The 110,864-nt window shown below is 64.1% G+C and carries 112 protein-coding genes, 1 tRNA gene and 1 riboswitch (2 of these 114 only partly in view); of the genes, 43 read left to right on the top strand and 70 right to left on the bottom strand.

Annotated features, from left to right (window positions below; genetic code table 11):
* On the bottom strand, positions 1–110 hold the beginning of the coding sequence (gene dusA, locus AC1Q6Z_RS06265) for a tRNA dihydrouridine(20/20a) synthase DusA (RefSeq protein ID WP_492647078.1). 982 nt of this gene lie to the left of the window's left edge; only the first 110 of its 1,092 coding nucleotides appear in the window; it begins with the start codon at positions 108–110; its stop codon lies off the left edge, out of view.
* A gap of 106 nt (positions 111–216) precedes the next feature.
* On the opposite strand from dusA, the gene AC1Q6Z_RS06260 reads away from it, so the two are divergent.
* On the top strand, positions 217–747 hold the full coding sequence (locus tag AC1Q6Z_RS06260; protein ID WP_492647077.1) for a gamma carbonic anhydrase family protein: 531 nt from the start codon (positions 217–219) through the stop codon (positions 745–747).
* A gap of 68 nt (positions 748–815) precedes the next feature.
* A complete protein-coding gene (gene mltG, locus AC1Q6Z_RS06255; RefSeq protein WP_492647076.1) occupies positions 816–2,438 on the top strand; it encodes an endolytic transglycosylase MltG in 1,623 nt (540 codons plus the stop codon).
* 9 nt (positions 2,439–2,447) lie between these two features.
* Here the strand turns inward: mltG and AC1Q6Z_RS06250 are convergent, their stop codons facing one another.
* The 3 genes from AC1Q6Z_RS06250 to AC1Q6Z_RS06240 are packed head-to-tail and all read right to left on the bottom strand — an operon-like array spanning position 2,448 to position 4,610.
* Positions 2,448–2,843 (bottom strand): Fur family transcriptional regulator, encoded by a 396-nt coding sequence (locus AC1Q6Z_RS06250; RefSeq protein WP_305110887.1) that lies wholly within the window; start codon positions 2,841–2,843, stop codon positions 2,448–2,450.
* 11 nt (positions 2,844–2,854) lie between these two features.
* A complete protein-coding gene (locus tag AC1Q6Z_RS06245) occupies positions 2,855–3,685 on the bottom strand; it encodes a metal ABC transporter permease (protein ID WP_256115537.1) in 831 nt (276 codons plus the stop codon).
* The gene (locus tag AC1Q6Z_RS06240; protein WP_439618550.1) at positions 3,678–4,610 is read right to left on the bottom strand and encodes an ATP-binding cassette domain-containing protein; all 933 of its coding nucleotides are present in this window, start codon (positions 4,608–4,610) and stop codon (positions 3,678–3,680) included. Before AC1Q6Z_RS06240 ends, AC1Q6Z_RS06245 begins: the two co-directional genes overlap by 8 nt.
* Positions 4,611–4,711: 101 nt before the next feature.
* Here AC1Q6Z_RS06240 and znuA point away from each other — a divergent pair, with 101 nt between their 5' ends.
* Both znuA and AC1Q6Z_RS06230 read left to right on the top strand, forming a co-directional pair.
* Positions 4,712–5,728 carry a zinc ABC transporter substrate-binding protein ZnuA gene (znuA, locus tag AC1Q6Z_RS06235; protein WP_492647075.1) on the top strand — a complete coding sequence of 339 codons (1,017 nt, stop codon included), beginning with the start codon at positions 4,712–4,714 and terminating at the stop codon, positions 5,726–5,728.
* A gap of 222 nt (positions 5,729–5,950) precedes the next feature.
* Positions 5,951–7,156: a GTP-binding protein gene (locus AC1Q6Z_RS06230; RefSeq protein WP_492647074.1), complete on the top strand. Its 1,206-nt coding sequence runs from the start codon at positions 5,951–5,953 to the stop codon at positions 7,154–7,156.
* A 14-nt stretch (positions 7,157–7,170) separates the two neighbouring features.
* Here AC1Q6Z_RS06230 and mgrA read toward each other — a convergent pair whose 3' ends face one another.
* From mgrA to AC1Q6Z_RS06190, 8 genes are all read right to left on the bottom strand, one after another.
* Entirely contained in the window at positions 7,171–8,202 is a 1,032-nt protein-coding gene (gene mgrA, locus AC1Q6Z_RS06225; RefSeq protein WP_492647073.1) for an L-glyceraldehyde 3-phosphate reductase, read from the bottom strand.
* Positions 8,203–8,478: 276 nt separating this feature from the next.
* Positions 8,479–9,612 (bottom strand): Gfo/Idh/MocA family protein, encoded by a 1,134-nt coding sequence (locus AC1Q6Z_RS06220; protein ID WP_492647072.1) that lies wholly within the window; start codon positions 9,610–9,612, stop codon positions 8,479–8,481.
* An 11-nt stretch (positions 9,613–9,623) separates the two neighbouring features.
* Entirely contained in the window at positions 9,624–10,385 is a 762-nt protein-coding gene (locus AC1Q6Z_RS06215; protein WP_492647071.1) for a sugar phosphate isomerase/epimerase family protein, read from the bottom strand.
* Between the two features lie 15 nt (positions 10,386–10,400).
* Positions 10,401–12,860: a glycoside hydrolase family 2 protein gene (locus AC1Q6Z_RS06210; RefSeq protein WP_492647070.1), complete on the bottom strand. Its 2,460-nt coding sequence runs from the start codon at positions 12,858–12,860 to the stop codon at positions 10,401–10,403.
* 151 nt (positions 12,861–13,011) lie between these two features.
* Positions 13,012–14,100, bottom strand: coding sequence for an ABC transporter ATP-binding protein (locus AC1Q6Z_RS06205; RefSeq protein ID WP_492647069.1), 1,089 nt, complete (start codon positions 14,098–14,100; stop codon positions 13,012–13,014).
* Between the two features lie 3 nt (positions 14,101–14,103).
* Positions 14,104–14,982, bottom strand: coding sequence for a carbohydrate ABC transporter permease (locus AC1Q6Z_RS06200; protein WP_492647260.1), 879 nt, complete (start codon positions 14,980–14,982; stop codon positions 14,104–14,106).
* 52 nt (positions 14,983–15,034) lie between these two features.
* On the bottom strand, positions 15,035–15,937 hold the full coding sequence (locus AC1Q6Z_RS06195; protein WP_439618931.1) for a carbohydrate ABC transporter permease: 903 nt from the start codon (positions 15,935–15,937) through the stop codon (positions 15,035–15,037).
* A gap of 77 nt (positions 15,938–16,014) precedes the next feature.
* Entirely contained in the window at positions 16,015–17,250 is a 1,236-nt protein-coding gene (locus AC1Q6Z_RS06190; protein WP_435267038.1) for an ABC transporter substrate-binding protein, read from the bottom strand.
* A gap of 435 nt (positions 17,251–17,685) precedes the next feature.
* Here AC1Q6Z_RS06190 and AC1Q6Z_RS06185 point away from each other — a divergent pair, with 435 nt between their 5' ends.
* Positions 17,686–18,711: a LacI family transcriptional regulator gene (locus AC1Q6Z_RS06185; RefSeq protein WP_492647068.1), complete on the top strand. Its 1,026-nt coding sequence runs from the start codon at positions 17,686–17,688 to the stop codon at positions 18,709–18,711.
* A gap of 10 nt (positions 18,712–18,721) precedes the next feature.
* Here AC1Q6Z_RS06185 and AC1Q6Z_RS06180 read toward each other — a convergent pair whose 3' ends face one another.
* The 6 genes from AC1Q6Z_RS06180 to ccoG all read right to left on the bottom strand — a co-directional run bounded on the left by AC1Q6Z_RS06180 (position 18,722) and on the right by ccoG (position 26,074).
* Positions 18,722–19,708 carry a class I SAM-dependent methyltransferase gene (locus tag AC1Q6Z_RS06180; RefSeq protein ID WP_492647259.1) on the bottom strand — a complete coding sequence of 329 codons (987 nt, stop codon included), beginning with the start codon at positions 19,706–19,708 and terminating at the stop codon, positions 18,722–18,724.
* Positions 19,709–19,896: 188 nt separating this feature from the next.
* On the bottom strand, positions 19,897–21,327 hold the full coding sequence (gene gnd, locus AC1Q6Z_RS06175; protein WP_256115523.1) for an NADP-dependent phosphogluconate dehydrogenase: 1,431 nt from the start codon (positions 21,325–21,327) through the stop codon (positions 19,897–19,899).
* Positions 21,328–21,571: 244 nt separating this feature from the next.
* Positions 21,572–21,727, bottom strand: coding sequence for a cbb3-type cytochrome oxidase assembly protein CcoS (gene ccoS, locus AC1Q6Z_RS06170; RefSeq protein WP_492647067.1), 156 nt, complete (start codon positions 21,725–21,727; stop codon positions 21,572–21,574).
* Complete coding sequence (locus AC1Q6Z_RS06165) at positions 21,724–24,012, bottom strand: cation-translocating P-type ATPase (RefSeq protein ID WP_492647066.1); 2,289 nt, start codon at positions 24,010–24,012, stop codon at positions 21,724–21,726. The genes ccoS and AC1Q6Z_RS06165 overlap by 4 nt, the downstream gene beginning before the upstream one ends.
* On the bottom strand, positions 24,009–24,503 hold the full coding sequence (locus AC1Q6Z_RS06160) for a FixH family protein (protein WP_492647065.1): 495 nt from the start codon (positions 24,501–24,503) through the stop codon (positions 24,009–24,011). Before AC1Q6Z_RS06160 ends, AC1Q6Z_RS06165 begins: the two co-directional genes overlap by 4 nt.
* Positions 24,503–26,074 carry a cytochrome c oxidase accessory protein CcoG gene (gene ccoG / locus AC1Q6Z_RS06155; RefSeq protein ID WP_492647064.1) on the bottom strand — a complete coding sequence of 524 codons (1,572 nt, stop codon included), beginning with the start codon at positions 26,072–26,074 and terminating at the stop codon, positions 24,503–24,505. Before ccoG ends, AC1Q6Z_RS06160 begins: the two co-directional genes overlap by 1 nt.
* A gap of 120 nt (positions 26,075–26,194) precedes the next feature.
* On the opposite strand from ccoG, the gene AC1Q6Z_RS06150 reads away from it, so the two are divergent.
* The 4 genes from AC1Q6Z_RS06150 (at position 26,195) to AC1Q6Z_RS06135 (ending at position 28,636) form a co-directional block, all read left to right on the top strand.
* Positions 26,195–26,950 carry a helix-turn-helix domain-containing protein gene (locus AC1Q6Z_RS06150; RefSeq protein WP_492647063.1) on the top strand — a complete coding sequence of 252 codons (756 nt, stop codon included), beginning with the start codon at positions 26,195–26,197 and terminating at the stop codon, positions 26,948–26,950.
* Between the two features lie 63 nt (positions 26,951–27,013).
* Positions 27,014–27,427: an SRPBCC family protein gene (locus tag AC1Q6Z_RS06145; RefSeq protein ID WP_492647062.1), complete on the top strand. Its 414-nt coding sequence runs from the start codon at positions 27,014–27,016 to the stop codon at positions 27,425–27,427.
* Positions 27,424–27,780, top strand: a complete 357-nt coding sequence (locus AC1Q6Z_RS06140; protein WP_492647061.1) for a VOC family protein — start codon at positions 27,424–27,426, stop codon at positions 27,778–27,780. Before AC1Q6Z_RS06145 ends, AC1Q6Z_RS06140 begins: the two co-directional genes overlap by 4 nt.
* A gap of 118 nt (positions 27,781–27,898) precedes the next feature.
* Positions 27,899–28,636 carry a GGDEF domain-containing protein gene (locus tag AC1Q6Z_RS06135; protein WP_492647060.1) on the top strand — a complete coding sequence of 246 codons (738 nt, stop codon included), beginning with the start codon at positions 27,899–27,901 and terminating at the stop codon, positions 28,634–28,636.
* Positions 28,637–28,678: 42 nt separating this feature from the next.
* On the opposite strand, the gene ccoP is transcribed toward AC1Q6Z_RS06135, so the two are convergent.
* The 4 genes from ccoP to ccoN are packed head-to-tail and all read right to left on the bottom strand — an operon-like array spanning position 28,679 to position 32,073.
* Positions 28,679–29,542 (bottom strand): cytochrome-c oxidase, cbb3-type subunit III, encoded by an 864-nt coding sequence (gene ccoP / locus AC1Q6Z_RS06130; protein WP_492647059.1) that lies wholly within the window; start codon positions 29,540–29,542, stop codon positions 28,679–28,681.
* Positions 29,543–29,544: 2 nt separating this feature from the next.
* The gene (locus AC1Q6Z_RS06125; RefSeq protein WP_064330326.1) at positions 29,545–29,697 is read right to left on the bottom strand and encodes a CcoQ/FixQ family Cbb3-type cytochrome c oxidase assembly chaperone; all 153 of its coding nucleotides are present in this window, start codon (positions 29,695–29,697) and stop codon (positions 29,545–29,547) included.
* An 11-nt stretch (positions 29,698–29,708) separates the two neighbouring features.
* A complete protein-coding gene (ccoO, locus tag AC1Q6Z_RS06120; RefSeq protein WP_492647058.1) occupies positions 29,709–30,440 on the bottom strand; it encodes a cytochrome-c oxidase, cbb3-type subunit II in 732 nt (243 codons plus the stop codon).
* Positions 30,441–30,450: 10 nt separating this feature from the next.
* Positions 30,451–32,073: a cytochrome-c oxidase, cbb3-type subunit I gene (ccoN, locus tag AC1Q6Z_RS06115; protein ID WP_492647057.1), complete on the bottom strand. Its 1,623-nt coding sequence runs from the start codon at positions 32,071–32,073 to the stop codon at positions 30,451–30,453.
* Positions 32,074–32,284: 211 nt separating this feature from the next.
* Here ccoN and AC1Q6Z_RS06110 point away from each other — a divergent pair, with 211 nt between their 5' ends.
* Positions 32,285–32,767 (top strand): hemerythrin domain-containing protein, encoded by a 483-nt coding sequence (locus AC1Q6Z_RS06110; protein WP_492647056.1) that lies wholly within the window; start codon positions 32,285–32,287, stop codon positions 32,765–32,767.
* Between the two features lie 3 nt (positions 32,768–32,770).
* On the opposite strand, the gene AC1Q6Z_RS06105 is transcribed toward AC1Q6Z_RS06110, so the two are convergent.
* The 8 genes from AC1Q6Z_RS06105 to hemN form a co-directional block, all read right to left on the bottom strand.
* Positions 32,771–33,397 (bottom strand): PAS domain-containing protein, encoded by a 627-nt coding sequence (locus AC1Q6Z_RS06105; protein WP_256115508.1) that lies wholly within the window; start codon positions 33,395–33,397, stop codon positions 32,771–32,773.
* A 323-nt stretch (positions 33,398–33,720) separates the two neighbouring features.
* On the bottom strand, positions 33,721–34,650 hold the full coding sequence (locus AC1Q6Z_RS06100) for a lipid A biosynthesis lauroyl acyltransferase (RefSeq protein ID WP_439618944.1): 930 nt from the start codon (positions 34,648–34,650) through the stop codon (positions 33,721–33,723).
* Positions 34,651–34,660: 10 nt separating this feature from the next.
* Positions 34,661–35,689, bottom strand: coding sequence for a zinc-binding dehydrogenase (locus tag AC1Q6Z_RS06095; protein WP_492647055.1), 1,029 nt, complete (start codon positions 35,687–35,689; stop codon positions 34,661–34,663).
* Positions 35,690–35,702: 13 nt separating this feature from the next.
* Entirely contained in the window at positions 35,703–36,989 is a 1,287-nt protein-coding gene (locus AC1Q6Z_RS06090) for a beta-ketoacyl-ACP synthase (protein WP_492647054.1), read from the bottom strand.
* 10 nt (positions 36,990–36,999) lie between these two features.
* Entirely contained in the window at positions 37,000–38,199 is a 1,200-nt protein-coding gene (locus tag AC1Q6Z_RS06085; RefSeq protein ID WP_492647053.1) for a beta-ketoacyl-ACP synthase, read from the bottom strand.
* Positions 38,196–38,678 (bottom strand): 3-hydroxyacyl-ACP dehydratase FabZ family protein, encoded by a 483-nt coding sequence (locus tag AC1Q6Z_RS06080; protein ID WP_492647052.1) that lies wholly within the window; start codon positions 38,676–38,678, stop codon positions 38,196–38,198. Before AC1Q6Z_RS06080 ends, AC1Q6Z_RS06085 begins: the two co-directional genes overlap by 4 nt.
* A gap of 115 nt (positions 38,679–38,793) precedes the next feature.
* Entirely contained in the window at positions 38,794–39,078 is a 285-nt protein-coding gene (locus AC1Q6Z_RS06075) for an acyl carrier protein (RefSeq protein ID WP_256115503.1), read from the bottom strand.
* Positions 39,079–39,202: 124 nt separating this feature from the next.
* A complete protein-coding gene (hemN, locus tag AC1Q6Z_RS06070; protein ID WP_492647051.1) occupies positions 39,203–40,543 on the bottom strand; it encodes an oxygen-independent coproporphyrinogen III oxidase in 1,341 nt (446 codons plus the stop codon).
* A 200-nt stretch (positions 40,544–40,743) separates the two neighbouring features.
* Between hemN and AC1Q6Z_RS06065 the strand changes: the two genes are divergently transcribed.
* On the top strand, positions 40,744–41,469 hold the full coding sequence (locus AC1Q6Z_RS06065) for a Crp/Fnr family transcriptional regulator (protein WP_256115501.1): 726 nt from the start codon (positions 40,744–40,746) through the stop codon (positions 41,467–41,469).
* A 14-nt stretch (positions 41,470–41,483) separates the two neighbouring features.
* On the opposite strand, the gene AC1Q6Z_RS06060 is transcribed toward AC1Q6Z_RS06065, so the two are convergent.
* The 7 genes from AC1Q6Z_RS06060 to AC1Q6Z_RS06030 form a co-directional block, all read right to left on the bottom strand.
* Positions 41,484–41,912 carry a L,D-transpeptidase gene (locus AC1Q6Z_RS06060; protein ID WP_256115500.1) on the bottom strand — a complete coding sequence of 143 codons (429 nt, stop codon included), beginning with the start codon at positions 41,910–41,912 and terminating at the stop codon, positions 41,484–41,486.
* A 152-nt stretch (positions 41,913–42,064) separates the two neighbouring features.
* Entirely contained in the window at positions 42,065–43,045 is a 981-nt protein-coding gene (gene cbiB, locus AC1Q6Z_RS06055) for an adenosylcobinamide-phosphate synthase CbiB (RefSeq protein ID WP_492647050.1), read from the bottom strand.
* Positions 43,042–44,055 (bottom strand): threonine-phosphate decarboxylase CobD, encoded by a 1,014-nt coding sequence (gene cobD / locus AC1Q6Z_RS06050; protein WP_492647049.1) that lies wholly within the window; start codon positions 44,053–44,055, stop codon positions 43,042–43,044. The genes cbiB and cobD overlap by 4 nt, the downstream gene beginning before the upstream one ends.
* Positions 44,052–45,359, bottom strand: coding sequence for a cobyrinic acid a,c-diamide synthase CobB (locus tag AC1Q6Z_RS06045; RefSeq protein ID WP_256115497.1), 1,308 nt, complete (start codon positions 45,357–45,359; stop codon positions 44,052–44,054). The genes cobD and AC1Q6Z_RS06045 overlap by 4 nt, the downstream gene beginning before the upstream one ends.
* On the bottom strand, positions 45,356–46,198 hold the full coding sequence (gene cobA, locus AC1Q6Z_RS06040; protein ID WP_256115496.1) for a uroporphyrinogen-III C-methyltransferase: 843 nt from the start codon (positions 46,196–46,198) through the stop codon (positions 45,356–45,358). Before cobA ends, AC1Q6Z_RS06045 begins: the two co-directional genes overlap by 4 nt.
* Positions 46,198–46,674 carry a cobalamin biosynthesis protein gene (locus tag AC1Q6Z_RS06035; RefSeq protein WP_256115495.1) on the bottom strand — a complete coding sequence of 159 codons (477 nt, stop codon included), beginning with the start codon at positions 46,672–46,674 and terminating at the stop codon, positions 46,198–46,200. Before AC1Q6Z_RS06035 ends, cobA begins: the two co-directional genes overlap by 1 nt.
* A 200-nt stretch (positions 46,675–46,874) precedes the next feature.
* Positions 46,875–47,936: a serine hydrolase domain-containing protein gene (locus AC1Q6Z_RS06030; RefSeq protein ID WP_492647048.1), complete on the bottom strand. Its 1,062-nt coding sequence runs from the start codon at positions 47,934–47,936 to the stop codon at positions 46,875–46,877.
* A 166-nt stretch (positions 47,937–48,102) separates the two neighbouring features.
* On the opposite strand from AC1Q6Z_RS06030, the gene AC1Q6Z_RS06025 reads away from it, so the two are divergent.
* Positions 48,103–48,888: a TSUP family transporter gene (locus AC1Q6Z_RS06025; RefSeq protein WP_439618955.1), complete on the top strand. Its 786-nt coding sequence runs from the start codon at positions 48,103–48,105 to the stop codon at positions 48,886–48,888.
* Between the two features lie 4 nt (positions 48,889–48,892).
* Here the strand turns inward: AC1Q6Z_RS06025 and cobO are convergent, their stop codons facing one another.
* From cobO to AC1Q6Z_RS05985, 8 genes are all read right to left on the bottom strand, one after another.
* Positions 48,893–49,534: a cob(I)yrinic acid a,c-diamide adenosyltransferase gene (gene cobO, locus AC1Q6Z_RS06020; protein WP_435267010.1), complete on the bottom strand. Its 642-nt coding sequence runs from the start codon at positions 49,532–49,534 to the stop codon at positions 48,893–48,895.
* 26 nt (positions 49,535–49,560) lie between these two features.
* Positions 49,561–53,508, bottom strand: a complete 3,948-nt coding sequence (cobN, locus tag AC1Q6Z_RS06015; RefSeq protein ID WP_492647047.1) for a cobaltochelatase subunit CobN — start codon at positions 53,506–53,508, stop codon at positions 49,561–49,563.
* 255 nt (positions 53,509–53,763) lie between these two features.
* Positions 53,764–54,813 carry a cobalamin biosynthesis protein CobW gene (gene cobW, locus AC1Q6Z_RS06010; protein WP_492647046.1) on the bottom strand — a complete coding sequence of 350 codons (1,050 nt, stop codon included), beginning with the start codon at positions 54,811–54,813 and terminating at the stop codon, positions 53,764–53,766.
* A 3-nt stretch (positions 54,814–54,816) separates the two neighbouring features.
* The gene (cobU, locus tag AC1Q6Z_RS06005; RefSeq protein ID WP_492647045.1) at positions 54,817–55,341 is read right to left on the bottom strand and encodes a bifunctional adenosylcobinamide kinase/adenosylcobinamide-phosphate guanylyltransferase; all 525 of its coding nucleotides are present in this window, start codon (positions 55,339–55,341) and stop codon (positions 54,817–54,819) included.
* Between the two features lies 1 nt (position 55,342).
* Positions 55,343–56,131: a CbtA family protein gene (locus AC1Q6Z_RS06000; RefSeq protein WP_492647044.1), complete on the bottom strand. Its 789-nt coding sequence runs from the start codon at positions 56,129–56,131 to the stop codon at positions 55,343–55,345.
* 12 nt (positions 56,132–56,143) lie between these two features.
* The gene (locus AC1Q6Z_RS05995; RefSeq protein ID WP_256115483.1) at positions 56,144–56,320 is read right to left on the bottom strand and encodes a CbtB domain-containing protein; all 177 of its coding nucleotides are present in this window, start codon (positions 56,318–56,320) and stop codon (positions 56,144–56,146) included.
* Between the two features lie 47 nt (positions 56,321–56,367).
* A riboswitch (cobalamin riboswitch) is annotated at positions 56,368–56,736 on the bottom strand.
* 71 nt (positions 56,737–56,807) lie between these two features.
* Positions 56,808–58,778 carry a peptidoglycan-binding domain-containing protein gene (locus AC1Q6Z_RS05990; protein ID WP_492647043.1) on the bottom strand — a complete coding sequence of 657 codons (1,971 nt, stop codon included), beginning with the start codon at positions 58,776–58,778 and terminating at the stop codon, positions 56,808–56,810.
* A 141-nt stretch (positions 58,779–58,919) separates the two neighbouring features.
* Positions 58,920–60,383, bottom strand: coding sequence for a cobyric acid synthase (locus AC1Q6Z_RS05985; protein ID WP_492647042.1), 1,464 nt, complete (start codon positions 60,381–60,383; stop codon positions 58,920–58,922).
* A gap of 245 nt (positions 60,384–60,628) precedes the next feature.
* Here AC1Q6Z_RS05985 and AC1Q6Z_RS05980 point away from each other — a divergent pair, with 245 nt between their 5' ends.
* The 7 genes from AC1Q6Z_RS05980 to AC1Q6Z_RS05950 all read left to right on the top strand — a co-directional run bounded on the left by AC1Q6Z_RS05980 (position 60,629) and on the right by AC1Q6Z_RS05950 (position 66,851).
* Positions 60,629–60,772 carry a hypothetical protein gene (locus tag AC1Q6Z_RS05980; protein ID WP_256115480.1) on the top strand — a complete coding sequence of 48 codons (144 nt, stop codon included), beginning with the start codon at positions 60,629–60,631 and terminating at the stop codon, positions 60,770–60,772.
* A 776-nt stretch (positions 60,773–61,548) separates the two neighbouring features.
* Positions 61,549–62,547, top strand: a complete 999-nt coding sequence (locus AC1Q6Z_RS05975; protein WP_256115479.1) for an ABC transporter substrate-binding protein — start codon at positions 61,549–61,551, stop codon at positions 62,545–62,547.
* A 257-nt stretch (positions 62,548–62,804) separates the two neighbouring features.
* Positions 62,805–63,716, top strand: a complete 912-nt coding sequence (locus AC1Q6Z_RS05970) for an ABC transporter permease (protein ID WP_256115478.1) — start codon at positions 62,805–62,807, stop codon at positions 63,714–63,716.
* Complete coding sequence (locus AC1Q6Z_RS05965; protein ID WP_492647041.1) at positions 63,709–64,752, top strand: quaternary amine ABC transporter ATP-binding protein; 1,044 nt, start codon at positions 63,709–63,711, stop codon at positions 64,750–64,752. The genes AC1Q6Z_RS05970 and AC1Q6Z_RS05965 overlap by 8 nt, the downstream gene beginning before the upstream one ends.
* A gap of 214 nt (positions 64,753–64,966) precedes the next feature.
* Complete coding sequence (gene bmt, locus AC1Q6Z_RS05960) at positions 64,967–65,983, top strand: betaine--homocysteine S-methyltransferase (protein WP_439627650.1); 1,017 nt, start codon at positions 64,967–64,969, stop codon at positions 65,981–65,983.
* A 142-nt stretch (positions 65,984–66,125) separates the two neighbouring features.
* On the top strand, positions 66,126–66,455 hold the full coding sequence (locus AC1Q6Z_RS05955) for a DUF1330 domain-containing protein (protein WP_256115475.1): 330 nt from the start codon (positions 66,126–66,128) through the stop codon (positions 66,453–66,455).
* A gap of 24 nt (positions 66,456–66,479) precedes the next feature.
* Complete coding sequence (locus AC1Q6Z_RS05950) at positions 66,480–66,851, top strand: DUF4180 domain-containing protein (protein ID WP_492647040.1); 372 nt, start codon at positions 66,480–66,482, stop codon at positions 66,849–66,851.
* A gap of 9 nt (positions 66,852–66,860) precedes the next feature.
* On the opposite strand, the gene AC1Q6Z_RS05945 is transcribed toward AC1Q6Z_RS05950, so the two are convergent.
* A complete protein-coding gene (locus AC1Q6Z_RS05945) occupies positions 66,861–67,994 on the bottom strand; it encodes an aminotransferase class I/II-fold pyridoxal phosphate-dependent enzyme (protein WP_492647039.1) in 1,134 nt (377 codons plus the stop codon).
* Positions 67,991–68,635, bottom strand: coding sequence for a helix-turn-helix transcriptional regulator (locus AC1Q6Z_RS05940; protein WP_492647038.1), 645 nt, complete (start codon positions 68,633–68,635; stop codon positions 67,991–67,993). Before AC1Q6Z_RS05940 ends, AC1Q6Z_RS05945 begins: the two co-directional genes overlap by 4 nt.
* A 127-nt stretch (positions 68,636–68,762) precedes the next feature.
* Here AC1Q6Z_RS05940 and AC1Q6Z_RS05935 point away from each other — a divergent pair, with 127 nt between their 5' ends.
* Positions 68,763–69,110 (top strand): hypothetical protein, encoded by a 348-nt coding sequence (locus AC1Q6Z_RS05935; RefSeq protein ID WP_435266998.1) that lies wholly within the window; start codon positions 68,763–68,765, stop codon positions 69,108–69,110.
* Here AC1Q6Z_RS05935 and AC1Q6Z_RS05930 read toward each other — a convergent pair.
* From AC1Q6Z_RS05930 to AC1Q6Z_RS05905, 6 genes are all read right to left on the bottom strand, one after another.
* Positions 69,095–69,979, bottom strand: a complete 885-nt coding sequence (locus AC1Q6Z_RS05930; protein ID WP_492647258.1) for a LysR family transcriptional regulator — start codon at positions 69,977–69,979, stop codon at positions 69,095–69,097. The genes AC1Q6Z_RS05935 and AC1Q6Z_RS05930 overlap by 16 nt on opposite strands.
* A 349-nt stretch (positions 69,980–70,328) precedes the next feature.
* Positions 70,329–72,377, bottom strand: a complete 2,049-nt coding sequence (locus tag AC1Q6Z_RS05925) for a vWA domain-containing protein (protein WP_492647037.1) — start codon at positions 72,375–72,377, stop codon at positions 70,329–70,331.
* 14 nt (positions 72,378–72,391) lie between these two features.
* Positions 72,392–72,913 (bottom strand): RNA polymerase sigma factor, encoded by a 522-nt coding sequence (locus tag AC1Q6Z_RS05920; RefSeq protein WP_439627666.1) that lies wholly within the window; start codon positions 72,911–72,913, stop codon positions 72,392–72,394.
* 81 nt (positions 72,914–72,994) lie between these two features.
* The gene (locus tag AC1Q6Z_RS05915) at positions 72,995–73,747 is read right to left on the bottom strand and encodes a phosphodiester glycosidase family protein (RefSeq protein ID WP_492647036.1); all 753 of its coding nucleotides are present in this window, start codon (positions 73,745–73,747) and stop codon (positions 72,995–72,997) included.
* Between the two features lie 46 nt (positions 73,748–73,793).
* Positions 73,794–74,486 (bottom strand): ferredoxin, encoded by a 693-nt coding sequence (locus AC1Q6Z_RS05910; protein WP_492647035.1) that lies wholly within the window; start codon positions 74,484–74,486, stop codon positions 73,794–73,796.
* A gap of 107 nt (positions 74,487–74,593) precedes the next feature.
* Entirely contained in the window at positions 74,594–76,180 is a 1,587-nt protein-coding gene (locus tag AC1Q6Z_RS05905) for a trimethylamine methyltransferase family protein (protein WP_439618973.1), read from the bottom strand.
* Positions 76,181–76,518: 338 nt separating this feature from the next.
* Here AC1Q6Z_RS05905 and AC1Q6Z_RS05900 point away from each other — a divergent pair, with 338 nt between their 5' ends.
* The gene (locus tag AC1Q6Z_RS05900; RefSeq protein WP_256115463.1) at positions 76,519–77,217 is read left to right on the top strand and encodes a corrinoid protein; all 699 of its coding nucleotides are present in this window, start codon (positions 76,519–76,521) and stop codon (positions 77,215–77,217) included.
* Between the two features lie 53 nt (positions 77,218–77,270).
* On the opposite strand, the gene AC1Q6Z_RS05895 is transcribed toward AC1Q6Z_RS05900, so the two are convergent.
* Complete coding sequence (locus tag AC1Q6Z_RS05895; protein ID WP_256115462.1) at positions 77,271–77,429, bottom strand: entericidin domain-containing protein; 159 nt, start codon at positions 77,427–77,429, stop codon at positions 77,271–77,273.
* A 17-nt stretch (positions 77,430–77,446) separates the two neighbouring features.
* On the opposite strand from AC1Q6Z_RS05895, the gene AC1Q6Z_RS05890 reads away from it, so the two are divergent.
* From AC1Q6Z_RS05890 to AC1Q6Z_RS05845, 10 genes are all read left to right on the top strand, one after another.
* Positions 77,447–78,088: a DUF1638 domain-containing protein gene (locus AC1Q6Z_RS05890; protein ID WP_492647034.1), complete on the top strand. Its 642-nt coding sequence runs from the start codon at positions 77,447–77,449 to the stop codon at positions 78,086–78,088.
* A 97-nt stretch (positions 78,089–78,185) separates the two neighbouring features.
* Positions 78,186–78,968, top strand: a complete 783-nt coding sequence (locus AC1Q6Z_RS05885) for a formyl transferase (RefSeq protein ID WP_492647033.1) — start codon at positions 78,186–78,188, stop codon at positions 78,966–78,968.
* 200 nt (positions 78,969–79,168) lie between these two features.
* Positions 79,169–79,471 (top strand): virulence factor, encoded by a 303-nt coding sequence (locus AC1Q6Z_RS05880; RefSeq protein ID WP_492647032.1) that lies wholly within the window; start codon positions 79,169–79,171, stop codon positions 79,469–79,471.
* A complete protein-coding gene (locus tag AC1Q6Z_RS05875) occupies positions 79,464–80,063 on the top strand; it encodes a methylenetetrahydrofolate reductase C-terminal domain-containing protein (RefSeq protein ID WP_256115458.1) in 600 nt (199 codons plus the stop codon). The genes AC1Q6Z_RS05880 and AC1Q6Z_RS05875 overlap by 8 nt, the downstream gene beginning before the upstream one ends.
* 3 nt (positions 80,064–80,066) lie before the next feature.
* Positions 80,067–81,161 carry a methylenetetrahydrofolate reductase gene (locus AC1Q6Z_RS05870; RefSeq protein WP_256115457.1) on the top strand — a complete coding sequence of 365 codons (1,095 nt, stop codon included), beginning with the start codon at positions 80,067–80,069 and terminating at the stop codon, positions 81,159–81,161.
* 90 nt (positions 81,162–81,251) lie between these two features.
* Positions 81,252–82,214 carry a methyltetrahydrofolate cobalamin methyltransferase gene (locus tag AC1Q6Z_RS05865; protein ID WP_435266988.1) on the top strand — a complete coding sequence of 321 codons (963 nt, stop codon included), beginning with the start codon at positions 81,252–81,254 and terminating at the stop codon, positions 82,212–82,214.
* Position 82,215: 1 nt separating this feature from the next.
* Entirely contained in the window at positions 82,216–82,539 is a 324-nt protein-coding gene (locus AC1Q6Z_RS05860) for a hypothetical protein (RefSeq protein ID WP_492647257.1), read from the top strand.
* A gap of 33 nt (positions 82,540–82,572) precedes the next feature.
* Positions 82,573–84,645 (top strand): ASKHA domain-containing protein, encoded by a 2,073-nt coding sequence (locus tag AC1Q6Z_RS05855; RefSeq protein WP_492647031.1) that lies wholly within the window; start codon positions 82,573–82,575, stop codon positions 84,643–84,645.
* A 163-nt stretch (positions 84,646–84,808) separates the two neighbouring features.
* Positions 84,809–85,120 carry a hypothetical protein gene (locus AC1Q6Z_RS05850; RefSeq protein WP_439618977.1) on the top strand — a complete coding sequence of 104 codons (312 nt, stop codon included), beginning with the start codon at positions 84,809–84,811 and terminating at the stop codon, positions 85,118–85,120.
* 17 nt (positions 85,121–85,137) lie between these two features.
* Positions 85,138–85,536, top strand: coding sequence for a hypothetical protein (locus tag AC1Q6Z_RS05845; protein WP_492647030.1), 399 nt, complete (start codon positions 85,138–85,140; stop codon positions 85,534–85,536).
* A 36-nt stretch (positions 85,537–85,572) separates the two neighbouring features.
* On the opposite strand, the gene AC1Q6Z_RS05840 is transcribed toward AC1Q6Z_RS05845, so the two are convergent.
* Positions 85,573–86,490, bottom strand: a complete 918-nt coding sequence (locus AC1Q6Z_RS05840; protein ID WP_256115450.1) for a LysR family transcriptional regulator — start codon at positions 86,488–86,490, stop codon at positions 85,573–85,575.
* A 116-nt stretch (positions 86,491–86,606) separates the two neighbouring features.
* On the opposite strand from AC1Q6Z_RS05840, the gene AC1Q6Z_RS05835 reads away from it, so the two are divergent.
* Positions 86,607–86,825, top strand: coding sequence for a hypothetical protein (locus AC1Q6Z_RS05835; protein ID WP_256115449.1), 219 nt, complete (start codon positions 86,607–86,609; stop codon positions 86,823–86,825).
* Positions 86,826–86,931: 106 nt separating this feature from the next.
* Entirely contained in the window at positions 86,932–87,129 is a 198-nt protein-coding gene (locus AC1Q6Z_RS05830; protein ID WP_256115448.1) for a hypothetical protein, read from the top strand.
* Between the two features lie 88 nt (positions 87,130–87,217).
* On the opposite strand, the gene AC1Q6Z_RS05825 is transcribed toward AC1Q6Z_RS05830, so the two are convergent.
* Positions 87,218–87,817, bottom strand: coding sequence for a GNAT family N-acetyltransferase (locus AC1Q6Z_RS05825; protein WP_492647029.1), 600 nt, complete (start codon positions 87,815–87,817; stop codon positions 87,218–87,220).
* Between the two features lie 299 nt (positions 87,818–88,116).
* Here AC1Q6Z_RS05825 and AC1Q6Z_RS05820 point away from each other — a divergent pair, with 299 nt between their 5' ends.
* A complete protein-coding gene (locus tag AC1Q6Z_RS05820; protein ID WP_256115445.1) occupies positions 88,117–89,124 on the top strand; it encodes a GlxA family transcriptional regulator in 1,008 nt (335 codons plus the stop codon).
* A 47-nt stretch (positions 89,125–89,171) separates the two neighbouring features.
* Here the strand turns inward: AC1Q6Z_RS05820 and AC1Q6Z_RS05815 are convergent, their stop codons facing one another.
* From AC1Q6Z_RS05815 to AC1Q6Z_RS05795, 5 genes are all read right to left on the bottom strand, one after another.
* Entirely contained in the window at positions 89,172–90,416 is a 1,245-nt protein-coding gene (locus AC1Q6Z_RS05815) for a GGDEF domain-containing response regulator (RefSeq protein WP_439618982.1), read from the bottom strand.
* 222 nt (positions 90,417–90,638) lie between these two features.
* Complete coding sequence (locus AC1Q6Z_RS05810; RefSeq protein ID WP_256115443.1) at positions 90,639–91,466, bottom strand: response regulator; 828 nt, start codon at positions 91,464–91,466, stop codon at positions 90,639–90,641.
* Between the two features lie 157 nt (positions 91,467–91,623).
* Positions 91,624–91,887: a hypothetical protein gene (locus AC1Q6Z_RS05805; protein ID WP_492647028.1), complete on the bottom strand. Its 264-nt coding sequence runs from the start codon at positions 91,885–91,887 to the stop codon at positions 91,624–91,626.
* Positions 91,888–92,019: 132 nt separating this feature from the next.
* A complete protein-coding gene (locus AC1Q6Z_RS05800) occupies positions 92,020–94,548 on the bottom strand; it encodes a mechanosensitive ion channel family protein (protein ID WP_492647256.1) in 2,529 nt (842 codons plus the stop codon).
* 163 nt (positions 94,549–94,711) lie between these two features.
* Entirely contained in the window at positions 94,712–95,269 is a 558-nt protein-coding gene (locus AC1Q6Z_RS05795; protein ID WP_492647027.1) for a DUF924 family protein, read from the bottom strand.
* Between the two features lie 117 nt (positions 95,270–95,386).
* Here AC1Q6Z_RS05795 and AC1Q6Z_RS05790 point away from each other — a divergent pair, with 117 nt between their 5' ends.
* Positions 95,387–96,790 carry a M10 family metallopeptidase C-terminal domain-containing protein gene (locus tag AC1Q6Z_RS05790; protein WP_492647026.1) on the top strand — a complete coding sequence of 468 codons (1,404 nt, stop codon included), beginning with the start codon at positions 95,387–95,389 and terminating at the stop codon, positions 96,788–96,790.
* Between the two features lie 131 nt (positions 96,791–96,921).
* A complete protein-coding gene (locus AC1Q6Z_RS05785; protein ID WP_492647025.1) occupies positions 96,922–97,248 on the top strand; it encodes a DUF3307 domain-containing protein in 327 nt (108 codons plus the stop codon).
* A 108-nt stretch (positions 97,249–97,356) separates the two neighbouring features.
* Here AC1Q6Z_RS05785 and AC1Q6Z_RS05780 read toward each other — a convergent pair.
* From AC1Q6Z_RS05780 to AC1Q6Z_RS05770, 3 genes are all read right to left on the bottom strand, one after another.
* Positions 97,357–97,432, bottom strand: a tRNA-Lys gene (locus AC1Q6Z_RS05780).
* 117 nt (positions 97,433–97,549) lie between these two features.
* On the bottom strand, positions 97,550–98,467 hold the full coding sequence (locus AC1Q6Z_RS05775; protein WP_492647024.1) for a PhzF family phenazine biosynthesis protein: 918 nt from the start codon (positions 98,465–98,467) through the stop codon (positions 97,550–97,552).
* 80 nt (positions 98,468–98,547) lie between these two features.
* Positions 98,548–99,654 carry an endonuclease/exonuclease/phosphatase family protein gene (locus AC1Q6Z_RS05770; RefSeq protein WP_492647023.1) on the bottom strand — a complete coding sequence of 369 codons (1,107 nt, stop codon included), beginning with the start codon at positions 99,652–99,654 and terminating at the stop codon, positions 98,548–98,550.
* Between the two features lie 168 nt (positions 99,655–99,822).
* Here AC1Q6Z_RS05770 and AC1Q6Z_RS05765 point away from each other — a divergent pair, with 168 nt between their 5' ends.
* Positions 99,823–101,439, top strand: coding sequence for a hypothetical protein (locus tag AC1Q6Z_RS05765; RefSeq protein ID WP_492647022.1), 1,617 nt, complete (start codon positions 99,823–99,825; stop codon positions 101,437–101,439).
* Between the two features lie 58 nt (positions 101,440–101,497).
* Here the strand turns inward: AC1Q6Z_RS05765 and AC1Q6Z_RS05760 are convergent, their stop codons facing one another.
* A complete protein-coding gene (locus AC1Q6Z_RS05760) occupies positions 101,498–101,914 on the bottom strand; it encodes an Lrp/AsnC family transcriptional regulator (protein ID WP_492647021.1) in 417 nt (138 codons plus the stop codon).
* A 136-nt stretch (positions 101,915–102,050) separates the two neighbouring features.
* Between AC1Q6Z_RS05760 and AC1Q6Z_RS05755 the strand changes: the two genes are divergently transcribed.
* Complete coding sequence (locus tag AC1Q6Z_RS05755) at positions 102,051–103,676, top strand: M20/M25/M40 family metallo-hydrolase (RefSeq protein WP_492647020.1); 1,626 nt, start codon at positions 102,051–102,053, stop codon at positions 103,674–103,676.
* A 160-nt stretch (positions 103,677–103,836) separates the two neighbouring features.
* On the opposite strand, the gene AC1Q6Z_RS05750 is transcribed toward AC1Q6Z_RS05755, so the two are convergent.
* From AC1Q6Z_RS05750 to AC1Q6Z_RS05740, 3 genes are all read right to left on the bottom strand, one after another.
* A complete protein-coding gene (locus AC1Q6Z_RS05750; RefSeq protein ID WP_492647019.1) occupies positions 103,837–105,060 on the bottom strand; it encodes an aminotransferase-like domain-containing protein in 1,224 nt (407 codons plus the stop codon).
* 555 nt (positions 105,061–105,615) lie between these two features.
* The gene (ilvC, locus tag AC1Q6Z_RS05745) at positions 105,616–106,635 is read right to left on the bottom strand and encodes a ketol-acid reductoisomerase (RefSeq protein ID WP_256117012.1); all 1,020 of its coding nucleotides are present in this window, start codon (positions 106,633–106,635) and stop codon (positions 105,616–105,618) included.
* A gap of 57 nt (positions 106,636–106,692) precedes the next feature.
* Positions 106,693–107,388, bottom strand: a complete 696-nt coding sequence (locus tag AC1Q6Z_RS05740; RefSeq protein ID WP_492647018.1) for a TetR/AcrR family transcriptional regulator C-terminal domain-containing protein — start codon at positions 107,386–107,388, stop codon at positions 106,693–106,695.
* 358 nt (positions 107,389–107,746) lie between these two features.
* On the opposite strand from AC1Q6Z_RS05740, the gene AC1Q6Z_RS05735 reads away from it, so the two are divergent.
* From AC1Q6Z_RS05735 to AC1Q6Z_RS05720, 4 genes are all read left to right on the top strand, one after another.
* The gene (locus tag AC1Q6Z_RS05735) at positions 107,747–108,127 is read left to right on the top strand and encodes a BRA0787 family protein (protein ID WP_256117016.1); all 381 of its coding nucleotides are present in this window, start codon (positions 107,747–107,749) and stop codon (positions 108,125–108,127) included.
* Between the two features lie 118 nt (positions 108,128–108,245).
* A complete protein-coding gene (locus AC1Q6Z_RS05730) occupies positions 108,246–108,545 on the top strand; it encodes a hypothetical protein (RefSeq protein WP_256117017.1) in 300 nt (99 codons plus the stop codon).
* Positions 108,546–108,555: 10 nt separating this feature from the next.
* The gene (locus AC1Q6Z_RS05725; RefSeq protein WP_492647017.1) at positions 108,556–108,918 is read left to right on the top strand and encodes a DUF4087 domain-containing protein; all 363 of its coding nucleotides are present in this window, start codon (positions 108,556–108,558) and stop codon (positions 108,916–108,918) included.
* Positions 108,919–109,117: 199 nt separating this feature from the next.
* The gene (locus AC1Q6Z_RS05720) at positions 109,118–109,327 is read left to right on the top strand and encodes a cold-shock protein (protein ID WP_256117019.1); all 210 of its coding nucleotides are present in this window, start codon (positions 109,118–109,120) and stop codon (positions 109,325–109,327) included.
* A gap of 57 nt (positions 109,328–109,384) precedes the next feature.
* Here AC1Q6Z_RS05720 and AC1Q6Z_RS05715 read toward each other — a convergent pair whose 3' ends face one another.
* On the bottom strand, positions 109,385–109,849 hold the full coding sequence (locus AC1Q6Z_RS05715) for an Lrp/AsnC family transcriptional regulator (protein ID WP_256117020.1): 465 nt from the start codon (positions 109,847–109,849) through the stop codon (positions 109,385–109,387).
* A gap of 168 nt (positions 109,850–110,017) precedes the next feature.
* Between AC1Q6Z_RS05715 and AC1Q6Z_RS05710 the strand changes: the two genes are divergently transcribed.
* Positions 110,018–110,731: an aspartate/glutamate racemase family protein gene (locus AC1Q6Z_RS05710; RefSeq protein WP_492647016.1), complete on the top strand. Its 714-nt coding sequence runs from the start codon at positions 110,018–110,020 to the stop codon at positions 110,729–110,731.
* Positions 110,732–110,737: 6 nt separating this feature from the next.
* On the opposite strand, the gene AC1Q6Z_RS05705 is transcribed toward AC1Q6Z_RS05710, so the two are convergent.
* Positions 110,738–110,864 carry the 3' portion of an FAD-dependent oxidoreductase gene (locus tag AC1Q6Z_RS05705; RefSeq protein ID WP_492647015.1) on the bottom strand. It continues 1,118 nt past the right edge of the window, so the window shows 127 of its 1,245 coding nt (coding positions 1,119–1,245); its start codon lies beyond the right edge, outside the window; its stop codon occupies positions 110,738–110,740.

Here is a 110,864-nt window from a genome sequence, read left to right as displayed (position 1 = left end):
ACGCGGTAGTGACGGTCCGACCAGTCGATCATCGGCGCGGTGGCGAAAATCTTCGTCCCCGTGCTCACGGCCTGGTGGTACATCGTGCTGGCGTTGGCTCTCTGTGTCATGGCCGGGCTCATACTCCAAACACGACGGAAAAACCACCCTAGGCCCTTTGCCTGCGCGGCCGGGCGGGTGCAATATCGCCGGGAATCATCTTGGAGGAGAATGCCGATGCCGCTCTATGCCCTGGACGACGACCAGCCGACGCTGCCCGCGGACGACCGCTACTGGGTGGCGCCGGATGCGAATGTCATCGGCAGGGTCGTGCTCGGCGAGGATGTCGGCATCTGGTTCGGCGCGACGCTGCGCGGCGACAACGAGCCTATCACGGTGGGTGCGCGCTCGAACATCCAGGAGGGCGTCGTTGTGCACACCGATCCCGGCAAGCCGGTGACGATCGGCGAAGGCTGCACGATCGGCCACAGCGCCATCATCCACGGCTGCACCATCGGCGACAATTCGCTGATCGGCATGGGGGCGACCGTGCTGAACGGCGCGGTGATCGGCAACAACTGCCTCGTCGGCGCCAATGCGCTGGTGACGGAGGGCAAGGTCTTTCCGGACAATTCGCTGATCGTGGGCGCACCCGCCAAGGCGATCCGCACGCTGGACGAGGCGGCGCTTGCCGGCCTGAAGCGCTCCGCCGACAGCTATGTGCGCAACTGGCAGCGCTTCAAGAAGGGGCTGAAACCGGTCGGCTGAATAATCCGCCTTCCCCGACCGTCAGACGTGCAGCATGATAGGGTAGGCCTCCGGGTTTTCAGGGGAGCATGGACATGCTTCTGCGCGCCGTCGTTTTCGTCCTTGCGGTCCTGCTGTTGACGCCGGCACAGGCGGCGGTCAAGGTCGCGCTGCTCATCGGCAACGCGGCCTATGCCGATAGCGCATCTGCCCTTCGCAATCCGCCAAACGACGTCGCCGCGCTCAAAAGCGTGCTGGAAGCGGCGGATTTCGAGGTGACCGTGGTGGAGAATGCGGGGCGGGCCGCCATGTCGCGGGCGCTGTCCGAGTTTTCGGAAACCGCTGCGCAGGCCGAGATCGGCCTCATCTATTATTCCGGCCACGGCATCGAAATGAACGGCGAGAACTTTCTCATGCCCGTCGATGCGACGCTCGAATCCGATGTCGACGTGGAATATGAGACGGTGGCGCTCGGCAAGCTCGTCGATGCCCTTTCCGGCGTCAAAAAATTCAAGCTCGTGCTCGTGGATGCCTGCCGCGACAACCCCCTCTTCAGCAAGATGAAACGTCCCCTGACGCGGGGTGGCGCGACGAAAGGCCTTGCCCGGATCGAAAGCACGCAGAGCAACCTCCTCATCGGTTTTGCCACCTCGCCCGGCGAAATCGCGCTCGATGGTGAGGGGGACAGCAGCCCCTATGCCAGCGCGCTTGCCCGCCATCTCGTTACGCCGGGGCGCGAGGTCGAAGTGGTGCTGCGCTCCGTGGCAAAGGACGTGTTCGAAGCGACCAAGGGCAAACAGCGCCCGTACATCACGGGCTCGCTCTTCGAAACGGTGATCCTCGGGCGCGAGGCCGAGGAGGCGCCCGCGGCCGTCGATCCCTGCCGCGACGCTGGGGTGCACTGGCAGGCGGTCAGTTCACGCGGCAACATGGCCCTGCTGGAAGAACATGTCCGCCTGTTTCCCTCCTGCGCGTTCGCGTCGCTGGCGAAGGTGGAGATCGAGGAGTTGCTGAAATCTAGCGCTGAGCAGGCAACGACGGAGAGCATTTCGATTGCAGCCGGCCTGACCGTCAAACAGGCCTTCGAGCAACTGGCGCAGGATGCCCGGCTCAAAGGCGACCTGCCGGCGGAACTGCCGGCGGAGGGCGCCCTGATGCCCGGCACCTATGCGCTTGCGCGTGGAGCGATGCGCGCGGACGTCCTGCGGCAGATGCAGGCGGCGCAGTCTGAGCTCATCGGCCGGATATGGGCCGGCCGGCAGAAGGACCTGCCGCTTGAAAATCCCGACCAGCTCGTCATTCTCGCCTCGATCATCGAGCGGGAGACCGGCCTGCCGGCGGACATGCCGAAATTCGCGGCGGTCTTCGTCAACCGCCTCAAGAAGGGCATGCGGCTGCAATCCGACGCGACGATGATCTATGGTCTCTTCGGCAGCGACGGGAAGCCCGTCGGCCGGGCGATCCGTCGGGCCGACCTTGAGACGAAGACGCCGTACAACACCTACCATATTCCCGGCCTGCTGCCGACGCCGATCGCTCTCCCCGGGCAGGCCTCGCTTGAGGCGGCTGCACATCCCGCAGCGACGGACGATCTCTATTTCGTGCCGGATGGCAATGGCGGACATGCTTTTGCGGCCACGCTGGCGGAACACAATGTCAATGTGGGCCGCTGGCGCAAGCTTGCCGCCGAAACGCGGGTGAAGGCTGAATGAACCGAAGGCTCAAGCGCAGCCGGCGCAGGTGCCGCGGATCTCGATCGTCGTCTTGCCGGTCTTGAAGTTGCGGTCCTTGGCAAAACCCTTCAGCCGGTCCTCGATCACATGGTCGTGGAATTCGTCAACCTTGCCGCAGGTCTCGCAGATCGTAAAGGCGGTAAGGCCGTGGGCGTGGCAGCCGTCTTCCGGATGCGCGCAGGCGACGAAGGCATTGATGCTTTCAAGGCGGTGCACGAGGCCGAATTCCAACAGCTTGTCGAGCGCGCGATAGACCTGCAAGGGCGCGCGAAAACCGCTGTCGCGCAGCTTGTCGAGGATCGAATAGGCGCTGAGCGGGCTGCCGGAATGCGAGAGCACATCGAAGACCAGGCCCTGGTTGCGCGTCAGTTGTTGCGTGGTCATGTGTTGCGTGGTCATGCCTGACCTCCCTGGCCCATGGCCGGCTGTTGGGTTGTACCCGTCCTGGGCTTCGTCAGCAGGCTCAGGACGAACAGGCCGAGCGCTGCGACGACGATCGAGGGACCGGAGGGCGTATCGAATTTCAGGGAACCGAACAGCCCGCCGACGACCGCGAGCGCGCCGATGACGGAGGCGAGCACGGCCATGATTTCCGGGCTGGTGGAAAAGCGCCGGGCGGTGGCGGCCGGGATGATCAGCAGCGAGGTGATCAGCAGGATGCCGACGATCTTCATGGCGATGGCGATGACGAGCGCCATCAGCAACATGAAGGCGAGCCGCGCCCGTTCCGGCTGCAGGCCCTCGGCCTCCGCCAGTTCCGGGTTGACCGTCGAGGCGATCAGCGGGCGCCACATCCAGACGATGGCGAAAAGCACGAGGATGCCGCCGCCCCAGACGAGATCCACGTCGGCACGCGTCACCGCAAGAATGTCGCCGAACAGGAAACCGACGAGGTCGATGCGCACCCAGGTCATGAAGGAGACCAGGACGAGGCCGATCGCCAGCGTCGCATGCGACAGGATGCCGAGCAGCGCATCGGTGGAGAGCGTGCCGCGCTTCTGCAACAGCAGCATCAGCAGCGACACCGCCGCGGCGACGAGGAAGACGCTGATCAGCAGGTTGAAATCCATCAGCAGCGACAGCGCGACGCCGAGCAGCGCCGAATGCGCCATCGTATCGCCGAAATAGGCCATGCGCCGCCAGACGACGAAACAGCCGAGCGGCCCGGCGGTAATGGCAAGCCCCACGCCCGCGACCAGCGCGCGCACAAAGAAGTCGTCAAGCATCGCGGGCCTCCCCGGCCTGGCCAGCCGGCGCCGGGCCGTGATCATGGCCGCAGCCGCAATTCGGCCCGTGCGTGTGCACGATGCGCATCGGCCCCGCCTTGCCGCTCGGCAGAACTTGCGTGTGGTGCCCGTCGCCCGGCCGGCAATCGTCGGTGATCGAGCCATCAGCATGCTGCACCCGGCCGTCCGGCAGGTGCGTATGGTCGTGGTCGTGATTGTAGAAGGCGAGCGTCTGACCGGCGCGGGCGCCGAAGAGGCGCAGATATTCCGGGCTCTGGCTGACGGCCTCCGGCGTGCCGCGGCAACAGACATGGCCGTTCAGGCAGATGACGGTGTCCGTCTCGGCCATCACGACATGCAGGTCGTGCGAGATCAGCAGGATGCCGCAGCCGGTCGTGTTGCGGATCGTCTTGATGAGATCGTAGAGCGCGATCTCACCGGAAAAGTCGACGCCCTGCACCGGTTCGTCGAGCACCAGAAGATCGGGCTTGCGGGCGATCGCGCGGGCGAGCAGCGCGCGCTGGAACTCGCCGCCGGAGAGGTGCTGCACCTCGGCGCGCGCAAGATGGCGGATGCCGGTCGCGGCGAGTGCGGCATCGATCTCGGCGCCCTTCAGCGGCGAGGTCAGCGTCATCAGCCGGTCGACGGTGAGCGGCATGGTCCAGTCGATCGCGAGCTTCTGCGGCACGTAGCCGACCTTCAGGCCCGCCTTGCGCTCCACCCTGCCCTCGTCGGCCTTCAAAACGCCGATCGCCGCCTTGGCGGTCGTCGATTTGCCGGAGCCGTTGGGGCCGATCAGCGTGACGATCTCGCCGGGTGCTATGGAAAATTCCACGCCGCGCACGAGCCAGCGGCCCTGGCGGCGCACGCCGACGCCGCCAAGCGAGACGAGCGGCGGGACGGTCTTGGTTGGGGTCTGCAGCATCACTTTTTTCCAAAGGCCTGTTGCCACCGGATATGGCACACGTTATAGCATAACGCAATTGATGTAATAACATTACATTCACAATCAAGACGGAGATCCCCATGCAAAAGGCCGTTCGCGCCCTCTTCCTCTCGACCGCGCTCCTCGCCGCCGGCCCCCTTGCCGCGCGGGCGGAGGTGCCGAATGTGGTCGTGTCCATCAAGCCGATCCATTCGCTCGTCGCCGCCATCATGCAGGGGGTCGGCGAGCCGAACCTGATAGTCGAGGGCGCGGCCTCACCGCATACCTATTCGCTGAAACCGTCCAATGCGGCGGCCTTGCAGGATGCGGACGTGGTCTTCTGGGTCGGTCACGGGCTGGAGGCCTTCCTGGAAAAGCCGCTGGAAGCACTCGGCGGCAACGCGACCGTCGTCGAACTGGAGGATGCACCGGGCCTCGAAAAGCTGCATTTCCGCGAAGGCGGCCCGTTCGAGGCGCATGAGGACGAGGGCGAGGAAGGCCACGAGCACGCCGCGGAAGGTCACGACCATGGCAAGGAGGCCGAAGAGGCCCACGCCCATGGCGAGGAAGCCGGGCACGAAGGCCATGAACACGGCGAATTCGACATGCATCTCTGGCTGAGCCCGGACAATGCCCGCGCCATCGCCGCGGAGACGGCAAAGGTGCTTTCCGAAAAGGACCCGGCCAATGCCGAGGCCTACAAGGCAAACCTCGCGAGCCTGAACGACAAGCTCGCCGCCCTCGACAAGGAAGTCGCCGAGACGGTGGCGCCGGTGAAGGACAAGCCCTTCATCGTCTTCCACGACGCCTACCAGTATTTCGAGCATCACTACGGCGTGCACGCCGCTGGCTCCATCACCGTCAGCCCGGAAACCCTGCCCGGCGCCGAGCGCCTGACGCAGATCCGCGACAAGGTGAAGACGCTGGGTGCCACCTGCGTCTTCGCCGAGCCGCAGTTCGAGCCGAAGCTGGTCAACGTGGTGATCGAGGGCACACCGGCAAAATCCGGCACGCTCGACCCGGAAGCCGCAACGCTGGAACCCGGCCCGGACCTCTATTTCACCCTGATGAGGAGCATCGCCACGTCGCTGCGCGATTGCCTCGGACAGGGTAGCTGAGAGCGCGCTTGCAGGCCCTGAAAGGACGGGTTTCCAGGCTTTAGCTGGAGCGCAACGCCCGCCGCACTCTTCGTCATACTCGGGTCAAGCCCGAGCATGACGAAGGAGAGGCTGGTGGGCGTTGCCAAGCCCCGCAGTTTCCATCCAGCAAAGCTACGGCGGGATCACCCCGCCTTTTTCAGCACACCAAATGTAATAGTATAACATAAAAAGGCAAATCGCATGGACAACCGCCTCCCCGTCACCGTGCTTTCCGGCTTTCTCGGCGCCGGCAAGACGACGCTTCTCAACCATGTGCTCACCAACCGCAGCGGCCTGCGCGTCGCGGTCATCGTCAACGACATGAGCGAGGTCAACATCGACGCCGCCCTCATCCGCGATGGCGGGGCGGACCTGTCGCGCACCGGCGAACAGCTTGTCGAGATGACCAACGGCTGCATCTGTTGCACGCTGCGTGACGACGTGCTGAATGAGGTGCGCCGCCTCGCCGAGATGAACCGCTTCGACTACCTGCTGATCGAATCGAGCGGCATTTCCGAGCCGCTGCCCGTCGCCACCACCTTCGATTTTCGCGATGAGAACGGCCGAAGCCTGTCCGACGTCGCCCGGCTCGATACCATGGTCACGGTGGTCGATGCGGCCAACCTGCTCAAGGACTACGGCTCGCAGGATTTTCTGGCAGAGCGCGGCGAGACGGCCGGCGAAGGCGACACGCGCACGCTGGTGGAACTGCTGGTCGAGCAGATCGAATTCGCCGATGTCGTGGTGCTCAACAAGGCCGGCGCGGCGAAGCTCGACACCCTGCTTGCCGCCCGCCAGATCGTCGGCGGCCTCAATTCATCGGCCCGCGTCATCGAGACGGATTTCGGCCGCGTCGAGCTTGCCGACATCCTCGGCACCGGTCGCTTCGATTTCGAGAAGGCAAGCGAACATCCGCTCTGGTTCAAGGAACTGCATGGTTTCAAGGACCATGTGCCGGAGACGGAGGAATACGGCATCCGTTCCTTCGTCTACCGCGCAAAACAGCCGTTCCACCCGGCTCGCTTCAAGACCTTCCTCGATGAAAGCTGGCCCGGCGTCATCCGCGCCAAGGGCTTTTTCTGGCTGGCGACGCGCCCGCACCATGTCGGCGAGATGAGCCAGGCGGGCGCCCTGGTGCGCAGCGGCCGCCTCGGCCTCTGGTGGGCCGCCGTGCCGCAACAGCACTGGCCGCAGGACCAGGCGGCACGCGACGGCATCGCCCGCGCCAGCGATCCCGTCTGGGGCGACCGCCGGCAGGAACTCGTCTTCATCGGCGCCGACCCGATGGACGAAGCCGCACTCCGCCGCAGGCTCGACGCCTGTCTTGTCGAGGCCGAGACATTCGAGCCGGCGCGCTGGGCGAACCTGCCGGACCCCTTCCCGTTGTGGCTCCGGCAGGCCGGCTGATCAGGCGGCCGCGCTCAGTCCCGTTCGGCCGATCTCGCCCAGAGATTGACGTCCGCCTCCCGGGCATGGACGTCGATCTCCGCCAGTTCCTCGGCCGTGAAATCCCGCTTTTCCAGCGCCTTGACGCAATCGACGATCTGCGACGAGCGGCTGGCGCCGATCAGCGCGGAGGTGATGCGCCCGCCGCGCAGCACCCAGGCAAGCGCCATCTGCGCCAGCGTCTGGCCGCGCCGCTCGGCGATGTCGTTCAGCTTGCGGATATTGTCGATGATCTCGGGACGGATGAAATCCTTCTTGAGAAAATGGTTCAGCGCCGCGCGGCTGTCGCCCGGAATGCCGCCGAGATATTTCGTCGTCAGCATGCCCTGCGCCAGCGGCGAGAAGACGATCGAGCCAATGCCGAGCTCTTCCAGCGTGTCCACCAACCCATCGTCCTCGACCCAGCGGTTGAGCATGGAATAGCTCGGCTGGTGGATGATGCAGGGCGTGCCGAGATCCTTCAGGATCGCCGCCGCCTCGCGGGTGCGCTGCGAATTGTAGGAGGAAATGCCGACATAAAGCGCGCGGCCGGAGCGCACGATATGGTCGAGCGCGCCGCAGGTCTCCTCCAGCGGCGTATCGGGGTCGAAGCGGTGGGAGTAAAAGATATCGACATAGTCGAGGCCCATGCGCTTCAGGCTCTGGTCGCACGACGCGATCAGGTACTTGCGGCTGCCCCACTCGCCATAGGGACCCGGCCACATGTTGTAGCCGGCCTTGGAGGAGATGATCAGCTCGTCGCGCAGATGCGCGAAATCGGTGCGCAGAATCTCGCCAAAGGCGGTTTCCGCGGTGCCGGCCGGCGGGCCGTAATTGTTGGCGAGATCGAAATGGGTGATGCCGAGGTCGAAGGCCGTGCGGCACATGTCGACCTTGCGGTCATGCGGCGTGTCGTCGCCGAAATTGTGCCACAACCCCAGCGAAATCGCCGGCAGCTTCAGTCCGGAGCGCCCGACGCGGTTGTAGGTCATCGTATCGTAGCGGTTGTCCGCAGGCTGCCAGGCCATGGTTACGTTCCTTTGCATGAATTGAGATGTGTGTCGTACCCCTGGCCGGGGCGCGTTCACAAGAGGCAAGGTCCCCATTCCCCCCAGACGGCGCTCCCATCGATCTCCCCCCTTGAGGGGGAGATGCCCGGCAGGGCAGAGGGGGATAACGTTTCGGCAAATGCCGCCGGTACCGACTATGCCGCGCCGTCGCCACCCCCCTCTGCCGCTTCGCGACATCTCCCCCTCAAGGGGGGAGATCAACGGGAGCAAGCGGGACGGACAAAAAACCTCCGTCTACCGCAACAATGCCCTCGCCTCCTCGATACCCAACGCCGCCGGCTGCGTGCAGGTCGTCACGATGTCCACCGCCCTGCCCTCGTCGGCGGAGCGCAGGATCGCCGTCAGCACGTCGATCGTGTGCAGCGAGCGGTCGAGCGAGCAGCGATAGTCGCGGCCGGTCGTCACCGCTTCCATCATGTCGGCGAGGCCGATGCCGCGGTAGTTGGCTTGTGTGCCCCAGTCGAACTGGTAGTTCTGGGCGGTCAGCGGATGATCCCAGACCTCCACTTCCTTCGGCTCGCGGTCGTTGCCCGCCACTTCCACCGTGCCGCCAAAGAAATTCGGATCCGGAACGAACACGGCGCCGTCGGTGCCGTAGAGCTCCATGTTCTGGTGGCGATGCGCCCAGACGTCCCAGCTCGACATGAGCGAGATCTGTGCTCCGCTGACGAATTCCAGGATGGCATGGATGTTCGTCGCGACGACCACCGGCAACGCCTCGCCCAGACGCGGGCCATTGCCGATGATGCGCTCCTCGCGCGCCCTGTTGGCCAGCGCCACGACGCGCTTTACCGGCCCGACGAGATTGACGAGATTGTTGACGTAATACGGCCCCATGTCGAGGATCGGCCCGCCGCCCGGCGCGAAGAAGAAGTCGGGGTTCGGATGCCAGCTCTCCATTCCAGGCCCCAGCACATGCGCCGTGCCGGACATGATCTTGCCGACCTTGCCGCTATCGATGAGATGGCGCACGAACTGGTGCGAGCCGCCGAGATAGGTATCCGGCGCCGAGCCGACCTTGAGGCCCTTGGCGTCGGCGATGCGGCGCAGGTCCTCGCCCTGTTCGAGCGACAGCACGAAGGGCTTTTCCGAGTAGATATGTTTGCCGGCTTCCAGCACCTTCTTCGACACCGGATAATGCGCCTCCGGCACCGTCAGGTTGACGACGACGTCGACGGCGGGATCGGCGAGAAGCGCATCGATCTCCTGCGCCGGGACACCGAACTCCTCCGAGCGCGCCTTGGACGCGGCCGGGTTGATATCGGCGCAGGCGACGAGCTTCAGGTTCCTGAAGGTCGGGATCAGCTTGAAATACGCGCCCGAAATGTTGCCGCAGCCGATGATGCCGACTCCGTATTCCTTTGTCATATGCTCAGTCCTCAGAATGCCTTGATGGTGGCGATCGAGCGGGTGGCAAGCCGGGTAATGTCCTTCGGATTGTCATGCTCGACGATGAAATGCTTGGCCGGCGTGCCAGCGAGCGCCTTGGCGAGATCGGCCCAGGCAACGGTGCCATGGCCGACATCCGCCCAGCCGTCCTCGTCGGCATTCTCGCCCTTCGGCGCGATGTCCTTGACGTGCACGGCGGTGATGCGGTCGCCGTATTTCTCGATCCAGGCGAAAGGATCGGCACCGCCGCGGATGATCCAGGCGATATCCGCTTCCCAGGTGAGGTCCGGCCCGCCGGCAAAGATATGATCCTGCGGCACGGTGCCGTCTTCGAGCGCGAAAAACTCGAAATCATGGTTATGCCAGCCAAAGGTAAGCCCCGCCTTGCGGATCGGCTCGCCGGCCTTCTGCAGGCGTTCGCCAAGCGCGCGCCAGCCGGCGGCGTCCGTCGGGCGGTGCTCCGGCAGGAGATAGGGGCAATAGACCGCCTCGATGCCGAGCGTGCGGCAGATCTCCAGCACGCGGCCGGGCTCCGCCTCCAGCATGTCGAGGCTGAAATGGGCCGTCGGCATGGTGAGGCCGTTGCGGTCGAGATCGGCCTTCACCCGCTGGATCGCCGCATCGTCGAGCTCGGCATAGAGGGCGCTATAGCCCTCGACTTCCTTGTAGCCGGCATCGCCGAGAATGCGGAACACTTCGGCGAAGGGCTGGAAATTGCGAGCGCTGTAGAGCTGGAAGCTGACCGTCTGCATGGATGTCTCCTCGTATTATGCTTGATGGGTCTGGCAGGAATGAAGATCGAGCCAGTGGAATTGGGGGGGCGCACCGCTTGTCGCCGGAGTGAAGATCAGGGTCCTGGCTTCTCCGGCCGTGAGGTCGAAGGCATTGTCGGACCAGCGGCCGGCGACGTCCGCCTCGATTATGACGTGCAGCGCAAGGCCGCTCGCCGATGCGGTGACGGCGAAGCGGCCGTCGTCGCGCGGCGCAACGTCGAGCGTCAGGCCGGCGGCTTCGAGGTCGAGCGCCTTGTAGTTGACGGCGACGTGATGCCCCTCGCCCGCCATGCCGTTCGAGGCCGTGAAGGACCAGAACAGCAGCGTGTCTTCCGGCAGGTCGGCGGCGAAGACGGAGAACAGCATTTCTGCCTTGTCCGGTCCGCATGTGCCTTCAGCACTGCGATAGGGCCGGCGCTCGCCCGTCAGCGAAACGAGCCAGGTATCGAGCGTCACCTCCACCGGCTCCGCCGTGTCGTTGACGACGGAGAAGCCGATGGTCTCGCCGTCTTTGGACGGGATCGCGGCGACCGCCACGGGCTGGAAGAAACGGCGCACCATATAATGCATGGCCTTCCAGCTGCCGCCGTAATCGAGGCTCGACCAGGAGGCGACCGGCCAGGTGTCGTTGAGCTGCCAATAGAGCGTGCCCATGCAATGGGGTTTCAGCGAGCGCCAGTATTCGACGGCGGTGCGGATGGCGAGACCCTGCTGGACCTGGCTGAGATAGACGAAGCTCGCGAAATCCTTCGGGAAACGGAAATAGCGGAACATGGTGCCGGCGATGCGCTCGTTGCCGCCGGCGTTCTTCTGGTGGCTCTCCATCACCGGCGAGGCGATGTTCATGTCCTTCGGCTCCGCAAAGGTCCTCGTGACCGGCATGGAGGTGTAGGACTGGAAGCCGAATTCCGAGCAGAAGCGCGGACGCACGGTGCGGTAATTGTCGAAGGATTTATTCTCGTGCCAGACGGACCAGTAGTGCATGTCGCCGGAACCATCGGCATGCCAGGCATCACCGAAATCGAGATAGCCCGATGCCGGGCTCGAAGGCCACCAGAGGGCGCCGGGGGCTGCCTTCTTCATCGCCACTTCGATGGTGCGGTTGAGGCGGTCGTAGGAGACGAGGTAGCGGTCGCGGTTCTCGCGGCTGACATCGAACCAGGTCAGCGCGCCGACGAGCTCGTTGTCGCCGCACCAGAGCACGATGGAGGGGTGCGAGGCGAGCCGCTTGACCTGGTAATCCACCTCGGCGGCGACATTGTCGAGGAAATCGACGGTCGAGGGATAGAGGTTGCAGGCGAACATGAAGTCCTGCCAGACCATCAGGCCCATTTCGTCGCAAAGATCGTAGAACCAGTCCGGCTCATAGAACCCGCCGCCCCAGACGCGCAGCATGTTCATGTTGGCGTCGACGGCGGATTGCAGCAGGTCGCGCACGCCGGCGGGCTTGATGCGGGACGGCAGTGCGTCGGCGGGAATCCAGTTGGCGCCGCGGCAGAAGATTTCGCGGCCGTTGACCTTCAGCGCAAAGCGGCTGCCGGCCTCGTCCTTGTCGGTGATCAGCTCGACCTGCCGCAAGCCGACGCGGCGTACCACGATCTCGGTGGGCGTCTCGACGCGCACGGCATAGATCGCCTGCTCGCCATGCCCCGCCGGCCACCAGAGCGCCGGCTTCTCGATACGGAACATATGCGTGAGCTGGGTTTCGCCGGCGCTGATGCCGATATCGAGACGGATGCGCTCCCCGCCGAGCGCGAAATGCACCGGCAAGATGCCCGGCTCCTCGGCATGGAACGTGGCGGTCACGTAAAGATCGACAGCGCCACCGGCATGGTGGAACTGCCGCGTCGTGACATGCTCGATGCGCGCCACTTCCAGCTTGCGTAAAACAATCTCGCCGTAGATGCCGAGCGGCGCGATCGCGATATTCCAGTCCCAGCCGAAATGGCTCTGCGGCTTGCGCAGCATGTTGCCGTTCGGGATCGGCGAATTGCCGGTGGACCAGGGAATGAAGAACGGCTGCTCCGCCTGCCGGGCAGCACCCGCGGCGATGCTTGAATGGATGACCACCTTCAGCCTGTTCTCGCCGGCCTTCAACGCATCGGTTACGTCTGGCCGGTAGCGGCGGAAGCAATTGTCGGTATCCTGCACCAACACCCCGTTGACGTAAACGGAAGCGACCGTGTCGATGCTGCCGATATCGAGATACCAGCCGCCCTCCAGCATTTCGGGCGCAACCTCGAACGTGCGCTCGATCGCCCAGTCCTTCTCCGCCACCCACTGCACGTCGCGCTCATTGCGGCCGGCATAGGGATCAGGGATGAGGCCGGCGGCGAGAAGCGCGCTGTGCACGTCGCCGGGGACACGCATGGGGGCAGCGTGTGCGGCGTCGGTGCTGGCGAGTTTCCAGGTGCCGGAAAGGTCGATGGCGGTGATGTCGGATGCTTGGGTCATAGTCTTATCTCTGAACTTCGTGCTTGGGGCATTTGCCCGTCACCCTGGCCCTCTCCCCGCAAGCGGGGAGAGGGGAAAGCGACGTCTCGGCAGGTGCCCTTCTCCCCGCCTGCGGGGAGAAGGTGCCGGCAGGCGGATGAGGGGCAGCCCTTTAAATTCGCTCCTCCGTCCCCGCATCGAACAGCGATGCCAGCCCCATGTCGAACGACAACGTCACCGCCGTGCCCGGCGCGAAACGCCGCGCCCCGCCGACGCGGACGGACATCGTGTGGCCGGCATGTTTCAGCCAGAGCAGGTTGTCAGCGCCCATCGGTTCCTCGATGTCCACCGTCGCCTGATGGGTCTCGGCACCGGCGGCCTCCTCATTGACCTTCACATGCTCCGGCCGCACGCCGAGAACGACCTTGCGGCCCGGCTGGAGCCGCTCGCCCGCCTTGTAGCCATCGAGCGAGAAGTCGATGCCGTTCACCAGGAACACCGGCTTGCCACCGCGCTCCGCGATCTCGCCGCGCAGGAAATTCATCGACGGCGAGCCGATGAAGCCGGCGACGAACATGTTGCGCGGCTCGTTGTAGATCGTGTTCGGATCGGCAAGCTGCTGGATGACGCCGCTCTTCATGATGGCGATACGGTCGGCAAGCGTCAGGGCCTCGATCTGGTCGTGGGTGACGTAGATCATCGTGTTCTTCAGCGACTGGTGCAGCCGCTTGATTTCCACACGCAGCTCCGAGCGCAGCTTGGCATCGAGGTTGGAAAGCGGCTCGTCGAACAGGAAGACGTCGACGTCGCGCACCAGCGCCCGGCCGATCGCCACGCGCTGGCGCTGGCCGCCGGAAAGCTCCGAGGGCTTGCGCTTGAGCAGCGGGCCGATCTGGAGGATTTCGGCGGCGCGGGCGATGCGCTTTTCGATTTCCGGCTTCGGCATCTTGGCGACTTGGAGGCCGAAGGAGAGGTTCTTCTCGACCGTCATCTGCGGATAGAGCGCGTAGGACTGGAACACCATGCCGATGCCGCGGTCCTTCGGTTCCTCCCAGGTGACGTTCTTGTTCTTGATGAAGATCTGCCCGCCGGTCGGCTCCAGCAGGCCGGCAATGCAGTTGAGCAGGGTCGATTTCCCGCAGCCTGACGAGCCGAGCAGCACGAGGAACTCGCCGTCGCCGATATCGAGATTGAGGTTTTCGAGCACGTTGACCGCACCGAAACTCAAAGACAGGTCCTTGATGGAGACTGATTTCTGCATGGCTTAACCCTTGACTGCGCCGGCGGCGATGCCGCGGACGAAGAGCCGTCCCGACACGAAATAAACGATGAGCGGAACCGCGCCGGTGAGCAGCGTTGCGGCCATGTTGACGTTGTATTCCTTCACCCCCTGGACGGAGTTGACGATGTTGTTGAGCTGCACGGTCATCGGGTAATATTCCGGCCGGGTGAACACGACGCCGAACAGGAAGTCGTTCCAGATGCCGGTGATCTGCAGGATCATGGCGACGACGAAGATCGGCAGCGACATCGGCAGCATGATGCGGAAGTAGATCTGCCAGAACCCGGCGCCATCGATGCGCGCCGCCTTGAACAGCTCTTCCGGCAGCGACGAGAAATAGTTGCGGAAGAGCAACGTCAGGATCGGCATGCCGAAGATGGTGTGCACGATGACGAGGCCGGTCAGCGTGCCGTAGATGCCCATTTCGCGCAGCACGATGACGATCGGATAGATCATCACCTGGTAGGGAATGAAGGCGCCGACGATGAGGATGGTGAAGAAGATATCCGCGCCCTTGAACTTCCAGTTGGCGAGCGCATAGCCGTTGACCGAGGCGACGAGGATCGAGATCAGCGTCGAGGGAATGGTGATGCGCACCGAATTCCAGAAGCCGCGCGAGAGGCCGTCGCAGTTGAGGCCCGTGCAGGCGCTCGCCCAGGCCTTGGCCCAGGGTTCAAAGGTGATTTCCAGCGGCGGCGAGAAGATGTTGCCGAGGCGGATTTCCGGCATGCCCTTCATCGACGTGACGACCATCACGTAGAGCGGCAGCAGGTAATAGAGCGCTGCAAGGGTGAGCGTGCCGTAGAGCATGATGTTGCGGCCCGAGAGCACGCGGCGGGGTTTTGCCCCGTAGGGTTCGATACCGGCCTTGGTGGCGGCGGCAAGCGCCGGGCCGGCCTTGAGAACAACGCTGTCAGACACGCTTGCGCCCTCCGAATTCGAGATAGGCCCAGGGCACGATGATGATGGCGACCGTGACGAGCATCATGGTGGAGGCGGCAAAGCCCTGCCCCAGGTTCTGCGCCTGGAACATGTAATCGTAGACGTATTTTGCCGGCACTTCCGACGAGATACCCGGGCCGCCGCTCGTCTGCGCCACGACGAGGTCGTAGACCTTGACGATGCCGCTCGCGATGATGACGAGCGTGGTGATGAAGACGGGTCGCATCATCGGGATGATGATGAAGAGATAGGTCTTCCACATCGGGATGCCGTCGACGCGCGAAGCCTTCCAGATGTCCTCGTCAATACCGCGAAGACCCGCGAGCAGCAGGCACATGACGAGGCCCGTGCCCTGCCAGAGGCCGGCGATCAGCACGCCATAGATGACGATGTCGGAATTGTAGAGGGGATCGAAGGCGAACGTCTCCCAGCCGAGCGAGCGCACGACCGACTGCACGCCGAATTCCGGGTTCAAAATCCACTGCCAGACGAGGCCGGTGACGATGAAGGACAGCGCGAAAGGATAGAGGAAGATTGTGCGGAATGTGTTTTCGAAGCGGATCTTCTGGTCCATCAGCGCGGCGAGCAAAAAGCCCATCACCAGACTGAAGATGAGCGTCAGGACGCCATAGATCGCGAGATTCTGGATCGACATGATCCAGCGCGGTGCATCCCACAGGCGCTCATACTGGTCGAGGCCGACGAAGTTCGCCCGCGGCAGCAGCTTCGAATTGGTGAACGAATAGACGACCGTCCACACGGTGCCGCCGAGAAAGATGACGACGGCGGTGAGCACCATGGGAATGGAAGCAATCTTGGCACTGAGATTGCGCAGCAGTTTACGGGGTCGACCGGTGTGTACCTGGCCCGTCATGGGTCACTCCTCCTTGGTCTTCGATCAGGGGTGAACGACGCCTGCCAACAGCAGGCGTCGGCGTCACGCGACCCTGGTCAATCCGCCGAAGCGATGATGTCGGCAAAACGCTTCTGGGCGTCTTCCGGCGTCATCGATGCATTGGCGAAGAATTCGGAGAAGAGGTCTTCCTTCTGCTTCTGGCTATCGGCCGAAAGGAGCTGGTCGACCCATTCGACCACATTGCCCTTGGCAAGGATGTCGAGACCCTTCTTCATGCAGTCGTTGGCGGCGGCAAGGTCGACGTCGCCGCGCACCGGCAGCGAGCCCTTCTTCAGGTTGAAGGCGACCTGCGCCGTCGGGCTGACGAGCGTGGACGCAAGCACCTCCTGCGCCTTCGACTTCTCCTCGTCCTCAAGGACCGGGAAATAGAAGGCGTCGCCACCCGTCGCGATCACCTCGTTCACGCCAAGGCCCGGAAGGCAGGAATAGTCCTTGCCGGCAACCTTGCCCGCAAGAGCGAACTCGCCCTGCGCCCAGTCGCCCATGATCTGCCCGCCGGCCTTGCCGGTGATCACCATGTTGGTCGCCTGGTTCCAGTCCTGCACATTCGTGCCCTTGGACAGGCGACGAGCGTCGTCGGCCGCCTTGAAGACCTTGGCGACATCCGCACCGGCCGCCACCTCGGCGTCCTTGTCCTTGTAGACCTTGTAGAATGTGTCCTTGCCGCCAAGCGCCAGCATCAGCACGTCGAAGGCGCCAGCCGCCTGCCATGCCTGGCCGCCCACAGCGAGCGGAACGATGCCGGCCTTTTCAAGCGCCGGCCCGGCCGCGACGAACTCGTCCCAGTTCTTCGGAACGGCGACGCCCGCCGCCTCGAAGGCGCCGTTGGACAGCCAGAGCCACTGCCAGGAATGGATGTTGACGGGCACGCAATAGATCTTGCCGTCGATCGTGCAGCTGTCGAGCAGGCCCGCCGGCTTGATGATGTCCTTCCAGTTTTCGCGCGTCGCGACGTCGGTCAGGTCGCGCATCAGGCCGGCTTCCACCAGCTCCTCGGCCTGGCGGCCATGGTTGAACTGGGTTGCGGCCATCGGGTCGCCGCCGGTGATGCGGCTCACCATGATCGGACGGGCCGTGCCGCCGGCGCCGGCGATGGCGCCATCGACCCATTTGTTGCCCGTGGCATCGAAGGCCTTGGCGAATTCGGCGACCGCCGCGGCTTCCCCGCCGGACGTCCACCAATGCGTCACTTCCAGATCGGTCGCATGGGCTGCGGCGAACGGCAGGATCACGGTTGCTGCCAGCATGGCAGCCAAAGAACGGATTTTCATGAGTCTCCTCCCTCACTGAAACGTTGCAGTAAAAACGTAACCCAATCGATTTAATCGCGCAACCGGGCAGCGATCACAAAAACAAGGTTTCTTGTGAAGCAGGGACTTCCGTCCCCGAAGAGCATCATTTTGCGCTGCACAAGTTGCCATGTCACAAAACATCAAGGCCAGATCAAATATCTGTTTTTATTTATCTAATTCCGAAAGCAAAGTTCTAGCCAAGAGCGAAATTTCGCAACCGCATAAATTATCGCTTTGCGGCGCAACGCGGGCTCGAGCGCGGGTCGCCGGCAGCCCGTCGAAAAAATCCGCTCGACAAAAGACCTGTATCGTTACAGTTTTACAGGCGCTCCCGGTAAAGAGTGGCGGGGCGGGTTAAAAAATGTATAACCGGCCCACGGGGCACAGGCGTGGCAGGGAGGGGATGGACAGACGATGAGCGAGGGCCAGGCGACAGCGCTTCCGCCACCGAACGAACGGCCGACGCTGAAGACGATCGCCTTCATGACCGGCCTCGGCATCACCACCGTGTCGCGCGCGCTCAAGGATGCGCCCGATATCAGCGCCGAGACGAAGGAGCGCGTGCGCCTCGTCGCCCGTCAGATCGGCTACCAGCCGAACCGCGCCGGTGTGCGGCTACGCACCGGCAAGACCAATGTCATCAGCCTGATCCTCAGCCTGGAAGAGGAGATCATGGGCCTGTCGAGCCCGATGGTCATCGGCATCTCGGAAATCCTCGCGACCACGCAGTACCATCTCGTGGTGACGCCCTACCGTGCGCAGGGCAATGCTCTGGATCCCGTGCGCTACGTGCTGGAGACGGGTGCGGCGGATGGCGTGATCATCTCGCGCACCGAGCCGAAGGACCCGCGCGTCGCGCTGATGATGGAGCGCAACTTTCCCTTCGCCACCCATGGCCGCACGGAAATGGGGCTGACCCACCCCTACCACGATTTCGACAACGAACGCTTCGCCTACGAGGCCGTGCGAAAACTCGTCGAACGCGGGCGCAAACGCCTCGTGCTGCTGCAACCCCCGCCATACCTGACCTTCTACCTGCACATGCGCGCCGGCTTCGAAAAGGGCATTCGGGATTTCGGCGCGACCGCGCTGCCGTTCAGCCAGGTGAACCTCGACACCAGCCTCGTCGACATCCGCAAGGCGGCCGAGACGATGCTCGACGGCCCCGACGCGCCGGACGGCATCGTCTCGGGCAGCGGCTCCGGTGCGGTGGCGCTGGTCGCAGCGCTGGAGGCGCACGGCCGCAAGCTCGGCCACGACATCGACCTCGTCTCCAAGGAATCGCACATGCTGCTGCAATGGCTGCGGCCCGAAGTCGTGACCATGCGTGAAGACATCCGCCTCGCCGGCCGCGAACTGGCAAAAGCCGTGATCGCCCGCATCGAAGGCAAGCCTCCTGCAGAACTCCAGACGCTGAGCTATCCGATCCCGACCGAATGATGACGGGAGGCTAGTCGCGCCTCACGACGTAGACATCATGCCGGTTGCCGGTGCGGCCGATCGAGCGCTGTATGATCGAAATGTCGTCGGGCAACATCGAACGCAGATATTCGGGCGATATGAACGTGAGCCCCCAATCGTCCGTGACGGCATCCTCGATCAATCTCAGATCGCCTTGGTTGCCGACCTGCTTGAATGGCTGAAAATAGAAGCCATCGCGCTCGTAGGTCTTCACGAGATCTAGCAGGAATGTGTCCCGGGTCCACTTCTCATGACCGGCGAAACGCTCGTACTTCGGCAGCGGGACGTCCTTGATGATACGGGATGCAATGTCGTGCGGTCCGTGCACCGAGAAGAGAAAATGACCGCCCTTCTTCATGACGCGCCGCATTTCGGAAAACCATCGTTTGCCGGCCGCCTCCGAAAAGTGCGTCCAAATGCTCTTCGCAATGATGAGATCGAACATGCCATGATCAAAGGGTAGCGGTGGCTCCTGCTGGCTTACCTTCGCGACGACCCCGGGAATATGCTTGTTGACCCATTCGATGGACGCTGTGGCGGGATCGACACCGAACAGTTCCAACTGCTCGCCAAAAGCTTTCTGAAGCACCGCGAGATTGCGGCCGGAACTACAGCCAAAGTCGAGCAACGTGCCCTTGATATCGACTCCTGCCTTCTGCAATTCATCAAGCGCGATGTCGGTGTTCTTGAAGTCGTAGTAGATATTGTATTGGCCCGGTATGAAATGGACCGGCGATGCTGGAATTGGCAAACCGAGACCGGCCTCTTCGCGCTCTGCCTGGCTCGCCGCGAGCAGCCATTTGCTCAATTGATCATGCGCCGTGATGCCGGGTTGCCGGGCAATGCCAAGCTGTTCCATGATCTTGGCGCTTGCCAGAGAGGTATCCGGCTCCGAGGTCTCTCTGAATTCCCCCTGCTCGTTATGAGCAATCTCTTGACGACGGTTGGCGAGAAAAGACTGAAATTCTGGGAACATGAAGGTCACTCAGTTGATTTTTACACGTTCTACACAACCTGTATTTGTCGCGCAATCATTTAGCTTCCTAGGCACAGAGATGATAGGGCGAGTTCAAACAGACGGCAAATACCGACCATTCTGAATCGCCAAAGAAAAACCGCCCGCGAAAGTTCTTTCGCGGGCGGTTTCTTCGAACAGGCTTGAAATCAGCCGTTGAGGCCGGAACCCCACGGGCCGTGGTGGCTGTCGGCACCGTCGGTGCGGTCGAAGCCGTGTGCGCCGAAGAAGTCGCGCTGGGCCTGGATGACGTTTGCCGTGCCGCGGCCGCGGCGGTAGCTGTCGAAATAGCCAAGGGCGGAAGCGAGTGCGGGCGCCGGCAAACCATGGAGGGCAGCGGCCGAGACGACGCGGCGCAGTGCACCGTCGGTGTCCTTGACCATCGTCGCGAAGGCCGGGGTGACGATCAGGTTGGCGGCATCCGGCGCCTTGGTGAAGGCGCTGGTGATTTCGTCGAGGAACTGCGAGCGGATGATGCAGCCGGCGCGCCAGATCTTGGCGATCGTCGGCATCGGCAGGTTCCAGCTATATTCCTTGGAGGCGGCGGACATCACCGCAAAACCCTGCGCATAGGCGCCGATCTTGCCGGCGAGCAGCGCGCTTTCGAGGTCCTTGAGGAAGGCGGCCTTGTCGGCGACGGTGAGCGCAGGCACATCCGGCAGGCCGAGGATCTTTTCGGCGGCTTCCCGCTCGGTCTTGAACGAGGAGATGGAGCGGGCGGCGACGGCGGCCTCGATGCCGGTTGCCGGCACGCCCATGTTCTGCGCCTCGATGGCGGACCATTTTCCGGTGCCCTTCTGGCCGGCCTTGTCGAGGATCATGTCGACGATCGGGTTGCCGCTGATCGGGTCCTTGGCGGCCAGCACCTTTGCCGAAATCTCGATGAGGTAGGATTCGAGGCGGCCCTTGTTCCACTCGGCAAAGACGTCGGCAATCTCGGGCGCGCTCATCTTCAGGCCGTCGCGCAGGATGCCGTAGATTTCAGCGATCATCTGCATGTCGGCATATTCGATGCCGTTGTGGATAGTCTTCACGAAGTGGCCGGCGCCGTTTTCGCCGAGCCAGGCGACGCACGGGTCGTCGTTGTACTTAGCGGCAATCGAGGTCAGCACCTTCTCGACGCGCTTCCACGAATCTTCCGTGCCGCCCACCATGATGGACGGGCCGTGGCGCGCGCCCTCTTCACCGCCAGAAACGCCCATGCCGATGAAGGTGAGGCCCGAATCCTTCAGCGCATCGAAGCGGCGCATCGTATCGCGAAAATTCGCGTTGCCGGCATCGATCATGATGTCGTTTTTTTCGAGATAAGGGCGCAGCAGTTCCATCTGCTGGTCGACCGCGGCACCCGCCTGGATCATGATGATGATCGGGCGCGGCGGGCGAATGGCGGCGACAAACTCTTCGATCGTGTCGCAGGGCACGATCTGGCCCTGGAGGTCGCCGGCCTCCTCGTAAAATTCCTTCGTGCGCGCCACCGTGCGGTTGAAAACCGCGATCTTGTTGCCTTTTTCGGCAATGTTGAGCGCGAGGTTCGACCCCATCACACCGAGGCCGATAAGCCCGATTTCCGCCTGTGCCACGTTCATACCTCCGTAGGATGGCGCGGCGTGGGATTGGTCCGGACCCAGCCGGAAACGCCGCGCAGAAAGAGATTTTGGAGCTCCGCTCCAGCCGACGTGTTTTGGCATTCAAATCGATTTACGACAAGCAAATGTTTGGTGAAGCAACGCTTTTAGAACCAGTTGAAACTAAAGCATGTCGCGCAAAAGTGTGCAGCGGTTTTGCGCCAACGACATGCGAAAAATCAAAGAGCTAAAGCGCGCTTTAGCTACCAGGCCGGTCGTCGCCATCGTCGAGAACACGCCAGGCGGCGCCCTCCACATCGTCATATTGACCGCTCTTCAGCGACCAGAGAAAGGCGGCAAGACCGAGCCCGCCGAGGAAAAGCGCGATGGGAATGAGGAAGACCAGCGTGTTCATGCGGCTTGCACCATGGGCTCGGCCGGGCGTGCCTCGCCGGCTGCACGCGTCGCGAAGGCCGGCATTTTTCCGCGCAGTCGCAGCGAGTTGACCACCACGATGATCGACGAGGTAGACATGGCGATGGCGGCGATCAACGGCGTGGCATGGCCGAGAATCGCGACCGGCACGGCAATGACATTGTAGCCGATGGCGAGCGCGAAATTCTGGCGGATCAGGCGGCCGGCGCGGCGGGCGGTCTCAAGGGCAAAGGGGACGGCTTCGAGGCTTTCATGCAGGAAGACGAAATCCGCCGCCTGCCTTCCGACATCCGCCGCCGTCGCGGGCGCCATGGAGACGTGGGCGGCGGCCAGCGCTGGCGCGTCGTTGATGCCGTCGCCGACCATCAGCACACGGTGGCCATCGGCCGCGCGTTCTGCGACGGCCTGCGTCTTGTCCCGCGGCGAAAGGGCGGCACGCCACCGCCCGACGCCGAGCAAACCGGCAATGCGGGCCACGGCGGGCGCGCGGTCGCCGGAGAGGATGGCCATCTCGATTCCGTCCCGCTTCAGGGCGTGAATCGTCTCGGCGGCACCGGTGCGCAAGGCATCCTCGAAGCGGAAGGTTTCGAGCTCCGCGCCGTCGCGCGACAGCACGACCTCGGACAACCCATGTTCCTCTGCGCCCGTCATCGCCTTGCCGCAGGCGAAGGCGCGGTTGCCGAGGCGGAGCAGGCCCTGCGGCGTTGCGGCTTCGAGGCCACCGCCGGCAATCTCCTTTACCCCGTCAATGACGGGCGTCGGGCCGGCATTGGCCCCCGCAAGCGCCATCGAAAGCGGATGGCGCGAATGGGCGGCGAGCGCGGCGGCAAGCGCCAGGTGGCTGCGGTTGACCTTGTCGCGATCGACGAGGCGCGGCTTGCCGAGCGTCAGCGTGCCAGTCTTGTCGAAGACGGCGGTGTCGATTTCGGCGAGGCGCTCCATGGCCGAACCGTCCTTCACCATGACGCCACCGGCAAAAAGCCGGCCCGCCGCGACGACCTGCACGACGGGCACCGCAAGGCCGAGCGCGCAGGGGCAGGTGATGATCAGCACGGCGATGGCGACGAGCATGGCGTGTTTCCAGTCGCCATCGTAAAGGCCCCAGCCGAGGAAGGCGGTGAGCGCCAGCAGGTGCACGGCCGGCGAATAGATCTGCGCCGCACGATCCGCGATGCGGCGATAACGCGCCCTGCCCCCTTCGGCGGCCTCCATCAGGCCGATGACCTCCGACAGGAACGAATTGCGCGCCGTGGCGACGGCCTCGACCAGCAACGAGCCCGTGAGGTTCATCGGGCCGGCTTCGAGCCGCGTGCCGGGCGTGGCGGCGAGCGGATCGCTTTCGCCATTGACGATCGAGCGGTCGACGTCGCTGGCGCCGGACAGCACGCGGCAATCGACGGGGATGCGCTCGCCGGCGGCAATCGAGAGGTGCTCGCCGATGGCGATCTCCTCGACCGGGCGATAGTCGCGTGTGCCATCCGGCCGCACCACCATGGCACCGCGCGGCGAGAGGCGCGCCAGCCCGGTGATCGCCGAACGGGCACGGTCGCGCATGACATGGTCGAGCGTGCGGCCGATGAGCAGGAAGAACAGCAGGCTCACCGTCGCGTCGAACCAGGCATGTTCCGCGCTGTGCAGCGTTTCCCACAGCGAAACGACGTAGGACAGCGTGATGGCGAGCGCGATGGGCACATCCATGTTGGTGCGGCCGTGACGCAGCGCATTCCACGCCGACTGGTAGAAGAAGCGGCCGGCATAGATCAGCGTCGGGCCGGCGATGAAGGCGGAAATCCAGTGGAACAGGTCGCGCGTCGCGGCCTCCGCCCCCGACCAGACGGAGACCGAGAGCAGCATGATGTTCGTCGCGGCGAAACCGGCGACGGCGACGGCGCGGATCAGCTGGTTGCGCAGGTGATCGTCGCCCTCGGCGGCAAGCGAGAAGAGATGCGCGTCATAGCCGGTGGCCTTGATCGCGACGGCGATCAACTGCGGATCGGTCCGCCGCCCTTCGACCTCCTCTTTCCAGACCACGGAAACGCGGCGCGTGGAAAGGTTCACACGCGCGCGCTCCACCTCCGGCAGCGCATTCAGCGCGCCTTCGATGGTCGTGATGCAGGTGCCGCAAAACACGCCAGGCACGCTGAGATCGCTCTGGCGCAGTCCCTCGCCGACCAGGCGGCTGGCGAGCAACAACTCCTCCGAGGAGGGCAAAGCCGCACGCGCCGCCTCGACGGCGCCTTCCGTGCCGGGTGCGCAGCAGCTCATTGCACGCCCCCTCCGGCCACGGTGCGGAGCGTCTGGTGAAAGACCTTCGCGCCGTCGCGCTTCGTGCTGATATCAACGATCCATTGGCCGGCCGGCACGGCGTACTCCGCTACGAATAACCCCTGCCCGGCCGGCTGGAGATCGACGGAAAAGTCCTTGCGTTCATCGACCGGCCGCTTGAAGACGGCCAGGACGTCGTCGGCGATGATCGGCGCACCCTTGGAATCGAGGACCTTGTAGGTGATGCGGCCGCCCTCGATCGCCAGGCTGCCCTCGATGCCGCTCGCCGCCAGCGCCTTGGCTTCCGCCACCTTGCCGTTGAACTGCTGGCTGGCGACATAGGTGTTCGGCACGACGAGGCCGCTCCAGCTATGCGAGGCGTTCCAGGCCATGATCAGGTTGACGGTGATGATGGTGCCGAAGAACAGCACCATGACACCGAGCATGTGCCAGCCGGTGAAGACGAAACCTTGCTTGTGTTGCGTAGCCATCATTTCGCTCCCGGCGTGTTGAAATTGGCGGAATAGACGTCGCGTTCGTGGCCCTGCCGGTCCTCGGCGATGATGCGGAACCCGTCGGCCGCCTCCGCGAGGCGATCCTTCGGCAGCGTCACGAAGACCCGGACGGCCGTCACCTTATCGGGGTCGGCGGGGATATCGACGCTGCGGCTATCGGCGCTGTCATGGCCCGCGACCTTCATGGTGGCGCCCGGCATGCCCTCGATCGATACGGTGATGACGCGCGGCTCGGGGATCATGTTAAGCAGTTTCACGGCATAGCCGTTGCGCACCGAGCCGTCCGATTCGAGCACGAATTGCGGGTTGCGGTCGTGGATGACGTTGAGATCCAGCCTATCGCGTGACAGCAACGCGAAGACCAGCGCGAGGCCGGCGAGCGACCAGATGCCGAAATAGAGCAGCGTGCGCGGGCGAAAAATGATGCGCCAGTCGAAATGGCGGATCTTGTCGCTAAAGCGTCCTTTGGCGTCCCGCACGCGCCGGGGATCGATCGCGGTCGTGCCGCCCGCGGTGGCGAGCGCCATGTTGCTCGAATAGTCCGACAGCGTGGCATAGGCGATCAGGCCGCGTTCCCGGCCGAGCTTGTCCATCACAGTGTCGCAGGCATCGATGCAGAGCGCGCAGGTGATGCACTCCATCTGCTGGCCATCGCGGATGTCGATGCCCATGGGACAGACGACGACGCAGGCATTGCAATCCACGCAGTCGCCGACGCTCTCGCCGGCCGCGATCGCCTTCTTGGCATGGCGCGTGCGCGGCTCGCCGCGCCAGTCGTTGTAGGTGACGACCAGCGAGCTTTCATCGAGCATCGCCGCCTGGATGCGCGGCCACGGACACATATAGGTGCAGACCTGCTCGCGCATCAGCCCGCCGAAAACGTAAGTAGTGGCCGTCAGGATGGCGACGGTCATGTAGGCGACGGGCGGCGCCTGAAGCGTCGCGAAATTGACGAGCAGGGTCGGCGCATCGGCGAAATAGAAGATCCACGCGCCGCCGGTCGCCACCGCGATGACCAGCCAGATGACATGTTTGCTGACGCGCTTCCACACCTTGTCCAGCGTCCACGGTCCGCTGTCGAGCTTGATGCGCGCATTGCGGTCACCCTCGATCGCCCGTTCTACCACGAGGAAGAGATCGACCCAGACGGTCTGCGGACAGGCATAACCGCACCAGGCCCGCCCGACGGCGGAGGTGACGAGGAAGAGCCCGAAACCCGCCATGACGAGCAGGCCCGCCACGAAGAAGAATTCCTGCGGCCAGATCTCGATGAAGAAGACGTAGAAGCGGCGGCCGGCGAGATCGACGAGCACGGCCTGGTCCGGCGCATGCGGGCCGCGGTCCCAGCGGATCCACGGCGTCAGGTAGTAGATGCCGAGCGTCACCAGCATGACCAGCCATTTGAACTGCCGGAACCGCCCCTCCGCGCGCTTCGGGAAGATCTTCTTGCGCTTCTCGTAAAGCGGCTTGCGGACCTTCGCCGAATTGACGGGTTCGGCGTCGTGGCGCTCGACGGAATTGTAGATCGTGGTGGTATTCTGTTGCATGGCTTCTGCGGCACCTGTCGTTGTGCCACCACAATGACGCCAACAACCGCCGCCATCGTTGATGTAAGTCAAGTTTGCGGCGTGGCATGGCGTGGCGGGTTGCCGCACAGAAAGGACGCGATGACGGAGACGATCCTGGCGAAACGCTACGGCGATTACCGCGAATATGCCGCCGCGGGCGCGCTTTCGGCCGTGCTTCGCTGCGCCTGGATGCACCGGGCGCCGGAGGGAGAGTCGGCCCCGCGCATCGCCGTCGTGCCGGATGGCTGCGTCGACCTGCTGTGGACGGAGCAAGGTTTTCTCATTGCAGGCCCGGACCGGACCGCCGCGTTTCCAAGGCTGCGGCCGGGCGAGGCGATCCTGGGCCTGCGCTTCCAGCCGGGCATCGCGCGCCACCTCCTGCGCTGCGATCTTGATGCCCTGACCGGCCGGGTCGTGCCCTTCGCCGATATCCGCCCGGGCGGATTGAACCGGCATCATGAACGCCTGCTCGCGGCCGGCGATCCGCTGAAAAGGCTCCGGCTGCTGCAGACGATTTTCGCTTCGGAGATGTGCGACCTGCCCGCCATGCGGCCCGATGCCGCGGCGCTTCATGCGCTGAGCACGCGCTTGCCGGCAGAATCGATCGCCGCCGAAATCGGCGTGACGGAGCGCACCTTGCGGCGGCTGAGCGTGGCGGAATTCGGCTACGGCCCGAAGACGCTTGCCCGCATCCTGCGGCTGCAAAGGCTGCTCGACCGGATTGAAACCCCGGAAACGTCGCTGGCCGGGCTTGCAGCCGATTCCGGCTTTGCCGACCAGGCGCATATGAACCGCGACGTGCTGGCGCTGACCGGCCTGACGCCGGGCGAAATCCTGCGGCAGATGCGCGGCTGACTGTCCGTTTCGTTCAAGACTTCGCGCGCCGATCGCGTATGGTCGCGCCGAAGGAGAAAACCGATGACGACCATGCCCGCCCGCATCATCCACCGGACCATTCGGCGCGACTGGCGCACGGTCTATGACTTTGCCGCCAAGCCGGAAAACATGCCGCTCTGGGCATCCGGCCTCGCCTCCGGCCTGACACGCGACGGCGAGGACTGGATCGCCGATGGCGGACCGATCGGCAATGTGCGCGTGCGCTTTGCGCCGCCGAACGATTTTGGCGTGGTCGACCACACGGTGACGCTGCCAAACGGCCTTGTGGTGGAAAACGCGCTGCGCATCGTGCCGAATGGCGATGGATGCGAGGTGATGTTCACGCTGCTGCGGCAACCGGATATGGACGACGCAGCCTTTGAGTCGGACGCGGCGCATGTGACGCGCGACCTCGAAGCGCTGGTAAAACTCATGGAACAGGAGACGCCGCGATGAGCAACAGGGGCGCGGATCGCAAGATCGACTATATCGAATTCAACGTCGCGGATATCGCCCGGAGCAAGGCCTTCTACGGCGACGCCTTCGGCTGGACCTTCACCGACTACGGCCCGCAATATTGCGAATTTCAGGACGGCCGCCTCACCGGCGGTTTCACGACGACGGCGCCGGTGCATGCCAGCGGCGGGCCGCTGGTCATTCTCTTCGCGGATGATCTGGAAGCCATCTTCGGCAGCGTGGAAAAGGCCGGCGGAACGATCGTCAAGCCGATCTTCGACTTTCCCGGCGGCCGGCGTTTCCAGTTCACCGATCCGGATGGCTACGAGCTTGCGGTCTGGTCCGACCGCTAGACTGCCTTCCCTTACGTCAATGTGATCGCCCGGAAGACTTTTATCGAAGCAATTCAGGCTTTTTCAATCAGACGCTCCTAGTGAGGAGCCCGCGATCAACAATCGGCGCGGGCTCCTCATGTACAAAATCCTGGGCAAGGCATTGGCGGTGGGCGTGCTCTCCACGCTGGCATCGCTGATGATCAGCTTCGCCTTCGTTCCCATGATGGGTGGCGAGGTGGCCGGCGCCGGCCTCGTCATGACGATCGTCTGCCCGATCGCCATCTCCATCCCGGCTTCGCTCGTGCATTTTTACCTGGCGGAGAAGGTGCGCTCGGCCAACGCCGCGCTGGCGCAAGCGAAAGACGAGCTCGCCGACGCCTATGCCCGCCTGCAATACCAGGCGCAGCGCGATGCCCTGACCGGCGTCTTCACCCGCGCGACCTTCATGGCAGCCCTCGATGAACGCAGCCGCGCCGGCGCGCATGGCGGCCTGCTCTTCCTCGACGTGGATCATTTCAAGTCGGTCAACGACCGTTTCGGCCATGCGGCCGGCGACGAGGCGCTCAGCCGCATCGGCACCCTGCTGTCCCGGCTGGTCGCGGAAGACGACCTGGTCGGTCGGCTCGGCGGCGAGGAATTCGCCGTCTTCCTGCACGCGGCCTCGCCGGAGCGCATGCTCGATCGTTCGCAGGCGATCCGCGAGGCGGTGGAAGCCATCGACCTGCGCACCTCCTTGGGCGTGCGGATCGCGCTCGGCATCAGCATCGGCGCCTTCCATTGCGCGCCGCGTTTCGATCCTGTCGAGACGCTCGCCGCATCCGACCGCAATCTCTACCGCGCCAAATCCATGGGCCGGAACATGGTCGTCGCCTGAAGAAAAAGGCCGCGGACACCGCGGCCTTCGTGTTTGTGGCGCTTATTCGCCGCCACCGAGCGAATGCACGAATACGGCGAGCTGCTTGACCGCGGGGTCGCCGAGGCGGGGCAGCCAGGCGGGCATGACGCCGTGTTTCGGCGACTTGACCTGCGCGGCGATGGCGGCCTCGCCCTCGCCCTTCAGCCAGATGGCGTCGGCAAGGTCGGGCGCGCCCATCTCGCGGTTGCCCTTGGCATCGTCGCCATGGCAGGCGGCGCAGTTGTCAGCGAAAATCTGCTTGCCGGGCTCGATCAGGCTCGCATTTGACGGCGTGCCTGTCAGGCTGACCACATAGGCCGCGACCTGCTTGATCTCGTCGGGCTGGAGGATGTCGCCATAGGCCGGCATTTCCGAGATGCGGGTGTCGTCGTCGCCCGGATGGCGGATGCCGTGGGCGATCGTCTGGTAGATGTCGTCCACCGTACCGCCCCAGACCCAGTCGTCATCGTTGAGGTTCGGGAAGCCGGCGGCACCCGCCGCCCCCGAGCCGTGGCACTGCGCACAGTTCACCTTGAAGGCCGAGGCGCCGCCGGCAATGGCGAATTGCGAGAGTTGCGGATCGGCCAGAATCTCCTGCAAGGACGATTTTGCGATGCGGTCGACGAAGCCTGCCTGGGCTTCCTTGGCGCTCGCCAGTTCCGTCGCGATGTTGGCGCGGCTCGACCATCCCAGCATGCCCTTGGTCGTATCGGAGATCAGCGGCCAGGCCGGGAAGGCGATCGTGTAGCCGATCGCCCAGAGGATCGTCGCGTAGAACGTCCAGACCCACCAGCGCGGCATCGGGTTGTTCAGCTCGCGAATACCATCCCATTCGTGGCCGGTGGTTTCGACGCCCGAGATTTCGTCAATGTGTTTCTCGGCCATGATCAGTCCTCCTTGAGGGGGATTTCGGCAGCCCGTTCGGCGGCCTTGCGGGCGCCGGGGCGTAGGGTGAAGACGACGACGGCGAGGAAGAACAGCGTCATGGCGAGCAGCCCCCAGCTATCGGCGAAATGGCGCATGGCAGTATAGGTTTCCATGGGTAGCCTCCTCAGCGATAACCGGCGGCATCGTCATAGGTGGAGAAATCCACCAGCGTGCCGAGCATTTGCAGATAGGCGACAAGCGCATCCATTTCGGTGAGCTTCCTGGGATCGCCGTCGAAATCGCCGAACTTCGCCTTCGGATAGCGGGCCTCGATGCCGGACGTATCGGCGTTCGGATCGGCCTGCGCCTTCAGATCGGCCTCGGCGTTTTCCAGCATCTCGTCCGTATAGGGCACGCCGACGGCGCGGTTGGCGGAGAGGTGCATCGAGACGTTCTTCACCTCCAGCGGCGTTTCCTTGAGGAAGGCGTAGCTCGGCATCACCGATTCCGGCACGACCGAGCGCGGCTCGACCAGGTGCTGGACGTGCCACTCGTTCGAGTAGCGATCGCCGACGCGGGCTAGGTCCGGCCCCGTGCGCTTCGAGCCCCACTGGAACGGGTGGTCGTACATCGATTCCGCGGCGAGCGAATAATGCCCGTAGCGCTCGACCTCGTCGCGGAAGGGCCGGATCATCTGGCTGTGACAGACGTAGCAGCCCTCGCGGACATAGATGTCGCGCCCGGCAAGCTCCAGCGGCGAATAGGGCCGCATGCCCTCCACCTTCTCGATGGTGTTTTCGAGGTAGAAGAGCGGCGCGATCTCGACGATGCCGCCGATGGTGACCACGAGGAGCGAGCCGACGAGGAGAAGCGTCGCGTTGCGTTCGAGGATGGCGTGTTTATCAAGAATGGACATCGGGTCCCTCCTATTCGGCCGGCTGGAGCGCGGGCGCAGCCCCCGGGATCGGGGCCTCGTCGCGCTGGTAGCCGAGGATTGTCATGGTCACGTTGTAGGCCATGATGAGCGCGCCCAGCAGGAACAGCCCACCGCCGACGGCACGCAGCACGTAGTAGGGGAACATGGCCGCCACCGTTTCGGCGAACGAGTAAACGAGGAAGCCCTGCTCGTCGTATTCGCGCCACATCAGGCCCTGCTGGATGCCGGCGACCCACATGACGGCCGCGTAGACGACGATGCCGAGGGTGGCGAGCCAGAAGTGCCAGTTGACCATGCGGATCGAATAGAGCCGCTCGCGCTTCCACAGTTTCGGCACGAGGAAGTAGATTGCGCCGAAGGTGATGAGGCCGTTCCAGCCGAGTGCGCCCGAATGCACATGGCCGATCGTCCAGTCCGTATAGTGGCTGAGCGAGTTGACCGACTTGATCGACATCATCGGGCCTTCGAAGGTCGCCATGCCGTAGAAGGCGACGGCCATGACCATCATGCGCACGATCGGGTCGGTGCGGATCTTGTCCCAGGCGCCGGACAGCGTCATCAGGCCGTTGATCATGCCGCCCCACGAGGGCATCCAGAGCATGATGGAGAAGACCATGCCGAGCGTCTGCGCCCAGTCGGGCAGCGCCGTGTAATGCAGGTGGTGGGGGCCGGCCCAGATATACATGAAGATCAGCGCCCAGAAGTGGATGATCGACAGCCGGTAGGAATAGACCGGGCGGTTCACCTGCTTCGGGATGAAGTAGTACATCATGCCGAGGAAGCCGGCCGTCAGGAAGAAGCCCACGGCATTATGGCCGTACCACCATTGCGTCAGCGCATCCTGCACGCCGGAAAAGGCCGAGTAGCTCTTCACGCCGAGGAAGGAGACGGGGACCGCCAGGTTGTTGACGATGTGCAGCATGGCGATCGTGACGATGAACGACAGGAAGAACCAGTTCGCCACGTAGATATGCGGTTCCTTGCGGGTCATGATCGTGCCCAGGAACGCGATGAGATAACAGACCCACACGACGGTCAGCCACAGGTCGACATACCATTCCGGCTCGGCATATTCCCTGCCCTGCGTGATGCCGAGCAGATAGCCGGTGGCGGCCATGACGATGAAGAGCTGGTAACCCCAGAACACGAACCAGCCGAGATTGCCGCCGAACAGCCGCGCGCGCGAGGTGCGCTGCACGACATAGAAGGAGGTGGCGATCAGCGCATTGCCGCCGAAGGCGAAGATCACCGCCGAGGTGTGCAGCGGGCGCGTGCGGCCGAAGTTCAGCCCGGGCTCGATGTTGAGATCGGGAAAGGCCAGCTGCAGCGCTACGACGACGCCGACGAGAAAGCCGACGACGCCCCAGAACACGGTCGCGATGACGCCGTACTTGATGACCTCGTCGAAATAGCCGTCGTCATCCGAAGACGACGTGGCGGCGACGGCGGGCGCAAAGGAAATGCGCCGCACCATGAAGAGCGTGCTGGCCAGCAGCACGAAGAAGAGGACCCACATATGGGCCTCGAAGAGCCTGTCCTGGGCAAAGGCCGCGCCGAGCAGCGCAATGAACGCTCCCACGGCCAGGACGATCGTTTCCGTCATGAATTTCATCGTTGGCATCCCCCAACCGGTCAAGTTCCCGCTCAAGCCGGCTCCCTCGCGGAGCAGGCCCTTGCGCTCGATTGAGGCTTCGCAGATGCGCAGGCGAGCATCCTTGACATGGATCAAGGCAGCGGACGGAAGCCGGCGGCATCAAAGGGACAGGTTGACGCAGCCGCGCGTCGCACGGCGCCGCGGCCCTTCCCAAACGAGGAAGCACGAGATGACGGACTATGCAGATATCGCCCGGCTGCTTTCGGACCGCCCGACGGACACGGTTTCGCTGGACTGGCTGAAGAAGGCCCACGACACGCAGCTCACGCTGTGCGAAGCGCTGGAGGAGATCGCCGACAGCCTGCCGGCAAACATCAACCGGCAGAAATGCATGTACGCCGCGAAATCCCTGATTCCGCTGGTCAACGGCGTGCATCGCTATGAGGAGGAAGCAGTCTTTCCGCTGCTGGAGCAGGCGGCGACCGGCAACCGCGACCTCACCGACACGATCGTCCGGCTGAAGTTTGAACATGTCGAGGATGAGTGTTTTGCGGAGGAACTGACGGACACGCTGACGCGGCTCGGCAGCGGCGACGGCACCGTCAACGCGGAAGCCGCGGGCTACATGCTCCGCGGCTTCTTCGAATCGATCCGGCGCCACATCGCCTTCGAACAGCAGTTCATGCTGCGCGGCACCGGTCTGGCGTCCTGAAACTCAGGCCGCGATCGGCCCGCGCGTCTCCAGCGTTTCCTGTAGCACGAGGATGGCGCCGAGCACGTTTCCGGCAGCCGACATGCAGGGTGTCATGCGGCAGCGCGTGATGGAATTGCCCCGCCGTGGAGATATATAGTCGTACTCCACCACCTCGCCCGAAAAACAACGGTCCAGATGCCGCTTCACGCGGCCGTCGAAGCGCTGCATGCCGATGAACTCCACGATGTGGCGCCCCACGAGATCGATGGGTTTCTCGCTGAAGCGCTGGGCGTTCAGCGGGTTGGAATAGAGGTAACGGTAATCCGTCGTGATGACCGCCACGCGATCCGGCAGGCTGTCGAGGATCGCCTCGTTCAGCAGGCCATCCTCCACCACCCGCGGCGCCGCGACCGGCCGCGCGACATCCTGCATGTCCACGCGGAAGGGCCTGGCGGCCTCGTCGGTGCCGAAATAACGATCCAGCAGGAGCTTGAAATTATGCGCCTGCCGGAGCACGCAGGCCCTGTCTTCGGATTCCTCGCGCAGGAGGTCCACCACGAACTGGAACTGGGAGCGGAGTTCGGAGACGTCGCTCGCCTCCCGCTGCAACACGGCCACCAGGGCCGGTTCGATTTCCTTGTCCAGCATGGAAACCAGTCGTTCGTTTCCGATCTTGACTGCATGCTGAAGTTGCGAATACTTAAACCAGAACAACTCTACAAGAGCTTTCAATTGTTGCTCCCTGAATTGCTGAAATCTACAGCAATTGCATCATTACACTACTTAAATTGTCCGGAAACAGGATATAGCTTTGATCTTTCCTCCCGCAAATATGCTGTCCAAAGCGCTTCTATTAGCAAAATGGTAACAGCGTACGGAAGGATGTCAAACCCTTAATTAGCCTAAAGTCGTATAATTCGGAATAATGAATACGTTCAGATTTAGAATAGAAAGAAAGAAATCGTAAGCACTCAAGTAATAAGGCTGCGCTTGATATTCCAGCGGTCGTGATACCAAAGCCACTGGCCGGGATACTCCCGCACCCATTGCTCCACCTTGTCGTTCAGCATCTGCGCGGTCGCATCGACATCGACGGCGCCGTTCTCCTTGCGGGGCACCGCCATTGCCGGTTCCAGTTCCAGGCGGTAGCGGTTGCCGGGCAGCCGGATGCAGCGGGCGGGATAGACCTCGCAGTCGAACTGGCGCACGAGCTTTGCGAGCAGCGGGTTGGTCTGCACGTCGCGGCCGAAGAATTTGGTGTGCAGCCCCTTGTTGAACTTCTGGTCGACCAGCACGCCGACCGGCCCGCCGGAATCCAGCTTGCGGGCGAGCGTGAAGGAGGAGCCGGCATGGGACGGCACCAGGTGGCCCATGCGCTCGCGGCGGAATTCGAACACCTTTTCCGCGACATAGGGGTTGTTCGGCGGGCGGAAAAGCACCGTCACGTCGAGCCCGAAGGCCGCACCCGCCACCGGCAACAGCTCAAAATTGCCGGTATGCGCGGTGAAGACGATGAACGGCCGCGGATTGTCGCGCAGATCCACGAAGAGCGGAATGCCGGAAACCTCGATGCGGCCGGGCGTCGGGCGCGCGGGGTCGAAATCGAACAGCCGGTCGAGGAAGACATATTCGGCGGCAAGTCGCCCCATATTGCCCCAGGCATCAAGGGCAATCGCCTGGATCTCCGCCTCCGGCTTTTCCGGAAAGGCATTGCGCAGGTTGGTGAGCGTCAGCGTGTGGCGGCTCGTTTTCGGGCCGATCCAGCGCGCGAAACGGTCGGCGAAGTTGATGGCGCCATCCGCCGGTAGCAGCTTCAGGAGGTTGAGCAGGCCGAAGGCGAACTGCGCCACCAGCCATTGCTTGGTGTTCCTTGCCGCGAGAACCAGGCGTGTGACGACCATCCGCACCGGGTCAGTCCAGCCTCAGGACGATCTTGCCGAAGATCTGGCGCGATTCCATGCGTTCCAAGGCGGTCGCAATGCCGTCGAAGGTGATTTCGGTATCGATGACCGGGTGCACGAGGCCACGCGCCATCTTCTGCATGGCGTTGGCCATGTTCTCCATGCGGCAGCCGAAGGAGCCGAGCAGCTTCAGCTGCTGCTGGAAGAGCATCATGAGGTTCATGTCGGTCGAGATGCCCGAGGTGGAACCGCAGGTGACGAGACGCCCGCCGCGCTTCATGCAGAGCATGGAGCCCGCCCAGGTGTCCTTGCCGACATGTTCGAAGACGACGTCGACGCCCTTCTTCTTGGTCAGCTTGCGCACGACGCCCTCGAAGCGGTCTTCGCGGTAGTTGATGACGTGGTCGGCACCGAGGGCCTTGGCCCGTTCGATCTTGTCGTTCGAGCCGACGGTGGTGATGACGGTGCAGCCGATCTTCTTGGCGAGCTGGATGGCGGCCGAGCCGATGCCGGAGCCGCCGGCATGGACGAGGATCGTCTCGCCGGGTTCGAGCTTGGCATTGTCGAACAGCATGTGCTCGACCGTACCGAAGGTGACGGGGGCGAGTGCGGCCGCGACCGCATCCACGCCGGGCGGAGCCGGCACGAGCAGGCGGGCGGGAAGGTTCACCTTCTCCTGCGCGAACCCGTCGAGATGGAAGCCATGCACGCCGCCGACATATTCGCAAAGATTGTCGCGGCCTTCGCGGCAGGGCTTGCAGAGGCCGCAGGTGCGCGCGCCATAGATCGAGACGAGCTGGCCGGGCAGCACGCTGGAGACGCCGGGGCCGAGCGTCTCCACGACGCCGGCAGCTTCCGCACCGATGACCAGTGGCATCTTGCGCTTGGCGAAGGCCATGCCACGCCAACCCCAGACGTCGATATGGTTGAGCGCCACGGCTTTCACGCGCAACGTGACCTCGCCGGGGCCGGGGGCGTCCGGTTCCGGAATATCGGTCAGTTCAAGCTTGCGGTCGTCGAGAAGCTGCAGGGCGCGCATGGCAAAATTCCTATCAGGCCGGTTCGGCCGTCATGACGAGGCTGGCGTTCTGGCCGCCGAAGCCGAAGGAGTTGGAGAGAACCGCGGTGACACGCGCATCGCGCTTCACGTTCGGCACGACGTCGAGAACGATCGCCGGGTCGGGGTTCGTGTAGTTGATGGTCGGCGGCAGCGTGCCGGTCAGCATGGTCTGGATCGAGAACACCGCCTCGACCGCGCCAGCGGCCGTCAGCGTGTGGCCGATCATCGACTTGTTGGAGGAGACCGGAATGCCCGCCAGCTTCTCGCCGAAAACGGTCGACATGGAGAGATATTCCATCTTGTCGTTTTCCGGCGTCGAAGTGCCATGCGCATTGATATAGCCGATGCCGCTCTCGTCGATGCCGGCATCTTCCAGCGCCGCGCGGATCGTCGCAATGGCGGGGCCGCCGTCCGGCGAGGAACGCGTGCGGTGGAAATGGTCGGCCTTCTCGCCGCAGCCCTTGAGGATGCCGAGCACCTTTGCCCCACGGGCAATCGCGGATTCCAGCGATTCCAGCACGAGCGTCGCCGCACCCTCGGCTATGACGAAGCCGTCGCGATCCTTGCTGAAGGGTTTTGAGGCCCTGGTCGGCGGGTCGTTCTGCGTCGATAGCGCGGAAAGCAGCGCGAAGCGGATCAGCGCCTCGGCCGTCACAGAGCCATCGGTACCGACGGTAAGCGCCCGGTCGGTGCGGCCCTGGCGGATCGCCTCGACGCCGAGCTGGATGGCGGTGGCGCCGGAGGCACAGGCGGTCGACAGCGTGACGGGCAGCCCGCGCGTGCCAAAACGGTCGGCAAGGCGCTCGGAGATCGCGCCGAAAGCCCAGGCCTCGTGCAGGGCAGGCTCGGGCTTGTCGCGCAGCACGGAAAGGAAGCGGTCGTAGGCATCGCCCGGACGCTGCGACGGCGGCGCGCGGTCGGCGAGCGAGAAACGGTCGCTCCAGTCCGGCTCGATCGGCGGTGCGGCGAGGAAGAGCGGGCCGCCGAAGTCGCCGGACAGGCCGGCCTGCGCCAAAGCCTCGTCCGTCGTCTCGCGGGCATAGGCGAAGGAACGCTCGACCGGGTTTTCGACGGGAAGGTCGATGAAATCGACGGTGCCGGAAATGCGGGTGTTGAGCCCTTCGACGGGAAAACGCGTGATGCCGTGGATGCCGGACACGCCGCCGGTCAGCGCTGCCCAGTTGTCCTTGAGCCCCTGCCCGAGCGAGGTGATCACGCCCATGCCGGTAATGGCGACGATCGGGCGACCGAGATGATCCCTGTAAGCGGCTTTCGTCATGGCCGTAACCTCACTTCTCTGCGACAAGAATTGCGACGCCCTCGCCGCGCGAATGGCCGACCGTCGTGACGACGGCAGCGCGCGCCGGCGCGCTCATCACCGCCTCGGCCGCCGCATCGAACGGGGCGACCTTGAGACCCGCGCCGAGCGTCAGCGCGGCAAGCGCAAGACCGAGCGGGAACTGCGCTTCGAGCGCCTGGCCGGTGACGGCGCTGAAGCCGCGCACCGGGCTGCCGGGAAAGCGTTGGTCAAGCCAGGCCCGTTCCCGCGCCGTCGGGCCATGCTGGCCGGAAGCGCCGGAGAAGACCAGGGTGTCAGCGCCCGTCGCAGCACCTTCGGCCAATTGGTCGAGGCGGGCTTCGAGCCGCCCCTCGTCGCGCACACCGCGGTCGCCGCCGATCGCATCGATCGTCGCATAGATGCGGGCGTTGCGGGCCTCGGCATGCGCCCGGGATTCGAGCATCAGGAAGGCCGCCGCGGTGCCGGTGATAATGCCGCCGCCGGCATCCTCGTCACGCGACCAGAGCGGCGCCCAGCCGCCGGTCGCATGCGCGCCGATCGCCTCATAGAGCAGGATGACGTCCTGCCGCTCGGCGACGAGAGCGCTGCCGACGAGCGTATGCGTCGACTGGCCGGAGCGGATGCGGTGGAAGGCGGTCTCGACGGCGCTGATGCCGGCCGCCTCTTCGCCCATGAAGGTGCGCGAGGAGCCGGTGACCTTGTGCACGATGGAGATATTGCCGGCGAGCAGGTTGGAAAGCTGGGCGAGGAACAGCGTCGGACGCAGCTCGGTGGTCAGCTTCTCGTTGAGCAGCCGCTCGCGATCGTTGCGCTTCAAGCCCTCGTCGACGATCAGGGAATCGACCGCGATGTCGCGCTCGCCGCCGCCGGCCGCGACGATCATGTCCATCGTGCCGCAGGCGTCCGCATCGTCCTTGAAGCCGGCATCGTCCAGCGCGAGGCCGGCGGTGAAGACGCCGAGACGCTGCCAGTTCTCCATCTGGCGCTGGTCGCCGCGCTTGGGGATCTGCTGGTTCCAGTCGATCTCCGGCATCGGATGCACCGGATAGGGCGCGAACCGTTCCGTCTCGATCTTCAGGTCCGGCGCCGTCGCGGCACCGAGGATCGCCACATGCGCCTCCGCGCCCACCCCCTGACAGGTGACGATGCCGACGCCCGTGATCACCACATCGTTGTTCGCCATGCTCACTTTCCTTCCGCAGACGCCTCGAGCGCCTCGAACAAACCCACCTCGCCCGCGCGCTTGCGCACGATATCGCCGAGCGGCACATCGGCAAACGGCACGGTGCGCAGCTTCAGCTGCGCGTCGCAGACCTTCTTGCCGGCCGACGTGATCTTCGCCTTGGTCACGGCATAACCCGACCCGTCATGCTCCAGCACGGCCTCGATGTCGAGCACCGCATCCGGCTCGACAAAGGCGCGCATCTTGGCGCCGTCGACGGTCATCAGGAAGGGCATGGCGGCAAAATCCGTCGCCGCCAGCACGAGAAAGCCGGACGCCTGCGCCATCGTTTCGATGAGAAGCACGCCCGGAACGAGCGGCATGCCGGGGAAATGGCCTTCGAAGATGGGGCTTTGCGCGGGCACGACCGAGCGGGCCTTCAACACGCGGCGCGCGCCGTCGACGGCTTCCACGCGATCGATCATCTGGAAATATTCGAGCAGCATCGGGATATCACCTGCGGCGGGGTCCGGAAATCGAAAGGCCTGCCGAAGTCGGCAGGCCGTGAGCCAAAGGCACCGGGATCGTCCAGTCAATCCCGCCGAGGCGGGCGCCGTAACCTCAAGCCTTGGCGGCGCGAAGCTCGTCGATCTTGGCGCAGAGGTTCTTCAGGACGAAATACTCTTCCGTCGCGACCTTGCCTTCGTTGACTTCCTGCGTCCACTGTTCCAGCGGGATCTTGATGCCGAATTCCTTGTCGATCGCGAAGACGATGTCGAGGAAGTCCAGGCTGTCGATGCCGAGATCGTCGATCGTGTGGCTGTCAGGCGTGATCGTCTCGCGATCGATCTCGCTGGTCTCAGCAATGATGTCGGCAACCTTGTCGAATGTAGCAGTCACGCCCATACCTCATGAATCTATAGTCGCGCGATCCTATAGGGAAAACGGACGCAATTGCCAATGGGGTTTGATGAGGGCCCTGCGCAGTCGGCGCTGCTGTGTTGCGCAAACAGCATGGCGCAACCGCCGGTCAGACCGCGATGGAATGCCGGCCACAGCCGCTGGCGAGATGCGCGTCAAAGATGGCGGCAATCGTGCGGGCGAAAGGTCGCCCGGCCGGCGTCAGCAGGAAGCGCTCCCGGTCGATGCGGCAGAGGCCGTCCCTGTCGGCGGCGACAAAGCCGGTCGCCTCCGCGCGGATCATGCGGCGAAACGTCGGCGGTACGCCCGCGAAGGCGAAGCCGAAATCGCACATGACCCGCTCGATCACGAAGGCGCGGGCGCGGTCCTCCTCCGTCAGCGCATAGCCCCGCGCCGCTGCGAGACCACCCTCCTCCACCCGGCGCAGATATTCGCCCGTCGCCGGCATGTTCTGGATATAGCCCTGCGGAAGCTGGCCGATGGAGGACGCGCCGAGCCCGATCAGCGCATCTGCCTGGTCGTCGGTATAGCCCTGGAAATTGCGCCGCAGCGTGCCTTGCCGTGCCGCAAGGGCGAGCCGGTCCGCCGGTAGCGCGAAATGATCGATGCCGATCGCCTCGTAGCCCGCCGCCACCAGCATCTCCGCCGCCATCGTCATCTGATGGAACCGCGCGACGATGCCCGGCAGGACCGCCTCGTCGATCATCGTCTGATGCTTCTTCATCCACGGCACATGGGCATAGCCGAAGAGCGCGATACGATCGGGCGCCAGCGAGATGACCGCGCGCACCGTTTCCGCCAGCGTTTCCATCGTCTGATACGGCAACCCGTAGAGAATGTCGCAATTGACCGAGCGCACGCCCCGCGCCCGCGCCGCTTCCACCACGCCGCGGGTCTGTTCGAAGGTCTGGATGCGATTGATCGCTTTCTGCACCTTGGGATCGAAATCCTGGATGCCGAGGCTGGCGCGCGTCATGCCGATTTCGGAAAGCGCGTCGTGGCGGGCCTCGTCGAGATCGTTCGGATCCATCTCGACGGAGATTTCCGCATCGCTCGCGAAGGCGAAGTTCTGCGCAAGACATTGCTTGAGCGCGATCATGTCCTGCGGCCGCAGGAGGGTCGGCGAACCGCCGCCGAAATGCAGCGCGGTGACGGGTGTATCGCGCGAAACGCGGGCGCCAACCGCGGCGATTTCGGCGTGGAGCCCCTTCAGATAGGCCTCGACCGGCTCGTAGCGCAGCGTCTGCTTCGTATGGCAGGCGCAGAACCAGCAGAGCCGGTCGCAATAGGGAACGTGCGCGTAGAGCGACAGGCGATTGTGCTGCCCGAGCAGGCCAAGCCAGTCCGCATAGGCTCCCGTGCCGATACTTTCGTTGAAATGCGGCGCGGTCGGATAACTTGTATAACGCGGCACCGGCGACGAAAGGCGTTTCACGAGTTCGTCCTGCATGGTCATCTCCTTGCTCGCCACGGCAAATAAACCTGAAATGACCGCCGCCATTTGATTTTGATCAAGTGAAAGCCGGAATGACTGGTCTAGGATTTGACAATAGTCAGGAAGCGCCATTTTGCCGCGAGGCGGCACGCTTTATGTTGCTGTCTGCGTGCGGTAGCACCGCGATATGCGCCGCAAGGCGAAAGGAAACCGATATGGAAATTCGCCGCCAAGATATCCATAATTCCGATATCCCGCTCGTCTGCCGCGCCTGCGAGGCGCGCCACGGCGGCGTATGCGGCGTGCTGACGGCCGAGCAACTGACCGAGCTCAACAAGCACTCCTCCCGCCACCGGCTGGACAGCGGCGCCGAGGTGATCGGCCAGGGCGAGACGGTGGTGAACTATTCCAACATCATGCGCGGCGTGGTGAAGCTGACGAAGGTGATGGCGGACGGCCGCCAGCAGATCGTCGGCCTGCAGTTTGCGCCCGATTTCCTCGGCCGCCCGTTCCTCGCCGAAAGCGCGATCTCCGCGGAAGCGGCGACCGAAAGCGAGATCTGCAATTTCCCGCGCAACGTGCTCGACCGGCTGGTCAAGAGGACGCCGGAGCTGGAGCACCGGCTGCACCAGCAGGCGCTGAAGGAGCTGGACGAGGCGCGCGACTGGATGCTGACGCTCGGCCGCAAGTCGGCGCAGGAGAAGGTCGCGAGCTTCCTCTACCTCATCGCCACCCATATCGACCCGGAAAGCGTCGACATGTCCTCGTTCGACCTGCCGCTGTCACGCGCCGATATCGCCGATTTCCTCGGGCTGACGATCGAGACCGTCAGCCGCCAGTTCACCAAGCTGCGCAAGGAAAACGTCATCCGCATCGAGAACAACCGCCACGTCACGGTTCCCGACATGGACCGGCTGATGCGCCACGCCGGCAACGATTAAGGCTTCCCCTCACCTCAACGCGTGATGACGATGCGCGTGTTCGAAAGCCCGCTGCGGTTCGCCATCTGGTAGAACGTCGCCGCATTGTCCGGCGAGAGCCGCACGCAGCCATGCGAGGCCGGCCGGCCCAGGCGCTTGGTCTCGTAGGTCGCGTGCACCGCATACCCCCCCTTGAAGAAGATCGCGAAGGGCATGGGCGCGTTGTTGTACTTGCGCGAACGGTGGTTTCGCGACGCCCATTTCGCGCTCCAGGCGCCCGTCGGCGTGCCATAGCCCTTGCGACCGGTGGAGACGCGCCAGCGGTGCTTGACCACGCCGTTCTGAGTAACGGTCATGGTTTGCGAAGAAAGGCTGATCTGTGCGGTAATGTTGGCAGCAAGTGCGGTCTGGGTTTGAAACAGTACAAGAAGGAATGCGACTGCAGTCGCAAATAACTTACGCATGATATCCCCTCAAAACGATTGGGCATGGCTTGAACGCCATGTCTCACAGCGAGACAGAATATAGACGTTTCAGCCTTCCGCAATATTGACGGGGGTGGCGAAAAGAAAACGAAGTTAAGCTGTAAAATTTTAGTGAAGTGCGGCCCGGGCGCTCAAAGCAGAGCGGAAACAAGCGCCGCCAGCAATACAACGCTCGCAAGAGCAGCGCAGGCCGCGGAAAATATCCGCAAGGACAGATCGATATCCGCGATCGTCGCCACGGTGCGGCCGCTCGCATTCATCATCGGCTCATCGACGCGCGTGCCGCCGTAGATGCGCGGCCCGGCAAGGCCAATGCCGAGCGCGCCGGCCATGGCGGCTTCCGGCCAGCCGGAATTCGGCGAGCGGTGCAGGCCGCTGTCGCGCAGCGCCGTGCCGATTGCCGCCCGCGCCGCCGCCCTGCCCTTGCGCAGCCAGGCGCCGGCGGCGATGAAGGCGATCGACAGGCGTGCGGCCGGCCAGTTGGCGAGGTCGTCCAGCCGGGCGGAGGCCCAGCCGAAATCGAGATATTTCGCGTTCTTGTGGCCGATCATCGAATCGGCGGTGTTCAGCATCTTGTATGCGAAGAGGCCCGGCAGGCCGAACAGCGCATACCAGAGAGCCGGCGCCACGACGCCGTCCGAAAAGTTCTCCGCGAGGCTTTCGATGCCCGCGCGGCAGACCGCCGGCTCGTCGAGCGTTGCCGGGTCTCGCCCGACGATCATCGACACGGCCTGGCGCCCGCCTTCCAGCCCACCGCGCTTGAGGCCGCTGGAAACGGCGCGCACGTGATCGTAGAGGCTCTTCTGGGCGAGGAAGATCGCGACGACGACGATCTCGACGATGGCGCCGACGAGCCCGAGGGGGCCGAGAAGCCGATGCACGAGGACGCCGAGGAAGACGCTGACCGCAAGCAGCACGGCAATCCCGACCGCGCCATTGAACCGTTTGGTATCGGCGGAGAGGCGTTTTCCGTTGAAGAGCTTGTCCATCAGCCCGATCGCGCGGCCGAACAGCACGACCGGATGCGGCACGCGCCGCCAGAGCTTTTCCGGGTCGCCGACAAGACGATCCAGCACGAGGGCGAAGAACAGCAAGAAAAGCGTCTCCGTCATCGACCGGCCATCCCCTCCGCCAGCGCCGCGGCAAGCCGGGCATCCCCTGCGGCATCGGGCGTCAGGCCGAAGCGCAGCCAGCGCGGATTGTAATCGAACGGCCTGACAAGGATATGGCGGCGGCAGAGCGCTTCGTGGACGGCCGCAGCATCCGCATGCTCGACCAGCGAGAAGAGGCCGGTGCCGCCTACGACCGTGAGACCCGCGCCGGTCAGTACCGCATCGAGCGCCGCCTTGCGCGCCGTGATGGAGCTGCCAATTACGGCAGTGTCGGACCCCATCAGGCGGGTCGCGATGGTGAGCGCCGGGCCGGACACGGCCCACGGCCCGAGCCCGTCCTCGATGCGTTCGACCACCGCCGTCTCGCCGATCACGAAGCCGAGGCGCAGGCCCGCGAGGCCGAAAAACTTGCCGAAAGAACGGAAGACGAGAAGACCGGGCCTGCCTTCGCCGGCAAGCGGCGGTATGCAGGTTTCCGGGCGCATATCGCCAAAGGCCTCGTCGACCACCAGCAGACCGCCCTCGCCCGCGACGCGGGCATGCAGGTCGAGCAACGTCTCGCGCGAAAACAGGCGGCCGTCCGGGTTGTTCGGGTTGACGACGATGACGAGGCCATGCGCGCCCGTCACTTCCGCAGGGCTGGTGACGCGATCCACCGGCACGCCGGCATTGCCAAGCACGCGGGCATATTCGCCATAGGTCGGCGAAAACACGGCGGCGCGGCGGCCGGCGGCGACGAGGCGCGGAAGCAACTGAATGACGGATTGCGTGCCGGGAACCGGGAGCGGCAGCGCATTGGGCGTGCCGTAGTAGCGGGCGGCGGCAGCGCGGGTTTCGTCCTGCCGGTGGCGATCCGGCAGGCGGTGCCAGGCGGCGACATCGACCTCGGGAAGCACGGCGGGAATGGGGTTGATACCGGTGGAAAGGTCGAGCCAGTCCTCCGGCCGGCCACCGAAACGCGCGGCCGCCGCGGCAATGCCGCCGCCATGCACGATAGGCGGCGCGGTCATGCCGCCTCCGGCGCGAGATCGATCAGGTGCATGTAGGAGCCGCTGACGGCACCGCGCCGCAGGCCGGCCTCGCCGAGATCGTCGCCCATCGCATCCGTGACGGCAAAGAGGCGCTCCGCCTCACCTTCATGCACGACAGTCGAATAATGGAATTCATGCGCCGTCATCGGTGCGGCAAACCCGCTGCCCTCAAGCGGCGTGACACGGCGATAGCCGAGATGGCGGCGGCGTTCGGCAAAGCTGGTGACGAGCGGCAACAGGCCGAGCATCTCGTAGCGCGATCCATCCGCCGCAACCAGAGCCTCCCCCAGAGTCATATACCCCCCGCATTCGCCATAGACACGCGCCCCCCGGCGCGCCACCGAATGCATGCCTAGGCGGAAATGGCCGGCATTGGCAAGAGCCGGCCCATGCAGTTCCGGATAGCCGCCGGGCAGATAAACCGCATCGGCGTCGGCGGCCGGCGCTTCGTCGGCCAAAGGCGAGAAGAAGGAGAGGCTTGCACCAGCACCGCGCCAGCCGATCAGCAGGTGCTCGTAGGTGAAGGCGAAAGCGACGTCCTGGGCGATGGCAATGCGCTGGCCGAGCGGCGGCAAGCGCGAAACGGACGGCCCCGGCGCCTGCAAGGCGCGAGTCGCCGCCACCGAAACCAGCCGATCGAGATCGCAGCAGCGCTTCACCACATCCGCCGCATGCGCGATAAAACTTTCCAGCCTGCCATGCTCGCCGGCCTGCACCAGGCCGAGATGGCGCTCCGGCAGGGCCAGCGCCGGATCGCGCTCCAGCACGCCGAAAATCTCGACGCCGCTTGCCTCCAGCGCACCACGCAGCATCGCCTCGTGCCTGACGCTGCCGACCTTATTGAGGATGACGCCGGCAACCTGGATATCGCGGCGGAAATCCCGGTAGCCCAGCACCATGGCCGCGACGGACTGGGACAGGCGGCTGCAATCCACGACGAGCACGACCGGCAGGCCGAGCGTTGCCGCAAGGTCAGCCGGCGCGCCGGTGCCGTCGGCAGCCCCGTCGAAAAGGCCCATCATCGCCTCGATCAGCAGGAAATCGCCCGCGCCGGCCTGCGTGGCGGCATTGTCCCGGATCATTTCCGGGCGCATCGCCCAGGGATCGTAGTTGAGGCAGGGCTTGCGGCTGGCGGCGGCGTGGAAGGCCGGGTCGATATAGTCCGGCCCCGCCTTGCCGGAGACGAGACTGAGGCCGGCATCGGCCAGCGCGCGCGCCAGTCCCAGCGTCACCGTCGTCTTGCCGGAGCCGGACGCAGGCGCGGCGATGAGCAATCCGCTCATGCCTGGTCCTTCATTTCATGCGAACGAAACGGATCGGGTGCCAGAGTGCGGCCCGCCGTCAGCGCACCGAGCCAGTCGAGCGAGGGCCGCAGCCGCACGACCTCGCCGACGACGACGATGGCGGGCGGCTCGATGCCGGCGGCGGCGACATCGGCCTCGGCACGCGCGAGCGTGGTTTCCAGCACCTGCTGCTCGGCGGTCGCGGCATTGCAGACGAAGGCGACCGGCTCGTCCGGCGAACGCCCTCCGGCGATGAGGTTGGCGGCGATCTGGCCGATATGTTTCATCGCCATATACATGACGATGACGGGGGAGCCCTTGGCGATGCCTTCCCAGTTGATGCGGTCCGGCACGAGGCCGGAGGAATCATGGCCCGTCAGGAAGGTGACCGCGTGGTTGACCTCCCGGTGGGTGACCGGGATGCCGGCATAGGCAAGCCCGCCGATGCCCGCCGTAATGCCCGGCACGATGCGGAAGGGAATGCCGTGTTCGACCAGCGTCAGCGCCTCCTCGCCGCCGCGCCCGAACACGAAGGGATCGCCACCCTTCAGCCGCAGCACGCGATGGCCGACGCGCGCCAGCTCGACGAGCCGCAGCGAAATGTCCCGCTGCTTGTGCGAGGGTTTGCCCCCGCGTTTTCCGGCGAATTCCAGCACGGCGCCGGGACGTGCGAGCGACAGGCACTCGGCATTGACCAGCGCATCGTGCACGATGACATCCGCCTGCTGGAGCGCATTGGCGGCATGCAGCGTCAGCAGGCCCGGATCCCCCGGCCCGGCGCCGACGAGCCAGACGCTGCCTTTTTCCATCGACGGGAGGGCGGAAAACAGGGTCTGCATCAGGCGTGGTCCCGGCTTGAATCAAGGAAAGAGGAGACGGAATCACTTCCGGAGGAATCCCCCGCAAAGGATTGGAAAGATTCCGCGATCGCCACGGTCGCATGCGCCGATTTCGTCTTTTCCACGATCAGCCTGCCGCCTGCCCCGGCCTGCGCCAGCGCCGCCGCCTCGGCGACACCGTGGCAGCCGGTATGGGCGAAGACGATCGTCGATGGATTGGCAAGCCGCGGCGTCTCTGCCTCAAGACGTGCGGCTGGGAAGGTCACGAGCGGCGCAAAAAAATGCCGGGCAACGGCGTGCATGGCCGGCTCATCAGCCCGCACATCCAGCGTCGCGACGAAGGCGACGTCCGAGGGGCGCGCGACGACCGATATGGCAAGATCGATGAGTTCGGCGGGGGGCGTGCCGCGTTCGCAGCCGAGGCCGAGCACGAGCGATCGTCGTCCGGCGTCCCGTGATGTGGCCTCTTGGCGCATTGGCGGTCTCTCGCAAAATTCCACGCGAAAGGGCCCGGCCATGCCGTCTCCGACAGTTCCGGATGAAGCCCCGTCTTGGTCGGCCGCACCGGACACCGCTCGGCCCGCCAGGCGGGCACCGTCGCACCCTCCTTAGTACCGGAGGGCGAAAGGCCGGTCAAACCGGATTGCGCCAGCGACGATGCCGGATGCGGCATGCCTCAGATGGTTTGCAGGTTGGCGATCACGATTTCCCGCCAGATGCGCGTCGGCGACACCCAGGCTTCCGGCGCGTTGTAATTGCCGGAGAAAATAACGCAGGCGAGTTCTGCATCCGGCATCAGCCACAGCCGCTGACCGCCATTGCCGAAGCCGGCCACCCACGGCCGCACCTCGCCGAAGGCCGGCACGAATGCCGCGTCGGTGAACCAGAAGCGGCCATAACCAAGCCCGTCATCGGTCGGGACAACCCGCGCACATGATTTTTCGATCCAGCGTTGCGAAACGATCTGCCGACCTCTGGCAAGACCATTGTCCAGCACCATCTGGCCGATCCGCAGCAGATCCCCCGGCCGCAGGCGAAGGCCGGATGCGGGGGACGCAACGCCGTCCCGCCCGCTCATCCATTCGAAATCCAGGATACCGAGCGGTGCAAACAGCGCGTCGCGGGCAAAATCCTCGATCCTGAGCCCCGTCCCGCGCTCGATCACCGCGCCCACCAGCGCCGTCGCACCACCCGAATAGACCCAGCGTGTGCCGGGCGCATGCAAAGCCGGCTGCGCCAGCACGAAACGATAGCGGTCCGGCGCGTTTTCCATCGCGATCTCGCTGTTCAGCGGATCGGCATAGGAGCGGTATTCGTCCCATTCGAGCCCGAGCGTCATGGTCAACGCATGGTCGATCGTCAGGCCGGCGCGCGCCGGATCGGCCGCAAGGTCGGGATATTCCGGAAACTGGGCAAGAAGCGGTGCCTCCGGCGGCGGAACGAGACCGCGATCGAGGGCGATACCATAAAGCAGGCCGACGACGCTCTTCGTCACCGAACGCAGATCATGCAGCGTGCCGGCATCGAAGGCGACGGTGCCGAGCGGCATGCCCCAGCTCTCGTCCGGCGCCTCGCGATAATGCTCCAGCACCAGCTTGCCGCAGCGGCTGACCAACACGGCATGCACATCGCGGATCAGGCCCGATTCGATGCCGGCCAGAAGTTTCCGCTCCAGCCCGGCGGCAAACCCCTGCTCCTCAGCCGCAGCACTTTCCAACGCGCCTACAGATCCGTTCATGTTCAACCCCTCTTTCGCCGCGCACCACTCTACATACGCACCACCAGCCTGTTTGATCCGTGTTGCGCGAAACGCACAAGAGGCCTGGCAACGTGAGGCTTTGCTTTTGCCGCGCAGTCTGACAGAAGACCAGCCACGTCTCTCCCTCGCGCCCCCGAGTACCGTCTTGGCCGATATCGCCCCTCAGATCCTGTTCTTCCTGTTTCTTGCCGCCTTCCTCGCCGGCTTCATCGATTCCATTGCGGGCGGCGGCGGCATGATCACCATTCCCGCCATGCTGATCGCCGGCATTCCGCCGCTCGAGTCGCTCGGCACGAACAAGCTGCAATCGCTGTTCGGCTCCGGCTCGGCGACGCTCGCCTATGCCCGCGCCGGCCATGTGCGGCTCAGCGAACAGTTGCCGATGGCGGCACTCTCGGCGTTCGGCGCGGTCTTCGGCGCGCTGCTTGCCACCATCGTTCCCGGCGACGTGCTGAAGGCGGTGCTGCCCTTCCTGCTGGTGGCGATCGCCGTCTATTTCGGGCTGAAGCCGAATATCGGCGATGTCGATAAACACCGCCGCATGGGCGTCTTCCTCTTTACGGTCACCATCGTGCCGCTGATCGGCTTCTATGACGGCGTGTTCGGCCCGGGCACCGGCTCATTCTTCATGCTGGCCTTCGTGACGCTCGCCGGCTTCGGCGTGCTAAAGGCGACCGCGCACACGAAGCTTTTGAACTTCGGCTCGAATGTCGGCGCTTTCGTCGTCTTCCTGTTTTACGGCGTCGTGCTGTGGAAGGTCGGTCTGGTGATGGGTGCCGGCCAGTTCCTCGGCGCGCAGGTCGGCTCGCGCGTGGCGATGAAGGTCGGCGCGAAGGTCATCAAGCCCCTCCTCGTCGTCACCTCCGTGGCACTCGCTATCCGCTTGATGGCCGATCCGAGCCATCCGATCCGCGTCTGGCTTGGCTGGTAGCGTTTTAGTACTCCACGCCCTGCTGCGCCTTGATGCCCGAGCGGAAGGGGTGCTTCAGAAGCTCCATCTCGGTCGCAAGATCGGCGATCTCGATCAGCTCTTCCTTGGCGTTGCGGCCGGTCAGCACCACATGGGTCATGTGCGGCTTCTCGGCCTGCAGGAACGCGATCACGTCCTTCACGTCGATATAGTCGTAGCGCAGCGCGATGTTGATCTCGTCGAGCAGCACCATGGAATTGCGCTCGTCGCGGATCAGTTCCTTCGCTTTCTCCCAGGCCTTTTCCGCCATCGCGATGTCGCGGGCGCGGTCCTGCGTTTCCCAGGTAAAGCCTTCGCCGAGCGTATAGAACTGGCAGATATCGGAGAAATGCGCCTCGATCAGGTCACGCTCGCCCGTCGCCCAGGCACCCTTGATGAACTGCACGACGGCGCAGGGCTTCTTGTGCGCGATATGGCGGAAGATCATGCCGAAGCCGGCGGTCGATTTGCCCTTGCCCTTGCCGGTATGGACGATCACCAGGCCCTTCTCGTCCGTCTTCGTCGCCATGATCTTTTCGCGCGCGTGCTTCTTCTTCGCCATCTTTTCCGAGTGGCGGGCGAGTTCGGCTTCGCTCATGCCGGCGGTTTCGTCATGGTTCTCGGTCATAGCTCTTCCCTTTGCATCGATTGTCTTCACGAGGCCTTGCACCGGCCCAGCCTGTCGAGATCATAGCGCGCCGAATTCGACCGCGGTGTCCAGAGCCGCCGGTCGATCGCCTCGGCAAAACGCGCCGCCATTTCGGCGAGCGCCGCCGGGTTCTTCTCCATCAGGAAATCGCGCACCCGCTCGTCGAGCACATAGGCCTGGTAGGCGGCCTCGAAATGATGGTCCTTCACGGCGCCCGTCGTGGCGGCGAAGGCGAACATGAAATCGACTGTCGCGGCGATCTCGAAGGCACCTTTGTAGCCATGGCGCATGACGCCGTCGATCCATTTCGGATTGACCACGCGGGCGCGCACGACACGGCCGATCTCATCCTCCAGCGTGCGCACCACCGGCTTTTCCGGCCGCGACAGGTCGTTGTGGTAGATCACGGGCTGCTTGCCGGAGAGATGCTCGGCGGCGGCCGCCATGCCGCCCTCGAACTGGTAGTATTCGTCGCTGTCCAGCAGGTCGTGCTCGCGGCTGTCCTGGTTCTGCACGACGGCCTGCAGGCTCGTCATGCGCGCCTCCAGCCTTTCGCGCATCGGCACGCCGTCGCTTGTCCCGTCATAGGCATGCGCGCCCCATTCGAGCCACGCCTCGGCAAGGTCTCCCCGCTCGGTCCACAGGCCCTCGTCCACCATCGTCTGTAGCCCGGCGCCATAACCGCCGGATTTCGCGCCAAAAATGCGGAAACCCGCCTGCTTCATCGCCTCGGCCTCCGACGCACCCTTGGCGGCGAGCGCTGCCGCCTCGGTGCGCATGCGCGCGGCAATCGGATTGTCCGCATCGTCCTCGTCGAGCGCACCCACGGCGCGCACGGCCCGGTCAAACAGCGCGATCTGCTCCGGGAAGGCATCGCGGAAGAAGCCGGAAATGCGCAGCGTCACGTCGACGCGCGGATGGCGCAGCATGGCGGGCGGGATGATCTCGAAGCCGGTGACGCGGCGCGAGGCCATGTCCCAGGTCGGCTTCACGCCGATCAGCGCCATGGCCTGCGCGATGTCGTCGCCGCCCGTGCGCATGTTGGAGGTGCCCCAGGCGGTGATGCCGAAGGCCGTCGGCCATTCGCCATGGTCCTGTGCATAGCGGGTGACCAGCAGTTCGGCGGACTTTTTGCCGAGTTCCCAGGCCGCCGGCGTCGGCACGGCGCGGCTGTCGACCGAGTAGAAATTGCGCCCCGTCGGCAACACATCCGGCCGCCCGCGCGTCGGCGCGCCGGAAGGGCCGGGCTCGATGAAGCGGCCATCGAGACCCCGCATCAGCGCCGTGATCTCCGCCGCACCGCAGGCGGCGATGACGGGGCCGATGGTGCTTTCGATCGTGTCGAGCACGGCGCGGGTGGCGTGCCAATTCTCCGGGCAGGCCAGCGTGCCGTCCACGAGTTTTGCGGCAAGCAATTCGATGCGCTCGACAGTATCGCCCTTGCTGCGCCATGGAGCGTCGGACAACTCGGCAAGCACCGCCGGCCGCGTGCCGGTCCAGGGGTCGGAGGGGATGCAGTCGAGCGGGTCGAAGGCGTGCCGTGGGTTACCCCCCTCTGCCCTGCCGGGCATCTCCCCCTCAAGGGGGGAGATCGATGGAGGAGAGGTCTCCTTCCCATCCGACGTAGACGCGGCGGCAGATGCAGCCGGTGCTGAAGAAACAGGGCGTGGCTTCCAGCCGATCTCCCCCCTTGAGGGGGAGATGCCCGGCAGGGCAGAGGGGGGTATCGCAAACGCATCCTCCGCAATCGCCCGCTGCAGGCTCGCCTCCCCGCCCTCGCCGAGGCCGCGCGGCACGCGGGCGAGCGCCACCGTCAGGTCGGTGAGGAGGCGTCCCGTCGGCGAGACGCCGAAGACGTGCAGGCCGTCGCGGATCTGCATTTCCTTGAGGTCGCAGAGATAGGCGTCGAGCTTTTGCAGCGCGGCCTCTTCGCCGTCCGAACGGGCGATACCAGCGTCGCGGTCGAGGCCGATGTCGCGCACGAGGTCGAGGATCTGCTTCGTCAGCAGCTTGATGCGCCGCGGGTCGCCCCCCGATGCCTCGTAATATTCGTCGACCAGCGCTTCCAGGTCCTTCAGCGGGCCGTAGGTCTCGGCGCGGGTCAGCGGCGGCGTCAAGTGGTCGATGATGACGGCGGCGGAGCGGCGCTTTGCCTGCGTGCCCTCGCCCGGATCGTTGACGATGAAAGGATAGAGATGCGGCACGGGACCGAGCACCGCTTCCGGATAGCAGCCTTCCGACAGCGCCAGCGCCTTGCCCGGCAGCCATTCGAGATTGCCATGTTTGCCCATGTGTACGATGGCGTGTGCACCATAGTGCTGGCGCAGGAACGCGTAGAAGGCCAGGTAGCCATGCGGCGGCACGAGATCCGGCGAATGATACGTGTCCTTCTGATCGATATTGTAGCCGCGCGCCGGCTGGATGCCGACCAGCGTTTCGCCGAGGCGGGCAAGCGGCAGGGCGAAGACATCGCCGGTAACGAAGGGATCGTCTTCCGGCAGGCCCCACCGTTCCGTCATCTCGGCTTGAATCTGCGCGGGAAGCGAAGCGAAGAACGCCCTGTATTGATTCAACGAAAGCGTTTCACGGATCTCGCGGCCGTCGCTTGCCGCATTGGTCGGTCCGGCCATCAGGTGCGCGATCAGCGCGTCGCCATCGGCCGGCAGGTCGGCAACCGCGTAACCGTCCGCCGTCATGGCGCGCAGCACTTCCATCGTGCCGGCGGGCGTATCGAGGCCGACGCCATTGCCGAGGCGGCCGTCACGGTTGGGATAGTTGGCCATGACGATGGCGATGCGCCGCTCAGCCGGTTTCGCACGCCTCAGCCGCGCCCAGCCGGCGGCAAGCCGTGCCACAAAACGGATGCGATCCTCCACCGGATCGAGGCTGACAATATTGGTCTCGACGCGCTCGTCATACTGCGCTGCCGCCTTGAAGGAGACAGCGCGGCTGAGCACGCGGCCATCCACCTCCGGCAGCGAGACGTTCATGCCGAGATCGCGGGCGGTCAGCCCCTGCCCCGAGGCCTCCCAGGCCGCCCGCGACGACCCGGAGAAAATGGCTTGCAGCACCGGCGCGCCGGTCTCGTCGAGCACCGTCGGCTTGCGCCCGGCGCCCGGCGCGGAGACGGCGAAGCTCGTGGCGTTCAGCACGACCTCCGGCTGGATTTCGGCAAAAGCCGCCCGCACCGTCTCGATGGAAGCCGGTTCCTTGAGGCTGGAGACGAAGAGCGGCAAGGCGCGCACGCCCTCGGCCGCCAGCGCCTCGATCAGCATTTCGACGGGGCGTGTCTCGCCGCTCTGGACATAGGCTCGGTAGAAGGAGATTGCGGCGGTCGGGGGTTCGAGTCCTGCAGGGGTCGCAACTTCTTTGGAGGCCTCGCGCCATGTCTCGATATCAACGACACCCCGCCCCGGCCACCAGATGCCGGCCTTTTCCAGCGGCGTTGCGGCATCGGGCTTCTCACCGCCAAACACCAGGGCATCGGCATAGGCGAGGAAGCGTTCGGCATTGTCCGCCCCGCCCTCGTTCAGATAGGCCCAGAGATGTTGGCGGTCCGCGTCATCGATGCAGTTAAACGGCACGATGCCCTCGTCCGGCCGATCGTCGCCGGGCAGTGCCACGAGCTTGATGCCATTGGCCACCGCCGTCGCCAGCAGCGCTTCCAGCACATAGCGAAAATAGCTGGCGCCGCCGAGTGCGCGGATGACGATGAGCTTGGCGTGGCGCGCGGTACGTTCGATATAGGTATCGACCGACATCGGATGCGAGAGCGTCGCGAGACTGGCAAGGCGCAGCCGCGTTTGCGTATCCTGTCCGCGATGGGCGGCGGCGATCGCGGCGAGTTCGGTGTCGGCGGCGGAGAGGAAGAGGATGTCGCCGGGCGTCTGGCCGAGATCGATCGCCTCCTTGCCGTCGGCGATCGTTCCCTTCTGGGCTAGCAGGAGGTGCATGCGGCGCCTCCCGATTGCCGGCGTGCCGTGCCGATGGATCCTCGGGTCAAGCCCGAGGATGACAGAGGGTGTGGTAGCTGCGGAGCACCTAAAATTACCCCGCAAGAAAACCGCCGCCTGCCAAAGCAAGCCCCTCGATAGACCGACAGCCTCCCCTCCCCACCGTCATCCTCGGGCTTGACCCGAGGATCCACCGGCGCGGCAAACCGCGCCCGAAGCGCCGAAGAGAGGGACTGCCGCATCCTCATGCCGAAATCAAACCGCCGCAGCGATAGCCGCGCGCACGGCTGCTTCGTCCATGTCGTGCAGGCCGATGACGACGAAGCGGGTGCCGCGGTTTTCGCCCGGCGTCCAGGCGCGTTCGAAATAGCTGTCGATGCGGCTGCCGACGGCCTGGACGAGCAGGCGCAGCGGCTTGCCGGGCACGTCTGCAAAACCCTTGAGGCGCAGCACGTCGTGTTCGGCGATCACGCCCTTGAGGCGCTCGATGAAGGCGGCCGGGTCGGCGATGGCACCGAGCTCCACGACAAAACTGTCGAACTCGTCATGGTCGTGCTCCTCGCCGTTCTCGTGCTCCAGCTCGTGGTGCGACTTGCGGTTGGCGATATCGTCCTCCGTGCCGACACCGAGGCCGAGCAGCACGGCGGCGGCGACTTCGCCGTTCTTCGCCTCGATCATCGTGGGCTTGCGGACGGTGCGCGAGGCGACTTCGTCGCGCACGATCTTGAGGCCCGCGGCGTCGATCAGGTCCGTCTTGTTGAGAATGATGAGGTCGGCAGCCGTGAGCTGGTCCTCGAACAGTTCTTCGAGCGGGCTCTCGTGGTCGAGGTTGTCGTCCTCGACGCGCAGCGCATCCACCTTGTCATGGTCGTCGGCAAAGCGGCCGGCGGCGACGGCGGCGCTGTCCACCACGGTGATGACGCCATCGACCGTCACCTGCGTCTTGATTTCAGGCCAGTTGAAGGCGGCGACGAGCGGCTGCGGAAGGGCCAGGCCGGACGTCTCGATGACGATGTGGTCCGGGCGGTTTTCGCGTTCCAGCAGCTTCGACATGGTCGGGATGAAATCATCGGCGACGGTGCAGCAGATACAGCCGTTGGTGAGCTCGATGATATCGTCCTCGCTACAGGCTTCCGCGCCGCAGCCCTTCAGCACGTCGCCATCGACGCCGAGATCGCCGAACTCGTTGATGATGAGCGCGATGCGCTTGCCGCCGGCATTCTGGAGCAGGTTGCGGATCAGCGTCGTCTTGCCCGCGCCGAGGAAGCCGGTGATGACGGTGGCGGGGATTTTCTGTTGCAGCATGACTCAACCCTTCATTTTCAGCGGCAATCCGGCCGCGACGAAATAGACTTCTGGCACGAGGGCGGCGATCTGCTGATGCAGCCGCCCGGCATGGTCGCGGAATTCACGCGCCATGCGGTTTTCCGGCACGATGCCGAGGCCGACCTCGTTGGAGACGAAGACCAGCCGGCCCTGCGCCGCCTTGATCGCTTCCGCGAGGCCGGCAAATTCCGCGGCCATATCGCGTTCCTCCAGCATCAGGTTGGTCACCCAGAGCGTAAGGCAATCGATGAGCACCGCCCGGTCCGGGCGTGCCACATCCCTGATGCGGGTGGCGAGCGCAAGCGGCTCCTCATGGGTTTGCCAGCCGTCGCCGCGATCCTCGCGGTGTTTGTCGATGCGCTGGCGCATCTCATCGTCCCATGCCCGGCCGGTGGCGATGTAATGACGCGAAAGGCCGGTCTCGGCGACCAGCCTTTCGGCAAAAGCGGATTTTCCGGAACGCGCACCGCCCAGAACCAGGACGGCTCCGGGCGATGTCTGTGCCATATCAGGCGGCCTTGGCGATCTTTTCGTTGGCAAAACCCAGCGAGAGGCCGAGCACGATCCAGAAGAACAGCGTCGTGGCGAGCGCCGCGACGGCGAACTCCGCACCGAGAACGGCCGGAACATTGCTGGAAATGTCGCCCGGCTGCGGCGCGCCGTAGACCTGCGGCGCCGCAATCAGCACGATGCCGGCGATCTTGGCGACGATGCCGTCCTTGAGGAAGAGCAGGTAGAGCCCTGCCGCGGAAAGCACGATGGTCGCAACCCACCAGACTTGGCGATCGCCGAGATCGGCGGCCGGGAAGCCCGGAAGCTCCGGCGGCAGGCCGATGGCCGGCAGCATGTGCACGGCAAGCCAGCCGGCAGCCCCCCACAGCGCACCGTTCGCCACCGTGATCGGATGGCCGGAAACGAGGCTGAAGCCGGCGAGCAACAGGGCAAAGCCCGAGCCGGTCACGAGGTTTGCGAGCAGCGTGCCGGAGAACCGGCTCATGCCGAACATGATACCGCCCTCTTCGTGCTCTTCGCCCTCATGGGCATAGGCGACGGAGATCGGCGAGAAGGACGAAGCCACATCCAGAAGGACGGCGCCGAGCGAAGAATGCTCCTGCGTCTGCGTGGCGCCATCGGTAGCGGGCGTGGTGCCTTCGGTGGCCGGCGCGGTTTCGCCGCCGCCCTCGAATTCCTCCGCATGGAGAATGAGCGGCACGACTCGCGCCTCCTGGGCGGCTGTCATCAGCACGCCGGAGAACAGCCCGGCCACCAGGGCGGCCAGGAGATAACGAACGATCATGTCAAAAACTCCTTAGTGGCAGGGAAAGCCGTAGGAGTGACGGGTGTCGTGCGCCGTGTCATGCAGCACGGCCGAATTCGCGAGGCCCGCGCCGAAAACCAGGAAAGCGCCGATCAGAAGCGCGAAAACGCCGGCAACAAGGCGGTCGTTTGCGGAAAGGGTAACAGAAGACGTTGAAGAAACAGCCATGACAACCTCCGTGCAGGCGTTGGGGAAGCCCCTCCCCAGGTCGGGCGAAATGCCCTCATCGGCTGGCAGGTCTCCTGGCTCGCGGCGTCCGGCGCTTTTCAACGCCTGCGGAACATTCTCACCTTCCCGGGTAGACGCATCGCAAAAGGGTGGACGATTCGTAGACTAAGAGGCGTCCGGCCCCGGCTTATCGCGATGCCACCCAGTGGCTTTTCCGGCGGGTTCTCCCTGGCACGGCCTGAAGCACCATTGCTTCGTCCCGCACCAGATCCTGCCCTCCGGATGAACGTCCCTCGCCACTCTACAGTCGCGGGGTCGGCCGTGATTGCAGCGCCCTATTTGGGTCCGCCGCGTCACATTCCCATTTACTCCCCGATCCGTTTCCGGATCCGGGAACCATCCAATAATCCGGATGATTATGCTTCCGCATCGCGCAAGTCAATCGATCCGCAGCGGCATCGCCTGTGCTGAAACCGCCGTCACCCACTCAATAGCCCGGAATGATCACCAGACCGCCGCCATCGTTGTAGTAGCTGTCGCCGCGGTATTCGCGCTCTTCATAGTACCCATCGACCGGGCCTTCGAGCACGTCGTAGTCCTGCTGGTAGCGGCGCTGGCGGTTCTGCCGGGCTTCGGCATATTGCGCGGCCTGCCGCAATGCGCGGTATTGCGGACGCGACAGGTAGCCATCGGCGCGATAGCCGGAGGAACCCTGCCAGGCGGCGATCGCCGAGCGGGTGCGCGGGCCGAAGACGCCGTCGACGCCGTAGGTATTGTAGCCGAGCGCGCTCAGGAAGCGCTGTGCCTGCACCCGAATCGACCGGTCCATGTAGGCCTCGCGGGGATCGACGATCGGCCGCTCCTCGATGGCCTGGCGCTCGGTGTCGATGATGGCCGTCTCGGTTTCCTGCTTCGGCGTCACCGCCTCCTCGCGCTTGGTATCGGCCAGCGCTGCGAGCCGTTCGCGGGCATCCCCGACGAAACGACCATTCGGATATTCGTCGAGATAGGCCTGGAACGATTCCTGCGTGCCGCCGAGCACGGCCTTTTCGAAGATCTCCTCCTCGCGCTTCTTCGCGTCGTCGGCCCGTTCGATGGCGAGGCCGCGGTTCTTGCGCTCGGCGTCCTGCGTTTCGGTTTCGCGGGTGGCCGTCGCGGCTTCGCCGGTGTCGGCCCCCTCGGTTTCAGTATTTTCGGTGTCCGCCTGCTTTGCGGCTTCAGCAGCCTCTTCGGCGCGTTTTTCAGCCTCTTCGGCAAGGCGGGCGGCTTCCGCAGCCTTGGCCTCGGCATCCGCCGCAGCGCGTGCCGCTTCGGCCTTCAGTTTCTCCACTTCAGCCGCCTTCTCTTCCGCAAGCTTGCGCGCGGCGGCGGCCTCTTCCTGGATGCGCGCCTTTTCTTCGGCGACGGCCTTCTCGGTCTCGATGCGCTTGGCTTCGGCCTCGCGACGGGCGGCGGCTTCCTCTTCGGCCCGCGCCTTCTGCGCGGCCGCGGCCTCTTCGGCCTTCTGGCGTTCGGCTTCGGCCTTCAGGCGCGCCGTTTCTTCGGCCTTGGCTTTGTCCGCAGCCGCCTGGGCCTCTGCCTTAAGGCGCTCGGCCTCGGCGGCCTGTTCATCGGCCAGCTTGCGCGCAGCCGCTTCCTTCTGTTCCGCTTCCGCCTTCAGGCGGGCGGCCTCTTCGGTGCGGGCTTTTTCCGCGGCCGCGGCTTCCGCTTTTGCCTTCTCCTCGGCGGCGGCCTTTTCCGCGGCCAGCGCACGGGCGGCGGTTTCTTCTTCCGCCTTCTTCGCCTCGGCTTCCGCCTTCAGGCGGGCTTCTTCCGCAGCCTTGGCCTTTTCGGCTTCGGCAGCCTTCTGCGCTTCCTCTTCAGCCTTCTTGGCCTCGGCTTCGGCCTTCAGGCGTGCCGTTTCGGCCTCCGCCTTGGCTTTCTCGGCCTCGGCGGCCTTCTGTGCTTCTTCTTCGGCCTTCTTCGTCTCGGCCTCCGCCTTCAGGCGCGCGGCTTCCGCATCGGCCTTCGCCTTCTCGGCTTCCGCAGTTTTCCGGGCCTCTTCCTCAGCCTTGGCCTTTTCCGCAGCCGCCTGCTCTTCCGCCTTCGCCTTTTCGGCAGCGGCCGCCTGTTCCGCTTTGGCCTTGGCGTCCGCCTCGGCCTGCTCGGTGGAGGTGCCGGTCGTCTGCTTCACCTTGGCGGCGGCCTGCAACTCGGCGATGCGCAGGCGCGCCATCGAGGCGAAGGTGCCGTTCGGATATTGCTTCAGATAGGTTTCGTACTGCGTGAGGTCGCTGCCGGCGGAAACCTTCTGCCAGAGCGAAAATTCCTCTTCCCAGCGTTTTCCGGCACTTCCGGCTTCCTTGCCGGTGGTGGCCTGGGCGAAGGCGATTGCCGGCTGGCCCGCGAGCGTCAGCCCGACGAGGCTTGCAAGGCCGATCCTCACCAGAACGGATCGTGCGAGAGGTCCAGAACCCATAGTCGTCTCACCCTTTCGAAGGCGCTGCGCCCGGCAACCGGGCGGATTTCCATCTGTCCTCGCACCGAATTCTGGCGCAACTTTGGTGCGGCAGGCCGGCAGTCACAGGAACCCGATGGCTGAACGTTTCAGGGGCGCGATTTAATCAGCGCTGCCTAAAAGGCGATCGAGCCAGGCCGGGTCGAGAACGGCCTCCAGCTCCGCCGCCACACCATCCAGCGCCACGTCGACGCCTGCCCGATAATCGAAGCCGCCGCCCTCGATGCCGAAGTCGGCGAGCAGCCGCGCCCGGTAGGCGTCGCTCGAAAGCAGGCCGTGCAGATAGGTGCCCATGACGCGGCCATCCGGCGAGATCGCGCCATCCGCCCGCCCGTCGATGCTCACGGCAGGGCGCAGCGCATCCGGCCCGGTGGTGCGGCCGAGGTGGATTTCGTAGCCCTCCAGCGGCACGTCATATTGCAGCGAGCGGGCCGTGCTGTTGCGCACGGTCTTTTCCGGCGCCATTTCCGTTTCGACCGCCAGCAGCCCGAGGCCTTCGACCTCGCGCTCGCTGCCCTCGATGCCGAGCGGATCGGTGACGCGGTGACCCAGCATCTGGTAACCGCCGCAGATGCCGATGACGCGGCCGCCGCGGCGTATATGCATCGCGAGGTCCCTGTCCCAGCCGGCCGCGCGAAAATCGCCGAGGTCTGAAATGGTGGATTTCGAGCCGGGCAGCACGACGAGCCCGGCATCGGCCGGAAACCGCTCGCCCGGCCGCACGAAGACGAGATCGACCTGCGGCTCGGCCTTCAGCGGATCGAGATCGTCGAAATTGGCAATGCGAGGCAGCACCGGCACCGCCACCTTCAAGGCGCCGCCGCCGCCCTTGGCGAGTCGCTCTAGAACCACGGAATCCTCGGCCGGCAGGCGCGCGGCGTCTTTCAGCCACGGCACGACGCCGAAACACGGCCAACCCGTGAAGCGGCCGATCTCGGTAATCCCGTCGTCGAACAGCGTCACGTCCCCGCGGAACTTGTTGATGAGATAACCCGTCACTATGCGCCGGTCTTCCTCCGGCAATATGGCATGCGTGCCGACCAGCGAGGCGATCACGCCGCCGCGGTCGATGTCGCCGACGAGCACGACCGGCACATTGGCGCGCGTCGCAAAACCCATATTGGCGATGTCGCCGGCCCGGAGGTTGATTTCCGCCGGCGAGCCAGCACCTTCGACGACAACGAGATCGGCACCGTCCGAGACGATCCCGAAACTTTCCAGCACCGCATCCATCAGCTTCGGTTTGAGCGCCTGGTAGTCCCGCCCCTTCGCCTGACCGAAGACTTTTCCCTGCACGATGATCTGGCTGCCGACGTCGGATTGCGGCTTCAGTAGCACCGGGTTCATGTGCACGGAGGACGGAACGCGGGCGGCAAGCGATTGCAGCCATTGCGCCCGGCCGATCTCGCCGCCATCGGCGGAAACGGCGGCGTTGTTCGACATGTTCTGCGGCTTGAACGGGCGCACCTTCAGCCCGCGGTTTGCGGCGATGCGGCAGAGCCCCGCCACCAATACCGTTTTTCCGACATCGGAGCCGGTTCCCTGCAGCATGATCGTTCTCGTCATACCATCCCCCTAGCATTCCGCCCCGTCGCCGAAAAGCCCTGATTTACCGCAATTCCGCCCCAATTTGGGGGCGGCGGGAGATGCAATTCAGCAACAGAAAGTCATGCAATTCGAGCATGGCAGATCTGCTGTTCATTCTGCGACATTTTGCGCCGTGAACGATCGTGACTTTCGCCCCGGACATGCCTATATCAACGTCATCACACAGCCGAGGCGAGTGGCTTCGGGTTTCAAGGACAAAGACCATGCTGTTCATCTTCAGCAAGCCGAATTTCGTACAGATCGCCTGGAACGGCGAAGCCCCCCAGAGCCAGTCCCGCGTGCGCAACGTCGTCATGGACGCCCCGCTCGGTCCGCTTGGCTTCATCCGCACGCGCTCCGTCGGCTGATTGTTTCGAGCGCGACGTCAGGTCCGCTCGCATGGAACGTCGCCTCTCTCCGGGAGGCGGCGTTTTTTTATGGATTTTTGTTTTCTGAAGGTGCGCCAGAACGGCGAAAGCCGTGCATCCCGTTAAGTGATGCACGGCTTGCCAGATACGCATGGCGGCTTCCGACAAAAACGCATCGGAGCCCAAGGCACTCCGGTACGCTAGACCTTTCCGGAGCGGACGGCGGTGTCCCCCGCCATGTCCAAAGCAATAGCGGCACATCCTTACCGGACCGTTATCGGGAGCTTAAGCAAAGATGAATCGCGATTTTTTTTGAAAAACCGCGAAATATTTTTTGCGAGCGCAAAGCGGCGCATACGGAACAGGATATGTCCGCATTCAACGACCATCATGCGCCGCCAGTCTATCGGCCCCGCGGACATTTGCCCCGATGCGAGCAAACGCCCATTTTTTCCACCGTATGGTTGCCGGTTTTTCAGCATCTTGCCCTCCCGCCGGACCGCAACTGACAGAGGATGGACGCGCAGGAGGTTGATTTCTCAATAAGAACCCGTAGGCTACCCCTGTGACGTACGAGAAGACGACGCCGGTGACAGGGTTCCGCCGGCGGACCAGAAAAAAGCTCGGCGTCGTTGCAGCAGGGGGATTTGGCTCGCCTCACCTGGCATCGAACCTCCATGGCTGCCGTAAAACTTTCGGGCAGACGGGACAACGCAGTAGCCTGCGCTGCCTTCCGGGTTGATCGCTGCATCCAAGACTGGGAGGTCTTAAAACTCATGAAGAAGCTCCTTGCTTCCACTATCCTCGCTGCCGGCCTCTACGGCTTTGCCGGTGCCGCCCAGGCGGCCGACTGCGGTGAAGTATCGATAGCCGAAATGAACTGGGCGTCTGCCGGCGTTGCCGCGCATGTCGACAAGCTCATTCTCGAAAACGGCTACGGCTGCACGGTCACGCTGGTGACCGGCGACACCATGCCGACCTTCACCTCGATGAACGAAAAGGGCGAGCCGGACGTCGCACCCGAAATGTGGGTGAACGCCGTGCGCACACCGCTCGACGCGGCCATCGCCGAAGGCCGGCTGATCCAGCTCGCTCCCCTTCTCTCGGAAGGCGGCGTGGAAGGCTGGTGGATTCCGAAATTCTTTGCCGACGCACATCCAGACATCAAGACCGTTCAGGACGCGCTGAAGCATCCCGACCTCTTCCCGGCGCCGGAAGACGCCTCGAAGGGCGCCGTGCACAATTGCCCGTCGGGCTGGAACTGCCAGGTCTCGACCGCCAACCTCTACAAGGCGCTGAACGCCGATGCCGACGGCTTCGAGCTCGTCGACACGGGCTCGGCGGCCGGCCTCGACGGCTCGATCGCCAACGCCTTCGAAAAGCAGACCGGCTGGCTCGGCTACTACTGGGCGCCGACCGCCATTCTCGGCAAGTACGAGATGACGCGCCTGTCCTTCGGCGTCGAACACAACAAGGCCGACTGGGACGCCTGCACGGCGGTTCCGGACTGCGCCGATCCCAAGGTCAACTCCTACCCGACCTCGGACGTCTTCACCGTCGTGACCAAGTCCTTCTCCGAGAAGGCCGGCGTCGCGATGGACTACATGAAGACCCGCCAGTGGGACAACGGCACGGTCGGCAAGGTTCTCGCCTGGATGACCGACAACCAGGGCACCAACGAGGATGCTGCCAAGTACTTCCTCGAAAACTATCCGGACATGTGGACCAAGTGGGTCGCCCCGGACGTCGCAGAGAAGGTCAAGGCCGCCCTCTGACGCACTCTCGCCGGCAGCCTTCCCCGGCTGCCGGCCTTTCGCGACCTGAACGAGGGCGCTGGCTTTTTGCCTGACGCCCGCCCAAGAAACTGCAGAGGTCGCAAACAGCACAGTATCAAGCGGCAGTTCGTGTAAAGACGAACTGCAAGCCGGGAACCAGAACAAGAATATCCCTGTGCGCACCGTTCCGTTCGCAATTGCAAACTCGTTTCTTTGCGATGCGGGACAATAACTTCCGGTAGAAAGAGGGGAAAAGGATGGCAGGCATATGCGAATTGTTGCCAGGCTTTCTATGTAAGTTTCCGGCCTTCAGTGACGCCAGCGTCCGCGCGGCACGAAAAGTCATCGACGACGGCTTCAAGGGCCTCGTCAGAGAATATGTCAACATCATCGATGCAATGGTGCAGCCATTGCAGTGGTTCCTGAACTATCTCGAACGGCTGTTTGTCAGTTCACCCTGGCCGATCATCCTGATCATCATGGTGGCGATCGTCTATTTCGGCAGCCGAAACATGAAGATTACCATCGGCACCGCACTTTCCATGCTCGCCATCGGCCTTCTCGGCCTGTGGAACGACACGATGGTGACGCTCGCCATGGTGACGGTCTGTACGATGATCGCGATCATCGTCGGCATACCGATCGGCATCGTCATGGCGCGCTCCGACCGGGTGCAGTCTTTTGTCAATCCCGTGCTCGACGTGATGCAGACGATGCCGAGCTTCGTCTATCTCATTCCCGTCGTCATGATCTTCGGCATCGGCAAGGTGCCCGGGCTGATCGCGGTCGTCATCTATGCGGTGCCGCCGATGATCCGCCTTACCAATCTCGGCATTCGCCTCGTCGACAAGGAAGTGCTGGAGGCGGCGGATGCCTTCGGTTCCTCCGGCTGGCAGAAGCTCAAGAACGTGCAGATGCCGCTCGCACTTCCCACCATCATGGCCGGCATCAACCAGACCATCATGATGTCGCTCGCCATGGTGGTCGTCGCCTCGATGGTCGGTGTGGGCGGTCTCGGCAAGAACGTGCTGCAGGCCATCAACAACCAGTTCTTCACGGTCGGGTTCCTGAACGGGTTCGCGCTCGTGGCCATCGCCATCATTTTCGACCGTACGAGCCAGGCCTATGGCAGACGGCTGCAGAAGCATTCGGAGGTAATTCATGGTTAGTCATGCAATCGAGGTCCGCAATCTCTACAAGATCTTCGGACCCCGCGGCGGCGACTATGTCGATGCAGTCAAGAAGGGTCTCGGCAAGGCGGAACTGAACCAGAAATACGGCCATGTGCTGGGCCTGCGCGACATCAACATTTCGATGCCGGCGGGCGGCATCATGGTGGTGATGGGTCTCTCCGGCTCCGGCAAATCGACGCTGATCCGCCACATCAACCGGCTGATCGACCCGACCGCCGGCGAAGTGCTCTACGACGGCGTCGACGTCTGCAAGATGAGCGAGAACGACCTTCGCGAATTCCGCCGCCACAAGACGGCGATGGTGTTCCAGAAGTTCGCGCTGCTGCCGCACCGCACGGTTCTGGAAAACACCGTCTACGGCCTGGAAATCCAGGGCGTCGGCGCTGCCGATCGTGAAAAGCGGGCCAAGCAGTGGATCGAGCGCGTCGGCCTTGCCGGCTTCGAGAACCACTACCCGAACCAGCTTTCGGGCGGCATGCAGCAGCGCGTGGGCCTCGCGCGGGCGCTGACCAACGATGCCGATATCCTCCTGATGGACGAAGCCTATTCGGCGCTCGACCCGCTGATCCGCGTCGACATGCAGACCGTTCTTCTCGATCTCCAGAAGGAACTCCGGAAGACCGTCGTCTTCATCACGCACGATCTCGACGAGGCGCTGCGTCTCGGCGACAAGATCGCCATCCTGCGCGACGGCCTGGTCGTGCAGCAGGGCACCGGCCAGGAAATCGTGCTGAACCCCGCCGACGAATACATCACCGCCTTCGTCAAGGAAGTGAACCGCGGCCGCGTGGTGAATGTCGAGACGATCATGGCGCCGCTGTCCGGCAACCCGGAAGGCATGCCGATCGTCAAGGGCACCGTGCTGGAAGTTGCGGCCCGCGCCATGACGGCCGTCAACCAGACGCTCGCCCATGTCATCGACGAATCCGGCAAGCCGATCGGCGCCCTCAGCCTCAGCGCGATCATCTCCAGCATGGTGACGCCGACAAGCCACGAGGCGAAGGCGGCCTGAAGCACGCCCTCTCCTCTGTCATCCTCGGGCTTGACCCGAGGATCCACATCCGCGGCGTGCCGGTGGATGGATGGTCGGGTCAAGCCCGACCATGACGAGGGGAGGTATTGTTTTTTGAGCGCCCTCGCGGGCGCTCTTTTCTTTTACCGGCGACACACGATTGCAATCACATAAAGAAATCTTTATATGATGCAACAAACAGAAGGATATGCCGATGACCGCGACGAACCCGCTTGCTGAGCTTCTTGCCGAAAAGCCCTTCCTGCTTGCCGATGGCGCAACCGGGACCTCGCTCTTCGCCATGGGCCTCGAAGCCGGGGAAGCGCCGGAGCTTTGGAACGAGGCGAAGCCGGAAAACATCACCAAGCTCCACCAGGACTTCGTCGATGCCGGCGCGGACATCATCCTCACCAACACGTTCGGCGGCACGCGCCATCGCCTGAAGCTGCACCATGCGCAGGACCGCGTCTTCGACCTCAACAAGAAGGCCGCCGAGATCGCCCGCGCCGTCGCCGACAAGGCCGATCGCAAGGTCATCGTCGCCGGCTCCGTCGGCCCGACGGGCGAATTGCTCGTGCCGCTCGGCGCGATGACCTATGACGACGCCGTCGCCGCCTTCGTCGAGCAGATCGAGGGCCTGAAGGCCGGCGGCGCCGATGTCGCCTGGATCGAGACGATGTCGTCGCCGGAAGAGATCCGCGCCGCCGCCGAAGGTGCGGCCAAGGTCGGCTTGCCCTTCGTCTATACCGGCTCGTTCGACACCGCCGGCAAGACCATGATGGGCCTGCACCCGCGGGACATCCACGGCGTTGCCGGCGATATCGGCGAAGGCCCGCTCGCCGTCGGCGCCAATTGCGGCGTCGGCGCTTCCGACATCCTCTCCTCGCTGCTCGACATGACCGGCGCCGATCCGTCGGCGACCGTGGTCGTCAAGGGCAATTGCGGCATCCCGGAATATCGCGGCGCGGAAATCTACTATTCCGGCACACCGCCGCTGATGGCCGAATATGCGCGACTTGCCCGCGATGCCGGCGCGCGCATCATCGGCGGCTGCTGCGGCACCTCCTGCGAGCACCTCGCCGCGATGCGCGTGGCGCTCGACGCGCACGAGCCGCGCGAACGCCCGGCGCTTGCGACGATCATCGAGCGGATCGGCCCGCTGCGCAACAAGACCGCCGACGAAAGCGCCGCCCAGCCGGCCCGCGAACGCAGCAGCCGCCGCCGAGGCTGAGCCCTCTCGAAGGATCCTGCATCAGCCGCCGCGGGCGGCTTTTTGTCGACATAGGGGCGGCCATTACCTGCAAGGTAATCGATCCGCCGCACCCGACCGCCTAGTCTGCCTGTCAACGAAACCCGTTCACAGGAGAAACCCGATGACCACCTACGCCCTCGCCCACCTTCACAATGTCACGATGGGTCCGCAGATCGTCGCCTATCTGGAGGGGATCGACGCCACCATGGCGCCCTTCGGCGGCAAGTTCGTGATCCATGGCGACGGCAACAAGCGCGTGCTGGAAGGCAGCTTCGCCGGCGACGTGATCATGCTGTCCTTTCCGACCCGCAAGGACGCAGAGGGCTGGTACGCATCCGAGGCCTACCGCGCGATCCTGCCGCTTCGCACGCTGAATTCGGTGGGCGACGTGCTGCTGATCGACGGCGTCGACGACGATCATAAAGCGACCGACATTCTGAAGAAGGTATAGGTCCGAACGACGACGGAGACTCAGATGACGAACACGATGGACATGGCCGGCACGAAAGTTCTCGTGCTCGCCATTGACGGACCGCCGATCGTGACGGAAGCGGACAGCAACGACATTATCAGCGAAGCGTTCTCGACGGAGGCGGAACTGATCGCCATCCCGGTGGAACGCCTCGGCCCGGATTTCCTCCGGCTCGAAACCCGTATCGCCGGCACCGTCTTCCAGAAATTCGTCAATTACCACCTGCGCTGCGCCATCATCGGCGACGTTGCCCCGCTGCTCGAAAACAGCAAGGCGCTCAGCGATTTCGTGCGCGAGACGAACAAGGGCCGGTCGATCTGGTTCCTCGCGAGCCTCGATGACCTGCGGGCAAAACTCACCCGTGTGGGTGCCTGACACGATCGATCAAGCCCCCGCCAGAAACGCCCGCCAAGCGTCAAGCCCCGCATCGATGTTGCGCCGCCCGACGCCGACGCGAAAGCGGTCCATCGGTACGGGCAGGAGGTCGGAGACGTAGAGGGTGGAGGGCAGGAGAAGCACACCCTTCTCTTCAACCAGCCTCTGGCAATGTTCCTCCACGCCGTCCTTGCCGAGATACCGCGGAAACGCGACACAGCCACCATCCGGCGCTGCCCAGTCGTAGAGATGCGGGAAATCGGCGAAGAAGGCGCCGATCTTGACCATGTTTTCCGCGCAGAGCGCGCGATTGCGCGCGAAAATCGTCTCGCGCGCCTTGATCGCGATGCCGGCCAGCACTTCGGAAGGCCGCGCGTTGCAGATGGAGAGGTAGTGCTTCATCTTCTCCATGCGCGCCAGCAGCGCGTGGTCGCGGCAGGCGATCCAGCCGATGCGCAGGCCCGGGAGGCCATAGGCCTTCGACATGACATTGAGCGAAATGCCCTTTTCGAACAGGTCCGCCGCCTGCGGCAGGCGCTTTTCCGCGTCGATTTCCAGTCCACGATAGACCTCGTCGGAGAAGAGATGGATGCCGCGCTCAGCGCAGAGATCGGCGAGGCCGCGAAAGATATTTTGGTAGGCAATGGCGCCTGTCGGATTGTTCGGGAAATTGACGGCGATGAGCTTGGTTTCCGGCCGCAGTGCCGCGCGCACCTCGTCGAGATCAAGCTGCCAGCGGTTTTCCGGCCGCAGCGCCACACCGGTGACATTGCCGGTGATCGTCACCGGCATGGTCTCCATCGACTGGTAGTTCGGCACGGTGACGATGGCGTGGTCGCCCGGCGAAAGCAAAGCCAGCATGGCGCAATAAAGCCCCTCCTCCGCCCCGGCGAAGGTGAGGATATCGGCGCCGGACAAGGTGTCATAGGTGGTGGCGATGGTGTCGCGCAGCGCCGGCGCGCCCCAGGTCTCGGTATAACCGAGCGAGACGCGCTCCCACGCTTCCCGGTCTTCTGGGCCGGCGAGCGCCAGCAGTTCGGACATGGTCATGGTCTCGGCGTCGCTCGCCGTCATGTGGTGGCGCGCCTTGAACTCCCAGCGCGAAAAATGGGTTTCGAGGCGGAAATCCGGCAGCGTTGTCATGGGGTCCTGTCCTTCTGGCTGCGCCGGGCATCGGCGAGATAATTGTAGATCGAGGCGCGCGAGGCGCCGAGGAGGGAGGCCAGGTGATCGACGGCATTGCGCGTCTGGAACAGGCCGCGGCTGTCGAGGGCCGCGACGAGCGCCACGCGATCGCCTTTCTTGAGCGCCGTCAACGCCAGGCCGCGGGTGCGCAGCCAGTCATGCAGCGCCGTATTGATCTCCTCCCGCCAGTCGCCGGCAAAAAGCGAAGGCGGGCGTGGTGAGACGGCCCCGGTGAAGGCGGCGAGAAGCTTGGCGGCCGCGTCGAAATGCGAGACGTCCATGTTGATGCAGAGGAGGCCGATCGCCTGGCCGTGATCGTCCTTCAGCACGGCGGTCACCGATTTCAGCCGCCGCCCGTCCTCGCCGGTCTTTTCATAGGGGCCGTAGACGCCCCCTTCCCCCGCCCCTTCCAGCGCGTCCTCGACGAGCGATTCCACGCCCGCCTTGCGGCCGGAAAAAGCATTCCAGATGCCGGCGATCAGGCCCGTTTCGAGATCGTGCAGCACGATCTCGGCATGTGGATAGAACAGGGTCGAGATGGCCGCAGCGGTGGCAGCGTGCTGGCGAAGCAGCGTATCGGCGTTTGATGATTCGAACATGGCGGCAAACAATCCGATCGTGGATATTTTGTCAATATTGGATTTTTCATCCAAACATGCCCGACAGGCTTGCGACCGGTTTTTCCGCGGCCTATCCAGAGGCGACACGATTCTCTGGGGGATGACGATGAGTGCGGACCTTGCAGCCTTTCCGGACCGGCAGACCGTCGCCGACAAGCTTGCGGCGCTGGGCGAGGCCGACCAGGCCTATCTCCGCCTGCTGATGGAAAACGCCAAGCAAGACGAAAACCTGCTGGAAGGGCTGGCGCTGCATCTCGACCGCGCCGCCGACGCGCGTTTCCTCAATGCGCTGAAGCTGGAAAAGCTCGGCGAATGGCTCGGAACCGTGGCGCCGGCGCGCCTGCAAGTGCGGCTCACCGAAACCGCCCGTTCCAGCCAGCACGCCGCCTACGCCGCCTTCCGCGCCGGGCTCACTCGCTCCGGCGGCCTGGAACGGGCCTATCCGAAAGCCTGATCCGCCGCGGCCGCCACCGGCCCGAAGGATTTGCGCAGCATATCCGCCATGCCGTCGATCGCCGGCCCGCCGCGCCGCGGATTGCGCTTCAGCACGACACGCGAGGAATCGATCTGCGGAAAGCCGTCCGCGACCGTGAGTTCGCGCGCGCCCGGCGGGATGTTGCTGCGCGAGAGCGGCGCGATGGTGAGGCCGCTCGCGACGGCGGAGCGCAGACCGCCGCTGGTATCGCAGGTATAGGCGATGCGGTACGGGATCGTGTGGCGCTCCAGCGAGCGTAGCGCGAAATCCCGGCACCAGCTCGACCGCCAGTAGACGGCGACCGGCACCGGGCGCTCCAGATGCCGGTTATGCGCCACCGCACCCACCCAGACGGTCGGGTCGATCGCCAGAAGCTCACCGGAAACCCCGTCGCACCAGTCGAAGATGATGGCGAGGTCAAGCTCGTCCGCCTCCAGCGCCGCCAGTTGCTGGGACGTGTAGCCGCAGAGCACCGTCACCTCGATATTGGGATGGATTTCGGCGAAGGCGGCGAGCGCATTGGGCAGGACCGTCTGGTTGTATTCTTCCGGTATGCCGACCCGCACCGGCCCGTCGAGCGGCGCCGTGCGCATGGCCGCCGTCGTCTCGTCGACCAGGCCGACGATGCGCCGCGCATAGGGCAGCAGCCGCTTGCCCTCCATCGTCAGCGCGACACCGCGCGGGCCGCGCTCGAAGAGCGTCGCGCCGACCGATTCCTCCAGCTTGCGCACCTGCATGCTGATAGCGGATTGCGTGCGCGCGAGCCTTTCGGCCGCATGGGTGACATTGCCGGCCTGGGCCACGGCGACGAAAATTCTGAGCAGATCGCTTTCGAGAGGAGGATACATGGCGCCATCGCTTTTTCTGATGCCAGCCATAATCGCTATTCGTTTGTGAAATGTCTACCGCTTTGCTTGGCTCTGTCCGGAAATGGAAGGGCAAGGGCGATGAACATTTTCCGAAGATGGACGAAGACGCTGAGAATGGCGGTGGCGCGGCGGCGTCAGGCCCGGGCGGAACGGGAGGCGTTTCAATTGATTCTCGCCCGCGGAGACGACCACCTGTTGCGCGACATAGGCTTGACGCTGCACGAGGCACAATCGATCGACCCTTCCCGCCTGGGGAAGGGTCGAAACGATACGGCGAACGGCTGGAGGGACTAAAGGCGGCCATTCCCCGCCATCGAGAGGAAGGACGTTATTGCGCCTTCTCCCCCGAAAGACCGCCGGCAAGCTGCACGAGCTTCAGGAATTCCGCCCGGTAGCCGAACGGGTCTTCGCCCTTGGCCGCCTGCGCGAGGCCGAGGATCGAGCCGTAGGCGTAGTCCTGAAGGGCGGAAACGCCCTTCAGCTTCTGCCCGAAGGCGGCGACGGCGACGGAGAAGCGCACGTCCGTGGCGGCCGCGTTGACGTCAGTGACCCCATTAGCGTCCGTCACCGGCATGGTCACGAGTTCGCTCGTGTCGCTGTCCGGCTTCTTCCAGCGCATCTTCAGGAAGGCGAGTTCCGAACTGCCGGCGACCGGTGTTGCGGCCGCCTGCTCGTTGCCATAGCGCAGCGCATCGTTCAGCACGGCGGGGCTGCCCTTCGGCGTCACCTCGTAGATCGCGGTCACCCGGTGGCCGGAGCCGATATCGCCGGCATCCACCTTGTCGTTGTTGAAGTCCTCGCGGTTCAAAACGCGGGTCTCGTAGCCGACCAGGCGATATTCGGCGATGCGCGCCGGGTTGAACTCGATCTGGAACTTGACGTCCTTGGCGATCGGGAAGAGCGAGGACCCCGCCTCCTCCACCAGCGTCTTCTGGGCTTCCGCGAGCGTATCGATATAGGCGGCGGTGCCGTTGCCGTTCTGCGCCAGCGTCTGCATCATGCCGTCATTGTAGTTGCCGCGGCCGAAACCAAGCACCGAGAGGAAGATGCCGCTCTTGCGACGCTCCTCGATGATGCGCTTCAGGTCCTCGTCGCTCGCCGGGCCGACATTGAAGTCACCGTCCGTCGCCAGCATGACGCGGTTGACGCCATCCTTCTTGAAGGCCTTCTGCGCCAGCCGGTAGGCCGCCTCGATGCCCTCCGCGCCGGCCGTTGAGCCGCCGGGCTGGAGATTGTCAATGGCCGACAGAATCTTGTCGCGCTCCTTTGCCTCCGTCGGCTCCAGCACCACGCCGGCATTGCCGGCATAGGTGACGATCGAGACCGTGTCCGTATCCTTCAGCTTGCCGACAAGCAGGCGGAAGGCGCTCTTCAGGAGCGGCAGCTTGTCGGCTTCGTCCATCGAGCCGGACACGTCGATGAGGAAGACGAGGTTGGCGGAGGGCTGCGCCGTCGCCACCGTCTCGAAGCCCTTGATACCGACATGCAGAAGCTGCGTGTCCTTGTTCCACGGCGTCGGCATGACGGTGACGGTGGCGTTGAACGGCTTGTCCGCCGTCTCCGGCCCCTTCCAGTCATAGGGGAAATAATTGACCATCTCCTCGACGCGCACGGACTCCTGATCCGGCAGGCTGCCGCCGAGAAGCGCGCTGCGCACATAGGAATAGGACGCCGTATCGACATCCGCCGAGAAGGTCGAGACCGGATCGGTCGCAACGCTCTTTACCGGGTTCGGATCGGCGGAGGCGAAACGTTCGCGGTCTTCCGCCGGCATCGGCATGGTAATGCCATCCGCCACGATGGAGGGCTGCGCGATCGACCGGCTCAGCACATCGACATTGGCGGCACCGCCGAGAGCGAAGGATTCCGGCACGGCCGCGGCCGCCTCCTTCTCCTCGCGCAGTTCGGCGACCGGCGCCTGCTCGGTGGCGAGCGTGCCGGTGGCCTGGGCCGTGTCGGCAGCCGTGGCCGCGGCGCCGTTTTCCACGGTCGCCTGCAGCTCGTCCTTAACCTTCTTGGCCTCCTGCTTGCGAAGGCGCACGTCCTGATCCACGGGCGTTGCCGCAATCTCCGTCTCGGTGGTGAGCGGCACGGTGCCGTTGCGCACCATTTCATAGGTGACGAGGCCGGCGACGGGCACGACGAGAAGCGTGGCAAGGGCCGAGCCGGCGAGAAGTCTGCGGTTCATGATAGGGCTCCAAATTCGGTTGAACATGGAGCTTCGACGCCCGCCACCGGCAGAACCTTGGGGGGCGGTCGCATTTTTTTCCGCATCGTCGAAAGCCTGCATGGCGGAGGCGAACGCGCGGGCGCGGGCCTCAGCATCCGGAGCCGGCGCTCTGCGGCGGGCGAGTTTGTCGAGGTCGAGGTCGGTCATCGTCTATCCTTCCGTCACGCAGCCGCATCGCGCAAAAGCACCTTCAGGCGCTTGCGGGCCTCGTGCACATGCCAGGAAATCGTCGTTTCGGCGCAGCCGAGCACATCTGCCGCGGCGGCATGGCTCAGTCCCTCGCCGTAGATCAGCAGCACGGCGTCGCGCTGCTTGTCGGGAAGCTGGCGCACGGCGTGCCATAGCTCCTCGCTGCCATCGTCGTCAGGCCGGCTGTCGAGCACCGCCTGCTCGCGCAGATAGGCGGCATCGCGCCATTCGGCCCGGCGGCGCTTGCGCATCTGGTCGCGCGCCGCATTCAGCGTCACCGTATAGAGCCAGGTGCCGAAGCGGCTGGCACCCTTGAAGCCGCGGATCGCGGCGGCGAGGCGTATGCACACCTCCTGCGCCACGTCCTCGGCATCCTGCCGGTCGCCGCACCATCGCCAGGCGACGGCATGGATGAAATCATAGCGGCCTTCGACAAGCGCGGCGAATGCCTGCCTGTCGCCCAAAGCCGCCTTTTCGACGAGTTCTGTTTCCACGGGTCCATCCCGATTCCGGTGCACTATCCTTTCAGACGTGCGTCAGGCGGCAATCCTTGGGTGGCGGCGCAAGATTTTTTCTCAACCCGGCAGATTTTTCACGACGGCGATGATCGTGCCCATCACGGCACGCCGATCGTGACGCCGGATTTCCGGGGAATAGAGGCTGGAAATGCTGCCGTCGAGGAATAGCGCATTCTGGCATTGCAGCCGATCGCGAAACAGCGTCGCGAAATCGTGGAAGCGCACGGGATCCTTCGAAATCGCAAAGGCAACGCGACCATCCGGCAGGATGCCGACGCCGTTGCGGATCTGGAAGCTCGTGCCGTCGGCCAGGAATTTCGGATGGATGTTTCCGTCCACCACCAGCATCGGCCCGGATTGCGTCGCCTCCTGCGGCGAAAGCCCGGCCTTTGCATAGGCTTCCGTCTCCATCACACCCGCCTTGCCCTCACCCACCCAGAACACGCCGTTCGGCTTCAGGAAGAAATTGCCGAAGGCATCGTCCCGGTTCAACGCGCCGGTCTCGCGGCCATGCTCAACCAATAGCCCGACCGGCCCGTAGTCCGGATGATACATGCCACCGTTCATGGCGAAACTCATGTGCTGCCGGTTGCGCAGCAGATGCGTGTTCAGCTGGTCATAACTCGCCCCGCCCTTGCCGAGCGTCGCCGCGCCGTAGAGGCGGATCGTCTCCGTGGCCGGATCGAAGGTGCAGACGGTGTAGCGGCCGGAAAGATGCTCGATCTCGGCGCATTTCGGCGGTTCGGCCATGGCGGTGCTCCGCAAGACGAAGGCGGCAAACAGGGTGGAGAGAAACAGAATTGCGCGCATGAACTCCTGGCTCGGATGGCAATGCGGCGAATTTAGCAGCGAACACTCAAAGCGACAGCGCCGCCATGTGGAAACGAAGCTGGGCATCATTGTAACGGTAGCCGGCGCCGACAGGACAGGCGGCGCGGGCGATACAGCCGGAGACCATGCATCCGCCCTGTCCTTGCCGTGAGCGCAGATGGCTGCGGCAGGCCGGCACGTCAAAGGCCTCCGGCCGCACGGCGCCGGCGGGACAGGTGGTGAGGCACGGCTTGTCAGGACAGTGGTTGCAGGGATGCGGAGCCCTTGACGCCAGCACATCCTCAACCGGCTCCGCAAAACCGAGGGCACCGCGATAGCCGTGCCAGAGACCGTAGACGGGGTGGATGAGGATACCGAGCGGCGAGGCCTTCAGGCCTTCCGCACGCATGGCCCATTGCTGGAAGGGTTGCCAAGGTGGATCGGAGGGAAACCAGGTGGTGGCGCCGGCCGATACGGCCACGGTTCGAAGAACCGCTTTCGACCAGGTGTCGAGCGGGTCGCTGCCGCCGCGGTCGGGCTGTTCCTCCCGCCAGCGCGAAAAAGCCGGCCAGATGGAACTGCCGATATTGCCGACGAGCACGACGCTGGCAGCGGGGCTGCCACCCGCCAGCACCGGCGCCGCCTCGCTTTCCCCGAAATTCACGACACCGCGCAAAAAAAGACCGTGCGGCGCAAGCGCCGCACGGATGGTGTCGAGATAGGGGCGACGCGCCCTCACCGGGTCACGTCCCCTTTAAGTTCATAATGCGGACGCCAGACCTCTTTTTGAATCATGTCGGCCACCCGCGTCGCTCCGCCTTGCTCCCTGGCGCGATCGGGACCCTTTCAGGTGAAGGCGTCCGGCATGGAGTTTTTGCGCTCGGCAACGTAGGCAAGCAACGCATCGTCGATCGCCGGGTCGAGATAGGGCGCCTCGTAGCTTTCCAGCCAGGTGCGGCACAGCGCGTTGGCCCTCTCCTCGATGCGCTTCTGGCCTTCGATTTCCCACTGCTCGAACGAATTGTTGTCGGCGAGCGGCGAGCGGTAGAAGGCGGTCTGGAAGTTGGCCTGGGTGTGGGCGCAGCCGAGATAGTGGCTGCCGGGGCCGACTTCGCGAATGGCATCGAGCGCCTGCGCGTTTTCGGAAAGGTCCACGCCCTCGGCCAGCTTCTGCATCATGCCGAGCTGGTCCTGGTCGATCATGAACTTCTCGTAGGACGAAACGAGGCCGCCTTCGAGCCAGCCGGCCGCATGCAGCACGAAGTTCGTGCCGGCAAGCAGCGTCATGTTGATGGTGTTCGCCGATTCATGCGCCGCCTGCGCATCCGGAACCTTGGAGCCGCAGAGCGAGCCACCGGTACGGAACGGAATCCCGAGACGGCGGGCGAGCTGGGCCGCACCGTAGGACACCAGCGACGGCTCCGGCGAACCGAAGGTCGGTGCGCCCGACTGCATGGAGATCGAGGCCGCGAACGTGCCGAACAGCACCGGCGCACCCTTGCGGATGAGCTGGGTGAAGGAGGCGCCGGCGAGAACTTCGGCAAGGATCTGCGTCAGCGTGCCGGCGACCGTGACCGGGCTCATGGCGCCCGACAGGATGAACGGCGAGACGACGCAGGCCTGGTTATGCCGGGCATAGACCTTCAGCGCGCCCACCATGGTCTCGTCGAAAACCATCGGCGAGTTGGCGTTGATGAGGTTCAGCGTCACGCAATTGTTCTCGACGAACTCGTCGCCGAAGACGAGCTTCGCCATGGCGATCGTGTCTTCCGCGCGTTCCGGTGCGGTGACCGAGCCCATGAACGGCTTGTCGGAATATTTGATGTGGCTGTAGACCATGTCGAGGTGACGCTTGTTCACCGGCACGTCCACCGGCTCGCAGACCGTACCGCCCGAGGAATGCATCGACGGCGCCAGATAGGCGAGCTTCACGAAGTTGCGGAAATCCTCGATCGTCGCATAACGGCGGTTGCCTTCGAGGTCGCGCACGAACGGAGGGCCGTAGACCGGCGCGAAGACGGTGGCCTTGCCGCCGATCTGGACATTGCGCTCGGGATTGCGGGCATGCCAGGTGAACTGCGACGGCGCGGTCTTCAGGAGCTCGCGGCAGAGGCCCTTGGGAAAATGCACGCGCTCGCCGCGCACGTCGGCGCCGGCTTCCTTCCACAGCGCCAGCGCTTCCGGGTCCTCGCGGAATTCGATGCCGATCTCTTCCAGCACGCGGTCGGCATTGTTCTCGATCAGCTGCAGGCCTTCTTCGTCGAGGACCTCGTATTCCTTGATCTTGCGGGTGATGTAGGGCAGCGACGGGCCTGGACCGCCGCCCGTGCGCGATGCACGCCGCGCGGCGGCACCACGTCCCTCACCACGCGAACGGCGGCCACCGCCTTCGCTTGCGCCCTCGGCTGCCACCTGCTGGATTTCCTCGCTCATGATCCGTCTTTCCTTGTTATCGCGGCGCATCGCGACGCCTCTTTTCCTATGCTAGCAAGCCGCCGGGGCGGGACGGTTCTCAATGCGCCAAGCCGTGGCGCACGCTGAATACCGGCTTGGCGCGGACTATAGCGGGAATGCCACGGCGATCGTAGCGCCATTCGCTTGTTTGCGCTGTCAATTCACGGCTTTGCGGGCTATGGATGGAACAAGAGTTCGGCGGGTCGCTTTTCACTGTATGCGACGTCGCTTTCAACATCGGGTTCGTGCAACAGGCAGGATATTTCTGTGTAACGGGCCTGCTGCGTGGCAAGCGCCAATGGAGACGAGGAAACACCATGGCTGACGACGATATCATTCTCGCCGACCTTTCCGACGAAGAGCTTGTGCAGCAGATGCACGACGACCTCTACGACGGCCTGAAGGAGGAAATCGAAGAGGGCACGAACATCCTGCTCGAACGCGGCTGGGCACCCTACGACATCCTCACCCAGGCGCTCGTCGAAGGCATGCGCATCGTCGGCGTCGACTTCCGCGACGGCATCCTGTTCGTGCCGGAAGTGCTGCTCTCCGCCAATGCGATGAAGGCCGGCATGTTCATCCTGCGTCCGCTTCTCGCCGCCACCGGCGCGCCGAAGCAGGGCAAGATGGTCATCGGCACCGTCAAGGGCGACATCCACGACATCGGCAAGAACCTCGTCGGCATGATGATGGAAGGGGCTGGCTTCGACGTCGTCGACCTCGGCATCAACAACCCGGTCGAAAACTACCTCGAAGCCATCGAGCGCGAGCAGCCGGACATCCTCGGCATGTCGGCGCTGCTGACGACCACGATGCCCTACATGAAGGTCGTCATCGACACGATGAAGGAAAAGGGCCTGCGCGACGACTACGTCGTTCTCGTCGGCGGCGCGCCGCTGAACGAGGAATTCGGCAAGGCCGTCGGTGCGGACGCCTATTGCCGCGACGCGGCCGTGGCGGTCGAAACGGCCAAGGAATTCATGAAGCGCAAGCACAACATGCTGGCTGGCGCCTGAAACCCGAATTGCGACGGCGCCGGTCTTGAATCGGCGCCATTCGCTCACGACGTTTAGTTTGCGGCGTTGTCGATGTCGTTGCCGGCGGCCTGCGTCGCATCCACGGCATTGGCCGTATCCCGTCCCATGCCGCGAATGGTGTTGCCGCAGGCGCTGAGTGCCAGGAGTGCGGCGAGAACGATGCTGATGCGGGTCAGGTGTGTCCCAGTCATGGTCGGAGTCCCTCTACATGGATGCGGTTGACATAGAACTTCAGCTCGGAAGTCCGAGCGATGAACGCACGAAAGCCGAAAAGGTTCGCGTCATCGCCTGCGGCGCCATCGCGCGCGAGGTTCTGGCCATCCGCGATGCCAACGGGCTCGACCATATTGACCTTCTCTGTCTGCCCGCCATCTGGCACGCCCATCCCGAAAAAATCGCTCCCGGCGTCGAAAAGGCCGTCGAGGAGGCGCGCGCGGCCGGTTTCGAGCGCGTCTTCGTCGGCTATGCCGATTGCGGCACCGGCGGCCTGCTCGACAAGGTCTGCGAGAGGCTCGGCGTCGAGCGCATCGCCGGTCCGCACTGTTATTCCTTCTTCGCGGGCAACGAGGCTTTCGCGGCGACGGAGGACGACGTCACCGCCTTCTTCCTCACGGATTTCCTCGCCCGCCAGTTCCGCGCCTTCGTCATCGAGCCGCTTGGGCTCGACCGCTATCCGCAACTGAAGGACATGTATTTCGGCAATTACACCAAGCTCGTCTATCTCTCGCAGGTCGAGGACGAAAGCTTGCAGAAGAAGGCGCAGGAGGCCGCCGACTACCTCGGCCTCGCCTACGAATACCGCTTCACCGGCTATGGCGACCTCGGCGCCGAGCTGCTGCGCGCCCGCTAACCAATCCTTAGCCCTGCCGTGTAAATCCGCTGCCGCAGTTACCGCTTCCTAAGCCCTCACGAGGATGATGCCGCCCAAATGAAGGCGGGGCTTGGACATGACGGAACGCGAAACACGGACGGAAACGGTGGCGATGCTCATCCAGCCCGGTCCCAACCCGGAAATCGTCGTCAATGCCGTGAAGGCCGCCTTCCCGAACCTCGTTGTGATCGAGGAACAGCCCGAATCGAAAAAGCTCTTCATCCGCCGGCGTGCGAAAAAGCTCGGCTGGATACAGGCGCTCGGCCAGCTCGCCACCATGATGGTCTCCAAATTCGGCAAGCGCTTCACCACCGCCCGCGCTCAGGAAATCATTGAAGAGTTCGGCGTAAGCACCGCCGCAGACTCGCGAATCCGCCGCATCATGGTGCCATCCGCCAACAGCCCGGAACTCTTGAAAGCCGTCGGCGACATCAGGCCGGCCGCATTGCTTCTCGTCAGCTGCCGCATGATGAAGGCGGAAACACTCTCCGCCATTTCCTGCCCCGTCCTCAATTTCCATGCCGGAATCAACCCGCAATATCGCGGCCTGCAGGGCGGCTACTGGTCACGCATCCAGTCCGACGAGGTGAATTTCGGGGCGACCGTGCACCTCGTCGATCCCGGCGTGGACACCGGCGACGTGCTCTACCAGCAGCGGAAGAAACCTTCCAAACGCGACACGATGCACACCTATCCGCTGCTCCAGACCGCGGCCTCCACGGGCATCGTCGTGCAGGCATTGCACGATGCTGTCACCGGCAACCTCAAGCCTTTGAAAATAGCGGCGCCCTCGCGGCAATGGTATCATCCGCCGATCTGGACCTGGCTCTGGAACGGCGTGACCCGCGGCATCTGGTAAAACCTCTGGACAGTCGAATCCGACGTCGTTTTTGAGCATGGGGCAGTCGTGGCGAAAGAAGCCCGCGACGCAGCCAGACCGCATTGTCAGCGCTAGAGCAATCCGGGAGAAACTGTGCGACGGTTTTCCGTCCGGAGTTGCGAAAAATATGAGGAAGAGCGTTTTCGCGACCCGAAGAAACGCTCTGGGAGAATTTCGACATGGCAGACCGCATCATCGTCTACTGGCGCGACATCCCCGCCCAGGTCATCATCAAGAAGGGCCGCGCGACGGCCAAGCGCGAACTGTCGCTGCGCTTCACCGAGGCGATCGACATGTGCGCCATGCGCACGGGTGCCGCCGAGACCGACGATTACCTCGCCGAATGGCGCAAGGCCGATCCGGTGCCCGTCTCCGACGACCTCGAAGCCGAAGCCGACAAGGCCGCGGCCGAATTCGAGGAAGCCTATGACCGTGAGCGCCTCGTCGCACTCGTCAAAGCCGGAGGCCGAGATAGTGGCTGATCCGAAACCGGGGGCTGATCCGAAACCCGGCAACGCCGCGCCCGCCAAGAAGGCCGCCACCGGCGCCTTCACGCCGGCCGGCGTGTCGCCGAGCCGCCGTGCACGGCGCAAATACACGGTCCGCCTGTGGGCCGTGCGCAATTCCCGCTTCCTGGAATGGTTCTACCACCGCTTCGCCGATCTCTTCCTGCTGCTGCACCCGGTGTGGAAACTCTTCGGCTACCAGCGCGTTGAGCGTCCGATCACCTTCGTCGAAAAGCATGTGAAGGGTTTCCTCTTCGACTGTCGCATGTGCGGCCAGTGCGCGCTGTCGTCCACGGGCATGTCCTGCCCGATGAACTGTCCCAAGCAGCTTCGCAACGGCCCCTGCGGCGGCGTTCGCGCCAATGGCAATTGCGAAGTGGAGCCGGATATGCCTTGCGTCTGGGTCCAGGCGTGGAAGGGCTCGCAGAACATGGTGAAGGGGAATGCCATCATGAACGTGCAGAAGCCGGTGAACCAGTCGCTGCGCGAGACCTCCTCGTGGCTGCGCGTCACCGCCGAAGCCGCCGCCGCCAAGGAAGCCGCTGCCGCAGCCGGAAAGGACGCCTGATCCATGGCGCATATCGACGAAAACCCGCTCGGCCCCCACCTGCCGCTCGATCCGCTGCCCGGCCACTCCTCCCTCGGCCGGCTGGAGCGCGTGCTGCGCCGCGGCGAGTTCGCGGTCACGACCGAACTCAACCCGCCCGACAGCGCCAACCCGGAAGACGTCTACGAACGCGCCGCGATCTTCGACGGCTGGGTGGACGGCATCAACGCGGTCGATGCGTCCGGCGCCAATTGCCACATGTCCTCCGTCGGCATCTGCGCGCTTTTGACCCGCATGGGCTATGCGCCGATCATGCAGATCGCCTGCCGCGACAAGAACCGCATCGCCATCCAGGGCGACGTCCTCGGCGGTGCCGCCATGGGCGTCACCAATATGATGTGCCTGACCGGCGACGGCGTGCAGGCCGGCGACCAGCCGGGTGCCAAACCCGTCTTCGACCTCGATTGCATGTCGCTGCTCGAAACCGTGCGCATCATGCGCGACAACGGAAAATTCCTGTCCGGCCGCAAGCTGACGACGCCGCCGAAGGTCTTCCTGGGTGCTGCGATCAACCCCTTCGCCCCGCCCTACGATTTCCGCCCCTACCGGCTTGGCAAGAAGATCGAGGCGGGCGCGCAGTTCGTCCAGAGCCAGTATTGCTTCGACGTGCCGATGTTCCGGGAATACATGAAGAAGGTGCGCGACCTCGGCCTGCACGAAAAGTGCTTCATCCTCGTCGGCGTCGGCCCGATGGCGTCAGCCAAGACCGCCAAGTGGATCCGCTCCAACGTGCCCGGCATCCACATTCCGGACTCCATCGTCGCGCGGCTCGAAGGCGCGCAGGACCAGAAGAAGGAAGGCAAGCAGCTTTGCATCGACATCATCAACGAGGTGAAGGAGATCGAGGGCGTTTCCGGCGTGCACGTCATGGCCTACCGGCAGGAAGAATATGTCGCAGAGATCGTGCATGATTCCGGCGTGCTGAAGGGCCGCCAGCCCTGGAAGCGCGAGCCGAACCCGGTCGACCAGATGGTGGCCGAGCGCATCGAGAGGACTCGCGAGGGCGTCGAACAGAACCAGCAGCAGATGGCGGAAATCGCCTCCCATCACCCCCATTGACCGCAGGCCGGTCGCCACCGGCCGGCACGCTTGTAACACGAAAAATCGCGCGCTAGACGTGGTCGAGCGCCCTGCCCCAGAGGATCCTATATGACACGCACCATCGTCGCCTCGGCCACCCGCGAAATCATCATCGGTTTCGACCAGCCCTTCTGCGTCATCGGCGAACGCATCAACCCGACCGGCCGCAAGAAGCTGGCCGCGGAAATGGCCGCCGGCAATTTCGAGACGGTCATCAAGGATGCGCTGGAACAGGTCGCCGCGGGCGCCACCATGCTCGATATCAATGCGGGCGTCACCTCCGTCAACCCGAACGAAACCGAGCCGGGCCTGCTGGTCCAGACGCTGGAGATCGTCCAGGGCCTCGTCGACATCCCGCTCGCGATCGACAGCTCCGTCACGGCCGCGATCGAGGCGGCATTGAAGGTCGCCAAGGGCCGCCCGCTGGTGAACTCCGTCACCGGCGAGGAAGAAAAGCTCGAAGCCATCCTGCCGCTCGTCAAGAAATACGACGTGCCGGTCGTCGCCATCTCGAACGACGAGACCGGCATCTCCATGGACCCGGACGTGCGCTTCGCCGTCGCCAAGAAGATCGTCGAGCGCGCCATGGATCACGGCATCAAGCCGCATGACATCGTCGTCGACCCGCTCGTCATGCCGATCGGCGCGCTGGGCGATGCCGGCCGCCAGGTCTTCCAGCTGCTCTATCGCCTGCGCAACGAACTGAAGGTCAACACGACCTGCGGCCTTTCCAACATCTCCTTCGGCCTGCCGCATCGCCACGGCATCAATGCCGGCTTCATCCCGATGGTCATCGGCGCCGGCATGACGTCGGCCATCATGAACCCCTGCCGCCCGCAGGAGATGGAAGCCGTGCGCGCCGCCAACGTGCTTAATGGCACCGACCCGAACTGCACCAACTGGATCATGACCTACCGCGACCACAAGCCGGCCGAAGGCGGCGCAGTGGCTGCCGCCGCTTCGGGCCCGGCCGCCGGTGGCCGCCGCGGCGGTCGTGCAGCCCGCGCCGGTGCCGGCGCGGTGCGTGAATAGGATGACGGGCGGGCGCCAGTTTCGTCGTGATGCCTTCAGCCTCTGGCTGGAGGCGCCGCTCGTCATCGCCATGCGCTGCCACGAGATGGGCTTTGCGGCACTGACGGGATCGACGCAGAACACCGCGGAAATGACCAAGATGGTCACCGAAAAGATGGCTGCCACGGCGGAGAGCGTCGTGGCGGCCAATTTTGCTGTTGCAAAGGCCATGATGACGGCCGCGTCGCCCTCCGCCACGGCCCGCGCCGTCTCCGAGGCCGCGATAAAACCCTATGGCAAGCGGGTGCGGCGCAACGTAAAGCGCCTTGCCGCCAAGAAACGCTGACGGGCATTTTTTGCCCACAGGAAAGTACGACTGATGCGCTACGAAGGTGAGACCGAGACCAACATGACCGAAGCTTCGGCAAAAGAACCGCTGGTCCTCTTCATGCCCTCGGGCAAACGCGGCCGTTTCCCGGTCGGCACGCCCGTGCTCGAAGCCGCGCGCAAACTCGGCGTCTATGTCGAGAGCGTGTGCGGCGGGCGGGCGACCTGCGGGCGCTGTCAGATCGAGGTGCAGGAAGGCAATTTCGCCAAGCACAAGATCGTCTCTTCGCTGGACCACATTTCCGAAAAAGGGCCGAAGGAAGAGCGCTACGAGAAGATCCGCGGCCTGCCGGAAGGCCGCCGCCTCTCCTGCTCCGCCCAGATCCTCGGCGATCTGGTCGTCGACGTGCCGCAGGACACGGTGATCAACGCGCAGGTCGTGCGCAAGGCCGCGTCGGACCGCGTTATCGAGCGCAATGCCGCCATCCAGCTTTGTTATGTCGAGGTCGACGAGCCCGACATGCACAAGCCGCTCGGCGATCTCGACCGCCTCAAGGTCATGCTCGAAAAGGACTGGGGCTGGAAGGATCTCCTGATCGCGCCGCACCTCATTCCGCAGGTCCAGTCTATCCTGCGCAAGGGCAACTGGGGCGTCACCGCCGCCATCCATCGCGACATGGATTCATCGCGCCCCTTTATCGTCGGCCTGTGGCCGGGCCTCAAGAACGAGGCCTACGGCGTCGCCTGCGACATCGGCTCGACGACCATAGCCATGCATCTCGTCTCGCTGCTGTCCGGCCGCATCGTCGCGTCCTCCGGCACGTCTAACCCGCAGATCCGCTTCGGCGAAGACCTGATGAGCCGCGTCTCCTACGTCATGATGAACCCGGATGGCCGGGAAGCCATGACCAAAGCCGTGCGCGAGGCTGTCAACGGGCTGATCGGCAAGGTCTGCGCCGAGGGCGAGGTCGACCGGCACGACATCCTCGACATGGTTTTTGTCGCCAACCCCATCATGCACCACCTGTTCCTCGGCATCGACCCGACGGAACTTGGCCAGGCGCCCTTCGCACTCGCCGTCTCGGGCGCCCTGCAATACTGGGCGCATGAGCTGGAGATCGACGTCAACCGCGGCGCCCGGCTCTACACGCTGCCCTGCATCGCCGGCCATGTTGGCGCGGATGCAGCGGGCGCGACGCTGGCCGAAGGCCCCTACCGGCAGGATCGCATGATGCTGCTCGTCGACGTCGGCACCAATGCGGAAATCGTGCTCGGCAACCGCCAGCGCGTCGTCGCCGCATCGTCGCCGACGGGGCCTGCCTTCGAAGGCGCCGAAATCTCCTCCGGCCAGCGCGCCGCCCCCGGCGCCATCGAGCGCGTGCGCATCGATCCGCTGACACTGGAGCCGAAATTCCGCGTCATCGGCGTGGAAAAATGGTCGGACGAAGAGGGTTTTGCGGAAGCCGCCGCGAGCGTCGGCGTCACCGGCATCTGCGGCTCGGCGATCATCGAGGTCGTGGCCGAAATGTATCTCTCCGGCCTGATCTCGGAAGACGGCGTGGTCGATGGCGCGATGGCGGAGCGCAGCCCGCGCATCCTCCAGAACGGCCGTACCTTCTCCTACCTGCTGCATGACGGCGAGCAGCGCATCACGGTGACGCAGAACGACATCCGCGCCATCCAGCTCGCCAAGTCCGCGCTTTATGCCGGCATCAAGCTGCTCATGGAAAAGCAGGGCGTCGACCATGTCGACACGATCCGCTTCGCCGGCGCCTTCGGCTCCTTTATCGATCCGAAATACGCCATGGTGCTCGGCCTCATTCCGGATTGCGACCTCAACGAGGTTAAGGCGGTCGGCAATGCCGCGGGCACCGGCGCGCTGATGGCGCTGCTCAACCGCGACCACCGCCGCGAGATCGAGCAGACCGTCAATCGCATCGAGAAGATCGAGACCGCGCTGGAGCCGAATTTCCAGCAGCTCTTCGTCAATGCCATGGCGCTGCCGAACAAGGTCGATCCCTTCCCAGAACTCGCCAAGGTCGTGACGCTGCCGGAGCGCAAAGCGCCTGCCGACGATGGCGGCGGCGACGGTGGCGGACGCCGCAGGCGGCGCAGCCGCGAGTAAGGGGCGGCCGCAGTTACCACACGGATAAACCACCTCCAAAAAATTCCGTTTTGTTTTCTGCGGTTTATCGGCATGGTGGGAGAATAGGATGGGGTCGTGGCGCGTTGATGGTGCAGCGATCCGCGCGCCCCTCTGCTCCCCTCCCGCTCAAGAAAGTCCCGCCATGCTTTTTGCCCGCCTTGCAGCGCTCACCCTGATGCTTCTTTCCACCAGCGGCCTGACGGCACGCGCCCAGGAGGACTATCCCTTCACCGGCGAATGGGAATGCGACGGCGCGCCCTTCGTCTTCACCTCGACGACCTACAGCATCGGCGACGACACCTATAACGTCCAGGAGGTACAGGAGGGAACGGACGGCTCCTACTCGCTCTTCCTGTCGGACGAGGTCTATATCTATCTGTCCGGCATCACGGCTGACACGCTCGACTTCTCCTCCTCTGAAAGCGACCGCACGCTTAGCTGCCGCCGCTACTGATATTGAAAGATATTTTGATGAACCGCGCCCGCATTCTCGCCCTCGCCCTTTCGTTCGCCATCACCTCACCCGCCCTTGCCGACACCTATGCGGCGATCAGCAAGACGGCGATGGCGATCACCGGCGACATCGAGTTCGACGACTTCGGCATCATCTTCGAAAACGGCAAGCAGATCGTGTTCGACGAGCTTGTCAGCGATACGTTCGTGGTGGGCGGAGGGACGGTGAATGGCTCGGTCTACAGCGTCTCCGAGCCGAAGGATCCGGTGCTGCTGAACGGCAACCGCCTGTGCGGCGAGCCCGTCACCTATGTCGCCTCCTGGGGCGACGCCGACACCACGACGGTGGCGGTCTTCTCGACGCAGGACGTGCCGCAGAGCGACGCGGACATGTGCGCGTCCTATACCTACGAATAACGGGCAAGGCCGGGCTCACGCCCGGCCCGCCAATCCTCAGCAGGCGACCTGCAGAATCTCCATCGGGCGGCGCTCGATGCGGGCGAAGGCGGCGCGGATATAGTCCGCCACGGCCAAAGCCGGCGTGTCGGCTTCCTCGTTGACGACGAGGCCGATAAGGTAATGGCCGAGGTCCGGCAGGCCGTCCTTCGGGCTGAGCGCCACCATGTCGTCACCGACGAGGAAGCGCGCCAGCGGGGCCACGGCAAGATCGGCGCGGATCGCCGCGCGCTGCCCCATATGGTGGGCGCAGAAATAGGCCACGCGGAAATCGCGGCCCGAACGGCTCAGTTCTTCGAGCGCCCGCTCGCGCCAGATGCAGCCCTCCTCCCAGACCGACACCGGCAGCGGGTTCTTCAGATGCGCGTTGCCGCAGCTTTTGCCGGCCCAGACGAGCTGTTCCTTCAGGAGGATTTCGCCGGGGATCGGGATCGTGCCGTCGGTGGCGTTGAAAATCGCGAGGTCGAGCCGGCGCTCGGCGACGGCCCGGCGCAGGCGGCCGCTCGTCTCGATCGACACATTGACCGCGATCGACGGATAGGTCTCGGCAAAACGCTTCAACACTTCCGGCAGGATGAGCTCGCCCACATCGTCAGGCGCGCCCAGCCGCACGACGCCGTTCATCTCCGGCATCATGAAGCGCGACACCGCCTCGTTGCTGAGCGCGATCAGCCGGCGCGCATAGGACAGCAGCACCTCGCCGTGATGCGTCAGCACGACCGAGCGCGCATCGCGCCGGAACAGCGAGCAGCCGAGCAGTTCTTCCAGCTTCTTGATCTGCATGGAGACGGCGGACGGCGTGCGATGCACTGTCTCGGCGGCGGTGGTGAAGTTGCCGGTCTCGGCGATCGCCACGAAGGTCTTGAGAATATCGAGCTCCAAGAGGGGGAGCGTCTGGCGCATCAGCAGGTTCATGCTTGCCTCCATGGATCAGAATTTCTGAAGCATAACGTCACTTCATTTCGTTTGATTGAAAACCGAGACGGGCGGATAGTCAACCTATCAGAACGGAGAACAGAAGGAAAAACGCCATGAAAACGCAGAAATCGTACGCTGACGGCGCCGATCTCGCCGTTCGTGCCCGCGGAAACGGATTCTACTATGCAATACGGCGCTTCGTAGGCGACGCCATCGAAGCCCGCCGCCGGCGCAACGTTGCACGCCACACGGCCGACGAACTCGCCCAGCTGCCGGACTACCTGCAGCAGGACATCAACTGGCCCGGCATCATCAAACATGAAGAACGCTGATCTATCCAATCAAATATATTCGTTTGATTGATGCATAAGGTTGCGACATAGTCACGATCAAGGTCGCGACCTTTCGAAACCTCCCAAGCTCGAAAGGAACCCTGAAATGGCACTTGCATTGGAACATCGCCCGGTACGGCGCGCCTCTGGCGCCCATCACGCCGGCAGCCTGTCTTATACCCTACGCCACATCGCCGAACGGATCGTCTCCGCCTGGGAGCGTCACCGCGCCGAACGCGAACTGGAAAGCATGCCTTACGACCTGCGCAAGGACATCGGCTTCCGTTCGAAGAACACGCGATGATGAATGACTGTTGCGGCGCACCGCCGAAAGAAGACGACGCCAAAAACCGCCGGAGCTGACCTTCAAAAGTCTCTCCGGCGGTTTTCATTTATGCCCGGATGATCGGCACCACAGGTGCCGCGGTCTCCGGCAGGATGCCCGCCAGCCGCGGATCGTCGAAGACCTCGACCTGCCGCTTCACCGGCTTGAAGCCCGAGCGGATGTAGAAATTCAGCGCCTGCGGCGAATCGAGCGTGCAGGTGTGCACCCAGAAGCGCTGCAACGCCTCCCGCGACCAGGCGCGCGCGATCGCCCGGTTCATCAGCCAGCGGCCCGTGCCCCCGCCGATCGTCGTCGGCGTCAGGCCGAAGAAGGCGAGCTCGCAGACCCCCTCCTCGCGAAAATCGAGTTCCAGCAGCCCCTCGGCCCGGCCCTCTTTCATCACGCCGTAGACCTCGACATCGGGATGATGAAGAACCGCCGCGAGATCGGCATCCGCCATGGCGAGGCGTGAGGCCCAGAGCCATTCCGTGCCGATGCGGGCATAGAGGTCGCGATACCAAGCCAGATCGGGCGTCGCCATGCGGTCAAGCGTGATGCCGGGCTGCTCGGGATCGTCGCGCCGCGCCGGCGGCGCCCGCATTTCGAGGCAGGTCACCACGGCGGCAAGTTTTCCCGCCGGTACATCCGAATATCCGTCTGGCAGCATCGATTATTCCCTCGCAAATCCGCAATCGTATGTGGCCGGAGCGCGCCCGCTTGTCAAACCGGAACGGCCGGATTTCATGCAGCAAAAACCGCCTGTCGCAATCGGACAATGCTTTCGGCCGGGTCGCAAATGTGCAAGTGCGAAGGAAATGTCATAATTCCGCCGGAAGGCACTGACATTCCAGTGATGCGCGGCCTGTTTCAGTCGTAACCATCCTTTTCAGTGTCGCAAAAATGCTAGCATCGCCGCCACTCTCCCTGCGACCATTGCGACATTCCGCCCCCAGCATGGACACTCCGATGAACAAGCAGAACGTCAAGAAGCGCTCCCTCGTTTTCTTCCTCGTGCCCAACTTCTCCATGCTGCCCTTCTCGGCGGCAATCGAGACGCTCCGCATCGCCAACCGCATGCTCGGTTACGAGGCCTATACCTGGCGCCTCTCCTCGACGGACGGCCAGCAGGTGCTCTCCTCCAGCGGCATCGGCATCGAGGTGAATTCCTCGCTTGCCGACGAGCGCAAATATCTCGGCGGCGAGAACCGCCCGTCCATGGTGCTGGTCTGTTCCGGCATCTATGTCGAGGATTTTTCCAACAAGTCGGTCAATGCCTGGCTGCGCGAAGTCTATAACCGCGGCATCGCGGTTGGCTCGCTCTGTACCGGCGCCCATGTGCTCGCCCAGGCCGGCCTGCTCTCGGGAAAACGCTGCGCCATCCACTGGGAGAACCTGCCCGGCTTCGCCGAAGCCTTCCCGCAGGCCGACGTCTATGCCGATCTCTACGAAATCGACAGCAACATCTATACCTGCGCCGGCGGCACCGCCTCGCTCGACATGATGCTGAACCTGATCGACCAGGATTTCGGCGAAAACCTCGTCAACCGCGTCTGCGAACAGGCGCTGACCGACCGCGTGCGCGGCCCGCATGACCGCCAGCGCCTGCCGCTGCGCGCCCGCCTCGGCGTTCAGAACGCAAAGGTGCTGTCGATCATCGAGCTTATGGAAGGCAACCTCTCCGAGCCGCTGTCGCTCTTGGAGATCGCCGATGGCGCCGACCTCTCGCGCCGCCAGATCGAACGGCTGTTCCGCCAGGAAATGGGCCGCTCGCCCGCCCGCTACTATCTCGAAATCCGGCTCGACCGGGCGCGCCACCTGCTCGTCCAGTCTTCCATGCCCGTCGTGGAAGTGGCCGTCGCCTGCGGCTTCGTCTCCGCCTCGCACTTTTCCAAGTGCTACCGCGAACTCTACAACCGCTCGCCCCAGCAGGAGCGCGCCGAGCGCAAGCTGACGCTCTCGGCCATCGCGCGCTGATCAAACTTCAGGAAATGAAAGTCCCCGTCCCTGTGGCGGGGATTTTTTTAGCTCGCGAGCGCGCTCATCAGCGAAAGCTCGGAGAAGACCCGGTTCCGGCCGGCATGTTTGGCCATGTAGAGGAACTGGTCGGCGGCATTCAGGTAATTGTCGAAGGTTTCCCGGCCGGCAATGACCGCAAGGCCGACGGAGACCGTGACGGTCAGCGCCTCGCCGTCCGCATCGATCGGCTGGGCGGCCAGTTCGCTGCGCAGCCGCTCGCAATAGTCGAGTGCCTCATCCAGCGAGAGACCGTTGAAGATGATGCCGAATTCCTCGCCACCGAGGCGCGCGAGCAGGTGCTTGTCGTTGACCCGGTGCTTCAGCCGCCGGGAGATCGCCTTCAGCACGACGTCGCCGACCTCGTGGCCGTAGGTATCGTTCAGGCGCTTGAAATGGTCGATATCGAGAATGGCGATCGACATGGGATCGCCACGGCGCACCGCCTGGTCGACAAGCCGCGGGCCGGCCTCGAAAAAGTAGCGGCGGTTGTAGATATCGGTGAGATAATCCCGCGCCGCGATACGGTGCAGCGACTGCACGCGCTTCTGGATCGCCGCGACGTGGAAGATTCGGCTGTTGAACTCCTCGACGAGGAAGGGCTTCTGGATATATTCGTCGCCGCCGGCGCGCAGGAAACGGGCCGCGACCATGCGGTCTTCCGAGGTCGAAAGGCCGACGACGCGCACGGCATCGTCGCCGTGGCGCTGACGAATTTCTTCGAGCAGCGCAAAGCCGTCCATGTCGGCAAGGGCCAGATCGCAGACCACCATGTCTATGCCGCCATGCGCATCCAGCGCGTCGAGAGCGGCGGCGCCGCTTTCGACAGCGATGATCTGGAAGCGCTGCTTGGCGATCAGGCTCACCTGGCGCTGCAGGCTCTCCGGGTCCGAATCGACGACAAGCACCTGGGTCTTGCCGCTCGTGAGAATCCGGTCGACGGCGAGCACGAGCTGTTGGATCGCCGCCGGATTGTCCTTGACGACATAGTCGAGCACGTTCTTGGCAAGGATCTGGTCGCGGGTGGCATCGCTGAAGGAGCCGGTGAAGACCAGAGGCGCGATGCCCTTGGAGATCACATAATCGAGCGCCTCGCAGTTCGGCGCATCCGGCAGGTTGAGGTCGAGAACGGCAAGCGCGAATTCCGCCGCGTCGGACTGGAAGATCGCCCGGACCGCCGCCATGCTGGAACAATGGGTGACGATAAGGCCGAGTTCCTTCTCCAGCCGATACTTGAGGGCGGTGGAGAACATGCGAGAGTCTTCCACGAGCAAAACCTGCTGGCCGGAGTGGCGCAGAAATGCAGGCCCTCGTTGCGGATTTGAATCCACTCCCACGTCTTCCAGTACCCTCGATGATGTTCCCGTCTGGCACGCATTACAAACCACCGGTTTTACCAAGTGGTTAATCCGCCGAGAAATATCTCACGTTACGTAAGGGACATATCCGGGTGGATCGTGAAAATCGCTGAAAAGTCAGGCAGAAAGCCGTCGCTGCGCCGTCCTGATCTGGGTCAGCGTATCGAGGTTCTGGTTAACGCGGCAGTAGAATTCCTCATCGATGAAGGGCCGCATGATGAAGTCGTTGCCACCCGCCTTGAGGAAGCGCGCCGAGAGCAGCCGGTCCGTAGAGGACGAGACGCCGATGATGCGCAACTGGTGCGATCCCACGGTGCCGCGAATGCGCCGCGTCAGCTCGAAACCGTCGATATCAGGCATGTTGTAGTCGGTGATCATCAGCGCGATATCGGGGTTGGCCTTGAGGAGTTCCAGCGCGCTCCTGCCGTTCTCCGCAACGCTGACGCGGAAATTGTAGCGCTTGAGGCGGGTCGTGAGCAAAGCGCGCGCCGTCGCGCTGTCATCGACGATCAGGACATGGTGCTGGTGGTTGGTCAAAAAGCGGCAGACCGATTCCGCCAGCATGTCGACCGCGAAGATGTTGTCCTTCAGGATATAGTCGACGATTTCTTTGGAGAGCAGCTGGTCGCGCGTCGTCTGCTGGAAGGTTCCGGTGAAGACGATCGTCGGAATACTGAGGTCGACAAGATAGTTCAACGCCTCGCCATTCTCGGCGCCCGGCAGGTTGATGTTGGAAATCGCCAGCGTGATCTTGTCGCTGGACTTGTCATAGGCAAGTTCCAGCTCCTCGAAACTCCGGCAGATCTCGACATTGAGGTCGAAAAGCTCTTTCAGCCGCTTCGAAATCATGGAGGTGAAGACATTCGAGTCCTCGGCAACAAGAATACGGTGATGCGAGAGAGACGCGCCGGAATACTGCATTCCGGAAATGCCGATAAACGCCATGATCTGCCTTCGTTGAAAAGATGTTTCCCCAGCTTAATGGGTAACGGCAACCCTTTGCGAAAGCGTTAAATTTAGAAGGCATGAAAACGCGGTAGGCGCGTGCAAAGAACAACGGCGCGGTTGTTCTTCCGCGCCGTTACAAATCCTCACCAGAAACTTACTTGACCGAAGCAGCGCCGCCCTGGATTTCGACTTCCTCGCTGCCGTTGAGCGCGATGCGGTCGCCGTTCGGCAGGGTGACGAAACAGCCGGAGGGGCAGATCGTCTCGGTGGAACCGGGCTCCAGCGCGACCTCCATGCGGCTGCCGTCCTCGACGATGACGAGAACCTGGGTATCGCCGTCCTTGTTGGTGACGGAGGCAGCCATGGCCGGGGCGGACATCGCGACCGACACCAGCAGCATCATGATCATTCGCTTCATCTTCGCCCGGCGCCTGAGCGCCGCCCCTCTTGCAAGCCCTGAGGAACACTATCGTTCCTCGATCGGATTTGCATCACGTTTTATGCGGGGACGGCTGAATGGAGCGTGAATGCGGCGTTCATGTGCCGCAAATCAGGCGGCAGGGTCGGCTTCGGGCGCCCCGTCGGCCGACTTGCGCCGCCGGCTGGTGGTCGGCGGGCGCAGTTTTTCCGTCGCCTGGTCGAGAAGCGCGGAGATGAGCTCCGCCCCTTCCGGCGAAATCTTCACCGGCACTTCCGGCGCCGCCGGCCCGCCAATGGCGATCTCGTCTTGGCGGAACCGTTCGAGGATGGCGGCTCGGAGTTCCGATTTCACGGTCGTGCCGTTCAGAATATCGGCGAGGAAGGCGCGGATCTCGAAATCCAGCGACGAGGCCGAGAAGGCCAGGAAGACGACCATCGGCTCGGGATTGCGCAAGAGGCCCTGCTGCCCGCGCACGACCTCGACCAGCATCTCCTGCACCTGGCGCGGATCGTTGCTGCCGTGCACGCTGATCGCCAGGTCGACGCGGCCGAGCTTGTTTCGGTGCGTCCAGTTGCCGACCTGGCCGTTGATCAGCAGGGAATTCGGCACGATCACCGTCTGGCGCTGGAAGGTCTCGATCTCGGTGGCGCGCACGGAGATGCGGCGCACGAAGCCTTCCGTCGTGCCCGCCACCACCCAGTCGCCCACCTTGAAGGGCCGCTCGGCGAGCAGGATGAGGCCAGAGACGAAGTTCGACACGATGTTCTGCAGGCCGAAACCGATACCGAGCGAGAGGGCACCGGCGACGAGCGCGAGGCTGGAAAGGTTGATGCCCGCCGCGGATATGCCGACGAGGCCGGCAAGCGCCACGCCTGCATAGCCCACCGCCGTGCGCACGGAATTGCGCACCCCCGCATCCACTTGGCTGCGCGCCAGCACGTTGCCGTCCACCCATTTCTGGAACCAGCGCGTGATGACGAGGCCGGCGGCAAAGAGCAGGATGCCCGCGAGGATGCCGACCAGCGAAATGGTGATGCTGCCGATGCGGATCTCGGTGAAGATGCGGTAGGCCCAGGATTCGATATCGGCGACCTGGAAACCCCATTGCAGCAGGATCAGCGGCACGAAGCAGACGAAGATCAAGAGATAGACGCCGAGCCCCGCCGCAAGCCCGACCTGGTCGAGCGCGACCTGGCCGAGACCGAAACGCTCCTCCAGCCGCTTGCCGACCGTGGTTTCCGCAAAGGCGTTGGGTGCCGAGACGGCGCGGCCGGAGAGGAAGCCGATATACATGGTCACCACGACGGCGCCAGTGACGACGATCTGCGTGGCGATGAAGCGCGCCATGCCGACATAACCGAGCAGCGACGCGAAGACGAGGCCGAGCCCCGTCAGCACCAGCAGGATGAACACCGAGCGCGGCCAGGGACGCCCTTGCGTATCCGGCTTTTCGCCCTGGCGCAGCACCGGCTTGATGAAGGCGGTGACGACGAGCAGCGCGCCGATGATGATCGAGGCGATGAAGCTCTTCACCACCGTCAGCACCACCGGCGAGCCCAGCACTTCACTGATCGTGCCGAGGAAATAGTCGCCGCCGTTGATGATCGACATGCCGAAGATCAGCAGCCACAGAAGCTGCGCACCGCGATCGGACACCCGCACCAGCCGCCAATGCCCGTCGACCGGCGACAGGACCGCATTGGCCAATTGCGCGACGAAATAGATCGCCACCATCACGCCGAGTGCGACCGTGACGATCGGCGCGATATCGGCGCGCAGCACGTTGAATGTGTCGAGGAAGAAATAGCTGGCGCCCGCAAAGGCCGCCGCCGCCATGGTGGGCAGGATGGTCGACCAGAAGGCGACGGACAGGCGCGTGATATAATGCGGCTTCGCCTCCTGGACGCCACGCGTGATGAACGGCGCGAAGAGGCGGTAGCTGCCCATGTGAAGCACGAGGGCCGCCAGCAGCGACAGGCCGACTGCGCCCAGAAGCTGCATGCGCTTGAACTTCCAGACGAATTGCAGCCAGGCAGCCACCGTGCGGTTCAGCGCCTGCGTCTCTTCGACAAGCGCGCCAGAGGCCTCGGTGAAGAGCTCCGTGTTGATCTCGGTCCGTTTCAGGATGGCATCGCTGAAGAGCCGGCGGCGGATTTCCGTGATGCGATTGGAAAGCTTCGTCGCCTCGATCGAGAGGTTTTCCGCCTCGCCCGTCAGCGCGTTGATCTCGTTGCGCTCCGTGGCAAGCTTCTTGCGTTCCTCGACGACGACGGCGGCCTCGGCCGGCGCACCGTCCGCCGGTGGGTCGCCGAGCTCGGTCTGGCGCGCCTTGATGGCCTCCAGCCGCGGCCGTGTCGCGACCGAAATGGACAGGATCGTCCGGTTCAGCGCCTCCGCCTCGACCTTCAGATCGACGAGGCGCGCATCGTCGTCCTTGTCGCGCTCCACGCGCTCGCGGATGGCATTGAGCTGGCCGCTCGCGCGGTCGAGGTCACTGTTGGCCTGTTCGAGCTGGGTGACGTCGGCTGTGGCCGGCACGGCCGCCGTCTGCGCCCGGACGGGCGGAGCCGCGACGAGAAGAAGGACCAGAAGGACGGGCAGAAGGCGGAAGATCGGCAACAGGCCATCCTCGTTGAACAGAGACAGACGACGACGCATCGCAAACATGCGATTCCGCACCCCTTCTAGCCATGAATGCGGCCATTTTAAACCGGCATCGCCGCCCGGCTAGAGCATTTCCAGCCGAAGCGGCATCGCTTCGGCGTCGGACAATGCGGTAAAGACAAAAGGATTAGAGCATTTCCGGTGAACCGGAAATGCTCTAAAATCCGGCGCCCGGTTCGGCGAGATAGGCCTGCTCTTTCGGCGTCGAAACCCGGCCGAGAAAGACGTTGCGATGCGGGAAACGGCCGTAGTCGACGATGACGTCGCGATGCCGCTGGGCATAACCAAGATACATTTCATCGTCATGCGCCTCGAATAGCGCGACCGAAAGCTCCTGGTCGGCAAAATCCTCGGAATGTTCGAGCGGCATGTAGAAGAAATGGCGCCGGCCGTAATCGACCAGCTTGTCGGCGCCTGCGTCCAGCGCCAGGCGCGCCTCGCGCCGCGCAATCCAGTCCGTCGCGAAGGCCATGGGCGACGCGCGGTACATGTTGCGGGGGAACTGGTCGAGCACGATGATCGCGGCAAGCCGCGCCTCGGGGCTTGCGCGCCATTCCGGCGTGACGTCCCGCGACAGGGCGAAATGCGTCGCCGCGAATTGCTGGCGGATTCGGGCATCGAGTTCGGGCGTCGGCTGCCACCAGTCCCTGGCCGTCAGCGTCTCGCACCAATAGGTGACGACCTCTTCCGGTGTCCTGATCCTGTCCTCACTCATGCCGCTCCCTCCATTCGCATGAGCCGCAATATGGCGGGGTGCGACCGGGTTGCAAGGGGGACGTTAGCAAAGCTTTACCCCGCCTGCGCTAGGCTCTCCGCGATCGAGGGACATGCCATGCTGAAATTCACCGGACTGTCGACGTCCGCCTATCGCAAGACCGGTTTCGACCTGCTGCTCAACCTGGAGGGCTCGACGCGCCGCGCCTATCTCGACACCGCGGCCGATCCCGCGCCGACGATCGGCATCGGCTTCAACCTGCGCTACAATCTCGAACCCGTGCTGAGGGCGATCGCCGGCAGCGGCTGGAACGCGACGCTGCAAGCGCGGCTGAAGACGGTCATCGACGACACCTATGCCAAGGGCGAGACCACGCTGCTCAACAGCCGGCTCGACAAGGTGATGGCCGAGTGGAACGCCACGCGCGACCCGAGCATGCCAAAAACCTTCGGCTTCACGTCCGACACGCAGATCCAGGCCGCCCTCACCGCCATCTCGCCCCGCTACGAGGCGGTCATCGACAAATGGCTCTCCGGCATCCCGAATTCCACGGAACGCGCCGTGCTGTTCAGCATGGCCTATAACGCGCCTTCGCTGCTCGGCCCGAAGCTGAAGGCCGCCATCCTCGTCGGCGACCGGGCGGAGGCCTGGTACGAAATCCGCTACAATTCCAACGGCAGCGGCCATGCCGGCATCGCCAACCGGCGTTACGTCGAGGCCGAACATTTCAAGCTCTTTGCCAAGGAAGGCACGGCGACGACGGCGGAGGCGCTGGATGCAGGCCTGATGTACACCGCGCACCGCGAAAAAATCCTGTCCTACGAAAGCCGCTTCGACGCCGACGATGCCGGCCGCATCAAGGGTTTTGCCGGCATCGATGCGATCTTCGAGGAATATGCCCCGGCCATAGCCCGCCTGAAGGCCGCCTACGGCATCAGCAAGGGGATGGCGCTGGAAGAGCTCCAGGTCGCCTCCGCCATCACCCGCACCCTCTCCGGCGACGGCACGGCCCATGATTCGACCGGGAACGACGCGGATTTCCTCATCGGTTCGTCCCACGCCAACACGCTGTCCGGCGGCGGCGGCAACGACGCCCTCATCGGGCTTGCTGGCAAGGACAGGCTCAACGGTGGCGCGGGCAACGACTGGCTCGACGGCGGCACCGGCGCCGACATCCTGACCGGCGGCAGCGGCGCCGACACCTTCGTCTTCCGCAGCGCCGGCGACATTGGCCTAGCCGCCGGAACGCGCGACCGCATCACGGATTTCGAACCCGGCCGCGACCGCATCGACCTCTCCGCCATCGACGCCAACGGCTCCGAGACCGGCCACAGCTTCACCCTTCTCGCCAAGGCGAAAGCCTTTACTGGCGATGCCGGCGACCTGCGCTGGTACACGACGACAAGCAGCGGCAAGGCCATCACCGTGGTCGAGGGCGACATCGACGGCGACAAGGCGGCCGACTTCCGCCTGGAGCTGGACGGCAAGCTGGCGCTTAGCAAGGGAGACTTCCTGCTCTAGGCGCGCGCGGCTGTTCCCCAGGGAACAGCCCGTTACGGTCGGTTTAATAGAACAGCGGTTCGCCTCGCCGATTGCACGGAACCCAGTTTTCGGCGGCATGACGATAACGCGCAACCGGCACCGTTCATTCGATGATCCATGACATTCTGACGATGGGGCTTCTTTTGTGCGGCGCGCACTGGCTGGCCGACTACCCCCTGCAACCGGACTTCCTGGTCAAGGCGAAGATCGAGGGTCCGCTGCGCGTCTATCACCTGATCGCGCATGCCGGCATCCACGCCACCATGGTGCTGCTCATCACAAAAAGCTCCGTCCTCGCGCTTGCCGAGTGGGTGCTGCACGCCGTGATCGACGAAGGCAAAACGAAGGGAAAGATCAGCTTTGCCCAGGATCAGGCGCTGCATCTCCTGTGCAAGCTTCTATGGCTGGCCGCAAGCTTCAACATCCTGAAAACCTGACGCGGAAACGCCAAGTCGACTGGCGCGCAGCGAACCGGAAATGAAACTGTAAAATCCAGTGTCTAGTGTAAAATGCGGGTTGGTAGAAAACCGCTAAGTAGTTGTATTTGGTGGGTGATCACGGGCTCGAACCGTGGACCCGCTGATTAAGAGTCAGCTGCTCTACCAACTGAGCTAATCACCCACAAGACCGTTTGTGCGGTCTGGAGGGGCGTATAATGGCGTTCTCCGGGCTTGTCTATACCCGCCCCGAAAAAAGATGCTTTCCGGGGCGAATTTCTTTCGCAGCGCAAAATAACCGTCACAAATCCAGCATTCCCGCAGCAAGCCGCACGGCCTGTCCGCCGATGCGCGCCCGGGCGATCGCGCCGCCCGAAATATCGAGATGCAGGTGGATCGAGGACGGCCGGCCCATTTCGACGCCCTGCTCGATCAGGAACGGGTGGTGGCCATCCACCAGCTTGTCGAAGAAATGGATGGCGCCGGAGAGCGCTGCGACCGCAGCGCCGGTCGCCGGGTCCTCGGAAATACCCATGTCGGGCGCGAACATGCGGGTGTGGAAACGCGCATTGTGGTTCACGCCGCCACGGCAATAGAGATAGGCGGAGGCGAGCCGGCCTTCTGCGAAAGGCGCGCAGCGCTCCCAGAGCGTCGGGTCGAACTCTACCGCGGCCGCGGCCGCAACGTCGTGCACCGGGATCATCACGAAGGCGACGCCGGCACTCCACAGCGAGGGCACGTGGTTCTCGAAGCCGACCTGGCCGGGTTTCAGGCTGAAGGCATCCGCCAGCGCCTGCCGGTCAAAGGTCGCCTCCAGGCGCGCCGATTTGCGCGGCACGTCGAATTCGGCAAAGGCGGCCTCGCGCACGCCGAGCTTCACCGCACAGCGCACCGGGCCGACATTCTCCTCCAGCATGCTCACCAGGTCGCGCGGCTGCGTGGCGGCGTCCTCGGCCGCTTCGGCGATCGCAATCGCCGCTCCCACCGTGGGGTGGCCGGCGAAGGGCAGTTCGCGGCCCGGCGTGAAGATGCGCAGGCGCGCGGTATGCGCCGGGTTTTCCGGCCGCTTCACGAAGACCGTTTCGGAGAGATTGAACTCGCGGGCGATGCGCTGCATCGTGCCGTCGTCGAGACCATCGGCATCGAAGACGACGGCCAACGGATTGCCGGCGAGCCGTGTGTCGGTGAAGACGTCATAGATGGCATAGCGACGGGACAAGGTATTCTCCGTATTCAGCTTTTGCCTAAACCTGCCCGAGCGGTCCTCCGCGGGCAAGCGGAAATGAAACCGCCGACGTATTAGAGATCCAGGCTCATCACGACGGGGCAATGGTCCGACGCCTTCGGCCGGTCCCAGCCGACACGCGGATAGCGCTCCACCTCCTGCCCCGGCGGAAAGATCGTGCGGAACGGCTGGCCGGCGCGGATGATCTCCGGCACCTGATGGGTGTTGCGCTCGGCAAGCGAGGGCGACAGCCAGATATAGTCGAGCTGGCAGAGATGGCGCTCCTCCGGCCCGCGGCTGTGGTAGAGCGTCCAGCGGTCGTCGACCGGCCGGCGCAGCATCGGGTTGACCGCAAATCCATCCGCGCTGAAGACGTCGAGCGCGCTCGCCGCCTCCTCCTGCGGCACGAAGCGATAGCCGGTGCGCCGGTCGCCCTCGATCGCCAGCTTCTCCTGGTAGTCGTTCATGTCGCCGCAGATGGCGAAAGCCTTGTTCGCTGTGCGGCCGACGCCGAAACGGTTCTCGATGATCCGGCGCACCGCGCGCGCCTCGGCGGTGCGCACCGGCATGGTCGACTGGCGGCCGTCCATGCCTTCGCGCCCCGGCCCCATCGACTTGAAATGCACGATATAGAGCGTCAGCGGCCGCCCGCCGATGCGCAGGTCCATCTCCAGGCAATCGCGCTTGAAGACCCTGTCGTCGGCCTTGAGGCCTTGTCCGAGATCCGGTGTAAAGAGATCGAAGTCGCGATAGGTGACCGCGGCATGGCTGCGGATGTCGACGCATTCGATGCGCTGGCCGTCGCGCGTCTCCTCGCGCATCAGCACCGAGACGTCGATGCCACGGCTGTCATTGCCCTCGATCAGGTATTTCTGGCGGTAACCGTTGCCGACCATGCGGAAGAGATAGCCATATTCGAAGGCCTGCAGCGCCGCCATGTTGTCGGTCTCCTGCAGGCAGAGGATATCGGCATCGGCATCCGCAATGGCGAGCGCCGAATGCTGGCGGGCGTCATCCGTATACGCGATGGCGCGAGCTTCCTCCAGCCGCTGGTATTCCGCCTCGTTGCGGATGTCGAAGAGGCGCAGCACGCGATCCTGGCGAACCTGGTTGCGAAAACCCGTGAAATCGAAACGGGTCATGAGGTTTTCGATGTTGAACGTGGCGAGGCGCAGCGACATGGGGCACTTTCGGCAGGAATGCGTATGGGCAGGCGGAGTGTAACCGGCTGACTGGCAATGGAAAGCGCCTTTTCGCCATGCACGCCGCCGCGACCGGAATAAACCGGCTTGCCATGCCGTTACCCACCACGGATGATACGTGTTCCGAGGCGGGCGGAGGGATCGCTCATGGGATTTTTATCCGGTAGATGGCGGGCGTTTCTGGCGGCATGGCTGGCCTTGAGCTTCCTCGCCTGCATGCCCGCCCGCGCCGCCGAAAGCTACATTACCAGCCCGGGCGAAGCCGCGCGGGCCGCGGGCCGCGTCAGCGAAGCGCTCGGCAGGACGCCGGAAGCGCACACGATCCGCATCACCGAGAAGGAAGTGAACCTCATCCTGCGCGGCGCGAAAGCGGGCGACGTGGACGAATGGCGGGTGCGCCAGGCGACCCGCCTGCTCTTCTTCGAATCAGAAGTCGTCAGCGGCCCCGCGGCGCGGTCCGCGCCGGCCATGGTGGCCGATATAACGAGCGGCCTCTTCCCGCTGGATGCGATCCCGCTGGCAAAGGTCGACCAGATCGCCACCCGCGCCATCGGCTATGCCCGGCTCGAAGGCGGCGGCACGGTGCAGTCGATCGAGATCTCCAAGCGCGTGAACCTGCTGCCGACGCCCTCCTACGGCCCGATCCGCTGGACGATCTACGTCGCCTCTCCGCGCGAAAGCGCCACCGTTTATGCGGATGCCGAGGGTACGATCATCGGCGGCGACCTTTCCAACACCGCCCGCGCGCGCCTGATGGATTTCTTCAAGGACGACGACTGGCCGAAGGAGCAGGCGCTGGAAAGCCTCACCTCCGTCATCGGCAGCAAGCCGATCATCCGCGATCTCACGGTCTATCCGAAATCCGTGCAGGTAAAGGCCGACCACCCGAGCATGGCGGAAACCACGGTCGGTTATTCCTGGGATATTTCCGGCGTCTCACGCTCGCCCATCACCTCGCCGATGTTCCCCGGCACGTCAGCGCTCCCCGGCTTTTCGCTCGCCGATGTCGATCTGTCGCGGCTTGCCATGATCCGCGACAAGGCGAAGGAAGCCTGGCAGAACGACAAGTCGACGATGAGCTACATGATGCTGAAGCTCTCCACCGACGGACCGGGCAAACCGGAACTGCGCTGGGTGGTGCATTTCACGGATCTCGGCGAGCCGGGGGAAATGACGCTGTTCACCGCCAGCGGAACCGTGGAAGTGACGACCGACGGCACGGTGCGCGTCGCCAACCTGCCCGATGCCCGCAAGCCGAAGCGCAACTGGCTCGATCCGGACATGACCGAGAAGACGCTGGGCGTCATGGCCGAGCAATTCGGCAAGAACGCCCGCTTTGCCGAAATCAGCGTCAGCAGGGATTCGATGCGTATCCTCGCCGAAGTCCCGGATACGCCCGGCACCATGCGCGACTACAATGTCAACGACCGCGGCGTCACGGCATCGAGCATGATGATGCCCTGGGATTCGGAATTCCGGCCGGAACGGCTTTTCCGCATGAGCGACATCGCCTTCTTCTCCGCGGCCAAGCTCAACGAACTGACGGCGCGGACCTTCTCGCGGCTTCAGGTCGGCTCGGAAATGCCGCTCTCGCGCTATACCTTCTCGATCGGCCAGTTGATGTCGCCCGACGGCAGCTTCATGGTGCCCTCGCCGGATGGCAAGGTGACGCTCGAAATCCGGCTGGAAAGCCCGGACGGCTGGAAAGGCGGCCGCGTCACCTATTCCTCGACAGGCGATGAAATCGATATCGTGATGCCTTAGCGCATGTCCCTTCAAATCGGAACGATTTGAAGAAAGGCGTATGCGCAAATCAAAAGCCTTAGAGCGTGGTGAGCAGCAGGCTGGTTTCGGATTTCGAGACGCCATCCATGGCGCGGATGCCGCGCAGCACCCGCTCGAATTCCATGAGGTTTTCCGTATGGATTTCCGCGACGAGGTCCCAGGCGCCGTTCGTCGTGTGCAGCGCCCGCACCTCCGGAATGCCGCGCAGGGTCTGGATGGCGGCGAGCGTCTTCTGGCCGGTGATCTCGATCATCGTGATGGCGCGCACGGCATGCGGGTCGTCGGCCTCCGTCACGCGCACGGAAAAGCCGGCGATGACGCCGTCGCGCGTCAGGCGCTCGATGCGGTTCTGTACCGTGCCGCGCGAGACCTTCAACTCCGCCGCAAGGGCTGAGAGTGAAGCGCGGCCGTCCTTGCGCAGCAAGGCGAGAAGTTTCCGGTCGATCGTGTCCATGGCCTTGCCGAAATGTCAGTTTGTGATGACGAAATGGCAATCCACCCTGCAATTTTTCCAAAAAATTGCCGTTTCGCTTGCCATCGTCCTTGGCTAGCCTTGCGCTTCCCTCAACGCAACCGCTTTCGGCAGGCCCATGTCCCCCACGAATGAAATCTCCGCTCGACGTGCCCGCGAACTCTCCCTGCTGATGACCCGCTGGCCGAGCGTGACGGGATCGCCGGACGAGGCGAGCTTCTCCGAAAAACTCCGGGCGCATCTGGCCGAAACGCCCTATTTCCGCCAGCACCCCGACCGGCTCTTCACCGTTGACAGCCATGGCGAGCCGATGACCGAGAATGTCGTGGCGCTGGTGCGCGGCAGTGGGCGCAGGACGATCGTGCTGGCCGGCCATTTCGACACCGTCTCCATCGCCAATTACGGCACGCTCGCGCCGCTCGCCTGCGATCCGGAACCGCTGACGCAAGCGCTGCTGAAGGAACTGCGCAGCCGGCCACTGAACACCGCGGAGACTAAGGCGCTGAAAGATTTCGAGAGCGGCGACTTCATTGCCGGGCGCGGCTTGCTCGACATGAAAAGCGGCCTTGCGGCGGGCATCGCGGTGCTGGAACGTTTTGCCGGGCTGGAGGCGCCGGAGGGCAACCTTCTCTTCGTCGCGACGCCGGACGAGGAAAACCGCTCGCGCGGCATGCGGAGCCTGCGCAACGCGCTGCCGGAGATCGCCCGCCGCTTCGACCTCGACATTGTCGGCGGCATCAATCTCGACGCGTCGAGTTGCGAGCGCGACGGCGAAGAAGGCCGCGCGGTCTATCTCGGCTCGATCGGCAAATTCGCCCCCTTCGCCTTCGTCATCGGCCGGCCGACCCATGCCGGTTATCCCTTCAACGGCACCAGCGCCCACCGCATCAGCGCCGAGATCACCCGCGCCATGGATACGGTGCCGGAACTCAGCGACGAGGCGTTCGGCGAGCGCTCCCCGCCGCCCGTCTGCCTGGAAGCGCGCGATATCCGCGACGGCTATGACGTGACGACACCGGACCGCGTCTGGCTCTCCTTCAACTGGCTGACGCACAGCCGCAGCGCCAGCACCATCCTCGGCGATTTCCGCACCATCGTCGCCGGCGCGCTGCAAACTGCGCTCGACACCCAGGAGGCCCACACCGCCCGCTACCGCAAGCGCGATGCGGCGAAAACGCAGGGCACGGTGCTCACCTACGCGGAGCTGCTCGCCCGGCTCGATGCCGCGGCCCTTGCGCGGCTGGAGGCGCTCGACCGCTCGCTTTCGGGCGGCACGGATCCCCTGAAAGTCAGCCGCGAGATCGTCGCGGCGGCGGCGACCGAAGCAGGCGTCGAAGGCCCAGCCGTGATCATCGGCTTCGGCAGCCTGCACTATCCGCTGGTGCATCTGGCGCAGGCCAAGGCCGGACGGCAGATGCAGGAGCGGCTACAGCGCGTGATGGCCGAGGCCGCCAAGCGACATAACACGTCGATCAAGTTCAAGCAGATCTTCGCGGGCATTTCCGACATGAGCTTCTTCGGCCACCGGCCGGAAGCGGGCGAAACCGGCTTGCTCGCCACAAACACGCCATCGGCAGCCTTCACCGACCATGCGCCGGAGGGCCTGCTCTCCTTCCCCACGGTCAATATCGGACCGTGGGGCCGCGATTATCATCAGAAATGGGAGCGCGTGCACGCCCCCTACACGTTCGAAGTGCTGCCGGATCTGGTCTTCGAATCGGCTGTGGCCTGCTTCGCCGAGTAGGCGAATTGGCCCCTCATCCGGCTGCCGCCACCTTCTCCCCGCAAGCGGGGCGAAGGAATATGCCGCGCCGGCTTCCTCAACCAATGACCGTTTCCGGGGCACGTCCCCTCTCCCCGCTTGCGGGGAGAGGGTTAGGGTGAGGGGCCAACCAATACGCCAATCAGGCAGCCAAGCGTTCCTTGCCAAGCAGGCGGCCGAGGCGGGAGATGCCTTCTTCGATCGTCGCAGCGTCGGCGCAGGAGAAGCTGAGGCGCAGCGTGTTGGCGCCGCTGCCGTCGGCGTGGAACGCCTGGCCCGGCACGAAGGCGACCTTTTCGGTCTCGATGGAACGGGCGAGCAGCGCCGCGCCATCCATGCCGGCCGGCAGCGTGACCCAAACGAACATGCCGCCCTCGGGCTTGGTCCAGCTGACACCTTCCGGCATGTATTTCTGAAGGGCGGCCAGCATGGCGTTGCGGCGCACGCTGTAGGCGGCACGGATCTTTTCGACCTGGGCGTCGAAACCGCGCTCGGCGACATGGGCGATCGCCATCTGGTTGATGGTCGAGGAATGCAGGTCCGCCGCCTGCTTCATCAAGACGAGCTTGCGGATGACGGGCGCCGCCGCGACGATGTAGCCGACGCGCAGGCCCGGAGCCAGAGTCTTGGAAAAGCTGCCGCAATAGATGGTGCGGGCGGCGTCGATATCGCCCTTGGCGGCGATTTCCAGCGCCAGGATCGGCGGCACGGCCTCGCCGTCGTAGCGCAGCGACTGATAGGCGGCGTCCTCGATGATCGGGATATCCAGCTCTTCGGCGAGCGTCAGCAGCTTCTCGCGGCCGGCACGGTCGACCGTTTCGCCGGTCGGGTTGGCGAAGTCGGCGGAGAGATAGGCGAATTTCACCCGCCCGCCCGCGTCCGCCGCCGTCGCACGATAGGCGTCCGGCGTGCGGTTGCCGGAAAGGTTCAGCCGGTCATAGGTCGGCTCATAGGCATTGAAGGCCTGGAGCGCGCCGAGATAGGTCGGCCAGGTGACGAGCGCCGTGTCGTTCGGCGACAGGAAGAGCTTTCCGAGATAGTCGAGGCCCTGCTGCGAGCCGGAGACGATGAAGACATTGTCGGCCGAACAGGGAATGCCGAGCTTGCCCATCTCGCCGGCAAGCCAGTCGCGCAGCGGCTTGTAGCCTTCGCTGACGGAATATTGCAGGCCGGCCGCAGCCCCCTCGCCCGAGAGCACGTCCGTATAGGCGGCGGAGAAGGCTTCCTTCGGGAACAGCGCCGGATCCGGAATGCCGCCAGCGAACGAGATGATGTCGGGCCGTTCGAGCAGTTTCAGCAGCTCACGGATTTCGGACGCCTTCATGCGCGACGCACGCGTCGCGAAGGCCTGTTCCCATTTGAACATAGGGGTTTCCTCGGTCTGTTGTTTGAACGCACCTCATCACGGCGCCGTTTTTATGTCAATAATGCTGACCTAAATATTCGCACCAAGAAGACATGCGCACTCGACCGAGGTTTCGTGCGGATTTAATCTCGCCGGAGCGGCGTCACCCCGGCTGCCTCTTCACGCGCCGGACGCGCTCAGGTCGCCCGGTCGCTGTAGAGGCTGAGCAGCACCAGCGTGGCTATACTGCCCAGGATCAAGAGATCGAACCAAGCGAAGTATTGGATAATCGTGGTCATCGCACTATCCTCCTGACAGCGGAACGAAACACTACTGTATTTTGTTCCTGTTCGGCCGCTTAGGCAAGTTTTTTACTTGCTGCACCGCACTGCGCTAGAAGGATGCACTGCATTATTTCAGCTTTACTGAAATAAAAAACCGGGCGGAAAACCGCCCGGCCTTGTATGCCCGGAAGGGGCAGATGCGCTTAGTTGACGGCCTTGTCGACCAGCTTGTTCTTGCCGATCACCGCATTGCCGCAGGCATGCAAGCAAAGAACGGGGATCGGCAAGCCGCTTAGTTGACCGCCTTGTCGACGAGCTTGTTCTTGCCGATCCACGGCATCATGCCGCGCAGCTTCGCGCCGACTTCTTCGATCTGGTGCGAGTCGTTGTTGCGGCGGATGCCCTTGAAGCGTGCGCCACCGGCCTTCCATTCCTGCATCCACTCGGAGGTGAACTTGCCGGTCTGGATGTCCGTCAGGACGCGCTTCATCTCGGCCTTGGTTTCGGCGGTGATGATGCGCGGGCCGGAGACGTATTCGCCCCACTCGGCAGTGTTGGAGATCGAGTAGTTCATGTTGGCGATGCCGCCTTCATAGATCAGGTCGACGATCAGCTTCACTTCGTGCAGGCACTCGAAATAGGCCATTTCAGGCGCATAGCCGCCTTCGACCAGCGTTTCGAAACCGGCGCGGATGAGTTCGACGAGACCGCCGCACAGAACGACCTGTTCGCCGAAGAGGTCGGTTTCGCACTCTTCCTTGAAGTTGGTCTCGATGATGCCCGAACGACCGCCGCCGACGCCGCAGGCGTAGGAGAGCGCGAGGTCAAGCGCGTTGCCCGAAGCGTTCTGGTGAACGGCAACGAGGCAGGGAACGCCGCCGCCCTTCTGGTATTCGCCGCGAACCGTGTGGCCCGGGCCCTTCGGCGCGATCATGACGACGTCGACCGAGGACTTCGGCTCGATGAGGCCGAAATGCACATTGAGGCCGTGCGCGAAGGCGATGGCAGCGCCGTCGCGGATGTTGCCGGCGATGTCGGCCTTGTAGATGTCGGCCTGGAGCTCGTCCGGCGTCGCCATCATCAGGAGGTCGCCCCACTTGGCGGCGTCGGCGACGGTCATGACCTTGAAGCCATCGGCTTCGGCCTTCTTGACGGTCGGCGAACCTGCCTTGAGCGCGATCACGACGTTCTTGGCGCCGGAATCCTTGAGGTTGAGGGCGTGGGCGCGGCCCTGGGAGCCGTAGCCGACGATGACGACATTCTTCGCCTTGATGAGGTTGAGATCGGCATCACGATCGTAATAGACGCGCATCGATGTTTCCTTCCCTTGCTGTCTGTTAAATTGAACCGGCGGTTCGTCCGGCCGGTCTTACCCTTTCGCGCCGTAGAGCGTCAGGAAGGCATCCACCGCCTTCTCCGCCCGCGGCGAGAATTCCTTTTTCAATGCCCCGGCATCTTCCCCGAGCAGCATGCGCAGATGCATGTCGGAGACGATCAAGCCGTAGAGCGTGCCGTATGCCTCGTCTGCACTGTCGAAGGCAAGCAGCTTTGCCTTGCGGCCGGCTTCGAGCAGCGCTGCGGCGCGTTTGCCGATCTGCCGGCGGCCGCGCTCCTGCAACAGGCGGCCGAGCCCGGCGCCCTCGCGGCTCGCCTGGCCGATGGCGAGGCGGTTCAGCGCCAGCGACACATCGCCCGAAAGCACGTCGATCAGGTCGCAGGCAAAGGCGAAGAGATGCTTGCGCAGCGTCTCCGCCGTCAGCGCGCCGGCGCTCACCTCGACGGTGCGCACCTTGCCGGCCTGGTAGGTGATCATCGCGGAGATCAGCCCGTCGCGGTCGCCGAACCACTTGTAGAGGCTTTCCTTCGAGCAATTCGCCGCGCGCGCCACGCCGGCCGTCGTCAGCGCCCGCTCGCCGCCTTCGACCAGCAGGCCGAGCGCACGCTCCAGCACCGCGCCCTGACGTTCCGTCAGTCCCGCGGCGGCTGCGCCCGCTCTGCCCTGCTCCACGAAATGCACGATGATCCCCTGTCGAATTTTTGCGTACCGTACCGTACGGTTCGGCATCTTCTAGCGATCTCCGCCGGCCCGGTCAACAACCTTCTTGCAAGGGAGGGAAAGCGGGTGATTTGCAGGGTCAAATCCTGCTTCCAAGACCTGCTGCACCACGCAATAATCGCTGCAATGCACAACGACGAAGAAATTTTTATTCCGCTATGTCGCTGATTTGAAACAGAAGTCCTTCCAAATCGTTCAGGCACCACACCGCGCACAAAATTTTTTGCTTCCCAAGACGTTTCCGATTGTTAAGATTTGTGAGACCTGCGGTGCAGCAGGCCGTTCTGGACAAGCACGGCCATGCCGGCATCGAGGCCTGAGTATCAGGAGTACGAAGCGAAACGCCCTTACGCCAAGGAGACAGAAAATGTTGAATTTCCTGCCAGACCTTCACGAAGGACATGCTCCCATCACTCTGCAGCAAGTGTTCGGCGACGCCCTGGAAGCCTTTGACGCCTGGGAAGACGAACGCGCCGAACCGATGGTGATCTACGAAGACCAGATCATTCCCATCGGCATCGTCTTCGAAAGCATGCGCGAGTGCACGGATATCCTGCCACGCACCATGGCGGAGATCGTTGCCGACACCCTTGCCCGCAATCCGGCAACCGCCGGCGCGGACATCCTCACCTTCGGCGATGCGGCCCGGCTAGCCGTGGCTCTCGTCGAACAGCGCCGCCTCTACGGCGAGGCTGCCATCGCCGCCTTCCTCGACCATCACCGCGTCGACAAGCGGCGTCCTGCCTGATCCAGAGAAAGTCCCGTCCCTGGCGGGACTTTTTCTTTTCATCGCATGGTAAGACGGGAATAAGGAACAGGCGCTACCCGTTATGGGAGTGCCTGCCCTCCTGCGACGGATTCCCGCCATGTTTCGCCTCGCCGCTGCCGCCCTTCTTCTCTCCGCCCTGCCCGCAATCGCCGCCGAGGAGCCGCCCTATGTCGGCACCTGGAATTGCGAGGTCGCGACCTTCACCTTCACCGCGGACACCTATGATTCGGGCGAAGGCCCCATGCCGATCGTGAAGAGCGAAAAGGACGGCGGCGCCTATACGCTGACCTTCGCCGACGACTACCGCATTGGCCTTGCCAACATCACCGACAGCGAGATGGACTGGGCCTCGGAAGCGAGCGGCGACATGTTTCACTGCAAGAAGATCGTGAAGTGAGGATATGGCGATGAAAAGACTGGTTCTGGGTGCCCTCCTGATCGCTCTTGCCGCCGGCACGGCCGCTGAAGCCGCCGAAAACCGCTGCGGCTGGCTGCACAATCCCACGCCGGCGAACTGGTGGCTGAATGACGCCGACGGAAGCTGGACATTGATGACGCAGGGCGGCGGCGAGGAGCCTGACGGCATCGACATCATCCCGGACATTTCCGCCGGCGACTATGTGCGCACCAACGGCAATTATGGATACGCCTGCGCCTGCATGAGCGTCGACACCGACGATGCCGACGGCCGCATCCTCGCCATTCATTCCTTCCGCCAGTTGCCGATCGCGAAATGTGCGAACGATCCGGCCCTTTCACCGCCGGATTGATCAAGCACAAAAGCCGGCGTGCTCCTGTCTTGACCCGGGGCGTCGAAGCACTTATTTCTCCCGCATCGAGATTTGAACGTTGACTTCTGCATTTGCAGGCGTTCCCGCCTGCAGTACGAACCTACCCTTCAAATTCGACCTCCCATGGTCGCCAATCCGGCGACCGAAGATTGATTTGACGGCTTAGAAAGGTTTCGTCATGGCAACTGGTACCGTAAAGTGGTTCAACACGACCAAGGGCTACGGCTTCATTCAGCAGGACAGCGGTGAGCCGGACGTTTTCGTCCACATCTCCGCCGTTCAGCGCGCCGGCCTCACGGGTCTGGACGAAGGTCAGAAGGTCAGCTTCGAGCTGGTCCGCGACCGCAAGTCCGGCAAGATGTCGGCTGATCAGCTCGCCGCAGCCTGATCGCCGCCACGGCACTGAAATGGAAAGGCCGGTTTCGACCGGCCTTTTTTATGCCCGCTATTCGGCGTGATCGACCGGCAGGCGCGATCCGCTCTTCAGCACCTCCATCGAGATCGAGGCGGAAACGTCGAAAAGCTCGACCTTGCGCACGATGCGCTTGTAGACCACGTCGTAATGCTCGACGCGCGGCAGCACGATCTTGAGAATATAGTCGTAATTGCCCGTCAGCCGGTGCGCCTCGACGACCTCGGGAATATCGGCGATCGCCCGGGAAAACAGCGCGATCCAGTCATCGCTGTGATGCGCCGTCTTGATGAGCGCAAAAACCGTCGTCGGCACGCCCATCTTGTCGCGGTCGAGCAGGGCCACCCGCCCCGCAATGTGCCCGCTCTCCTCCAGCCGCTGGATGCGGCGCGCACAAGCCGAGAGCGAAAGGTTCACCTTCTCCGCCAGCACGGCGACGGGCGCGCCCGCATCCTCCTGCAACAGCGCCAGCAATTTCCGGTCCCGCTCATCCAGCACGCCGAGATTCTCCGCTCAATTCAAAGATGGAGCAATGAAAGCGCGCAGATGACCAACTTTGCAAGAATAATTGGCGCGAGCACACCAAGTCGGTCGAAACTTTGCGAACAATCGCCGCGAGGGGCGCGGCATTCTGGTCGTCATGGACATCACCAGCGGGAGACGAGCATGAAGACGATCGGCCTTATCGGCGGCATGAGCTTTGAGAGCACGGCGGTCTATTACCGCATGATCAACGAGGCGGTGCGCGCGCGGCTGGGCGGCCTGCATTCGGCGGACGTGCTGGTGCATTCGGTGGATTTCCAGTCGATCGTCGACCTTCAGAAGGCGGGCCGCTGGGATGCCGCCGGAGAGCGCCTCGGCGCCGTGGCCGCGGGCCTGGAAAAGGCCGGCGCGGACTGCGTGCTGATCTGCACCAACACCATGCATCTCGTCGCCGATGCGGTTCAGGCCGCCGTCAAGGCGCCGCTCCTCAACATCATCGACGAGACCGCGCGCGAAATTTTCGCAGCCGGCAAGCGTCGCCCGCTGCTGCTCGCCACGCGCTACACGATGGAACACGGTTTTTACGCGGACCGCATGAAGGCGGTCGGCCTCGACGTGATGGTGCCGGACGACACCGGCCGCACGCTGATCCACGACGTGATCTTCAACGAGCTCTGCCAGGGCAAGGTGCTTGAAACCTCCCGCGAGCGCGTGCTCGCCCTGATCGAGACGGCGCGCGAACAGGGTGCGGACTGCGTCATCCTCGGCTGCACGGAAATCTGCCTGCTGCTCGATCCCGAAAACCTGCCGCTGCCGGGCTTCGATTCGACCGCGATCCATGCCAGGGCCGCCGTCGATTTCGCGCTTGGCCCGCTCGCCATCAGCAAGGCGGCTTGAGGCCGCTCAAGCCTCGCGAAGCGCCTTCTCCTGCCAGCGGCATTCCTCCAGCCCGGCCCGTGCGAACGGGTCGGTCAGCGTGCCGGAGACGATCGCCGCCAGGATCTGCGGCGCTGGCGGAATTTTCGCGACC

Source organism: Shinella sp. GW835-FHT14H05 (assembly GCF_058793575.1).
Note: the sequence above shows the minus strand (reverse complement) of the source record. Positions and strands in the feature narration are given on the sequence as shown.

Coding starts and splice junctions, on each gene's coding strand:
- AC1Q6Z_RS06165 (WP_492647066.1), bottom strand. CDS start 24,012: ATGAGCTGCTGCGCACCCGGCACGGAAGGCGCCGTCGAGGCGGCGCGT.
- ilvC (WP_256117012.1), bottom strand. CDS start 106,635: ATGCGCGTCTATTACGATCGTGATGCCGATCTCAACCTCATCAAGGCG.
- AC1Q6Z_RS06210 (WP_492647070.1), bottom strand. CDS start 12,860: ATGACCCAAGCATCCGACATCACCGCCATCGACCTTTCCGGCACCTGG.
- AC1Q6Z_RS05870 (WP_256115457.1), top strand. CDS start 80,067: ATGGCGCATATCGACGAAAACCCGCTCGGCCCCCACCTGCCGCTCGAT.
- AC1Q6Z_RS06110 (WP_492647056.1), top strand. CDS start 32,285: ATGACGGACTATGCAGATATCGCCCGGCTGCTTTCGGACCGCCCGACG.
- AC1Q6Z_RS05915 (WP_492647036.1), bottom strand. CDS start 73,747: ATGCGCGCAATTCTGTTTCTCTCCACCCTGTTTGCCGCCTTCGTCTTG.
- AC1Q6Z_RS05790 (WP_492647026.1), top strand. CDS start 95,387: ATGCTGAAATTCACCGGACTGTCGACGTCCGCCTATCGCAAGACCGGT.
- AC1Q6Z_RS05795 (WP_492647027.1), bottom strand. CDS start 95,269: ATGAGTGAGGACAGGATCAGGACACCGGAAGAGGTCGTCACCTATTGG.
- AC1Q6Z_RS06145 (WP_492647062.1), top strand. CDS start 27,014: ATGACGACCATGCCCGCCCGCATCATCCACCGGACCATTCGGCGCGAC.
- AC1Q6Z_RS05900 (WP_256115463.1), top strand. CDS start 76,519: ATGGCTGACGACGATATCATTCTCGCCGACCTTTCCGACGAAGAGCTT.
- AC1Q6Z_RS05865 (WP_435266988.1), top strand. CDS start 81,252: ATGACACGCACCATCGTCGCCTCGGCCACCCGCGAAATCATCATCGGT.
- AC1Q6Z_RS05825 (WP_492647029.1), bottom strand. CDS start 87,817: ATGCTGCCAGACGGATATTCGGATGTACCGGCGGGAAAACTTGCCGCC.
- AC1Q6Z_RS06080 (WP_492647052.1), bottom strand. CDS start 38,678: ATGCTGCTCGAATATTTCCAGATGATCGATCGCGTGGAAGCCGTCGAC.
- AC1Q6Z_RS05815 (WP_439618982.1), bottom strand. CDS start 90,416: ATGTTCTCCACCGCCCTCAAGTATCGGCTGGAGAAGGAACTCGGCCTT.
- AC1Q6Z_RS05730 (WP_256117017.1), top strand. CDS start 108,246: ATGTTTCGCCTCGCCGCTGCCGCCCTTCTTCTCTCCGCCCTGCCCGCA.
- AC1Q6Z_RS05755 (WP_492647020.1), top strand. CDS start 102,051: ATGTCCCCCACGAATGAAATCTCCGCTCGACGTGCCCGCGAACTCTCC.
- AC1Q6Z_RS06215 (WP_492647071.1), bottom strand. CDS start 10,385: ATGCAGACGGTCAGCTTCCAGCTCTACAGCGCTCGCAATTTCCAGCCC.
- AC1Q6Z_RS05810 (WP_256115443.1), bottom strand. CDS start 91,466: ATGGCGTTTATCGGCATTTCCGGAATGCAGTATTCCGGCGCGTCTCTC.
- AC1Q6Z_RS05890 (WP_492647034.1), top strand. CDS start 77,447: ATGGATGCGGTTGACATAGAACTTCAGCTCGGAAGTCCGAGCGATGAA.
- AC1Q6Z_RS05945 (WP_492647039.1), bottom strand. CDS start 67,994: ATGACAACGCTGCCGGATTTCCGCCTCGAAACCCATTTTTCGCGCTGG.
- AC1Q6Z_RS06035 (WP_256115495.1), bottom strand. CDS start 46,674: ATGCGCCAAGAGGCCACATCACGGGACGCCGGACGACGATCGCTCGTG.
- AC1Q6Z_RS06205 (WP_492647069.1), bottom strand. CDS start 14,100: ATGCAGAAATCAGTCTCCATCAAGGACCTGTCTTTGAGTTTCGGTGCG.
- AC1Q6Z_RS05750 (WP_492647019.1), bottom strand. CDS start 105,060: ATGTTCAAATGGGAACAGGCCTTCGCGACGCGTGCGTCGCGCATGAAG.
- AC1Q6Z_RS06190 (WP_435267038.1), bottom strand. CDS start 17,250: ATGAAAATCCGTTCTTTGGCTGCCATGCTGGCAGCAACCGTGATCCTG.
- AC1Q6Z_RS05840 (WP_256115450.1), bottom strand. CDS start 86,490: ATGAACCTGCTGATGCGCCAGACGCTCCCCCTCTTGGAGCTCGATATT.
- AC1Q6Z_RS05895 (WP_256115462.1), bottom strand. CDS start 77,429: ATGACTGGGACACACCTGACCCGCATCAGCATCGTTCTCGCCGCACTC.
- ccoN (WP_492647057.1), bottom strand. CDS start 32,073: ATGAAATTCATGACGGAAACGATCGTCCTGGCCGTGGGAGCGTTCATT.
- AC1Q6Z_RS05880 (WP_492647032.1), top strand. CDS start 79,169: ATGGCAGACCGCATCATCGTCTACTGGCGCGACATCCCCGCCCAGGTC.
- AC1Q6Z_RS05955 (WP_256115475.1), top strand. CDS start 66,126: ATGACCACCTACGCCCTCGCCCACCTTCACAATGTCACGATGGGTCCG.
- AC1Q6Z_RS05820 (WP_256115445.1), top strand. CDS start 88,117: ATGAACAAGCAGAACGTCAAGAAGCGCTCCCTCGTTTTCTTCCTCGTG.
- cobD (WP_492647049.1), bottom strand. CDS start 44,055: ATGACCGCGCCGCCTATCGTGCATGGCGGCGGCATTGCCGCGGCGGCC.
- AC1Q6Z_RS06045 (WP_256115497.1), bottom strand. CDS start 45,359: ATGAGCGGATTGCTCATCGCCGCGCCTGCGTCCGGCTCCGGCAAGACG.
- AC1Q6Z_RS06125 (WP_064330326.1), bottom strand. CDS start 29,697: ATGGAAACCTATACTGCCATGCGCCATTTCGCCGATAGCTGGGGGCTG.
- ccoO (WP_492647058.1), bottom strand. CDS start 30,440: ATGTCCATTCTTGATAAACACGCCATCCTCGAACGCAACGCGACGCTT.
- AC1Q6Z_RS06150 (WP_492647063.1), top strand. CDS start 26,195: ATGACGGAGACGATCCTGGCGAAACGCTACGGCGATTACCGCGAATAT.
- AC1Q6Z_RS05710 (WP_492647016.1), top strand. CDS start 110,018: ATGAAGACGATCGGCCTTATCGGCGGCATGAGCTTTGAGAGCACGGCG.
- AC1Q6Z_RS05805 (WP_492647028.1), bottom strand. CDS start 91,887: ATGAAGCGAATGATCATGATGCTGCTGGTGTCGGTCGCGATGTCCGCC.
- AC1Q6Z_RS06230 (WP_492647074.1), top strand. CDS start 5,951: ATGGACAACCGCCTCCCCGTCACCGTGCTTTCCGGCTTTCTCGGCGCC.
- AC1Q6Z_RS06065 (WP_256115501.1), top strand. CDS start 40,744: ATGGAAATTCGCCGCCAAGATATCCATAATTCCGATATCCCGCTCGTC.
- AC1Q6Z_RS06090 (WP_492647054.1), bottom strand. CDS start 36,989: ATGACGAAAGCCGCTTACAGGGATCATCTCGGTCGCCCGATCGTCGCC.
- cobW (WP_492647046.1), bottom strand. CDS start 54,813: ATGCTGCAACAGAAAATCCCCGCCACCGTCATCACCGGCTTCCTCGGC.
- AC1Q6Z_RS05760 (WP_492647021.1), bottom strand. CDS start 101,914: ATGGACACGATCGACCGGAAACTTCTCGCCTTGCTGCGCAAGGACGGC.
- AC1Q6Z_RS06220 (WP_492647072.1), bottom strand. CDS start 9,612: ATGACAAAGGAATACGGAGTCGGCATCATCGGCTGCGGCAACATTTCG.
- AC1Q6Z_RS06260 (WP_492647077.1), top strand. CDS start 217: ATGCCGCTCTATGCCCTGGACGACGACCAGCCGACGCTGCCCGCGGAC.
- AC1Q6Z_RS05845 (WP_492647030.1), top strand. CDS start 85,138: ATGAACCGCGCCCGCATTCTCGCCCTCGCCCTTTCGTTCGCCATCACC.
- AC1Q6Z_RS05850 (WP_439618977.1), top strand. CDS start 84,809: ATGCTTTTTGCCCGCCTTGCAGCGCTCACCCTGATGCTTCTTTCCACC.
- znuA (WP_492647075.1), top strand. CDS start 4,712: ATGCAAAAGGCCGTTCGCGCCCTCTTCCTCTCGACCGCGCTCCTCGCC.
- AC1Q6Z_RS05990 (WP_492647043.1), bottom strand. CDS start 58,778: ATGGGTTCTGGACCTCTCGCACGATCCGTTCTGGTGAGGATCGGCCTT.
- AC1Q6Z_RS05770 (WP_492647023.1), bottom strand. CDS start 99,654: ATGTCGCTGCGCCTCGCCACGTTCAACATCGAAAACCTCATGACCCGT.
- AC1Q6Z_RS06000 (WP_492647044.1), bottom strand. CDS start 56,131: ATGATCGTTCGTTATCTCCTGGCCGCCCTGGTGGCCGGGCTGTTCTCC.
- AC1Q6Z_RS06160 (WP_492647065.1), bottom strand. CDS start 24,503: ATGGCTACGCAACACAAGCAAGGTTTCGTCTTCACCGGCTGGCACATG.
- ccoG (WP_492647064.1), bottom strand. CDS start 26,074: ATGCAACAGAATACCACCACGATCTACAATTCCGTCGAGCGCCACGAC.
- AC1Q6Z_RS05995 (WP_256115483.1), bottom strand. CDS start 56,320: ATGGCTGTTTCTTCAACGTCTTCTGTTACCCTTTCCGCAAACGACCGC.
- ccoP (WP_492647059.1), bottom strand. CDS start 29,542: ATGGCCGAGAAACACATTGACGAAATCTCGGGCGTCGAAACCACCGGC.
- AC1Q6Z_RS05885 (WP_492647033.1), top strand. CDS start 78,186: ATGACGGAACGCGAAACACGGACGGAAACGGTGGCGATGCTCATCCAG.
- AC1Q6Z_RS06185 (WP_492647068.1), top strand. CDS start 17,686: ATGAGCGAGGGCCAGGCGACAGCGCTTCCGCCACCGAACGAACGGCCG.
- AC1Q6Z_RS05740 (WP_492647018.1), bottom strand. CDS start 107,388: ATGCCGAACCGTACGGTACGGTACGCAAAAATTCGACAGGGGATCATC.
- AC1Q6Z_RS06105 (WP_256115508.1), bottom strand. CDS start 33,397: ATGCTGGACAAGGAAATCGAACCGGCCCTGGTGGCCGTGTTGCAGCGG.
- cobO (WP_435267010.1), bottom strand. CDS start 49,534: ATGACCGAGAACCATGACGAAACCGCCGGCATGAGCGAAGCCGAACTC.
- AC1Q6Z_RS06095 (WP_492647055.1), bottom strand. CDS start 35,689: ATGCGCGCCCTGCAGCTTCTCGACGACCGCAAGCTTGAACTGACCGAT.
- AC1Q6Z_RS05735 (WP_256117016.1), top strand. CDS start 107,747: ATGTTGAATTTCCTGCCAGACCTTCACGAAGGACATGCTCCCATCACT.
- AC1Q6Z_RS05725 (WP_492647017.1), top strand. CDS start 108,556: ATGAAAAGACTGGTTCTGGGTGCCCTCCTGATCGCTCTTGCCGCCGGC.
- AC1Q6Z_RS06250 (WP_305110887.1), bottom strand. CDS start 2,843: ATGACCACGCAACAACTGACGCGCAACCAGGGCCTGGTCTTCGATGTG.
- cbiB (WP_492647050.1), bottom strand. CDS start 43,045: ATGACGGAGACGCTTTTCTTGCTGTTCTTCGCCCTCGTGCTGGATCGT.
- mgrA (WP_492647073.1), bottom strand. CDS start 8,202: ATGGCCTGGCAGCCTGCGGACAACCGCTACGATACGATGACCTACAAC.
- AC1Q6Z_RS05930 (WP_492647258.1), bottom strand. CDS start 69,979: ATGTATCCTCCTCTCGAAAGCGATCTGCTCAGAATTTTCGTCGCCGTG.
- cobU (WP_492647045.1), bottom strand. CDS start 55,341: ATGGCACAGACATCGCCCGGAGCCGTCCTGGTTCTGGGCGGTGCGCGT.
- AC1Q6Z_RS05940 (WP_492647038.1), bottom strand. CDS start 68,635: ATGTTCGAATCATCAAACGCCGATACGCTGCTTCGCCAGCACGCTGCC.
- AC1Q6Z_RS06245 (WP_256115537.1), bottom strand. CDS start 3,685: ATGCTTGACGACTTCTTTGTGCGCGCGCTGGTCGCGGGCGTGGGGCTT.
- AC1Q6Z_RS06240 (WP_439618550.1), bottom strand. CDS start 4,610: ATGCTGCAGACCCCAACCAAGACCGTCCCGCCGCTCGTCTCGCTTGGC.
- AC1Q6Z_RS05975 (WP_256115479.1), top strand. CDS start 61,549: ATGAAGAAGCTCCTTGCTTCCACTATCCTCGCTGCCGGCCTCTACGGC.
- AC1Q6Z_RS05985 (WP_492647042.1), bottom strand. CDS start 60,383: ATGACGAGAACGATCATGCTGCAGGGAACCGGCTCCGATGTCGGAAAA.
- AC1Q6Z_RS05905 (WP_439618973.1), bottom strand. CDS start 76,180: ATGAGCGAGGAAATCCAGCAGGTGGCAGCCGAGGGCGCAAGCGAAGGC.
- AC1Q6Z_RS05785 (WP_492647025.1), top strand. CDS start 96,922: ATGATCCATGACATTCTGACGATGGGGCTTCTTTTGTGCGGCGCGCAC.
- AC1Q6Z_RS05800 (WP_492647256.1), bottom strand. CDS start 94,548: ATGCGTCGTCGTCTGTCTCTGTTCAACGAGGATGGCCTGTTGCCGATC.
- AC1Q6Z_RS05935 (WP_435266998.1), top strand. CDS start 68,763: ATGAGTGCGGACCTTGCAGCCTTTCCGGACCGGCAGACCGTCGCCGAC.
- AC1Q6Z_RS05765 (WP_492647022.1), top strand. CDS start 99,823: ATGGGATTTTTATCCGGTAGATGGCGGGCGTTTCTGGCGGCATGGCTG.
- bmt (WP_439627650.1), top strand. CDS start 64,967: ATGACCGCGACGAACCCGCTTGCTGAGCTTCTTGCCGAAAAGCCCTTC.
- AC1Q6Z_RS06195 (WP_439618931.1), bottom strand. CDS start 15,937: ATGACGGGCCAGGTACACACCGGTCGACCCCGTAAACTGCTGCGCAAT.
- AC1Q6Z_RS06030 (WP_492647048.1), bottom strand. CDS start 47,936: ATGAACGGATCTGTAGGCGCGTTGGAAAGTGCTGCGGCTGAGGAGCAG.
- AC1Q6Z_RS05925 (WP_492647037.1), bottom strand. CDS start 72,377: ATGACCGACCTCGACCTCGACAAACTCGCCCGCCGCAGAGCGCCGGCT.
- AC1Q6Z_RS06075 (WP_256115503.1), bottom strand. CDS start 39,078: ATGGGCGTGACTGCTACATTCGACAAGGTTGCCGACATCATTGCTGAG.
- cobN (WP_492647047.1), bottom strand. CDS start 53,508: ATGCACCTCCTGCTAGCCCAGAAGGGAACGATCGCCGACGGCAAGGAG.
- AC1Q6Z_RS05860 (WP_492647257.1), top strand. CDS start 82,216: ATGACGGGCGGGCGCCAGTTTCGTCGTGATGCCTTCAGCCTCTGGCTG.
- AC1Q6Z_RS05830 (WP_256115448.1), top strand. CDS start 86,932: ATGGCACTTGCATTGGAACATCGCCCGGTACGGCGCGCCTCTGGCGCC.
- AC1Q6Z_RS05970 (WP_256115478.1), top strand. CDS start 62,805: ATGGCAGGCATATGCGAATTGTTGCCAGGCTTTCTATGTAAGTTTCCG.
- AC1Q6Z_RS06135 (WP_492647060.1), top strand. CDS start 27,899: ATGTACAAAATCCTGGGCAAGGCATTGGCGGTGGGCGTGCTCTCCACG.
- AC1Q6Z_RS06100 (WP_439618944.1), bottom strand. CDS start 34,650: ATGGTCGTCACACGCCTGGTTCTCGCGGCAAGGAACACCAAGCAATGG.
- AC1Q6Z_RS05980 (WP_256115480.1), top strand. CDS start 60,629: ATGCTGTTCATCTTCAGCAAGCCGAATTTCGTACAGATCGCCTGGAAC.
- AC1Q6Z_RS05720 (WP_256117019.1), top strand. CDS start 109,118: ATGGCAACTGGTACCGTAAAGTGGTTCAACACGACCAAGGGCTACGGC.
- AC1Q6Z_RS05965 (WP_492647041.1), top strand. CDS start 63,709: ATGGTTAGTCATGCAATCGAGGTCCGCAATCTCTACAAGATCTTCGGA.
- AC1Q6Z_RS06060 (WP_256115500.1), bottom strand. CDS start 41,912: ATGCGTAAGTTATTTGCGACTGCAGTCGCATTCCTTCTTGTACTGTTT.
- hemN (WP_492647051.1), bottom strand. CDS start 40,543: ATGCAGGACGAACTCGTGAAACGCCTTTCGTCGCCGGTGCCGCGTTAT.
- AC1Q6Z_RS06180 (WP_492647259.1), bottom strand. CDS start 19,708: ATGTTCCCAGAATTTCAGTCTTTTCTCGCCAACCGTCGTCAAGAGATT.
- AC1Q6Z_RS05835 (WP_256115449.1), top strand. CDS start 86,607: ATGAAAACGCAGAAATCGTACGCTGACGGCGCCGATCTCGCCGTTCGT.
- mltG (WP_492647076.1), top strand. CDS start 816: ATGGACATGCTTCTGCGCGCCGTCGTTTTCGTCCTTGCGGTCCTGCTG.
- AC1Q6Z_RS05950 (WP_492647040.1), top strand. CDS start 66,480: ATGACGAACACGATGGACATGGCCGGCACGAAAGTTCTCGTGCTCGCC.
- ccoS (WP_492647067.1), bottom strand. CDS start 21,727: ATGAACACGCTGGTCTTCCTCATTCCCATCGCGCTTTTCCTCGGCGGG.
- AC1Q6Z_RS06140 (WP_492647061.1), top strand. CDS start 27,424: ATGAGCAACAGGGGCGCGGATCGCAAGATCGACTATATCGAATTCAAC.
- AC1Q6Z_RS05855 (WP_492647031.1), top strand. CDS start 82,573: ATGCGCTACGAAGGTGAGACCGAGACCAACATGACCGAAGCTTCGGCA.
- cobA (WP_256115496.1), bottom strand. CDS start 46,198: ATGCAGACCCTGTTTTCCGCCCTCCCGTCGATGGAAAAAGGCAGCGTC.